Raw genomic sequence first — 115,343 nt, 5'->3', positions numbered from 1 at the left:
TGCCGAGTAGCTGTTCTCACCTAGCGATATCACGTTTGCCGCTTGTCCCGCAATCGTCGCAGCCGGCAGACCCTTGAGCTCCTTATTCGCCGTAAAGGTCAGCGTCACCGTATCCCCAGTCCTTGCAACCGTCGGTTTTGTGTTGCTGCTTGCAATATGCACTGTGTTAAGTACCGGCAAAACGCCCGATTGCGGTGTAGCGCTTGCCTCTGTGGAAGACACGACATCCCCAAAGACATCAATTGCTTTCACCACGAAGTAGTACGTCGTGCCGTTCTCCAAATCCGCAACACTATAGTCGAATGTTTCGCCTGTCACCGTATAGTCTAGAATGCTGCCGTAGACGCCGCTTTCCGTACTTTGATAAATGTCATAGCTTGTCGCCCCCGCAACAGCACTCCAGTCCAAATCAATGTGTTCATTTCCGCCTTCCGCAGAAAGCGTAAACGGAGCCGAGTGCGCAAGCCAGTTCCACTGTGCATACAACCTCACATTGCCGGTTCCCATGCTGAAATTATCACCCTCGGCATATGACGTCCCCTTGCCGTCTGCTTGCGTATTCCAACCTGAGAACGTATAGCCCTCCTTCGTCAAGCTGCCTGTATTATTCTGAACGGTAACTGCCGTTCCTCCCAAATAGGAGTTGCTGTCAGTCGGAACGCTTCCTCCGGTACTGCCATTGCCGATATACGTCACCGTATATTCCTCGCGCGTTACAATTACGGTATATGTCTCCGACGTCGTTCCGTCCTGCGCCGTCACCTTAATTGTCACCGTGCTGCTTCCGCCGCTAAAACCGATATCTTCTGACGTTTCGCCTCTAGTTACAGGTGTTTCGTTCACAGTTACAGTCGCATAGTTATCGCTGGCAATCGGCGTTACTGTGAATGTATCGTCATCTGCAACTGCTGTATATTCTGTCACTCCAGACGCAAACGCAGGGCTAAGTACCCCGTCCGACAAGGTCAGGCTGCTCAAATATGCATTGCTGGAAGCTGGTCCAACTTTTCGTATCCGCGAATTGTTCGTGTCTGGAATATACATATCGCCGTTGCTGTCCACGGCAACTCCATACGGATAATACAAACTGGCCGACGTTGGCTCGACTCCATCACCCGAGTAGCCAGGCGCACCGCTGCCCGCTGCTGTACTGATAATCCCATCAGCATCTATTTTCCGAATCTGCTGATAAGTCGAAATATATACATTTCCGCTGTTATCTACTGCAACTCCAAGCGGTTGTATAACTGCGGCCGATGTCGCCAACCCTCCGTCTCCCGAAATATTCGCAACACCTGTTCCTGCCACCGTGCTGATGTTACCGGCTGTATCTACTTTCCGAATCCGGTTATTGCCATAATCCGCGATATATAAATTTCCGCTATTGTCCACAGCTACTCCATACGGATGATTCAAATGGGCTGATGTCGCCAGTCCTCCGTCACCAGAATAGTCTGTGGTTCCTGTACCTGCCACCGTGCTGATATTTCCGGAAGTATCTATCTTCCGAATCCTGGGGTAAGCGACATCCGAAAAAAACACATTTCCGCTGCTGTCGACAGCGATTCCTTGCACGTTGCCTAACGTGGCTGATGTTGCCAATCCTCCGTCTCCCGAATAGCCAAAACCTCCTGTACCCGCTACCTTGCTAATATTCCCGGCTGTATCTACCATTCGAATCCGAGAGTTGCCTGTGTCCGTAATATATAAATTCCCGCTGCTGTCGACAGCAACTCCACTCGGATAACTCAATTTGGCCGACGTTGCAGCCCCTCCGTCACCCGAATAGCCGGCTTCACCCGTTCCCGCCACCGTGCTGATATTCCCGAATGAATCCACCTTTCGAATCCGATGGTTTGAACTGTCCGCTATATAAAGATTTCCGCTGCTGTCGACAGCAACTCCCTTAGGAGTATTGATTTGGGCCAGCGTTGCTGCCCCAGCGTCCCCCGAGTAGCCCGCTGAACCTGTGCCAGCCACAGTATGGATCAATGTGCTGCTAGCGGCGTATGCTTGATCCCCGGATAGATCGGGAAGCAATACCGCGACCATCAAGAAACAGAGCACAGACGTTGTCAGCTTTTTTGCCTTTATTCGCATCCTAGTATAAACGGTCATTCCAGTTCCTCCTCAAGGTATGTAGTTCCTCATACACGCAAGGCCTATTCTACCTCGGGGTTCTCTCAAAATTCTCACAAAAGAAGAGACCGTCCATCCGGTACTTGACCGGAAGGACAGCCTCAGCTGCAATTCAATGTAACTATTCCGCTCTATTGCTTGCTTCCTCTTGAAGCTCTTTGTACTTCGCCGCATATTTGCTCACGCTCTGAACGAACGTCGCGTGCGACCATGTGAGCGGCGCGACCGATAACGGCGAGCCGTCATGCGGATTTAACTGCTCCGGCAGCAGGCCGCTTTGCAGCGCATGGTCAACCACCCATTGCAGCGTCCGCTTCGGCCCTTCAAGATCGGCGAGCGTCAGCGCGGATTCGATGTCAAAGTTGGCAATCCAAAGCGTGCATATAATCCACGGATTGCCAGGCACTTTATCGATTTCGCCTGATTGCTGGAAATAGTAGTCATTCGTATAACGGGCTATGCCTCCGATATGTGTCCGAACCTGCAGTCCTTCCCTGATCGCATTCATAGTCCGGATTACCTTATCGTCATGCACGGATAAGACGCCAAATTCCCAAATGCCGAACAAGCTGCTCTCCAGTGTCATATCCTTCACCCAGCGGTTATCCTTCTGAATGAGACCGCGTGCGAAACGACCTGACTCTTCGTCCCACAAATGCGTCAATATCCCTTGCTTAATCATATTGGCGGTATTCTTATAATGGTCGCTCCGTTCATAATCGCCGAACAGCTCGGTGAAAAATGCGGAGGCCATTAGGCCGGCATAAACCGATGCGGCCGTATACGTCCAAATGCCGTACCGTTCCTCCCATAGATCGTAGCTCGGTTTAGGCAGCGACAGCGTGGGGTCAATATACTCGCTAAGGAACGAAGCTGACTTTCGGATCAAATTGCTGTATAGCGACTGCGGCAGTTCTATAACTTGATTGCGCGAATAGTCCTGCCAGAGCGCAAACAAGACGAGCGCCGTTTCGTCCTCCTGGATCGGCAAGCGTCTGCTGCCCTGTACGATATACGGATGCCAGCTGGAACCGACCGTTCCGTCCGGATTATATTTATGGTACAGGTAGCCTTCCGGAGACAACGCCTGCGCACAAAACGTAAAAAATGGCGCAATTACGCTCTGATAGCCGGCAAGCGACATCGCTTCGGCAATGAGGGCGCCGTCACGCGGCCACATATAGCTGTAGTGGTCGCGATTGTATTGCAAAATATCGGTGTCGTTCGCTGCAAGAATCGCGCCTCTCTCATCTACCTGCGTCCGTACCAGCAGCAAGCTGTGCTTGAAGTTGCGAACAACCGCTTTAGGCAAATCACCCATTTCAGTTTCAGCGCGGCGCAGCCAGTGCTTCCAATAAATAACCATTCGGCTTAACAGCTTTTCCGGATGATTATCCAGTACGTACTGGTTTAGCCCCTTCACTTCCTCCAGGTTTTTGCCGATCGACATCCAGTAATAGAACGTTTTCTCTCCATTTGCTGGAACGGTCGATCGGAAGCTGATCGTGCTGTCTACGGAGCCTTGGGCGATTGTATTGCCCATCAGCACGCCATCCTCGGCGTCGCGCCACGTGCCTTCGGCGGAATGGAACCGTTTGATGCCCGTGGAATACTGCATGATGCCGCCTTCGTCGGAAGAGCCGCTGAACATAAAATAGTTAGAACGCTTATAGTGAAACAGCGTGTTGTTCTCTGGATAATAGGCTGCCGTATCGCCGACTTCCGATCCTTCAATCATCAAATCCTGATGAAAAAACAGCCGAGCCTCACGGGGCTCGCCTCTCCGATTCCGGACAACAACCCGCTTAATATAGATACATTCCCGCTGGTGAATGCCATCGTTCATATGAAGCTCAACATCCAATCCTTCATGGCGGGCAATAATGTTCGTTACAAGCGAATCTTCAATATAATCAAGCTCAAAACTCCATTCCGGCTCATTCAGCCAAGAAAACTGCCCTCCGATCCAAATGCCGAATCGGCAGTAATGTCCGCCAACATGGTTCAGTTGTCCGACGTAAGGATAATAGATGTCCCGAACGAAACAGTGCTGGTCCAAATTAAGCAGCAGTTTGCCGTTTCCGATTACGAGGTGACGGGCCATAGCTCTTTCCCCTTTCGATCCGCTAGAAGTTGTTCATAAAGAACCTTGTATGCTTTGGCCGAACGATTCCAGCTGTAGTCCTCTTTGGCTGCATTTGCGACAATATGCTTCCAAGCCTCCTCATTCCGGTAGAAGGACAACGCTCTCTTGACGGTGTACCAATAATCTTCCGCATTGTAATACGTAAAGCTGAAACCGTTTCCTTCTCCAGTATATTCATTGTACGAATGAACGGTATCCTTCAGCCCGCCAGTTTCTCGAACAATCGGAACGGAACGATAGCGAAGCGCAATCAACTGGCTCAAACCGCACGGCTCGAATCGGGACGGCATCAAATACATATCGGAGCCCGCATAAATCCTCCGTGCCAGACGATCGTTATATCCCAGCCATACAGCGGCCTTATTCGGATAACGGCATACCATTTCATTCATCAGCTGCTCATAGCGATATTCCCCTGAGCCAAGCACGACAAGCTGAACGTCTTCTTGCATAAGAAGATCCAGTTTAGCCGCGATAAGATCAAAGCCTTTCTGCTCGACAAGACGGGTAACGACGCCAATCAGCGGCACATCCTCGGATTGCGGCAGGTTCATCTCGCGCTGCAAGTCGATCTTGTTCTTCCGTTTGCGGCTTAGCGAATTTCGGTATGGGGTATGGAGAGCCGAATCGTTCATCGGATCGAACAACTCCTCGTCGATTCCGTTTACAATGCCGCTCAAGTCCGCCGAACGGTAACGCAGCAGTTCGTCGAGCAGCTCGCCGTATTCCCATCCTTGGATTTCCTTCGCGTACGTCTCGCTGACCGTTGTCAGCTTGTCCGCATAGACGAGCCCGCCCTTCATGCAGCTCGCGGCTCCATGAAATTCAAGGCCGTCAGGTCCGAACAGCTCGTCTCCCGCGCCAAGCAAATCCTTGAGCAAATCGATGCCGAACAAGCCTTGATACTTTAAGTTATGAATGGTAAAAACGGAGCGTACGCCGGCCCACGCCGGATCGTACGCATATCTTGTTCGCAATAAAAACGGAATTAAGCCCGTCTGCCAATCATGGCAATGAACGACGTCAGGCCTGAAATCCATATATCGGGAAGCCTCCATAACTGCAAAGCAGAAAAACACAAACCGCTCCGCATCATCGCCGTACCCGTAAAGTCCTCTGCGCTTGAAATAATGTTCATTGTCGAGCAGATAATAGACGATACCGTCTATCTCTGCCCGAAGAAGACCGCAATATTGATTTCTCCAACTGAAAGAAACGTTAAACTCGGCAATTCTCTCGAATTGGACGATATATTCCCACGGAATTTCCTCGTATTTCGGCAATATGACGCGAGTATCGGCTTGATTTTGACGAAGCGCCTTAGGCAGCGCTCCGACTACATCAGCCAATCCTCCCGATTTGGCAAGCGGCACCGCTTCCGAAGCCGCGAACAGTATATTCATCGGTTCCCTCCTTACATCAGGATCTTTGAGCGGAGCTCAAAGTCACTCCGTTGCGACATCAGGATCTTTGAGCGGAGCTCAAAGTCACTCCAAATCCATTAAATTATTTTTCTTTTTCCCGCCAAAAAAGGACTTTCCGTCGTTCCGCGAATGTCGCGTTCGCTGTTAACCGTTACGTCTTTATCGAGAATGCTGTTCTGAATCAAGCTGTTCTCTCCGATATCGCCGTTCTGCATAATAATGCTGTTTCGGACGATCGCTCCTTTGCGAATATGGACTCCGCGGAAAATGATGCTGTTCTCCACCGTTCCCTCGATTCGGCAGCCGTTAGCGACAAGCGAATTCGTAACCTTCGCATTGCCGATGTAACGGGCAGGCGGCTCATCCTTGCCTTTCGTAAACACAGTGCCTGGCTGGAAGAACAGCTCGCGCCATACCTCCGGCTGAAGCAGGCTCATGTTGGCCTCGAAGTAGCTCTCAATTGTATTTACTACGCTCAAGTAGCCCTCGTGCTTATAGCCGTAAATGCGGAGCTTATCGATTCGAGAGAAGATTGCATGGCGGACGAAATGATCCTGCCCTTGCGCCAGCGAAGTCTCGACGAGCTCCATCAGAAAATCCTTCCGCATAATGTACATTTCCATCGAAATCAAATTGCTGAGCATGCGGCCGTAATGATCTTGTATCGCCGTAATCCGCCCGTCATCATCCATCTTCACCTTTCGGGCTTTGCCAAGCAGCTGGTTCGCCTGCTCCTTGCAGATGACGGTGATGTCCGCTTCACGCTCCTCGTGATAGGCGATAATCGGCCTGAAATCTACGTTGGATACCATGTGGCTGCGTGTGATGACGACATATTCCAGCGTCGAACGATTGAAATAGTCCCGGTGCTGATAGAAATGATACAGATCGCCGCGGCTCATCTCTTGAATATCATCAGTAGCCGGAGGCAGCAGGAACAAACCGCTTTGGCGATTGTTCAAATCCCAGTGGCTTCCCGATCCGACATGATCCATAAGCGACCGATATTTGGTATGGGCGAATACCGCCACTTTATGTATACCGGAGTTGACAAGACTAGACAATGCGAAGTCGATCAATCGATAACGGGCGCCGAAAGGCACCGTCGCCAAGCAGCGATTTTGCGTTAGCTTTTCTAATTCGTCCGTTTCGTGAATCAAGTTTATAACGCCCATTACACGATCCTTCATGATGGCTCCACCTCCAGCAGCATATGGTCATTCCCGACAAACTCCCCCACCGCGACAACCGTTATCGCATCATCATCCGGATTGCCGATGGTGACGCCGTCCTCGATGACCGCGCCTTCGCCGATAATAGCCCGGTAAATCCGAGATCCCTTGCCGATTCTAACGTTCGGCATAACGACAGATTCGCTGATTTCACTGTTTTTGCCGGAATGAACGCCATAGAACAGTACAGAACGGTTAATGCTGCCTTCAACGACGCAGCCCTCCGTCACCATCGACGCACTCAGCTCCGCTTCCGGAGCAATATATTGCGCCGGACGATTCGGACTAACCGAGTAAATGCGCCACTTCGAGTCGGATAAATCGAGCGACGGCTCATCGGCAAGCAGATCCATGTTCGCTTCCCATAAGCTTTCGATTGTGCCGACATCCTTCCAATAGCCGCGGAACGAATAGCAGTTTAGATGAAGGCCGTCTCTCATCATCGCCGGAATAACGTCTTTGCCGAAATCATGATTGGAGCTGCGATTCGCTTCATCATAAACCAAATACTTTTGCAGTACCGGCCATGAGAAAATATAAACGCCCATTGAAGCGATATTGCTCGTCGGCGTTTTCGGTTTTTCTTCAAATGCCGTAATGCGATCCTCGTCATCTACATGCATGACGCCGAATCGGCTCGCTTCTTTCCAGTCCACTTCAATACCTGCTATAGTCAAATCCGCGCCGCTGCGCTTATGATGCTGCAGCATCAGATCATAGTCCATTTTATAAATATGGTCGCCCGAAATAACGAGCACATAGTTCGGGTTATACCTTTCGATGAACGCCATATTTTGATAGATGGCATTGGCAGTTCCGGTATACCAAACGCCGCCCTTTTGTTTCACATAAGGGGGCAATATAGCCATCCCGCCGTCCTTGCGGTCCAGTCCCCAAGGCGTGCCGATGCCTAGATATCGATTCAGCTCGAGCGGCTGATATTGCGTCAAAACGCCGACCGTATCAATGCCGGAATGCGCGCAATTGCTCAGTGTGAAATCAATAATGCGATACTTTCCGCCGAAATATACTGCGGGCTTGGCGAGATCCTTCGTCAACACCCCAAGTCTTTTGCCTTCTCCTCCTGCTAATAGCATGGCAATCATTTCTTTACGGCCCATGGAACCAACTCCTTCTTAATGTGTTTCCCCCGTTATATAGGTCAGCAATTGGAAGGAAAGAGGGGGAAGATGCAATGATATGCTTTGGTTGAAGCCGTGCCAAGCTACATTCTCGCTTACGATGCATAGCGAATCCTGGTTGTTGCCATAGCCTCCGAACCGTGCGTCATTGCTATTGATAAGCGAGCGATAACCGCCCTGCTGAGGCACGCCGATTCGAAAATTCGAGAACGATTCTCGTGAAAAATTAGCGACAAATACGGTAAACGCCTTCGTTCCGCAGCGAATAAAAGATATGACGGATTGCTCGGCATTATGAACATCAATCCATCTAAATCCGGAAGGATCGCTGTCTTTTTCCCACAAAGACGGTTCGTTTAAATAAACATGATTCAACGTTTTGACAAAATGCTGTGTTTTGCCGTGGAGATCGTAGTCAAGCAGCATCCAATCGAGCTGCTCCGTATCCTTCCACTCGTCGAATTGTCCCCATTCGCTGCCCATAAACAGCAGCTTTTTGCCTGGATGCGACATCCAGAATCCATAGAATAGGCGAAGCCCGGCAAATTTTTCTTCATAGCTTCCAGGCATTTTGTTCAGCAACGATCGTTTGCCGTGAACGACTTCGTCATGCGAAAGCGGGAGCAAATAATTTTCAGAGAAAGCGTATAGTAGCGAGAACGTTAGTAGGTGGTGGTAGTGCTTGCGGTCAGCCGGATCATAGGACATATAGCGAAGCGTGTCATTCATCCAGCCCATATTCCATTTGTAATTAAATCCTAGCCCGCCTAGGTATGTAGGAGAGGTAACTGCGGGCCAAGCGGAAGAATCTTCTGCCAGCATAAGTGTGTCGGGGTAATAGTGAAAAATCGTTTCGTTCAATCGTTTCAAAAACTTCAGCGCATCCAAATTATCGATGCCGCCAAGTTTGTTCCACGTATATTTATCGCGGGGTTTATCCATATGCAGATTAATCATGCTTGCCACAGCATCTACCCGCAAACCGTCAAAGTGGTACATATCCATCCAGTAGATGGCATTCGAAATGAGAAAGCTGACCACTTCGTTCTTAGCGAAATCAAATGCGAGCGTTCCCCAAAGCGGTTTATCCGCAAGCTTCTCGTCCGGCCCTTCAAAAATAGGCGTCCCGTCGAACAGCCTCAAGCCGTGATCATCGCGGCAGAAATGGCCGGGCACCCAATCCAGGATGACGCCAATTCCCCGTTCGTGACAGCAGTCAATAAAGTGCATGAGCTGCTTCGGGTGGCCGTATCTGCTGGTCGGCGCATAAAAACCAGTTATTTGATAACCCCATGACTTATCAAAGGGGTGTTCGGAGAGCGGCATCATTTCAATATGCGTATAACCCATTTCAGCCGCATAAGGAACGAGCTCTGCCGACATTTCGTCATAGGTGAGAAAAATCTCTTTGCCCTTTATTTTCCATGAGCCTGCGTGCACCTCATAAATGAGCAACGGATTCGTATAGGGGGGTTTTACTTTCTTGTGTTTGATCCAGCGCTCGTCGCGCCATGGATAACCGTTCAATTCGGTTATTACTGAGGCTGTCAGCGGCCGTCGTTCCGCCAGAAAGGCGTACGGATCAGCCTTCAACAACCGATTGCCGGACCGCTCGATAATTTCGTATTTGTAGATATCGCCTTCGCCAATTCCGGGGATAAAAGCGGCCCAAACGCCCGTGCTGCCTACCGATTCCATCGCATGGCCGGCGCCGTTCCAGTCATTGAAGCTTCCAACTACACGGACCATAGCCGCGTTAGGTGCCCAGACTGCAAAACGAACGCCATGGACGCCGTCATGCTTCATCGGATGCGCGCCCATATAGCGATAGCTGTGGTAGGCGCTGCCCTCGTTAAACAAATATAAATCGTTCAAAGACAAACCGTAAATCGCCGTTTCAATCAATAGGACGTTCACCTCCGCAGTGTGTTCGGTTCCGCAGATGCTGGTTCAGACGTTGCTATGATGCGATTGACTATAGTATACAGCAATCTTTGAAAAATGACACCTAATTTTCAAAGCATGTCACATAATCTTACGTCATAATCCCTTTGTTTTTCGCCATCACTCGCTGAATGTAATAGTGCTTGGAGCAATAGCCCTTCGTTTCAGCTGTATTCTTGCAGCAAACCCACTTGCAATTTTCGATTTTCCGCTCCTTTCTAGGTCTAACGATCATCGGATCGCCGTGCCTGAGTAATCGTTGGTGATGCATCGAACATAGCTGCTTTGCTTTAATCGGTTTATTGCAATTATCTACGCTGCATAATTCCATGATGTACTGCCCCCCTGCTCTTTCTGCAATAACCTAGTTATATAAGCAGTATAAGAAGAGACTTATACCATCTTATATTTTAATATAAGGATATAAGGATATCCTTAGGAAATAAAGCGTGCAGAATGGGAATCTATACGGCTTTATGCCTAAAACAGCTATTCAGCCTTCCCCATCATGCCTCTTATGCTCCTAAGTTTAATTAATTAAACAAATAACTAGAAATTCCTGTTAAAGCGGCTAAAAATTTGATGAAACTTGTGTAAGCTCGCAACTTCTCTTATACTTCATTTGTAATAAAGTATGCATAGGGGGACAGCGCACTTGACACTTTATCAACATATTTTCTCACTGCTGGATCAGCCTATGGCCGTCATTCGAGTCATCAGAGATTCCGCAACGATTTTGGAAGCCAATCAAGCTTTCAGTCAACTGACTGGCTACACGACCGAGCATTTAAGAGGCCGTCCGGTAAACGGCATCATCGAGCAATATTCCGCAAACTCGGCATCGCGAAATTATATAAGGGAAACCTTCCTCCATACAAAACGGAAACGCAGAAAGCCTATTCAAATCGAGCATAAAGCAATCCAAAGCGATTGTGGAGAAGAAGGGACGCTTGCGCTGGCGCTCATTGAGGACCTAAGCGCCAAACGGTGGATTGAGGAACAATATGAACGGAACAAGGTGCTTATCAGCGGAATTGTCGATTCTACCTTTCACATTCGGTTTTTGAGAGATTTTTACGCTCCGATGCTGTTTGTTCCGGATCAAAGACTCGAGGATGAGAATTTCCTGCAGTTTATTTCGGAAACGGAATATAAGCGGATTAACGAGGCGCTTGAAGCATCGGGAAAATTCAAAAAAATGAATGACATTAAGGTGAGGACCAGCAAGCTAAGCGGAGTCGAGCTGGAAGTCACGCTGACGTTTATGCCGATCTTTGACGGGTTCGGTAAAATTAAAGAATATGCTTTCGTTATATGGGACCTGCTTCCGGTCAACGACACGATCGATTCTGCCATGCGGCTCAAAATATGGATGGCGAAACGGGATATGAGCGCCAATCAGCTGTCGGCAGCCACTCATATTTCTTTGCAGACCATTTCCAAGCTTAGAAACGGCAAAATCGCCATGCCGCAACGATTGACGGCTGAATTGATCGCATCCGAACTAAAAGTAGAAGTATCCGAGATTTGGCCGGAGGTCCGGAAAGGACGCTGAGCACAGCAAGCGCCCTTCCCGCTCCAGCAAACATCGCTATTCGGTCAACTTGCTCAACGCGCGGTCAAGAAACATCGTCATTTCGCCAATATGGTAAATGTGCAAATCATGCATCGCCCGTGTGCACGCGGTATAAAACAGCCTTCTCTCGCTTTCCTGACTATATACTGCGCCGGACGCATTGAATATAATTACGGCGTCAAATTCAACGCCTTTAGCCAAATATGAAGGAATGACAACCGTCCCTTGCTCAAAGGTGACGGTTTCTTTTTCTATGAGCCGGATTTCCGGCTCAAGCTTTGCTATCGTCTCGAATGCGCGCTGGCTTTCTTCCGCCGTTTTGCAAATGATTGCAATCGATTGCGCACCCTCTCGCTTAAAGGCCGTTATTCGTTCCGCGATAAGGCCAAATAGTTCGTCTTCATTCGAAGCTTCTGTTATTTTCGGACGTTCTCCATTCCGATTAAATGGAATGATACGCTCCCCGCCCTCAATCATAAGACTGGTAAACTCGACAATTTGCTTTGTAGATCGATAGCTGCGCGTCAGTACAATCTTCTCTGTTTCCTCCTCGCTGAACAACTTCGACAACGGCTCGAAGCTGTCTTGCGCCGTAGCGTGGGCAAATATCGATTGATTCAAGTCGCCAAGCACCGTCATTCGGGCGCGAGGGAACAATTGCTTTAAATAATGGAATTGAAAAGGCGAATAATCCTGCGCCTCGTCTATAAACAAATGGCGCACCGACGTGTTGGTGTGAAATCCTTCAAGCAGCTCTTTCAAATATAAGAATGGAGTAGCATCCTCGTACGGCATCTCGCCGTTATCCAGCTTGTCGAGCGTAATTGAACAAATCTCATCCCAATCTGCAGGCAGTGTGTCATCGTACAATTGTTCCGCATTCTCCCGATCCTGAAACAGCTCGCGATACATCCTCGGCATATCGAAAAAGTTTAATTTTTTTACGCGGCTGCGCAATCGTTTGAATCGCTCCTGGACGATCAAAGTCGCCAGCATTTCTTTCTCTTTGTCCATATCATCAAATGAATCGGACGAATATTTATTTTTGCGCATCAGCTCATTGTAGACATGAATGTACGCTTCCTTATCCAATAGCTCCATTTCGTCCTCGACCCATTTTTTACGCCGTTCTGCGCGGCTTAATCGGGTCAGCTCCTTGAGCAGCCATTCAGCAAGCGAACGCAAACGGTTTGGCACTGAATGCGCACCATTCATTCTCATATACTGACGTTGCATTTCATCGGCCGAAACGAGCGTGCGTCCGCGAAACTTAATCGCTTTGAAGAGCAGCCCGCCATTGCCAAGGGAAGCCGCATAGCGCTCGATCAATCGCATGAAAGCGACTGTGGATTTAAACCGAATCGAGGCGATGCGTCCGTCGTAATGCGGATTGCCGACTGCCCCAAGTGTATACTCCATTTGCACAAACGGATCCTCCAGCTTGAACTGACGGCCCAGCCGAAACTCGACGTATTGCTGGTAGGTCGATTGCTGCATATTTTGCTCTCCCAGCTCGGGCAATACTGTGGACACGTAGCTGTTGAACATCGGGTTTGGCGAGAACAGCAAAATTTGGTCGGCGCTAAGCGTATCCCGATAGCGGTAAAGCAAGTAAGCGACGCGCTGCAGGGCAGCCGAGGTTTTCCCGCTTCCTGCCGCGCCTTGCACGATAAGCAGCTTTGCCCGTTCATTTCGGATAATTAGGTTTTGCTCTCGTTGAATAGTCGCGACGATGCTTTTCATTTGCGCGTCCGATTGTTTGCCAAGCACCTCTTGGAGCAGCTCATCGCCGATCGTTACGCCGGTATCAAACATCGCCGATATTTTCCCGCGGCGAATAACGAATTGCCGCTTCAACGACATTTCGCCTTCAATCTTGCCTTCAGGCGTAACGTATTCGGCCGGACCGGGCGAATAGTCGTAATATAAGCCTGAGACTGGAGCCCGCCAGTCATAAACCAAGTAATTCGAGCCGTTCTCATCGAGAAGCGATCCAACGCCCAAATAAATGGATTCAACATCCCCCGCTAGCTCGCTGCCGGAAGACGGAATGAAATCAATTCTTCCGAAATAGGGCGATTGCTCCAGCTTGCGCAGCAGCTTGAGCGTACGTTCAGCGCGGCCGTGCGTATGCTCCCGTTCGATCAATACCTCTGCCTGCTGCTTCAAGCTCGCGGCCGTCTCCGCCGCTTCCGACGAATCCTCAAAGTTTACGGTTACATCGTCCCAAAAATCTCGTCTAATATCGACGATATCTTTGCGCACAGAACCGGATTGCTCCTGCAAACGGTCAATCTGTTTGCTTACCCATTCAACGACGCGGTCAACGCGCTGTTGTTCATCCTTTATCTGTTCGTCTTCCATCGGTTCCCCTCGCTCCTTTACACCAACAAAAAGTAATGACCCATTGTAGCATCGCTTGCATGTCTAATGAAAGAGATGCGTTCTCGCTATTGCTAGCGTCCATATGAACACTTATAATGACTAAGGCAGAAATTCAATCATACAGCAGCACGCCGCGGTTCGCAAACTCCCGCGTTATCAAAACTAGGAGGCTTTTTTAGTATGTACAATTTGTTGTTAGGCGGGCTCTTTATGCTCGTTCATTTTTCGCTGTTTCTGTTGGCGTACCGCCTATTCGGACGCATCGGCGTATACGCTTGGATCGGAATGGCCACAGTACTTGCCAACATTCAGGTCGTCAAGACGATCGATATGCCCTTCGGCATCGTCATTACGCTTGGCAATACGATGTATGGAACCATCTATCTGGCTTCCGATCTGCTGAATGAAAAGTATGGCGAGAAAGCCGCCAGAAAAGCGGTCTGGTTCGGATTCTTCACCCTGCTCGCATCCACTGCCATCATGCAGCTGGCGCTTCTGTTCGAACCGTCAGGCAACGAGCTTGCGCAGCAATCGCAAGCGGCGATGCAAACGATTTTCGGCCTGCTGCCGCAAATTGCGCTCGGCAGCCTCTGCGCCTATTTTGTCAGCCAATTTCTCGATGTCCGCATTTATTCGATGCTGAAGCGCGCCTTTCCTGCACCAGGCCAGTTATGGATACGCAACAACGGCAGCACCGTCGTCAGCCAGCTCGTCGATACGCTCATTTTCTGTACGATCGCGTTTGCCGGCGTCTACGAATTTGACGTTTGGCTGTCTGTTTTTCTGTCGACGTACGTGATCAAGTTTATCGTGTCCGTATGTTCAACTCCGTTTCTGTATGCGGCAAGAAGCTTCTCTTTCAAAGAGGAATAATGGGTTCATTCGCTTACTTCGTTTGTTACTAACTAAACAAAAAAGGAAGGCGGTTCAGGAACTCGTCCTGAACCGCCATTTCTTTATTCCGCTGAAAATCCGATGTCGTCAAGCATGAGCTTGCCGGGACCGCCTTTTATATGAAAGTTTATTTCTCCGATCTTCAGCTCGCCAACGGCTGCGCCAGCCTCCTCCATAAATTCCGTCAGCGGCAGCCGGAAGGTTTGAAAAGCCATTTCCGAGTCCTCTTTATACTTGCCATCCTTAATGCGATCTTTCAGCCAAGGAATCGTCAGAAATTCAGTCTCGAACGGCTCTTCCACTTTCATAAATCGATTCAACGGCAGCTCAATCGAATCGCCGTCTTTCGTTACAAGTTCAATCGCGATTTCCACCGGAGAAGTTGAAATTTCAACCTCGTCATCATCGAGCCCTATATTAGCCATTGAGAAACTAAAAATTCGCTTTTTCTGCTGTTCAATTTTGTCGCTGAAATCGTCGGACAGCTTTAAGGCAAACGATCCGCCATCGGCATCGTCCCATTCAAGCGCAACGCCTTTCGTTCCTTTTCGTTTACCGTCGCGGTCTAGCACATCCGTTTCGGTCCATCCGCTCAAACCGTTCATTTCCAGTTCCCCGTCATCTAACATCGTCGTTTTATTCGAATCCTCGTCAAACCTCGCTGCAGCGGCAAAAGTCGAATCCTCGTAGCGGCTCACATAACGGGTATCGCCAGGAAGCCAGGAAGAACCGGTTCGATAATCCTGGAACAATGGAAGGTATGCATTGTCTTTCAATGTTGATTCTAAAAAAGCGGAGACATAGACGGCAGCAATCTGCTGCTGTTCATCGTCGTCCAGCATTCCGTCCTGCTCCAGCAGCAGCCCTCCGGGCATGCTCTCATCCATCGTACCCCAATCGGAATTGAACCTGCTATGGTTCGCTTCCTCAATATACAATGAGGCTTTAAAGTAGCCCGAGTCGGGAGTAAAGCTTGTCCTCAAATATTGCCGATCGCCGTAGAAGCTGTTGACATCCCCGTCTCGAGCGCCTTGGAGCGTCAAATAATTGACATTGCGCAGCGCAGCCGACTTGCTGTCGATCGCTTTATCGGTCGGCGCAAGAGCGATTACCGATTTGATTTGCATCTTATCGATGCTCTCCAGCGTCCGATCGGCCGCAAACCAGCGGTCGGCGTTTGCCGCCATTGCTACAGCTTGCCCGCCTCTTGAATGGCCAAGCAGCGAGACACGGTCAAAATCGACGCGATTCGAAAACGGGTTGTCCGACATCGCGCTATAGCTTTGGATTTGCTGTAAATGTTTGAGCAGCACCCAGGTCCGCGCTTCAAAATCATGATTTGGAATACCCGACCACGCCGAGTAATTCAAGAAGTTCTCATCGACCGATACAGCGATAATGCCCCGGCTAGCCATAAGCTCCCCTAAATAACGGTAACCGCCGTCCGAGAAATCCTCCATCAAATGGTTGCCATGCACCATCAGCAATAGCGGAAACGGACCTTCGCCTTCCGGCATCCAGACAGTACCGTTCAGCGGCAGGTTATGTTCGTCAAAGCCCCAATACAACTGCTTCAGCCAGCTCCATTTCGTAATATAAGCGGATGCGTCAACCGATGTCGAAAGCAGCTCCGCCTCGTCCCCAAAGGAGCTTCGATGGCGATCCTTTCCGCTTCCATACGTAAATTCGCGATAGGAATAATTGCCTTGAAGCGAAGGATCGTCCGCTTGAATAGCGTTGACGGCAATCGAATCGGCATCGTCCGCGCCATCCGCGCCATCCGCAGCCCTATCGGCGTCTCCCCTATCATTAAAAGCGGGCACAACCGGCAGCTGCAAGTTACCGTATGGCACTGCTATCGCGCCTGCAATTAAAGCGGAGGCTGCAGCAGCAGCACTCAGTTGGAGCAAAGCCTTCCATTTATATCGCCATATTAAACCTGCAGCAATGCCGATAGCTGTTCCAACGATCGCTATAACGAAAGCGAACAATATCGAATCCATAATCGTAAAATCAATCTGATACATCAAAATTGCAGCCAACATAGACGTGTAGGCGAAAAATCCGATGAATTGCCGCGGTACAGGAGCATACGCCATCGACAGCAGCAGTGCGATCAATTGGGAGGCGATAATAACGGCTGTTCCATTCGCCAGCGCAAATGAGATTGTGTCGAGGGCTGCGCCAAATCCGGTCGGCATGCCGAATGCAATGGCAATCGCAAGAAACGTGCTGATGGTGAGCAATCCGACTGCGCCGCTGCGCCAAATGAAGCTGTCATGCTCAAGCCGGGCGGCAACGCGCCCTTTGATCCACGCACCTAAGCGCTGCTTCTTCGCTTTGGTTAGCCCGGCGGTTAGCTGGATGTCCATAGCTGCTCCGTCATTTGCTTTACAAACAGCCAATTGCGGTTGTTTCGTATTTCGACCTCTACCGGCACATCGAAGAAGGCCGACATTCTCTCTGACGTCAGCACTTCTTCCGTACGGCCAGAATCAAACACTTGTCCGTCTTTCAACAGCAACGTTTTGTTGAAACAAGGCAATATTTCTTCAACATGATGGGTAACGTAGATAACAGTCGGCGCATGCTGCCTCGCAACGACGCGGTTAATCATTCCGAGCAATTGCTCTCTTGCGAACAGGTCCAGACCGGTGCATGGCTCGTCAAGAATAAGCAGCTTCGGCTCGGCCATTAAAGCTCGCGCAATTAAGATGCGCTGTCTTTGCCCTTGCGACAACGTATCGTAAATGCGTTTCGCAAGCGAGGCACAGCCGAGGTTTTCCATTAACGACAGCGCATGCGCCTCGTCATTTTCATCTGTGCGATCATACAGTCCAATTGTGGCGAATTTCCCGCTAAGCACAATGCGAAGCGCCGTTTCGCTGGCATACAGCTTTTGCTGCAGCGAAGTGCTTACCCAACCGATGCTCTTGCGCAGCTCGCGCAAATCGTATTCGCCAAACTTTTTGTCTAGTACAGAGATTTGACCGGCTGTCGGCCATATATATCCGTTAATCATATTTAACAGCGTCGTTTTCCCCGACCCGTTCAAACCTAGCAAGCACCAATGCTCGCCTTCATGAACTTGCCAATTAATGTCGCTTAATATGGACGTATCGCTTCGTTCCCAATTAGCTTGTTTTATGTCAATGATCATGTCCGTACCCTCCCATATTAAAAATTATAGAGAATATCGGACAGGGGTTCAATTCAATTTTAATGTAAGCAAGGGAATCACTTGGCGTTCGAGGGGAAATCCGTTTTGAATCATGGTACAATAAGGAAGCGGACAAGAGTGTCTTTGAGATTAATGAGTGACTTTGAACTCCGTTCAAAAATTCTTATGTCGCTAATGAGTGACTTTGAACTCCGTTCAAAGATCCTGATGTCGCTAATGAGTGACTTTGAACTCCGTTCAAAGATCCTGATGTCGCTAATGAGTGACTTTGAACTCCGTTCAAAGATCCTGATGTAAGGAAGTGGAATCATGAAACAGGAACAGCTTAAGCAATGGGCGCATTTTTTTCTTACGTATAAGTTCGCATTGGATGAAGTTGAAACCAAACTCAACATATTAAATGAGGAGTTTCAATTTATACATGATTACAACCCCATCGAGCACGTAAAAACACGGATTAAAACACCGGAAAGCGTAATGGAGAAGTTGCGTCGTAAAAATCTTGATATATCGATCGAACATGCTAAAACGCATATTCGCGATATTGCAGGCGTCCGCGTCATCTGTTCGTTTTCTACCGATATTTATCAAATTTTAAATATGATCAGCGAGCAGTCCGACGTGAAGGTGATCGAGGTCAAGGACTATGTCAAAGATCCGAAGCCGAACGGCTACAAAAGCGTGCATCTCATTGCTGAAATTCCGGTTTTCCTAACCAATCGCATCGAAAACGTTCTTGTCGAAATCCAAATTCGGACAAGTGCAATGGATTTCTGGGCCAGCCTCGAGCATAAAATCTTTTACAAGTTCAATGAGGGAATTCCGGCAGAAATCCAACAGCAGTTAAAAGAGTCTGCCGACATGATTGATTTGCTCGATCAACGCATGCTGTCCATAAACGACAAAGTGCTCCACCACTTGCAGCTTACTGCCGCCAAATAAAAAACGGAAGCCCGTCAGAGGGCTTCCGTTTTTTGTTTAACCGTCAGGTTACGGCATAATAAAGCGGAACGATAACAGCGGACAGCAGAATCGCGATTAGGCCGATTGCAATCGCCCAAGAACCGAGAGTTCTCGCTCCTTGACGAAAAGCGATAAAACCGATGACTGCTGAAGTAATACCCATAATTACCGGCCATACAAACCAGGAGGCTACTGCAAAAATAAGTCCGACCCAGCCAAGCGCCGTGCCGCGAGATTTGGTTCTCCGCACATTATCGTCGATCTCCGAACGGGGCACATAGGAAACGTTGCTCCCGACTGCGAAGTCGGCTGCCATCTCTTCGTTTAAATCGTTATAATAGCTATTGTTTAAATCAGGCAATGCATTTGGAGCGGCAACATTGTACGTTGGGAAATCCGTTTTCTCCGGCCGATCATTCGCGAAATCCTTTTCATGTTCGTCCCTTCGGTCCATTGTCATTGTTGTCACCCCTTCTTCGGTTTAAACGTATCGCAGCAAGTTGCCGACGATTGTACCGCATGATCTTGATGATAAAGGCCCAGATCGTCCGCAGCGAATTCTTCCTTAAATCCGGCATGCTGGTCAATATCGATGGAAATGGCTTCAGCGCCGCAATTATTTCCTTCCTTCCAGAACGAGCAATTCGATACGCTGCAATTTACGCCGTTTGGCATAAAAAAAATCACCTCCGAGTTCAAGTTTCCCTGATCGGAGGCGATTCATTCTGTCTATTTTTGCCCTTGCATGCGGCGCTGCGTCATGTAGTCGTTCTCGTAGTACGCCAGATCGTCGCGCAGTTCTTCGAAAATTTTGGACATCGCGAGGACGATATCGCGCGCATCGCGTACAGGCTTAAAGCGGAAGCGGATAGCATCCTGGCCTGTGTAAGCGTAACGGCCGTCTTCGGAGTAGCATTCGTTTTTCGGATAGAAAAACGCATTTACGCATTGATGGTAAACCTCATAAAGCGCACGCTCTGCAAACTCATTATCGAAATTGGGTCTTCTAAGCAATACGCCCAATTTCTCGAGCGAAACTTCAGAAAACACCAGCAAATGTCTTAGGTCGGATAATAAACCTTTGTAAAACGATTGTGCTTCTTCGCCGTTATCGTCACCAGTCAATTGGTTAAGCGCATTGTGGTTTAGAAACGGTTCAAGCTGAGTGATTGCGTCTTTCAGTTTATTGCGTGTCGATTCGCTAAGCGGTTTAATATTCGTCGATGGCATCGTAAGTAGTTCCCCTTTCTTCAATGAGAAAAACTCCTAACGGAGTCATTACAAAACTCAAGATCAACATACATCGTACCACAAATTGCTTACGGATGGTACTGGCGTTTCTGACTTTGCATTCGCATATTTTGTTCCGTTCCATCGGAAGCTATCGGGAGAAGCAATCATTCGCGTTAAAACGAACAGGAGGCTCCACCTAATGAAAAAAAAATGGATAGGCGTATTCTCTGTATTGGCTGCCGCCACGCTTCTTATTCCTGCGGCTCCTATGTTTATTCCGGATAAAACGCCGGCAGCGCCCAAATCATCCGCGTTATCGGTCAAGCAGCAAACCGTTAAGTATGAGCACGCGCAAAAGCTGAAAGTGCTCAACAATGATATGGAAGCGACAGCGCTGTTATGCGTTTCCGAATGCTCGAAAGAATTTTATAAATTAATGTCCCATTCCCCTTCCGCTAAACCGGAAAAAATCAAACATCTGATGGACATGCATAAGCACATGTCCTACATTAGCTGGCTGAACGGCAACCGCGCCGTCGAACGGGGCTCAATTCCTGCAAGCGCAGGCAATGAAGCCGACAAATATGTAGCGGAAGCTCGCGTTCAAGTTAAGCAAGGAAACAGATACGTTTCCAAAGCTTTTACCGCCGATAACGGAAGCCGCTTTGTCGTACTAGGGGTACCTGATCCGAATCATAAGGGGATCGCTGTCGTCAGCGTTATAAAGCAGGACATTGTCGAGCAGGTCGAACGGCACCAGCAACGGAATCTGCGGCTTGTTCCATACCCTTCCGAAGGCAATTATCGCATTGAATCCGTGAAGCCGAACTCGACAAAAGAGACAACGGTTGAAACGGGCGAGGACAACAGTAACGCCAGTCACTATCATGTGCGCGATGTCGTCGTTCATTTCGTGAACCAGCCTTCAGACAAACAATTGAATCAAATTAAAGCGAAAGTGAATGCGGCGGCGATTCAACGCATCGGCGATACTTATGTATTCCGTTCAAAAGATATGGACGCCGATAAAATGATCCATTATTTCAAAAATGCATGGCAAACCGAATATGTAGAACCTCATTACTTATACATGACGAACGAAACGAAGCCTAATGACGCTTTATACTCGCAATACCAATGGAATTTGCCTTCCATAAAAACGGAATTAGGCTGGGACACGTCGAAAGGCAACGATCAAGTCATCGTCGCCGTATTGGATACCGGCGTACAAACGGATCATCCGGATTTAAAAGGCAAACTAATTAAAGGCAACAATATTGTAGACAGCGACGCGGCGCCAAGCGACGATGTCGGACACGGCACGCACGTTGCCGGTATCATTGGGGCGACAGTGAATAACGGCGAAGGCGTTGCAGGGCTTTCCTGGTACAACAAAATTATGCCGGTTAAAGTGCTTGACAGCAGCGGCGCCGGTTCCGCCTATTCCGTTGCGCAAGGTATTATCTGGGCGACTGATCATGGCGCAAAAGTGATCAACATGAGCCTTGGCAACTATGCGCAGGCTGAATTCCTTCACGATGCGATCAAGTATGCTTACGATCACGACGTTGTGCTTGTAGCGGCGAGCGGCAATGACAACACAGAACGGCCAGGCTATCCGGCAGCCTACCCGGAAGTGTTTGCAGTAGCCGCAACGGACGCGCAAAAGCAGAAGGCTTCCTTCTCCAACTACGGTAATTATATTGATGTTGCCGCTCCCGGGGACAGCATTGCAAGTACGTATCCTGGGGGGCAATATGCCGCATTGTCGGGCACTTCGATGGCCAGCCCTCATGTTGCAGCGTTAGCCGGGTTGATCCGTTCCGTCAATCCGGATCTTACGAATAAAGAGGTTATGGAAATTATGCGCAAATCGGCTGACGATTTAGGCGATAAAGGAAAAGACAATTATTTCGGTTACGGACTGATCGATGTCGACAGCGCTCTGAAAGCGGCAGCCAATTACAACACTGCGCTGCAAAATTATCCTTCTCAGGTTAAAAAGAGGCTTAACGCTATCGCGCAAACGCACAATCAATAACTGGCGACTCAAAGGGCTGTCTTAAAAGTCATTAAATTGACGATGAGACAGCCCCTTTTTCAGGTGAAAGGTGAAACAGCAACCTCCGAATTCAATTATTCTTCCGATCGCCATTGCTCGTGGATTCCAAAAATTTATCGTAAATGGCAAAACAAAAAAACCTCCAAGCAACATGCCGTTGCATTGAGGTTCTTGTTTGTGTCCGTTGCGGAAAGTTTGCCTTAAGCCGGGTTCTGTACTTCAAGTGGTCCAAACGGGAACGACCCTCCCACGACGAAGCGACAATCATCTATCTAGGCCGCACATTACTGTACGGCTCCAGCAACCAACCCGAACGCGCCTCAGGCTAAGGCTGCAGCTCGAAGCTGCTGCGCTCTCTCGGTCTTGCTCCAGATGGGGTTTACCAGGCCTGCAGTCACCTGCACGCCTCGTGGTCTCTTACACCACGGTTCCACCCTTGCCTGTGCTGGCAAAGCCAGCCATCGGCGGTCCATTTCTGTGGCACTATCCTTCAGCTCGCGCTGACTGGATGTTATCCAGCACCCTGCCTTGTGGAGCCCGGACTTTCCTCTCGCGGCAACGAGGCCGCCAGCGATTGTCTGTCAAACTTTCCGGTGCACGAATAAGTATACAAGGTATCGCACAAAAGCTCAACCTTTATTCCCTGCCAATTTTCATACGAATTGGAATGGTTCTGTACTCAGCGTTGAAGCTTGGACTGCTGTCGTATATTTACGGGCGGCAAGCTCGCTGTTTAGCCAATCCGCGACGCGCTGCTTCATGATCTTCTCGACATTATGGCCCGGATCAATGATGGACAAGCCGGCAGCCAGCGCATCATGCGCTGTATGATAGTCAATGTCGCCGGTAATGAGCACGTCCGCCCCGGCGAACAGAGCATGCCGCATATATCGGGCGCCTGACCCGCCAAGCACAGCCGCTTTGCGGATAGGCTGCGAAGGATCGCCAACCAATCGAAGCACAGGGACGTCAAACGCTTCTTTGACGCGTTCCGCAAGCACGCCCAGCGTAGTTGGCTCGATCAGCTTTCCGGCGCGGCCTAAACCGAAGGAACGGCCTTTCAAATCTATCGCAAACAAATCATATGCGACCTCTTCGTATGGATGAGCTTTTAACATAGCTTGAATAACGCGGCGATGAACACTGTGCGGAACGACCGTTTCAATGCGAATTTCTTGTGCCCGCTCCATTTTCCCCTGCTCGCCTATAAAAGGCGTCGTGCCCTCGCCAGGAACGAACGTGCCAAAGCCTTCGATATTGAAGCTGCAATGGCTGTAATTGCCGATCGAGCCTGCTCCGGCATTCAATATCGCGGCGCGAACGGCCTCATGATGGGACTCCGGCACAAATACAACAAGCTTGTACAGCTTATCGTTATGTACCTCCTCCAGACATTGACGCCCTTTCGGCTCGATGCCGACGAGATCAGCCATCCAATCGTTAATTCCGCCGTCTGCAACATCCAGATTCGTGTGTGAAATATAGACGGCAATATCGTTTTTGATCAGCTTCTCATACAGCTTGCCTGCCGGCGTCGACGTATCGAGCTTTGCTAACGGGCGATAAATAATTGCATGATGCGCAATAATAAGTTCCGCTCCAGCCGCAATAGCTTCATCAACCACTTCATCTGTTACATCAAGCGCAACGATCACTTTTTTAATTTGCTTATTTAAAGTGCCTAATTGCAATCCGATTTTATCGTTTTCAACCGCATAATGCTTAGGCGCCAGTTGTTCCATCAATTGAATGACGGTTTGTCCATTGGCAAACAACGAAGCACCTCCTCAATTTTGTTTATTTGCTCACGGAACGCCGCTTTTTTTTCTTCGGCTTGCGGCTGGTCGGAAAGCGAAAGCTGCGCGCAAATTTTCTCAAGTTTGTCCAATTCCAGTCTCCACTTCTCCGCTAAAACTTCCGACGGCTGTCGCAATAAATGAGGGCCCATTTGAAGAAGCAGCGCTTTTCCTTGATCGGCGTTCAGAGATATAGGCAAAAACGAGCTGTCATAAAGCTTCAACTGCAGCGTTTTCAAAGAATCGTTGCCTTCCTCGGCCTTTAGCTTAATTGCATGCAAAACCTCGTATATTTTCCCATCCTCTTCAAGTATCGCTTCCGCTTGCAAATACCATCCTCGCTTTAGCAGCCAGCTTCTTACCAGATCTTCCCCGACATTGGGCTGCAGCACGAGCTCGCTGACGCCTTCGAGCTTCCCCGTCTGAAATCCCGCTTCCAAAATCTCGCTCATCAGAGCGCCACCCATGCCCGCAATCGTAATCGTGTCTGTTTCTCCCGGCTGCAGAACGGATAAACCGTCTCCACGGCGTACAGACAGCTTATACGTCAGTCCGGCGTCTGCAGCTTGCTTGCAGGCCGCCTCATATGGACCTTGATTCAATTCTCCGGCGATTGCCGATGCAACCCGTCTCGTCTGAAGCAAATAAACCGGCAGCATAGCATGATCTGAACCTATATCGGCGGCACGGCCGTCAGGTGTTACGAAGTCTGCAATCGTCTGCAGACGCTTTGATATTTTTAACATTAAGCAACCCACGCTATCCATTGTTTTCGCATAGAGAACAGCAGTCCTCCGCCGACGGCGATTTTCACAAGCAGCATCAGCTGCAGGAAAATCGGCTCATCGATAAATAACATTGCATAAAGCTCCGGCATGAACCATAACAACGCGCTGACGGTGAACAGCACCGCCGACACCTGCTTGGACCAGCGGTGAACAAACCAGCAGCTCCATCCGAACAAAGCGGCAAGAGGCAGCCAATACAGCTGCGTTTCGTACCAAGATGGAGATTCCATATAGTTGGACAACAGCCAAGCATATACTAGCAATAAGGCTACCCATCCGCATAAATGGAAAATCGGCAACTTCGCGGCTATGCCGTAAACGATCCAAAATATTGCGCAAAGTCCGAGCAGCGACGTTTTCCAGCCCCATTCGTCATAACCGTGCAATTGGAGCATATAAAGCCCGGAACCGAGGAAAAGCAGCATTCCTGCGCCTGTTAACGCCAATCCGGTTGCGGCATTGCGCTTACGCAGCTTCTGGCCAAACCATAGCAAACCAACCACGCCAGCAAGCGAAACGCCAATTTGCAATAGCGGATGAAAAGCGTTAAAATAAAGCACAACAAACGAAATTAAGGTAAAAAATCCAAATGTAAGGAGCCACTGTTTCCCTGATGCGCGCTGCACAGCCATGAAAGCTTTTGCAACAGCATAAGAGGATTCCCGCTTCGATCGAGGCGATGAACGCTCCTCATCTTGGTCCGCGTATAAATTAAGCAAAAAATCGCAATATTGCTCAGGCAAGAGCTTGCTCCTGCTCCAATGTTCGATTTCCTTAACGATAATCTGTCTCCGTTCTTCATTCATAGCCGAATTATTCCTTTCGGTTTTGTTAGAAAAAAGACCTTTGCTGCATGAGCAGAAAGGTCGACGATTCATGATTATTCTAAGAAATCTTTAAGCCGTTTGCTGCGGCTTGGATGGCGAAGCTTGCGAAGCGCCTTCGCTTCGATCTGACGTATCCGCTCGCGCGTAACGCCGAACACTTTGCCCACTTCCTCAAGCGTTCTTGTACGTCCGTCATCGAGACCGAACCGGAGGCGGAGCACGTTTTCTTCACGTTCCGTAAGCGTGTCAAGCACATCCTCCAGCTGTTCTTTCAACAGCTCGTAAGCTGCTGCGTCAGCAGGCGCCAGCGCTTCCTGGTCCTCAATGAAATCGCCCAGATGCGAATCATCCTCTTCGCCGATTGGCGTTTCGAGTGAAACCGGCTCTTGCGCGATTTTCATAATTTCCCGAACCTTGTCCGTGCTGAGCTCCATTTCGGCAGCAATTTCTTCCGGCGTCGGTTCGCGCCCAAGCTCTTGCAGCAATTGACGGGAAACACGGATCAATTTGTTGATCGTCTCCACCATATGAACTGGAATCCGAATCGTACGTGCTTGGTCTGCAATCGCGCGCGTAATCGCTTGGCGAATCCACCATGTCGCGTACGTACTGAATTTAAAGCCCTTCTGATGGTCGAATTTCTCTACCGCTTTGATCAAGCCCATATTGCCCTCTTGAATCAAATCAAGGAACAGCATGCCGCGGCCAACGTAACGTTTTGCGATGCTGACAACCAGACGCAGGTTCGCTTCTGCAAGTCTGCGCTTCGCTTCTTCGTCCCCGTTCTCAATTCTTCTTGCCAACTCAATCTCGTCATCCGCCGATAGGAGCGGAACACGACCGATTTCCTTCAGGTACATCCGTACAGGATCGTTAATTTTGATGCCTGGCGGCAAAGTCAGGTCATCTTCAAAATTAAAATCGTCTCCGTCACGTTCCTGATCGTCGCTTCCGCGCAGCGGATGATCCCGTTCTTCGTCATTCTCGTTCAGCACCTCGATTCCCAAGTCATCGAGCTGCTCGAAAAATTCATCGATTTGCTCCGGGTCCTGATCGAAAGGCGAGAGTTTCTCCATAATTTCTTTGTACGTTAAAGACGCTCTCTTCTTGCCTTGCTCAATTAACTGGTCCTTGACATGATCCAGTTTTTGTTCGGCTTCTAGTTCAGTATGCTGATCATTCGCCATATTCCGACTCCCTCCTCCCTAGAACCGATCGTCCTGTCTTCCTTTAAGCTGTCTTTCTAGGGTTATAATCTCAATCGACATTTGCGCAGCAAGCATGTGATCTCCGGCTCGCTCTGCCTGGACTATTTCTTCTTTCTTACGTTCAATTTCCCGAAGCCTTGGCACTTTAATGATATCTTGTATATCGGCATTCATGATGTCATCATTAAAGGGGAAATCGCCGTCCATTAATAAAATAGCGGCAGCCGCTCTCTCCAAACGCTCGTCATGGAGGGCAGCGATAAACCTACCGGCATCCGGATCATAGCCCTGCGCGTAAAAAGCATATAAATAAGCAGCAAGCGCTGCATGATCCTCTACATTGAACGCGTCGCCCAATTTATCGTGTACAGCCTGCGCAATATCGCGGTCACGCATCATGACATGGAGCAATCGTCGCTCTGCATGCACATAAGCGGGCAATACGGCCGGCGCCCCCGATTTACGGCGATTTTCATTCCTACCATTATTCCACGAAATGTCGTTATTATCCCTTTGCGGCTTCTTTTTTTGCAGTTCCTGATGCCTGTTCAAGCAATCCTGCTTCAATACCTCAAGGGGAACTTCAAATTCGCGGGACAATTCCTGCAAATAAATCTCGCGTTCGATAGCAGAATCAAGCTCCGCCACAATGCCGGCAGCTTCAAGCAGATAATTCTTTCGCCCTTCTTCTTTTAGCAGTATATGGTTTTTTCTTGAATATATAAGCTTAAATTTTGTGACGGATACCGGCTCGTCAATCGTTTCCCGCATAAAGGCTTCCGGACCGTATTCCGATATAAATTCATCGGGATCCTTGCCTTTAGGAAGCATTGACACCATGACTCGCATGCCGGCTCCTTCAAGCAGCGGAATGGACTTCATCGCGGCAGCTTGTCCAGCGTCGTCGCCGTCGTAGCAAAGCACCGCTTCGTCCGCTGCCCTGGCCAATATCGCGCAATGCTCCGCAGTAAGCGCGGTGCCCATTGTCGCAACGCCATTCTTTACGCCTGCACTCCAAGACTTAATAATGTCCATATACCCTTCGAATAAGACGACCTGCCTTCGCTTACGGATTGCGGGGCGCGCATGATGCAGATTGTACAATGTCCGGCTCTTCGTAAACAGTATCGTTTCCGGAGAATTTAAATACTTCGGCTGTCCGTCGCCGATGACGCGTCCCGCAAATGCGGTCACTTTGCCGTCGCGATCCCAGATCGGGAAGATGATCCGACTGCGGAAACGATCGACATAGCCGCTGCCGTCATGCTTAGCTGACAGCAAGCCGCCTTTCTCCATCAAGACGGGGTCAAACTTCCGATTCTCCAAAAACCGGCTTAACGTATCCCACTGTTCCGGCGCATAGCCAATCATAAAATGATCAATCAGCTTATCGCTCAATCCCCGTTCGCGCAAATAGTCTTTGGCTGCTTTGCCATGCGCCGTATTGTTCAGCAAATAATGATAAAGCTTTGCCGACAATTCATGCGCTTCGATCAGAACCGATCGTTCGGAATCAGCCTCGCTCGCTTTGCCGCCTTCTGCGCCAGCCCATGTTACGGGAATGCCTGCTTCTTCGGCCAGCACCCGAACCGCTTCCGGGAACGAGTATCCCTCCCGTTCCTCGATAAATCGAATAACGTTACCGGACTTCCCGCAGCCGTAGCAATGAAAAATTTGCAGCTCGGGCGTTACGGTGAAAGAGGGCGTTTTCTCGGAATGAAAGGGACAGAGACCCTTCATATATTTGCCTTGCTTCGAGAGATGAACGTATTTTCCAACCGTTTCGACGATATCATGATGCCGGCGAACCGCCTCAATAACATCCTCCGGTATTTTACCGTATGTCGTCATCGTTCATCACCTCTAGTAATACGTTAGTAATATTCGCTAAATGTCATCTTTCTCCTGCATGCCAAGCAAAACTTTTGTCAACTTTTGTTGAAATCGCTCCCGATCGCTTTGATTCATCGCTTTCGGGCCCTTCGTTCTGCCTCCGCTGCGCCTCTTTTTGGCCGACTCATGACGTCTTTCCATTAAATAATCGATATTGTCGTCCGTATAAGCTTCTCCGCGATTTGACAAAACGACGGCGCCTTTGCCTATCGCAATGCAGGCCAGTCCAAAGTCCTGGGTAATGACAATGTCGCCTTTTGCAATATGATTGACGATATACAAATCGACGGATTGATTGCTGCTGTCCACTTGTACGACTTGTACGCCGGGCTGAGCCTCGAGCCGGTGATCATACGAGGAAACCATAATAACCGGAGTGCGATGCATTCGCGCCGTTTCCGCAATTTCCGCTTTCACTGGGCATGCGTCGCCGTCGACAACGATCGTCCTCTCATGCGCATTGCCAGTAGGCATTTCGAATCACCGCATCTTTCAAAAATATTCCCGTACTATTATATACGTCAAGCAGCTAAAAAAATCCTTCCGTATCAAGCGAAACGGCTTCGCCTTCCTTTGCAGGCGTAGCATCGTTTCGCTTTTGAAAGAAAGCTTCTAGCCTTTGACGCTGGATCGAACATGCTCCATGATTAAGCTCGCCGTCTCTTCTACTGCGCGATGCGACACGTCAATGACGACGCATTCGAGCTGTTTCATAATCGTTTCGGCGTACATCAGCTCTTTCTCAATCCGCTCCTCGGCTGCGTAGGAAGCGCTGTTCGGCAAACCGAGCGCCTTCAGCCTCTCTTTTCGAATAATGTTCAAATAAGGAACGCCTATCGTTAAGCCTATAATTTTGTGCTTTGGAAGCAAGAAAAGCTCCTGCGGCGGCTTCACCTCTGGAATTAGCGGGATGTTCGCCACTTTAAACTTCTGATGCGCCAAATACATCGACAAAGGCGTTTTGGAAGTTCGCGAGACGCCGACGAGCACAATGTCTGCTTTCAGCACGCCTGACGGATCCTTTGCATCGTCGTAACGTACCGCGAACTCGACAGCCTCCACCTTGCGGAAATAATCTTCATCCAGCACATGATTCAGTCCCGGTTCCTGACGCGAACGCCGCCCGGTTTTCTGCTCCAAGCTTTCGATCAGCGTTCCCAGAAGATCGATGGCCACAACCTGCTGCTCATCTGCAAGCTTCCTAAGCCCTTCCCGCAAATGCGGAATGACAAGCGTATACAGCACAATAGCGCCGGCCTGCTTGGCAAGCATTATGAAACGTTCCAGCGTTGGAATGTCTGTTACGAACGGAGCCCGCCTTATTTCCGCATGAACCGGATGAAATTGCGCCGCCGCAGCGCGCACAACTAACTCGCCTGTATCGCCAGCGGCGTCGGAAACGACATAAATAATTACATCAGCAGGTTTGGTCATCGTTCATCAACCTCCGTTATTCAAAATTGAGATTCTGAACTACAGGTTTGCCATTTTGCGCTCGAAACTACCAGACAAGCTTGGAGAAGTCGGCAATGCCCGAAATATCGTCGGCGATGAGCGCAAGCGTTGCAAGACGATTCGCGCGAACATCATCTTCTTTAGCCATAACCATAACGCCGTCAAAGTAGCCGTTAATTGCTTCTTTCAACGAGGAAAGTTGTGCAAGAGCCGCCGCAACGTCGCCATCCGCCATCGCTTTAACGACAGCCGGATGCGCTGCTTGCCAAGCTGTGTAGAGCGCGCCTTCAGCGGTTTCTGCGAACAACGCCGAATCAACGGAACGGGATTCCGCTTTTGCCGCAAGGTTGCATACGCGGTTAAACGCATCAATTGTCAGCTTGAACTCCGCTTTTTCGGCGCCTGATGCTAATCCTTGAATGAGCAAAGCGCGTTCAACCGCAAGGCTCAAATTGTTGAAGCCTGCTGCCATGACCGCATCGACTACGTCATAACGCACGTTTTGCTCGGAGAGCACATTTTTAACCCGCAGGCCAAAAAACTCGTTCAGTTCCTTGCTTACTTCCGCTTCGCTGCGTTTCATTCCGCGCTCAGCATGGACGGCAAGCGATGCGTTGAACAGCTCTTCAAGCTGCAAACTCAAATTTTGCGCAAGAACGATTTGCACGATGCCGGATGCTTGGCGGCGCAGCGCGTACGGATCTTGCGAGCCTGTCGGAATAATGCCGATAGAGAAGCAGCCGACGATCGTATCGATTTTATCGGCTAAGCTTACAATTGCGCCAGTCAACGAGCTAGGCGCGCGATCGCCGGCAAAGCGCGGCTGATAGTGTTCATTGATCGCTTTGGCAACGACTTCGCTCTCGCCTGCTTTCGCTGCATAATCCTCGCCCATAATGCCTTGAAGCTCTGGAAATTCGTATACCATCTGCGTAACCAGGTCGAATTTGCAAATATCGGCCGCACGGCTTACCGATGATGCGGTATCGTTATCGACGCCAAGAATGCCGGCAATACGATCTGCAGTCGCCCGAATCCGTCTTACTTTATCTGCAACTGTTCCCAGCTCTTCGTGATAAACGATCGTTTCCAGCTTTGCAAGCGCATCGCCGATTGCCAGCTTCTGATCTTCTTCATAGAAAAACTTTGCATCGGACAAACGTGCCCGCAGCACTTTTTCATTGCCTTTGGCCACTTGCTCAATCGACGTGCGATCGCCGTTGCGGACCGTAACGAAAAATGGCTGCAGCTGTCCTTCCGCGTTCAGTACAGGGAAATAACGCTGATGCTCGCGCATCGAAGTAATGAGCACTTCTTGCGGAATCCGCAAGAACGAAGGATCAAACTTGCCAAACAGCACGTTCGGGTATTCGACAAGGAACAACACTTCCTCCAGCAAATCGTCTTTAATCGCAATTTCCCAGCTTTGCTCCTCGGCAAGCTGCTTAATTTGCGACACGATCAGCTGTTCTCTCTCCGCGACATCGACGATAACCTGTTCCGCGCGAAGCTTTTCTTTATACTCTGACGGCAATTTCACGACCGTATCGCCGCCAAGGAAGCGGTGGCCGCGAGTCGTATTGCCGCTTTGAACGCCGGCGATTTCAAGCGGAATAATGTCTTCTCCGAACAAGGAGATGATCCATTTGATCGGACGGACAAACTTCAGCTCGTAGTTGCCCCAGCGCATGTTTTTAGGAAACGACATCGAAGTAATCAAGTTCGTTAGTCCTTCCGACAGCACCGCTGCAGTTTCAATGCCTACGCTGCTTTTGTTCGCGTAAACATATTCGACGCCAGCAAGCTCTTGGAAGAAAAATTGCTCCGGCTCAACGCCTTGGCTTCTTGCAAAGCCTAGAGCCGCTTTGCTCCAGTTGCCTTGGTCGTCCAATGCGATTTTGCGCGACGGTCCTTTCACTTGCTCATTAACGTCGGCTTGCTTCTCTTGCACGCCATGTACAAGGATAGCAAGTCTACGCGGCGTTCCGTATACCTCTACTGCTTCATGGCTGATACGCGACTCCGCCAGCCATTTAACCAATTTATCCTGAAGCTGATTCATCGCGCCGCGAACGAAACGCGCAGGCACTTCCTCAAGGCCGATCTCAAGCAATAAGTCTTTAGCCATTTTGCTTATCTCCTTTCTTCAGCAGCGGGAATCCGAGCCGTTCCCGTTCCTCCAAATAAGTCGCGGCGCAAGCTCTGGCCAAGTTGCGCACGCGCATAATGTAGCCTGTACGCTCCGTTACGCTGATCGCGCCGCGCGCGTCAAGCAAGTTGAACGTATGCGAGCATTTCAGCACGTAGTCGTAAGCCGGGAAAACAAGCTTATGCTCCATTGTTTTCTTCGCTTCTTCTTCGTACATATTGAACAGCTGGAACAGCATTGCCGAATCCGACGTTTCAAACGTATATTTGGAATGCTCGTATTCAGGCTGCAGGAAAACGTCGCCATACGTAACACCTTCAACCCACTCAAGGTCGAATACGTTTTCTTTATCCTGAATATACGAAGCTAAACGCTCCATGCCGTACGTAATCTCGACCGCAACAGGATTTGCGTCAATGCCGCCAACCTGCTGGAAATAAGTAAATTGCGTAATTTCCATGCCATCCAGCCATACTTCCCAGCCAAGGCCCCATGCGCCAAGCGTCGGCGATTCCCAGTTGTCTTCAACAAACCGGATGTCGTGATGCTTCGCATCGATGCCAAGCCGCTTCAAGCTTTCCAAATACAGCTCTTGAATGTTGTCCGGCGACGGCTTCAAAATAACTTGAAACTGGTGATGCTGATAAAGCCGGTTCGGATTCTCGCCGTAGCGTCCGTCCGCAGGGCGTCGCGAAGGCTCTACATAAGCGACGTTCCACGGCTCAGGGCCGATCGAACGCAAGAATGTCATCGGATTCATCGTTCCGGCACCCTTCTCCACGTCGTACGGCTGTACGAGTATACAGTTTTGCTCTGCCCAAAATTGCTGCAGCGTCAATATCATCCCTTGGAAATTCATGACCGTTCCCGCTCCTTTTAAATTTGGCTAGGCATGAAACGCAAAAAAAGCTCCCGTCTCTACGCCTGCATTCAGACATAGGGACGAGAGCTCTGGCTCCCGCGGTTCCACCCTACTTGATTCTTTACACGACAGCTAACATTCCAAGCTGCGCTAAAAAATCCACTTTGTTGTTTCGCGACTCCGGAGTGCCTTTTCACTAGAAAACCTGTCCGGGCTCCCACTGTCCCCGAATCGCTTAAACCGGTTTTTCCCGCTACTTTCTCCATCACTGTCCGATATTCATAATCATATATATTAATTAATTTGCATCGGGTTGTCAAATGATTTTGATTTCGCTTTTCGATCGAATATTTAATGCAAAGGCAAAGCTTTCTTCTCTTCTTCCTGCAGCTCGCCTTCCCGCTTCGTGCTCGGCGCCAAAATATCTTTCATTGACGCATTGCCCATTAAAGTTACACAGAGAAGCGCAAGCGCCGCAGGTACGATTGACCAAAGGAAAGTAACAGCAATTGAAGACGACAGCACGTCGACGATTTTATCCATTACCTCTTGCGGAATCGAAGCTCTTGTCTCCGGCGCAAGCAGCTGGCGGGCATTATCCGTCATTGGCGCGCCTGCGCCTGCCGTGCCGCCTTCACCAAACGCATCCGCCATCTGGTTGGAAAAGCTGTTGCGCTGAATGATGCCGAAAATCGTAATGCCAACCGTCATGCCCAATGAGCGAATGAACGCCATCGTCGCATTGGCCGATCCGCGTTGCCGCGGTTCGATGCTGTGAATCGTCGACATGCCGAGCACCGAGAACGAGAAGCCGATACCGAATCCGGTAATAAGCATGAATAAAGATAATACGAGCTTCGTCGTTTCCGGCGTAATCGTAGCGAGAAGCGCGACGCCGCTTATGAAGATGATTGCGGAAATAATCATGACGTTGCGGTACGGCATTTTATTGGCCATAAATCCGCCCGCTTGCGCGGCGAATACCGAACCGAGCGTCATCGGCAGCAGCATAAGTCCGGAATTCGTCGCCGTCCCTCCGAATACGCCTTGCACAAAAATTGGAATGTAGAGCGCCGCCGTAATGAAAGCCGCCCCGTAGAACAAAGCTGCGCCGGTACTAGCCGCAAACAGCCGGTCTCTAAACATGCTAAATGAAATGATCGGCTCAGCCGCCCTTTTCTCAACAAGCAGAAAGGAAATAAACAAAACCGCGAAACCGGCGAACAAACCGATAATTTGCGCCGAATCCCAACCGTATTCATTGCCGCCAAGCTCCAGCGCGAACATCAGACAGACGATCGCTCCGACCAAAGTCGCCGCTCCCCACCAATCGATCCGCTGCTTCGAATGCTCCATCGATTCCTTATAGAACAAAATAATAAACAGCAGTGCAACGATTCCAACCGGAATGTTGATGTAGAAAATCCAGCGCCAATTGATATGGTCCGTAAAATAAGCTCCGGCAAGCGGACCGAACAAGCTCGATGTGCCGAAAACAGCGCCGAATAAGCCGCCCATCTTGCCGCGTTTTTCCGCAGGGAAAATATCGAATACGATCGTAAATGCGATCGGCATCATTGCGCCGCCGCCAATCCCTTGGATAGCGCGATAAATGCTAAGCTGTGTAATTGTCTCCGCCGTGCCGCAAAGCACGGAACCGAGTAAAAACATCGATATGCCGAAAACAAAAAACTTTTTCCTGCCGTACATATCCGACAGCTTACCGAAAATCGGCATTCCTGCCATTTCCGTCACTAAGTATGCGGACGTTACCCAGACAAATTTGTCCAAGCCGCCCAAGTCGCTTACGATCGTTGCCATTGCGGTCGATACGATGGTGTTATCAATCGCGGCGACCAGAATGCCGAGAAGAAGCCCGGCGACGACGAAGCCAAGTTTGCTTTGCTGCGCTTGTGCTGACATGTGTTTGACCTCCTGCCTTTTCTTGAACTTTCAATTAACCAACATCGCTAATCATAACCGAAAATAAAAAAAGCGTGCTCAGTCTACAGACTGAATCACGCATAATCTTACAAAGAATATTTATCCAGCTGATCTAAAAAAGCTCGCGATTTTAACGGAATACCAATATGCGCATCCATTAACCTTCGCATCGCGCCTTTAAGCTCCTGCTTCGTTTCCGGCTTCACTTGAATGGCGCCAAGCCGGCGCAAATCCATCCGCCGAAAAAGCCTGAGCAGCTTATAAGCGCCTTCGCCAAGCTTCATCGCATGCGGGTCTTGGGCTGCACACCGGACACATAATGCGCCTCCCGACAGCGGGCTGAGCCGCATCGGCCCTTGCTCGCTGCCGCAATTTACGCAGTAATCAAGCTCTGGCGCATATCCTGAAGCTTCCAAAATGCGCATTTCATACAGATGCGAAATAATTTGCGCATCCTTGCCTTCCTCCAAACCTTGAAGAAAGGCTTTAAATTGTTCAAACAGAAAAGCGCCGGATTCATCCTCCTGCAGCGACTTATCGGTCAATTCCGCAGCATAGGACGCATATGCGGCCAAATCAAGCTGCTCGCGCAATCGATGATGGGACTGGAGTATTTCTCCATGATTAAGAGTGCCAAGACCGCTGCCTTTGAAAAAAACGAATTCCCCGTATGTAAACGGCTGCGCGAGTGAAGCATGCCTGCTCTTCACTTTTTTCGCGCCGCGTATTAATACGCCTGCTTTGCCGTTTGTATTCGTCAGCAGTGTCACAATCTTGTTGCCTTCGCCGTAGTCCATGCTGCGAATGACGATACCTTCCACGCGATACAGCATTTGCTCTCCCCCATGCTTGAACCGCTGCAGCCAGCCTTGCCTTCTCTGAACGAATATGGCTGAGCTAAGGGGCAATTTGCTGCTCGAATGAAGCAGACAGTTCCCCTTCCTCCTCCGCAATATCATTCGGATGTTCGGCAATGCCAAGCTGATCCATTTCCTTGTAGAGCATGTAAGACTCTACATCACCGGTCAACGTAAAATACTTCCACGAAAAATTTCGCATTCGTATTCATCCCTTTCCGCCTCGGAAATGAAGCCCCAGACTTTTATTAGGATGCGATGAATGGACGAATGCTATCCTTAACAAATATTAGTCGTGCCGGAAGCCAAAGTCTTTCAGCACGCGCTCTTGGTTTCGCCAATCCTTCTTCACCTTAACCCACAGCTCCAAAAAGGTGCGCGAGCCAAGCAGCGCCTCGATGTCTTTTCTCGCTTGCTTGCCGACTTCCTTTAGCAAAGCGCCTTTTTTACCAATAATGATCCCTTTTTGCGAATCCCGCTCGACAAAAATAACAGCGCCGATATAGACAACGCCGTTCTCCTGCACGCGCATATCCTCAATGCCGACTGCGATCGAATGCGGCACCTCTTCCCGCGTCATATGCAATATTTTTTCGCGCACAAGCTCGGCTACGACAAATTGCTCCGGATGATCCGTTACTTGATCGGCTGGATAATATTGCGGACCTTCCGGCAAATATTTCGTAATCTGCTGAAGGAGCGTATCGACATTGTTGCCCTGCAGCGCAGAGATCGGAACTATTTCAGCGAAATCGTACAAATCTTTATACTGCATAATGATCGGCAGCAGCTGCTCCGGCTCCACTTTGTCGATTTTGTTCATAACGAGGAAAACAGGCGTATTAACCTTTTTCAGCTGTTCAATAATGAACCGGTCGCCGCCGCCAATCCCTTCGGATACGTCAACCAGAAACAGAGCGGCTTCTACCTCTTTAAGGGCGCTTTCCGCAGTTTTCATCATATAGTCGCCGAGCTTGGATGTCGGCTTATGGATACCAGGCGTATCCAGAAATACGATTTGCGAATCGTTAGTCGTATACACGCCGTGAATTTTATTTCTCGTCGTTTGCGGCTTATCCGACATAATCGCAATTTTTTGTCCGATCAAATGGTTCATCAACGTCGATTTGCCGACGTTTGGACGGCCGATGATGGCGACAAAGCCCGATTTAAACTTCGTTTTATCGCCGTTCTGGCCTTTTGTAGATTGATTCATGCGGTCATGGACCCCTTTCACTTCAAAAGCTTCTGCTTACGTATTCGGTTTGCTGTCTAAGGAAGCCGGCGTAAAGGCGCCGGGAAGAAGCTCTGAAACGGTGCGAATGACCCAGCTGCCCTGCAAATTGCCCATGACGACCGGCATTTCCGGGGAGCATAGCTCCACGAGCACCTGCCGGCAAACGCCGCATGGCGCAATCGGCCCTTCCGTATCGCCCATAACGGCAATCGCTTCGAACTCGCCGGGGCGGCGGCCGTCGGCAATCGCCCGATGCAGCGCAGTGCGTTCTGCGCAATTGGTCGGCCCATAAGCAGCGTTCTCAACGTTGCAGCCGTAATGAATTCGGCCATCCGAATCTAACAGCGCCGCGCCGACTTGAAAGTTCGAGTACGGCACATAAGCGCGTGTCATCGCTTCCCTTGCTGTATTCAATAACGATTGGTACTTGTCCGACAATCCTTCGAATACGATCGCCATACGCTGGCTCCCCCTTTGAAACAATACTAGAATAATAAACGCCATAAGGGCGGCCCAATAATGAGCAGCCCCATGATGACGGCAATAATAGCGGCAACCAGAACGGCTCCTGCAGCCGTATCTTTGGCTGCTTTAGCGAGCGGATGTTTCTCTCCGGTAACGAGATTTACGGTATGCTCAATTGCCGTGTTGATCATTTCCGCCGAAATAACGACGGCCATCATGAGCAGCAGCACCGCCCACTCTAACAGCGTTAGCGAGAGAAACGCGCTTACGATACATACGGCCAACGCGGCCACCAGATGATAGCGCATATGCCGCTGTGTACGTATGGCATGTCCTATGCCGGAAACCGCATACCCGAGACTGCGAATGAATTTTACGGCCATTAACGGGTTAAGCCTGCTTTTTGCAGCACAGCCTCTTGCTTCGCCGTCATCTCCGCCTCGCCAGCTTCATCTTCGTGGTCATATCCGATCAAGTGCAAAAAGCCGTGTACGAACAAAAATCCGATCTCGCGTTCCAGTGAATGACCGTATTCCTCGCTTTGCTCGAGCGCTTTTTCAACCGAAATGACGATGTCGCCGAGCATTCCGGAAATTGGATCCGCTTCATCCTCGCTTTCCACCTCGAAAATGATGTCCAATTCATCCGTTCCATCGTCAAGCATCGCAAATGACAGAACATCCGTAGGGCGGTCAATACCGCGATAATCGCGATTCAATTGGTGTATGCCTTCATTATCGGTGAAGGTCAGCGTTACTTCGCCGCTATCCATGCCTTCTGCTTCGCCCGCTAATTTCAGCAGCTCTTCCAGCTTGCCGATCCATTGCTCGGGAATATCCATTTTTTGCTGCTCGTTGCTCCAATCCAGCTGCAAGCTCATGCCAAACGCTCCTTTGATTTCACATCTTCCGGGTATTCAATTCGCGAGTGAAAAATGCCGATGACGCTTTCTTTAAGCGATTGCGCAATTTTATCGAGCTCTTTCATCGTCAGATCGCATTCATTGTATTGATTGTCATCTACCCGGCTTTTTATAATTTTTTGAATCATCGCTTCAACTTGCTCGACCGTCGGATTGCGCAAGCTTCTTACCGCAGCTTCGACGCAATCGGCGATACCGACAACTGCAGCCTCTTTCGATTGTGCCTTTGGACCCGGATATCGGAAATCGTCCTCCGTAAAATTCGGCTTGACACCCTGTTCCTCAGCCTGCTTCATTGCTTTGTAATAGAAAAACTTAAGCGACGTCGTTCCGTGATGCTGCTCCGCAATATCGCGAATCGGCTTCGGAATATTGTGCGCTTTGAGCATGTCCACGCCATCTCTGGCATGTGCCACAATAATCGACTTGCTCAGCTTCGGATCGATCGTATCATGCGGATTTTCGATATTGGTCTGGTTTTCGATAAAATAGTTCGGCCGTTTCGTCTTCCCGATATCATGGTAATACGAGCCGACCCGGCACAACAGCCCGTCCGCGCCAATCGCTTCTGCAGCCGCTTCCGATAAATTGCCGACCATCACGCTATGATGGTAAGTGCCTGGCGTCTCCGTCAACAGCTTGCGCAGCAGCGGATGGTTCGGGTTCGACAGCTCCACCAGCTTAAGCGCCGACAATATGCCAAATGTGATTTCGAAAAACGGCATAAGTCCGATTACGAGCACAGCGGTCAGCAGCCCGCTAGCAAAAGCAAAGCCAAGCGAATAGATCAGCTGCATCCGATCAAGCTCTTCGCTAATAAGCATAAGCGAAAGCACCGACAGCGACCCAAACAAGCTAACCATAATGCCCGCCTTCAATATCGTCGAACGTTGGCTTGCGCGGTGAATCGAGAATATGGCAGCAATCGACACAACGATAAACACAAAGCCGAATTCGAAATCAAAAATTTGATTTTGTTCCGTGTTCAGAATAACGCTGCCAGCCACCGCGAATATAACCGAGCTTATAATAGCCAAACGCATGTCAAGCAATAGCGTAATAAGAATCGTGCCCAGCGCCGCCGGAGCCAAATAGCCGACATATGGAGCCGCATCGGTCTGAATAAGCGAGACGATTCCCATAATGATGACATTGATCAAAAAGATCAGCCACAGCATAAGCAGCTGCGCGTTCGTATAATTCGGCTTCAGACCGTCATTGCCGCCTGCTTGGTGCATGAAGGCGTATACGCCTAATATGAGCATCACCGAAAGCAGCAGCAGCCCCGTCTGCGGCCAATAATTGCGTTTGTCGTGCAGCAGCGAGGAATCCTTAAGAAGCTCGTATACGGCGGGCGTTATCGTTTCTCCCCGTTTTACGATCATTTCGCCTTCTTCGATCACTACGGTCGGCGTGTTTTGCTTCGCTTGAATTTTCGCTTCCTCCGTTGCCTCCTTGTCGAGAAAACGGTTGGGCATAATCGCGAAGCGTGCCAGCTCTTGCACGATTTCCCTGCTTGTCCGGCTGGACAGCTGGCTGGCGTTTACGAGCTCGGCTACGCGGGCTCTCGCCGTTTCCGCCTCGCGCAGCTGATCGCCCATCAGCTTGCGCACAATCTCTTGTCCGACCTGCCGCATCTCCGTGAGCTCGACGGTTCCAAGCTTCGGCATCTTGTAGAACGTTTCTTCCGGGATCGTGTACTGCTGCTCTTTAATGACCTCGGACATTTCCTTCAACAGCGTATCATTATAGGTTTCGCTGCCGGCATTTTTCTTAACGAAGCTGTCGACAAATTCGGCATAGCGTCCTGGAATTTCATTGCGATAGATGTCAATTTTGTTCTGCTCCGTCACTTGATCGTCCAAATTGAGCTGTTCAATACGGACAAAAATTTGATCCAGCAGCTGCTCGCTGCGCAGCACGACGTTCGAATAAATCGCGTCAATGCGGTTTGCCGCTTCCTCCTGCGCTTGCAAAGTGGCTTTGTTGTCCGAAATTTGAAACGGAGCGACAATATCCTTCTCGCTTGCCGCTCCTTGCTGAATATTATAGGTTTCCGGTACCAAATGCGGCGCCAAGCTGAAATAAAACAGCGCTATAAACAAAAACAAGAGCACGAAGCGAACTGCTGCGCTCTGTTTCCACCCGGCAGCCTTTAACGGCTGCAAGTTCCCCTGTTTACCGACCTGATTGTGGCTCTGGTTCATGGAGCAGACATTCCTCTCTATGCTTTGTTTTCAGCGTCCCAGTTGTAAGCAACTATGATTTTCTGGACCAAGGAATGGCGAACGACATCTTGCTCGGAGAAAAAGATAAAGCCGATTTCTTCGATATTGCTTAAAATACGCTGCGCTTCGATCAGACCGGAGCTTTTGCCGCGAGGCAAATCGATTTGCGTCACGTCGCCGGTAATGACCATTTTCGAACCGAAGCCAAGCCGCGTCAAAAACATTTTCATCTGCTCGGGCGTCGTGTTCTGCGCCTCGTCCAAAATAATAAAAGAATCATCGAGCGTCCGTCCGCGCATATATGCAAGCGGAGCAATTTCGATCGTGCCTCGCTCGAACGCCTTGGCGGTTTGATCCGGACCAAGCACATCGTGAAGCGCATCATAAAGCGGACGCAAATAAGGGTCTACCTTTTCTTGCAAATCTCCCGGCAAAAAACCGAGATTCTCCCCAGCCTCAACGGCCGGACGAGTTAAAAGAATGCGTTTAACGGAGCCTTCCTTAAGCGCCGCAACGGCAAGCACAACAGCCAAGTACGTCTTGCCTGTGCCTGCAGGCCCGATGCCGAATACGACATCTTGCTTTTTAATCGTTTTCACGTAATGACGCTGGCCAATCGTTTTGACCCGAATCGGCTTGCCTCGGTACGTGCTCGTAATCTCCGCCTTGAACAGGTCCAGCAGTTCCTCAGCCTGCATGGTGCGGGCCAAATCGAGCGCATAGACGATGTCCCGCTCAGACGGATTATAGCCGCCTCTGAAAAGCTGCAGCAATACGTTAAACAGCTGCTCCAGCGATTCCACCTCTTGCTTCTCGCCGGTAATTACGATCTCCGCTTCGCGGGACGATATGGAAGCCTCCATTTGCTGCTCCACAAGCTTCAAATACTTATCTTGGGGACCGAATACGGCCAGTCCCTCCGCTGCGTTCAGGAGCGGAATTTTGACTGTTCTCGTCTCACTCTGCAAACAACCTCATTCTCCTTGCATCTGGACTAGGGGCATTTCTTTCACAATCGATTGCTCGACTTCAAAAAGAACTTTCATATAAACTTTACCATTGTCCGTCTTTTCATGCAAAACAATTTCGTTGCGGATTACCGCATCGGGACCGGCCTGAAGCATCGCATCCGCCTTCGCGCGCTGCATTCCCGCGCTCTTGGCTTCCTCCTCCGTCAAATTGCGCTCGTCCGTCCGAACCTCCATCGTCGTTTTTTTCAGACGACCGAATGGAAGTTTCCATTGCCGCCAAGCCGCTTGTTCTTCATAGACAACCGTCTCGAATGAATCGAACGGATTTTTGCCGAAGCCGCTAACCTGAAGCGCGCGTCCGCCGATCATCGCATACCATTTCGTCTTCTTCTCCCCGGTATATGCCTTTACTTGCTGCGTCAGCGGGGAGGCGATGTCGAATTCGTACCAGACCAGCCCTCTGACCTCGCCTTTTGCAACAACCGTCTGCGTATAGGCGCCGCCTCCGATCGTGCCGGATATTAGCGTCTGGCCTTGTTTCACCTTCATATTTTTTTTAACGACCGCCCGGCCCTTTTCTGCGTAAATTTGTGTCACAACCGCATCGACGGATGCTACAAGGTGACGCGGATTGTTCAAATTTTCCCGCTCGGGCTCTGTCGTTTCAACGACTTGAATAATGACTTTAGCCCCTTTCTTCTCAACGCCGATCCATGTCGCGCCAGGCAGCTTGGTCACTAGCTTTTTGGACAGCACGTCGGCATCCTGAAGCCGGAACGACCATTGCATAGGGAATAAGCCCTCTTGCTTTGCCGCCGCAAAAATTTGCTCTTCGGTCAATTTCACATTGCCTTTTACTTCGATCGTCCAGACAAGAGAGGACAGCAAATAAACGCCTGCGAAGAACAAGGCGATGCCGGTGACGAACAGCTTTCTCTTTTCAACTTTGACAAGCCAGAACGGCAAGCCTTTCCTCTTCGTTACGTGCGCCCGACAGCCTGTCTCTTTTAAATGCTTGCGAAGCTTGAAATAGTCGTCTACTGACAGCTCAAACTGAAGCTTGCCGCCGCTTGTCCATAAAATGGACGCAAGCTGCAGCCCTCCCTCCAGCGCCCGATTGACCAGCCGCTCAGGCTCGCCGCCCCGGACTTGCACCGTTACAACTCCCCTTACCCACTGCAGCCATTGCCCGTCCATTTGATCCCTCCTAAAAGTTTTGCGCAAGTATTAACTCGCCATTGGCGCCCGCTTCGTTTTGCGAAGCAAAATTGCTTCGCAAAACTTGCGCTACTCCCGCACTTCAATGCTTTTTATTAACCCTTCAATAAAAACCTCTTCTGTCCATATTGTCCGTATAACAAGCGAAGAGCCCGTCACTTCCAGCTCGCCCTTGCTAAGCGCTAGCTTAAGTTTGTCGCTGGAAAAATGAATGACGCCGCGATGATTCTCTATGTAGAGCTGGCGGTCGCCTATCATCGTCAGCCGCGGCAAATCGTATACGACGTCCTGGGGCAAATCCAATACATCAGCGGTCCACTTGCGCAACTTTCGATTTATTCGTCCCATAGTCGGTCTACTGTCCCCCTTTGGCGGCAGCGAATGCATACTCTTACCTTTCAACGTATGCGGCGGTTATCGCAAATATGAGGCAAACAGGGCAAATTGCGCAGACAGCAATGCGCGCAAAAAAAAAGCATCAGCAAGGCATATAAATGCGCTTGCTGATGCTTTATAACAACTGTACTGTTACTTCCTATACGGCCGCTTCGATCGCGGCGGACCAAGCACTTCCGCATAAATGATCGCTTTGCGCAGCTCATCGGTTTCTGCAAACAACGGTGAGCCTGCAGCGGTCGTCTTTGCGTCCTTACCCGCATCCGTTGCAGAAGCCTGTGCCGGAAAACGCCGCTGCGCAGCCTGCCGGTTCGCAGCCGACTCCTTTTTGCGAGCCGGCTCGTTGCCGAAACCTGGCCGGTCAGCATTTTGCTGCGTATGCCCGTGTTTTTGCAAGGGCCGATGCTGCTGTTGAGGCTCAGGGAACGCAATCGGCCTGTGATCGCGCTCCTCCTCGTCATCCCAGTGCCCATTCGTTTGGTTAGGCATATTGCTGCCGCCGCCGAAGTTAGGCATCTTCGGATTTGCTGCACGATTCCCGTTCGCTTTCCGATAAAGCGACAGCAGCACCCCGCCGACGATTACAACCAAATAAATATTGTTCAATAGAAATCCGATTAAATCTTCCAAATGCTTAACACCTCCAGCTCTGGAACGAGCACTTGCCTTCCGTTATTGCCGCCCTTGCGTATTAAATTTCGCTTTTCGGCTCATTGGAAGGCGCATCCGGCTTGCCGATCGAGCTGCGCATTTGCGTATCCGCTTCGATATTTTTCAAATTCATATAGTCCATGACTCCGATTTTTCCGCTTTTCAGCGCCTCAGCCATCGCCAAAGGCACTTGCGATTCGGATTCGACAACTTTTGCGCGCATTTCGACGACTTTCGCTTTCATCTCCTGCTCCTGTGCAACGGCCATTGCCCGGCGTTCTTCGGCTTTCGCCTGAGCGATCCGTTTGTCCGCCTCGGCTTGTTCTGTCTGCAAATTTGCGCCGATGTTCTTGCCAACGTCAACGTCCGCAATGTCAATCGATAAGATTTCAAACGCTGTGCCGGCGTCCAGACCTTTGCCAAGTACGGTGCGGGAAATCAAATCCGGGTTTTCAAGCACGTCTTTATGCGAACCGGACGAGCCTACTGTCGTTACAATGCCTTCGCCTACGCGGGCAATGATCGTTTCCTCGCCGGCGCCGCCGACAAGACGTTCGATATTTGCACGTACCGTAACGCGCGCTTTAACTTTTACTTCAATGCCGTCTTTCGCAACTGCCGCAACAATCGGCGTTTCGATAACGCGCGGGTTAACGCTCATTTGTACCGCTTGCAGCACATCGCGGCCTGCCAAATCGATCGCCGCTGCGCGTTCGAACACGAGCGGAATGTTAGCGCGCTGCGCAGCGATCAAAGCGTTAACGACACGGTCAACGTTGCCGCCCGCCAGGAAGTGGCTTTCCAGCTGGTTAATATTAAGCCCTAATCCCGCTTTTGTCGCTTTAATCAGCGGATTGACAATGCGGCTTGGAACGACGCGCCGCAAACGCATAGCAACGAGCGTAATAATTCCGATACGCACGCCCGAAGCCAGCGCCGAAATCCACAGCATAACCGGGAAAAAGCTAAAAAAGACAGATAGTACGATTACCGCAGCTACCGCGATAATTAAAACCATAACAACCGGATCCAATCCCATAGATGATAAAACCTCCTAAAAGTGATGTGGGGCTTGCTGCCTACTCTTTACATTCTTCGACAACAACCCATGTTCCTTCTGTTTTTACTACTTTAATCGGACGACCGGCACTAATAAATTCTCCAGAAGTCACCACATCGATTTTCCGATCGCCGATTTGTGCCGTCCCTGCCGGACGCAGCGTCGTTAGCGCGGTGCCGTTAAGCCCCAGCAAATCGTCCTTGCTGTCGGCCGATACGAATCCGTCCTCCGTCGTCAGTTTCTCCCGCAAAATAAATTTATTCCATATGCCTCTGGTTTTATATTTGCGTACGACGAAGTATAAAACGATGATCGAAATGACCAGCGCGACGACAAGCGAAAGGAATGCAGTCATAGGATCTGGCGCTGCGGTAACCACTCCTGCGATTAACGAAGCACTGCCAAGTATGCCCAATATACCGAAGCTTGGCACAAACAATTCGATGATGAGAAAAGCTATGCCCAGCACGAATAGGACGACCGATTCCATTCCGGCAAATCCAGCAACGTAATGTCCAAAAAAATACAAACCGAACGACACAATGCCGACAACGCCGGGAACGCCAAAACCCGGTATGATCATTTCTATGGCAATGCCAGCGATGCCCAGCACCAGAAGCGCGGTCATAACGATCGGATTAACCAGCCATCTTGCAATATTTTCGGCTAGCGAAGGCTTAAAGTCGATGATCGTGCGGTTTTCCAGGCCAAGCCATTGCAATATCTCTTCTACAGAAGCCGCTTGATGCTCCGCATAACCGAGCTTAATCGCTTCATCAGCCGATAAGGACAAAATTTGGCCTTTTGCTTTCTCTCTTCCGATATCCGGCAAACTGATCGCAATGCTGGCATCAACCATCGCTGCCGCAATGTCTGGATTGCGGCCATTCATTTTAGCCGCTTCGCTCATTGCGCTTACCCAATGCGAAATGATTTTCGGATTATCAATCAAATCTCCCGATCCGTTGACTACAGCGGCTGAACCGATCGTGCTGTGCGGCTGCATCACAATTTGATTCGCGCTAAGCGCAATGTAGGTTCCCGCAGATACGGCTTTGCTTTCGACAAATGCGGTTGTCGGAACGCTGCTGCCTCGAATGAGCTCGCCGATCTCTTCCGCACTAGTGACCTGGCCGCCAAACGTATTGACAACCAGAATGACTCGCTCGGCTCTAGCCTCTTCCGCCTCTTTGTACGCCCGCTCCAAAAACGCTTTCAAACCTGACTCCACGGATTGTTTTACAGGAACCACAAAGACCGCCGTGCCGACTGTAGAAGGCGATGCCGCACGCGCTGGATCTGGTCCGGCTATCCAAGCTGTTGCTGCACTGCACAAAATGGCGGCGAACAGCAGCAGAGGCATCACTCGCAAAGCTCGCCTGCGCTGCTTGATTAATTGATAAATCAAAAGCTAAGCCCCCTTTGTTCATCATTAGTTGCTAATACGAACAATATTCCTGTTTCGTTTCAATACATGCCAAGCATAGGCGTTTGCGTATCGTTTTACAAGCGATAAATCAAAAAAAACACCCCAATTTTGGGGTGTTTTCGTCCGAACATATGTTATTGCAGAAATTGTTGTACATATTGATTTACTAGTTTACCGTCTGCGCGCCCTTTCGTTTTCGGCAAAAGTGCACCCATAACTTTTCCCATCTCGGCTTTGGAAGAAGCACCGAGTTCCTGGATGGTCTGCTGTACAATCGCTTTTATCTCTTCTTCGGTCAACTGATCGGGAAGGTATTGACTAATAATTTCAATTTCTGCTGTAAGATCTGCAACCAGATCATCACGGCCGGCTTTGCTAAATTCTTGGAGGGAATCTTTACGTTGTTTGACTTCACGACCCAGAATATCAAGCACTTCGCTATCCTCGAGAGGACGCTTCAAATCAATCTCCAAGTTTTTAACAGCCGCACGAATCATGCGAATCGTTGACAGTCTGAACTTGTCCTGATTTTTCATAGCTTGCTTCATATCGTCGTTCAATCGTTCGCTCAGGTTCATTGTGAATAGATCCTCCTAAAACTTTCTCTTACGCGCAGCCTCGGACTTTTTCTTGCGCTTTACACTTGGCTTTTCATAATGCTTGCGTTTTTTCACCTCAGCCAAAACGCCATCTTTAGCGATGGAACGTTTAAAGCGGCGAAGCGCAGCATCGATAGTTTCGTTTTTGCGAACTTTAGTTTCAGACACCAGTTTTCCCTCCCTCCGAAACAGACCGTCCAGAGCATTAAACACGGTTTATCAAACTTCATTATATGTGAAAACAAAGTGTAGGTCAACTCGCGTTATTCAGTCGGTCCATTAGTATTATTTCGGCAGCAGCGCGCCGAGCTTTTCACCGCCCAAAAGGTGGATATGCAGATGGTACACCACTTGGCCTCCATCGCTGTTAACGTTATTAATCAGACGATATCCGGCTTCCGCAATGCCTTCTTGTTTCGCGATTTCCCGCGCCGCTTCGAACAGTTCTGCTATGACAGGACCGTCCTCGGCTGTTACGTCGTTCATCGTCGGTATGTGCTTTTTCGGAATAATCAAAGTATGTACGGGAGCCGCGGGCTGAATATCTTTAAACGCCAGAACGCTGTCCGTTTCATAAACTTTTGTCGAAGGAATCGAGCCTTCGATAATTTTACAAAAAATACAATCCATATTTGCCGCTTCCTCCTTTGTTACTTATTTCATATCCATTCCTGTATTATAAAGGACTTGTCCGCACGCTTTCAAGCGGCGGCGGACAGCCGCGGCCTGGATTGGCAGGATTAGCTGCCTCAGGCCGCCAGATTGGACGCTCAATGCAAAACGGATTCGAAGCTCCGCGGCCGTCAGCCTCGTGATTAGTATATTGTATGCATAAATAGTCATTCGGCTACTTCCAACTCGCTAAGTCCGCTTACTTGCTCATTTCAGTTTCGAGCTGGTCAGCCAGTTCCAGCCAACCGATGCCAGTTGCGATTTGCAGCGTAGAGCTTCTGCTCTCCGCCGCATCAAAATCAAACTCGGCAATAATGGCGGCTTGCGATTCCAACGATTGCCGAAGCGCGGTCAAACTTTGCTTATCCGCTTCTGTGTACGGTTCCTTCCGTCCGTGCAGCGCATCGAGCGTCTTTCGTATTTCAGCGAAATAGGCGGTTGCATGATTTTCAGCAGCTTCGCCTTTAATCGACTTCGCTTCCGCTATAAAGGCAGCGGCGCCGGCTCCGTCGAGTCCGGCTGCCCCTGTTGCCTGTTGAAGCTTGTCGGTGTATACGCCTTTCTCATTCAGCTCAAGCATAACGGCCGCTTCATTAATCAATGCATTATAATTTGCGGCTGCCTGCTGCGCGGTCTCGATGATATGCTGCCCTGTCCGAAGCTGCTCATCTTGCTTCCCTTGCAAATATTGCGAGAACAAGAATACATTTCCAATCAGACTGAATACGAGCAAAACGAGCGTTATCGGCAGCGTAAGCGTACGTTTGCCCGCTTGTTGATCCTCCATTTTCTCCACGCCTTTCATCTTCATCATTATTTAAGTCTAACAGACTGGCCGCCGTCAAAAAAGAATACATGACATTCGGCGATTGGCCGTTTCAACACCGCTTCAATCGCCTCGGCGTACAGCTCCAGCTGAAACCGATGACGTTCGGCCGCCTTCTCCCATTGCTTCATATAGATCCGGTCAGTCTTATAATCCAACAGAACGATCCCGTTCTCATCCTCAAATAAACAATCGATAACGCCTTGAATGAGGATCGGCTCGTCCAATGCCTCAATCGCTTCAGGATATACGCGCCCTGCAGGAACCATGCTGCTAAAGGGCACCTCTCGCTGTACCCAGCTTGCCGCCAGCAAGCGACGGCCAATACCGCTTTTGAAAAACGATGCGGCCGCCGCTTGATCAATCGTCTCGGACTGCCGTTCGGTAAGCAGCTTGCGTTCTTTCATCGCCGCGAGCGTATTTGCAATCCGGCTTTCGTCAATCTCGCCGCCGTCAAGCGGTATATGCTGCATAAGCAGATGGCTTACAGTACCTTTTTCAGCGGCCGTCAGCTTTTGTTCCTCCATGAATCGCGGACGCCGAAGTCGAAAATTCCCTGCCGAAGATTTAGCCGCCGCTGACGGTTGCACCGTGTCAGGCATATCGAATAGCGCAAGCTGTACCGCGTTTTCGCCGGACTGCGTGCTGCTGGACGTTTCACCGTCAGCGGCTTCGTCTGTAAAAGCCGCTTTAGCCGCATCATCCATTTGGAAAGCTTCAGCATGAAGCCGCTTCATTTCTGTTACGGAGGTTTTCGCCGGAATTCGCGACGCTGAAGCATAGCTATACGTCCATTCCAGCCTGCTGCGAAGCTCAGCGTCGCTGTCTACTTCCTCAAGCTGCGCAAGCGCAAGGACGCCTTGCAAGCGAAGCAAGCGGCTTGTATCCTCAAGCCCGGGATCGGCAAGGCCGGCTGCTGCATCGGCCCCGAACAGAGCGGCCTCCATAACGCCCGCCCGCCAACGAAAAGCTTGTGCCTCTCCGCCGTTCAGGTCGGCAATTGGCTCTTCCTGTTGCTCGCGGAACCTTGCTGCCGCCAGAGGACCGAGCCAATCCAGAAAAGTCGAAGCGGATGCGATTCGATAGTCGGGAAGCCCGCCATTCCAATCCGCCGAAGAGCTCCATCTCTGCAGCTTGGTTTCCGCATCGCGCACCGTGCCGACCATAAACATTTTCTCTTTCGGCCGCGTTAACGCCACATACAAAATGCGCATTTCCTCCGCCAGCATCTCCATTTTCATTCTGCGGCGGATGGCGAGATAAGGAAGCGTCGGATAGCTGATCCGCATTTCGGGATCGATAAATTTCGGCCCGAAGCCCAATTGCTTATGTTTAAGAAAGGAAGCCCGCAAGTCCTGCTGATTGAAACCTTTGCCTAGTCCTGCAACGAATACGACCGGAAACTCCAACCCTTTGCTCTTATGGATCGACATGATGCGGACAACGTCCTCTTGTTCGCCGAGCGCCCGAGCCGTTCCCAAATCGCCTCCGCTGTCGCGCATCCGTTCAATAAATCGAAGAAATCGAAATAATCCTCGAAAGGAAGTCGCTTCATACTGCCGTGCGCGGTCGTGCAGCGCCCGTAAATTTGCTTGACGCTGCATCCCGCCCGGAAGCCCTCCGACGAAATCGTAATAACCGGACGTTTTGTAAATGCTTCCGATCAAATCAGCGAGCGCGCCTTGCCTCGCCTCCTCGCGCCACCGCTCCAAACGATCAAGAAATAAAATGAGCTTTCTCCGCGTCTCTTCAGGCAGCAGCACATTAATAGATGCCTGCTGAACGGCATCGTAGTAGGTCGCCTTCGAGGCATGTATCCGTATTCGTGCAAGCTCCTCGGCACCAAGGCCAAATAGCGGTGAACGAAGCGTGCCGGCAAGCGGAATATCCTGGTACGGGTTGTCGATGACCCGAAGCAGCGACAGCACTGTCTCGACCTCCGTCGCGTCAAAATAACCGCTGCTTAGCTCTGCATACGCCGGAATGCCGCTCGCTTGCAGCTCCTCGATAATAATCGGCGCCCAAGCCTGCGTCGCCCGCAACAAAATGACGATATCCCGCCATTCCATCGGCCTAGTTTCCCGCCGTTTGCCGTCATAGACCCGAAACCCTTCATCAAGCAGCTTGCGGATTTGAAGGGCGATCCATCTTGCTTCCAATTGAGCGGTCTGTAAATCGGCAGCTGAATCGGCTTGGCGGCTCTCGCCTTCTTCAAGCTCTTCTTCTTCGGCAGCCGACGACTCATTAGACTCCAGATCGGCGGCTGAAGCCGCTGTCTTATTAATAACGGCAAGCTCTATCTCAAAAGGGTTCGCCAGCTTGCCCGGTTCAGGATAAGCCGCTCCGCATACGAGCTCGGCCCGCTCATCATAGTTCATTTCGGCAACCGTCTCGCGCATAATACCGCGAAACACATCGTTTACGCCGTCAACGACTTCCCGGCGGCTGCGGAAGTTTCTCGCCAGGTCGATGCGAAGCCCATCTTCCCCGTCCGTGCCGTATGTGCGGTATTTGTGCATGAACAATCCCGGCTCGGCAAGCCGGAACCGGTAAATGCTCTGTTTCACGTCGCCGACCATAAATCGATTGCCATTCTCGTTGTTCGCAATCAGCGTTACGATCGCTTCCTGAACCATGTTCGTGTCCTGATACTCGTCGAGCAATATTTCATCGAATTGCCGTCTATATTCAAGCGCTGCGGCAGAAGGCTGCGACAGCTCCGGCGTAGAGGACGGATCGCGCAAAATCCGCAAGCAATAGTGCTCCAAGTCGCCGAAATCCAGCAGTCCCTTTGCCCGTTTTGCCGTTTCATACCGCTCGCCGAAAGCAATGACCAGCTCGGCTAACGCCGCCATCAGCGGCGCCAATTCCCGGAGCTCCTCCGCGAATTGTTCGGCCGGTCGGCCAAACAGCTCGCTTGACAACGATCCGATCAGCTTTTTGACTTGTTCCCTCAATTCTTTGGCCTGCTCTTGTAGCGATTTGTCGTACTCGTCTCCTCGCATCGCCTTTAGCTTGCCGAATTGCGCCGATTGAAACGGCTCAAACCAATGCTCCCAGCCTGTCGTTCGAACCGTTGCGGAAAGCGAATGGACGAGCGCCAAATCTTCATCAAAGCTTGCGGCATACGGCGCGGGGCCCGCGGGCAATTTCGTCAATTGCAGCGCTTGATGCAGCAATGCTTCCGCACCGTTTAGCGCAAGCTCGATATCCGTCCTAAGACTGGCTATCCAATCGCTTCCGCTTAACGCTTCGGCATCAGGGACATTGAACCGCCCCGCCGTTTCCCGCAGCCAATATGCGGGCCACGGATGGCTTTGCGCAAAGTCGTATAGCTGCTGAACGAGACGATACAGAGGCTCATCGCCCCGCTCGCCGCCAAACCGGTCGGCAAGACGCAGGAAAGCGCCTTCGTCTCCGGCATTCTCGTATTTCTCCTCAAACAGCTGATCGAGCACGTCAATTCGCATTAACTCGCTCTCGGTCTCATTCGCGATGCGGAAACCCGGATCCAAGCCGATCAGCGGATAGTATCGGCGAATGACATCAAGACAGAAGGAGTGCAAGGTCGTTATCGACGCCCGGTTCATTAGCGCCAGCTGCCGGCGTAAATGCTCGGAATCCGGCTGGCGTTCAAGCTCTTTCTCCAGCGCAATCCGAATGCGGTCTTTCATTTCCGCAGCCGCAGCCTTGGTAAATGTAGCTACAAGCAGTCTGTCGACATCGACGGAAGACGATATTTTACGTATGATGCGTTCGACCAGAACGGCTGTTTTGCCCGATCCAGCCGCTGCCGCAACCAGAATATTAGAGCCTTCGGCCACGATGGCTTTCCATTGATCATCCGTCCAATTGCTGTTCTCCGGCTTAGCCGGCATTTCCGCGTTCTTCTTCATCTGCACCGCTCCCCGCCTCCTTCCCTTCAAGCTGCCGCCAAATTTCCTCGTCTGAGCCTTTGCCCAGTTTTACATATTCATTGCCCTCGAATAGCGGATCGAAATGGCATACCGGCTTATAATCGCAAAATTGGCAAGGCGATTTCGTTCCGAGACGATAGGGCTCTATCGACACCTTGCCGCAGCCGATATCGTTGCCGATTCGTGCAATGGTGCGGCGTACCGAACCGCGCAGCGTATCCCATTGCTGTTCGTTAACGACCGAAGAGCTGCTGTAGAAGCCTCCGTCTCTTTTCAAGGCGACAGGCAGCAGCTCCGAATAGCCGGTCTCCAGCTCGTTATCCATTAATCGTGCCGTCTCCGCCTCCGCCGTAATAAGTCCGCGAAGCTTAAACCGTTTCAGCAGCTTATCGTTCGCCTCTTTGCCTGTAATGCTGTTGGATACAGCCAGCAGCGGATTATGGACATGAAAATATAATACGCCTGCCGGTGACGCTTGCTGGCCGAGCCATTCAGATGCGTGTGTAACGAGCACATCCAGATAAGTGAGCATCTGCAGCGAAAGTCCGTGCGCCACTTCCTCCAAACGGAGCTGCGTAGCGCTCGATTTGTAATCGAGCACTCTTAACAGCAATCCGTTCTCCGTCTCTGCAGCGTCAACGCGATCGATCCGCCCGATGATTTCCATTGTGCGATCGCCTGCAAGCGGTATGACAAGCGAAGGCAGCGTCCCTCCCGGGCCGAAATCAACCTCCAGCCCGACTGGCTGGAAATCGGCGCGCCGCGCATGCTCGCCTAGAATGACGGCGGCTTGCGCGACAATCTCTTTCAGTTTGCGGGCAATATATTGAAATCTTCCGCTGCTTAGCAATATTTGCGATTGCAATCGAGGCGCCAGCTCATCGACCGTTTGGCCTGCAGCAGCGCGAATATCCGCCGGCGGCATCGATCCAAAGCGTTGCCCCAGCCCGCCTGCCAGCTTGCTTAAAGCAGCGTGAAACAGCTGGCCAACGTCCGGCGCCTCCAGCCGGTAAAGCTGGCGTTCACGAAGCTTTAAGCCGTGAATGGCAAAATGCTGGAACGGACAAGAAACGAACCGTTCCATCCGCGACACGCTGGCCTTTAAATGTTCGCCGTACAGCTCTCTAGCCGTATCAATCGATAAAGACATTTCCTGATTGACATAATCAAGCGAAGCCGTTAACCGCCCCAGCTTATGCTGCCATTCGGGCCGGATCGCATACCAATTGTACAGATCCCACCAGAATGGCGCGATTTCCGCACCTTGCCGCCACGAGCGCAGCTCAGTTACCAGATAGGAGAGACTCCGCTCGGGATGTGCAATGTATGCCCGCTGCTCTTCGACCGGCATCGACGGCGACGGTTCGCCAGCGGCGCTGCAAACCGCAAGCCCCGGAAACAGCTGCTTGACCTGCCGAACAACCTCGGAAGGCAGCAGGCTTTTGCCCTCTTCGTCAGCGCCTGACCAGCTAATCCATAAGTGGCGGCTAGCCGTAGTCAGCGCGTTATAAATAATAAAGCGTTCGTCCAGCAGCCTTCGCTTGACGCTAGGCGCCATTGTGAGACCTTCCTCTGACAGCCGGTCTCTCTCCTGCTCCGTTAAAACGCCGTCCTCTTGAATACGCTTCGGCATTACGCCGTCATTCGCGCCGAGCACATAACAAATCTGCACATCTCCCGAACGTGTCCGATCCATGCTGCCAACGAGCGTTTGGTCCAATGCTGGCGGCACGGCGGCAAGCTTCAAGCTTTCCAGACCGGTCTCGACCATCCCTGCGAAAATTTCCGGAGACATTGCTTCGTCTCCCGCCATTTCGACCAGCTGGTCGAGCAAATTCATGACGCTGTCCCACAGCTGTCGATGCGCCCGCGCTTTCTGCGTTCGTCCTGCCGTGCTGTCCGCCATGCTCCAGCGCTCCAGCCTGTCAGCCGCATCAGAACGATCAAGAAGCCGGTACAGCGCCTCGCACATCGCTTTCACATCCGGCGCCTTCTTCAACGCTTGTTCGAAACGGCGCAGCGGCGGCACTATCGACTCGCGCGCCTCCAGCACCGCATTCAGCTCCCGAAGCGCCCGCTCACTCGGCTCAGCCGCAGCGGCGGCGTCATCTTCCAGCGACGCCGTAACGAACGGCCGCCAGCTTTTACGATCAAGCCATTTCCACCCGTCAATGCCGATGGCCAGCACATAATTTTCCAGAAGATCAAACCGCTCGCGCGGCAAGCTGCCGTCGATCGGGAAAAGAAGCTCTGTCTTTATGCAGCGGAAAACCGCTTCGTATCGCCAGCCATGAAGAACGGTCTCCAGCGCGGAGCGGATAAATTCAACAAGGGGATGATGGACCGCGCTTGCCTTCTGATCGAGAAAATAAGGAATCTCATAATCGGCAAATATAGATTCGATATAATCGTTATAATCGGCCGAGTTTCGCACCATAACCGCCATATCCCGCCAGCGCAGCCGCTCTTCCCGTGCGCGCCTCACAATGTCTCGCGCGACCGCCTCGACTTCGGCTCTGCGGTTAGCTGCGGCATGCAAGGAAATTCCGCAGGACGGATTCTCCGCAATAAGCATGTTTTTGTCAGGCAGCGCCATAGGGACGCGTTCGCCGTAATGCCGTTCCAAATGCGCGAGCATCGGACTCGCGCTGAATCGCGTTGACGCTTGCCCAGACCTGCCGTTCAGAACAATTGGCTCCAGCACTTCCGCTCCTGCCTCAGCGGCGAGGGCAACCAGTTTGCCATACGTTTCCGCTGTAGGGTGGAACAGCTCCAATTCATGCGGCTTTTCATCCCGCTCGTACGCGCGGTCAAGCGTCAGCGCCACAGTTACCTGGGCGGATGATGCGATCAACGCAGCCAGCGCCTCGTATTCTTTCGGCGTGAAGCCATGGAAGCCGTCGATCCAAAGCTCCGTTCCGCGCATCGCAGGCGAGTGCGCATATCCGGCGGCAAGACGGTCCAAATAATCTTCCGAATCGATATATAAGCCGGACAGTTCCTGCTCCAGCTGTCCATACACAAGCTTCAAATCATGCAGCTTGCGTCCAAGCAGCGACGTGCTTGAGCCCGCAGCTTGTCCCTCAAGCACAGCATCCAACTGTTCCGGACCGATCCCATATCTCTTCCACTCCGTAAGCAGCTCGCCAAGCCGCTCGATAAAGCCAGGCTGCTCGGCCCCGCTCTGAAACAGCTCAAGCTGCTTGCCGAACCGATGAACGATTTTGTAGAGCAGCATATGCTTTCCGTTATCGCCGATCGGCACAAGCGCCGTTCCGCCTGTCTCCTGCATGACGCGGAACGCGAGCCTGCGGAAGCTCAGCGCTTGCGCCCGAATCGAACCGTTCAAACCGCTCCCTTTAAGCAGCGCATATTCCGTTTGGAACGTCGCCTGCTCCGGCACGAGCATGATGAGCGGCGAGCCGTCAGGCTGCTCCCGCAATCTTGCGCGAATGGCGTCTAAACAATAGGAAGTCTTGCCGGATCCAGATCGACCAAGAACGAACCTTAATGCCATGTGCAGCTTCCTCCCCGAATCAATCTCATAATCTATGATTGTAACATACCAATGTCGTATTTTCACTCACGAAACAAACATACGTTCTAGGTATTTTTTGAAAAAAAGAATATTTACCCTATTGTAATTCCGTCAATTCCAAGTATAATACTAGGTATATAAGACATAACGGATAGGAGCTGCGTACTATGATCTCGACGACAGCGATTGAACAACGGTGGATCGACGACCACCTCGAACTGCTGCACTATGCAAAGCAAATAGGCGATATCGAATGGCAAAACGAGATCATTGCGCTGCTGAAAAATAAAGAGCAGCACACGAAACAATTAGCGCTCATGTTAAAAGCCGATCAATTATGGCGGCAATTCGACCGAATCAATTCTAAAATGCTGGAGCTGTACAACCAACTGCGAACGTCCAACGACGAACGAGAAATTGAGGCGTTGAAAGAGGAAGTTTGGGCGCTGAAATTGCAAAGAATTGATCTCAGCAAGCAATTGAAAGAGGAAATTGGGCAATAAAAAAAATCCCGCATGCGGTCGACCGCTCTGCCGGACATCATCATTTCTAATAAGGCCGTTATGTAAGTTACACGCCGGACAATGAGTGACTTTGAGCTCCACTCGAAGATCCTGATGTCATTACATAGCGGTTTGTTTCATGTCACGCATCATGCTCATCATCGCTGTCATCATTTCGTCGCATTGCTGCATGTTCATCATCATTTTGTCCATGTCCATATCCATCATCATGTCCATTTGTTTCATTTCCATCATATTGTCCATCATCATCTTCATACAGTTCATCTTGCACATCATTTCTTCCATGCCCATCGTCATCATCATCTTCATGCTCATCATTTCCATCCCGACCGCCTCCTTTCTTACATTTTCCAGTTGCCCCATGTAGTACTTTAATCGATAACCAAATAAATATCAACCCATTTTTCACCAAAAACATTGCACTTTTTATATTTTTTATGCTATTATAATTTTTTTGGAAATTCCAATAATTCCCCTCAGGCTTACTTCCTTTGTTGGCTTTCCTTCACTATTAAATATAAGGCTCTGTTTATTTTCAATGTTGATTTTGTCAAAGAGAAAACCACCTCAATAAAAGCGGTTTAATGCTGACTATATTGCTATCCATTCATTTCAATCATTGCTCCACGTTCGTCAAAAACTGAATTCGGGTTGTACGCAATTTCCCAATAGTTATTTTCTGGGTCAAAGAATGAACCGCTTCGTCCTCCCCAGAATGCGTCATGAGCATCCGTTAATATCTTTGCACCAGCTTCCTTCGCTTTTTCAATAACTTCGTCTACTTGGCTTGGAGCATCGACATTAATACTTAATGTAACACCACGGAAATAATCAGGGGTATCAGAAACTGGAATAGTAACGTCTTTTGTCATTTCATGTATTGACCATATGGATAACATTCCGCCTGCTGTTTTAAAAACGGAATAATTATCAGAACTCCAGTCCGTTTCTGTCCATCCCATGTTCTTATAAAACGTACGAAGCATCGGTAAATTCCAGGCACCAATCGTGATTAGACTTACTCTTTGAGGTATCAAGGTGAACCTTCCCTTCACTTTGTAATTGTTCAAACAATTCGTTAAACAAATTTAGATTTCCTGCCTAATAGCTAGCAAGCAAAAGTAGATAAGCTCTCGCTTTCCGCTTTCGTCCAAGGCATCGGCAAGCCTTTTAAGTTCCTTCAAAACCATGGGTAAATCATCTCCGAAATAATGATGTTACCCTAACTATAGAACAAACGTTCGTAACTCTCAAATATCAACAACATGATTTAACACAGCCAAATATTAAAAAAAGCCCGGGACAGCTCGTACTCGCATTTCCGAGCCGTTCCGGACTTCGCTACTATTTGCTCCGCACCTCAAATACGGCAAATTTCAAATAATGGCCTTCGCTTACGCCAAGCAGCTGCGGATGATCTTTGCCTGCCGCTCGCCATTCTACGAGCCTAAGCAGCTTACCCGCATCAGAAGCCGCTTCCTGGATCGTCTCCAGAAACAAATCCGGGCGCATATGATAGGAGCAGCTTGCGGTGACAAGATAACCGCCTTCGTTAACGAGCTTGAGCCCCTGAAGGTTAATGTCTTTGTAGCCGCGGCATGCGCCGGGAATTGCGCTTTTCGTTTTGGCAAACGCCGGCGGGTCTAGGATAACGACATCCCACGTACGGCCATTGCCGCTCAGTTTCTGTGAAGTATCGGCGCCTGCTTTGCTTCTCTCCGCCTTTTCTTCGAGACCTTTAACTTGGTTCCGCAAATAGTCAAAGGCGTCGGCGACGACAAATTCGACGCGGTCCGTAAAGCCGTTGCGCTCTACATTTCGGCGGGCCGTATCGATGGCATGCTCCGAGACATCAAGACAAGTGACTCGTTTCGCGCCGTATTTGCAAGCATGCAGCGTAAAGCTGCCGGTATGGGCGAAACATTCCAGCACGGTCGCGCCATCCCAATAGGGGAACGTCACTTCTTTGCCGTTCGCATTAAACGGCGCCAGCTTCTCGCCGCCGTCCTCGCCGGTCGTACGCTCCAGCCGAATACCGCTTCTTTCGCCCCAACCTGTCATCAGCGGAGCAATGGACGCGCGATTCTCGCGTTGATCGAAGAAGTAGCCTGTTTTCTGCCCCTCTACAATATCCACTTCCAGCTTCAAGCCGTTTTCTTCAATTTCTATAATTGCCGGACATTCTCCGTACAGGACGCCAGTACGCTGCTCCAAGCCTTCCAATTGTCTAACTCCGACATCGCTCCGCTCATAGATGCCTTTCGGCTGAAAGACGTCGATTAAAGCTTCAATCAACGCATCTCTTCTCAGATCCATGCCAAGCGTCAGCAGTTGAATAACGAGAACGTCACCGAAGCGGTCAACAGTCAACCCGGGCAAAAAATCGGCTTCGCCATAGACGAGCCTGCAATCCCGGTCAGGAACGAACCGGCGGCGGTAGTCTGCACACTGCTTTAGCCGTTCGCGGAAAAATGCGACATCCATCTCCGCTATCGGCTTGTGCGATACGACTCGCACCGTAATTTGCGACTTGGGATTGTAATAGCCCGACGCCAGAAATTGTCCTTTATGCGATACGACATCAACGATGTCGCCAGGCGCCGCTTCACCTTCCACTCGCTCTATTTCATTGGCGTAAATCCAAGGATGGCCAAGCTCCAGCCGTTTTTTCCGACTGCGCTGCAGCCATATTTTTGCTTTATTGTCGCTCACTAGCTAATCTTCCTCCCTATGCGTCTGCTGCCGATTGCCGCAGTCCGCGCTGCACCCTGTGTTTGTCATGCCTGTCTGCGTTCAAGCATATGTATAGATACGAAATGCCCCTTGTCCAAAAGGAGATCCGCTTATGTTCTTATCGATTGCGTTGCCGATTGCGCTTGGTTTTACGATTTTTCTTATCGGCATGAAACTGATGGAGCTTGCGCTCCATCAGCTCGCCGGCCCGCATTTGAACCGGCTGCTGCACCGTTCTACAGCAACACCGCTTCACGGCCTTGCCGTCGGTACGGCCACGACCGCGTTCCTGCAAAGCAGTACGGCAGTCACCGTCATTGCAATCGGGCTCGTCAATACCGGCTTGTTGACCTTTCCCCGAACATTAGGCATCATACTCGGTTCCAACATCGGCACTTGTCTTACCACCGAGCTAATCGGATTGAATTTAAATCGATTGGCGATCCCGCTGCTCGTCGCATCGACCATCGGATGGCTTGTTACTGCGCTTCTTGATGAATATAATCTGCTCCGGCTTCACGACGCGCTGCTTAGCAAGCTCGCCGTCATACGCTCCGGCTGTGTTGCGTTAGGCGGCTTCAGCGTACTGCTCGCCGGCATGACCATCATGCAAAGCGTCGGTTCTGATGTCCAGCAAAGCGAGCTGTTCGGATGGTTTCTCGATCGGGCGCGAGCGAGCCTATGGTGGGGCCTTGCTGCCGGGGCCATTCTAACCGCAATTGTCCATAGCAGTGCAGCCGTCATCGGCATCATAATGGGCTTTGCCTCGATCGGAGCCATGCCGCTTGAGCTGGGCGTCGCCGTCGTGCTTGGCGCCAACATCGGTACATGCGCAACAGCGCTGCTTGCTTCAATTGGCGGAACGAAAGGCGGACAATTCGTCGCACTGTCTCATATCGCACTTAATGCAGGCGGAGCCTTGCTGTTCATGCCGTTCATCGGAGAGCTGGCCGTCGCGTCCGGCTGGATGGCCTATTCCCCGGCCAGTCAAATTGCGCACGCGCAGACCATATTCAACGTCGCCAGTTCGCTGCTCGCTTTGCCGCTATGCTACCTACCTGTATTCCGCAAGCTGCAATCAGCCTGATCAATCCGTCTTTAAGCCGAGCAAATGAAGAGCGCCCGCAACAATCCGGTTATTATTGTCATAGCCGGATTGCTTCTGACGGCGCCAGGCTTCCATCGGCTCGAACCATTCGACGCCGCGAATTTCTTCAACCTGCGCTTGCAGCGAACCGCCAACCGCTTCTACCAAATAGTAATGAACCTCTTTATCGACCGTTCCTTTTACATCGTCGTGATACTGATATTTGATCTGATCGATCGGTTCGATAATAACGCCGGTTAATCCGGTTTCTTCGGCAATTTCTCGCAGCGCCGTTTGTTCGACCGTCTCGCCGGCTTCCATCTTCCCTTTCGGCAGTGACACTTTACCGTATCGGTCCTGAATGAGCTGAATTTGCAGCTCGCCTGCCTCGTTCCGGCGATAAACAACGCCTCCTGCTGAAATTTCCTTCATGTCCGCTTCCCCCTTGCTTGTATAGACGTTAGCATTCCTATGCAACAAACGAGGCCTCCGTCCAACCGGGAAATCCGATCGGCTGAAAACCTCGCTGTCATTCGTTAGTTAAGCTCTCAATGCTTCCGCATGTCCAAAATTGCTTAAGCCTGTTTCGTCAAGAACGCGAATTAACTGTCCGCGGCTTTCGTTAACGCCGGCTTCCGTAATTTTCACGCGGCAAAGCTTGCCTACCAGCGACTCGTCGCCTTCGAAGACGACTTGCAAATAGTTGTCGGAATACCCCATTACAAGCCCGGTTCCCGGAGCTCCTTTATAATCCCGCTCTGGAATAATATCAAGCACCGCGCCGACATGCTGCTCCGAGTATTGCAGCTGCATGCGCTCGGACAGATCAATCAGCTTATGAACGCGCTCGTTTTTCACTTCCTCGTCCACTTGGTCTTCCATCCGGGCGGCCGGCGTGCCTGTACGCTTCGAATACGGGAAGACGTGCATTTCAGAGAAGCCGACTTCCTCCATGAAGCGATAGCCCTGCTCGAACATTTCTTCCGTCTCGCCAGGGAAGCCGACAATCACGTCGGTCGTTATCGCTACGCCAGGCATTGCTTCGCGAATTCGTTTCAGCTTCGCCGCAAACTCTTCAGTCGTATACTTGCGGCGCATCCGTTTCAGCACCGAGTTTTCGCCCGCTTGCAGCGGAATATGGAGATGGCGGCACATTTTAGTCGAACGGTTAAGCACGTCGATCATCGCATCGTCAATCTGGCTTGCTTCGATCGAGCTGATGCGAATGCGTTCAAGCCCGTCTACCTTGTCCAAATCCCACAGCAGATCGGTTAGACGGTAGTTTTCCATATCGTCGCCGTATCCGCCAGTATGAATGCCGGTAAGGACAATTTCTTTATAGCCGGAAGCAACAAGCTGCTTCGCCTGCTCGATTACGCTTTTCGGATCACGGCTGCGCGACAGTCCGCGCGACCAAGGAATAATACAGAAGGTGCAGAAATTGTTGCAGCCTTCTTGAATTTTCAGAAATGCGCGCGTCCGTTCGGAGAAATCCGGCACGTCCAGCTCTTCGAATTCACGCGTTTTCATAATGTTGCGGACCGCATTGACCGGTTTCCGGTCAGCATGAATCTGATCAACAAAAGATAAAATTTTCTCGCGGTCCTGTGTGCCGATTACGAGATCGACGCCCGGAATCGCCATAATTTCCGCAGGCGACGTTTGCGCATAGCAACCGGTTACGGCAATGACCGCATCCGGGTTGCGGCGTACGGCACGGCGGATAATTTGCCGGCTTTTCTTATCGCCCGTATTCGTCACGGTACAGGTGTTGATAAGATAGACGTCGGCAGTCGACTCAAAGTCCACCTGTTCATAGCCTTCATTTTTAAATAGCTGCCAAATGGCCTCTGTGTCGTAAAAATTAACTTTGCACCCCAAGGTGTAAAATGCTACCGATGGCATAATCGCTTACGCTCCTCCCATTTCTCCGGCTTCATAAAGCAAGCAGGTAAGGCCGACGATACCTGCAGTTTCCGTACGCAGTATCCGTTTGCCAAGTCCGACGACAATCGCGCCGGCCGCTTCAGCGCCCTTTGCTTCCGCTTCTGTAAAGCCGCCTTCGGGACCGACGATGAGCAGCAGCTTCGGCGAGTCCGGCAATTCGCCCCCGCATGAACGCTTCCATTCGAGCAGCGCGTCCTTCACGCCCTTGCCTTTAGCCCCGTCGCCTTCCCTTTCGTAACAAAACAACGCTAAATCAAAATCCGATATCGAATCAGTCAGCTCGCGCCAGGACCGAACAGCCTCTACCTGAGGAACGATACAGCGGTGCGCTTGCTCCGCCGCCTCCTTGGCGATCTTGCCCCACCGTTCCAGACGCTTCGCTTCTTTTTTTCCGTCGTATTGGACAATCATCCGCTCGGATTGGAACGGCGCGAAACGATAGGCGCCAATTTCCGTCCCCTTCTGAATGACCAGCTCCATCTTGTCGCCTTTAGGCAAGCTCTGCGCGATCGTAACCGACCAGGCAGGCTCGCTCTCCATCGGAAGCTCTTCGACAATTCGAGCACGCACCTCAGCAGCGGATGCTTCCTCAACTGCCGCAAGCGCTACCCGAGAAGCGCCGTCGCTGACGATAAATTTCTCGCCTTCTTTCATTCGCATAACACGAACGGCATGAAAAGCGTCATCTTCTGTTAATCGTACGCTATCGCGGCCTTCAAACTGCTCCGCTGACACAAAATATCGTTGCATCGCGTTTACCTAACCATCCTTCATCATAGCATGTTTTCACGTATAAAATCCATGAAATCGAATTAGAACAACTGCCTAATCATTCCATCAAAAAACCGCGTTAGCGGGCCGACCCAGCTTAAAATCGGATCCAAGGTAACTCTCCTCAGCGGTGGGATGAACACGATCAAAAGAAAGAAAAATACGCCCCACTGTACGTGCTGGTCCATTTTATCACGAAGGTCACGCGGCATCAGATTTGAAATAATCCGATAGCCGTCAAGCGGCGGAAGCGGAATGAGGTTGAACACGAACAGTAAAAAATTCAAGCCGATCAAATAATTGAGAAATGTAAGTATCGCCAGCGTTACGCCTCTTGAACCAGCTTCCAGCAGCCCTGTCGAGAAGCAAATGTAATAGAGAAAAATGCCGATAATGCCGAGCAGCAAATTGCTAAGCGGACCTGCTGCAGTCACAATTATTCCCATGAGACGGGGATGCTTGAATCGTTCCTGAACGACCGGCGTCGGCTTTGCCCAGCCGAAACCGGCAATCAGAATGAGAATCGCGCCCAGCAAGTCAATATGCACGCGCGGATTAAGCGTTACGCGACCGGCATTGTAGGCAGTGTTGTCGCCAAACTTATAGGCGCTGTAAGCATGCGCAAATTCATGTACCGTAAATGCGATGATGAGGACAAGCGCAACAAACGGCAAGTCCTCAAGCGGATAGGCCAGAAAGCTTTCCAAATTCATTCACTCACCTCGGTTTGCGCGCAACGAAAGCGATCCAATCCTCGTCGCGGCGTTTTTCTACAATCGTAAAGCCGGAGCGGATAAGCGCCTCTTCCACATCCGTCTCTTTGTTTTTATAAATGCCGGACGCGATATAAATACCATCCGGTTTGAGCGCCGCATAGACATCATCAATGAACAGCAGAATGATTTCGGCTAAAATATTGGCGACAACCAAATCGACCGGCAGCGATACCGACGTCTGGCGCGCTTCGGTTTCGTTGACGGCGTGCACGACTTTGCCGCCCAGCACGCCAAGCAGGTCGCTTTCCACGACTTCGATCGTGTCCGACAGCCCGTTCAGACGAACATTTTCCGTTGCGCTCGATACGGCAACCGGATCGAGATCCAGCGCAAGCACGCGGGATGCGCCCAATTTAACGGCGCCGATTGCAAGAATGCCGGAGCCAGTGCCGACGTCGATCACTTCATCGCCAGTCTTAATGACGGACTCCAATGTCTGCAAGCAGAGCGCGGTCGTCGGATGCGTGCCGGTGCCAAATGCCATGCCGGGATCAAGCTCGATGATGTTCTCGCCTTCACCCGCTTCATAATCTTCCCATGTCGGCTTGATTGTCAGCCGGTCTGAGACGCGGATCGGCTTGAAATATTGCTTCCAAGCGTTCGCCCAGTCCTCTTCATCGACGATTTTGCTGCTGATTTCATAATCGCCCGGCTCGATGCCGAACTCTCTAAGCTGGTCAATCGAAGGCCGCAATGAAGCTTCAACCGCTCCCATATCCGTTCCTTCGAGGAAATAGCCTTTAATAACCGCATGGCCTTCCGGAATATCGTTAAGCGGAAGTTCGTACCATTGTCCGAGCGAAGTGTCGCGCTGTTTGTTCAGCGTTCCCGATTCTTCAATGGATACGCCGTCCGCGTCCATTTCATGCAGAAAGTTGGAAATCATCTCGATTGCCTGTTCCGTCGTCGAGATTGTAATTTCATGCCATTTCATTTTTATTACCCTCCAGTGTGAAAAACTAACATCTATTGTACACTAAACGGGAGTTTTAAACAAAGAAAAGAGACTGTCCTTTAGCAAGGCTAACTTTGTATTTCGAATGTTCTTCCGATTGCCATTGCTCGGGGGTTCCTTTGAATAATCGAATTTGAGCCGGAATCCCCTCACAAAAGCAAATGCTGCCGCTTCTCCAGAATGATTCGAACTACTCCGTTTGCCTCAAGGACAGTTCTCACAGGAAACACAAAAAAGCGGTACAAGAAGGGATCTCTTGTACCGCTTTTGCATTATGATTATCCGATTGTTTCGGTATGGCCGCCGACTTGGCGGATTAAATGAACGGCGCGGTCGACAACAGCTTCATCAACCGTTGCCGTCAAATAGCCGCTCTCGAACAATCCGTTTACTTCAAAAGCCCGCAATGCCTGCAGCTTATGAAGCGCTTCTTGCGCTGCTTCTGGGCCCGTAAAATTAGCGCGAATCTCAAACTGGTTCATCTAAAGCTATTCCTGCGAATGCTGACGCGCGCGCTGATCCGCTTGCGCAGCACGCTCAGCCGCTTTGTGATCCGCCTCGTCCGCAAGCTCCTCGGAAAACTCGACATCCTCGTACTCGCCAATCGGCAGCTCGCCGAAATTCACTTTTTCCAACTCATTTTTATCGTTTTGCGTCATAGCGAAGCAGCTCCTTTAATGTCATGTTATTAGATTCATGCCAACTAAATTAGCATGCTCTGCGGAGCTGCCGATTATGCGCATACATAAACGACTATGCCGTCTCCCATAGTTAGATTGTATAATCGAATGCACCTCTCATAAGAGGAATAGTCCCTGTGCGTATCCATTCAATTGCCTGCAATACCAGAGGCGATGAATTGGCAGAAGTCACTTCATCAAAGGATATCCAAATAACTCCGTTTGAATCTTGTCCTTTAAACAATTCAATGGAATTTGTTGTCTCTTCCAAATCAATATCTGTTTCATATAAGATTGCAATATGGTGTAAATTTTCAACCGTATTATCTTGTAATGTCCACCTCACAGAAAAATCACAGACACCAATATTTTTAAGCTTTCGAATTGTATATCCCGTTTCTTCTCGGAATTCTCTTATGACTCCTTGCTCCAGAAATTCCATTTTTTCTAACCGACCACCAGGCAAATCATATTTACCTGTGTAGGGGCCTAAAATTTTACGGATAACTAAAATACATTTATCTGCCACACAAATTCCATAAACCCCTAGATGTCGATAAAAATTGTCATTATTATCTGGCATTCTGCCCTTCCTCCAAGCTATCGGAATTTAAGCCAACCATATTCTTCATATTCGCCGTTGCGTTTTTATATCCCTTGCTGTCCAAGGAGCAAAAAACCAGGCAAAGTAATGTTGCCTATAAAAAAAACGCTCCGGGCTACTCGCCGCGGAACGCTTTCTTCATTCGTTCAAATATCGATTCATGATGATCATGGCCGCTTTCAGCCAATTCCCCGCCGGTAACGCCGCCGAATTGGCGAAGCAGATCCTTCTGCTCGTCACTCAGCTTCGTTGGCGTTACGACCGTCACTTTAACATGCTGGTCGCCTTGACCGTAGCCGCGAAGCTTAGGCACGCCTTTTCCCTTTAAGCGGAAATAGGTGCCCGTTTGCGTGCCTGCCGGAATTTTCAGCTTCACTTTTTCCGTCAGCGTCGGGATTTCAATCTCGTCGCCAAGGGCCGCTTGCACAAATGTAAGCGGAACCTCGCAATAAATATCATCGTTCTCACGCTCGAAAAACTCATGCGATTTCACGCGGATTACGATATACAAATCGCCGGACGGACCGCCCCGCAAGCCGCCTTCGCCTTCGCCGGAAAGACGGATTTGAGCGCCGTCATCCACGCCGGCAGGAATGCGCACATTAATTTTACGCTGTTTTTTTACTTTGCCGGCGCCATGGCAAGTTCCGCACTTCTCTTTGATTACGCGGCCCGTGCCGCTGCAATTCGAACAAGCGCGGCGGTTGACAATACGTCCGAACGGCGTATTTTGCGCAACCTCCTGTTGACCGCTGCCTTTGCAGACCGTACAAGTTTCCGGTTTCGTTCCCGGCTTTGCCCCTGTGCCTACGCAAGTATCGCATGTTTCGGTGCGCGGAATCGTAATTTCGGTTTCCTTGCCAAATACCGCTTCTTTGAACTCGATTGTCATTGTATACTGCAAGTCGCTGCCGCGCTGAGGCGCGTTCGGATCGCGGCGACCGCCGCCTCCGCCAAAGAACATGTCGAAAATATCGCCGAAACCGCCGCCAAAATCGCCGGAGAAGCCGCCGGCTCCGCCCATTCCCTGATTCGGGTCAACATGGCCGAATCGGTCGTAGGTCGACCTTTTGCCTTCGTCGCTAAGCACGTCGTAAGCTTCTTTCACTTCTTTGAACTTCGATTCCGCATCTGCTTCTTTATTTACGTCCGGATGATATTTGCGCGCCAAAGATCGGTACGCTTTTTTTATTTCATCATCAGAAGCGCTTTTGCCTAAACCAAGCACTTCATAATAATCGCGTTTGTCCGCCAACTTGCTCTCACCTCCGCCCTAAATTTCCCCTCATTAAGGTGTGACTTTGAGATCCCTCAAAGTTCCTGATGTCATGCACGAAGAAGGTCAAAGACAGGAAATGCTCTGCCTTTGACCCGCCTTTCGTGCAGTTTAAGCGAATTATTTGTTGTCGTCAACCACTTCGTAATCAGCGTCGACTACATTATCTTTTTTCGGACCAGCGCCACCCTCTTGAGCGCCTGCGCCTTCAGCGCCTTGCTGCGCTTGCGCTTGCTCGTAGAGCTTCACCGACAGAGCCTGCACGATTTGCGTCAGCTCTTCCGATGCCGCATTGATTTGTTCAATGTCATCCGTTGCAACGGCTGCCGTCACTTTTTCTTTTGCTGCATTTGCTTTCTCGATTTCGGCTGGATCAACTTTATCGCCCAGATCCTTAATCGTTTTGTCTACCGAGTATACAAGCTGGTCAGCAGCGTTTTTCGCTTCAACCAACTCGCGGCGTTTGCGGTCTTCTTCCGCATTAAGCTCGGCATCTTTCATCATTTTTTCGATCTCTTCGTCGCTCAAGCCGCTCGAGGAAGTGATCGTAATTTTTTGGCTTTTGCCTGTGCCTTTGTCAAGCGCGGATACGTTAACGATACCGTTTGCGTCGATATCGAATGTAACTTCGATTTGCGGCACGCCGCGCGGCGCCAAAGGAATATCGTTCAGTGTAAAGCGGCCCAGCGTTTTGTTGCCCGCTGCCATTTGACGCTCGCCTTGCAAGACGTGAATTTCTACACCCGGCTGATTGTCAGCATACGTGGAGAAAATTTGCGATTTGCTCGTAGGGATCGTAGTATTGCGATCGATCATTTTCGTAAATACGCCGCCTGCAGTCTCGATACCGAGCGACAATGGCGTAACGTCGAGCAATACAACGTCTTTGACGTCGCCAGTCAATACGCCGGCTTGAACAGCTGCGCCAAGGGCAACCACTTCGTCCGGGTTAACGCCTTTGTGCGGCTCTTTGCCGATCAGCTTTTTAACCGCTTCTTGTACAGCCGGGATACGAGTCGAACCGCCGACAAGAACAACTTTGTGAATTTCGCTAGTGGACAGGCCGGAGTCGCTTAGCGCTTGGCGGACAGGTCCCATTGTGCGTTCAACGAGGTTAGCGGAAAGCTCCTCGAATTTCGCGCGAGTCAAGTTTGTTTCCAAGTGCTGAGGCACGCCGTCTACCATCGTAATAAACGGCAGCGAGATCGTCGAAGTCATTACGCCGGAAAGCTCTTTTTTCGCTTTTTCAGCAGCGTCCTTCAAACGTTGTACAGCTGCTTTGTCCTTTGACAGGTCAATGCCTTGCTCTTTCTTGAATTCCGCAACGAGATGATCGATGATCACTTGGTCAAAGTCGTCGCCGCCCAGCTTGTTGTCGCCGGAAGTCGCTTTAACTTCAAAGAAGCCGTCGCCGAGCTCAAGGATCGATACGTCGAAAGTACCGCCGCCCAAGTCATATACGAGAATCGTTTGGTCTTCTGTTTTTTCCAGGCCGTATGCAAGCGCAGCAGCAGTAGGCTCGTTGACGATACGAAGAACTTCCAGGCCGGCAATTTTGCCAGCATCTTTAGTCGCTTGGCGCTGGCTGTCGTTGAAATAAGCCGGAACCGTAATAACGGCTTGCGTTACCGTTTGGCCGAGGTAAGCCTCAGCGTCGGATTTCAGCTTTTGCAAAATGATGGCCGAAATTTCTTGCGGTGTAAAATCTTTGCCGTCGATCGATTCTTTATGGTTTGTACCCATATGGCGTTTGATCGAGCTGATTGTGCGATCAGGGTTTGTAATTGCTTGGCGTTTCGCCGTTTCGCCGACAATACGCTCTCCGTCTTTCTTGAAGCCGACTACGGACGGCGTCGTGCGGTTGCCTTCCGGATTCGGGATAACGACAGCTTCTCCGCCTTCCATTACAGCAACGCAAGAGTTCGTTGTGCCAAGGTCAATACCAATTACTTTACTCATCGTTTTGTTCCTCCTAAATTAAGTATATGGGTTTAGCCGCTTACCTTCACCATTGCCGGGCGCAGCACTTTATCTTTAAGGATGTATCCTTTTTGTACTTCTTCTACAACAATGCCTTCTTCGTGTTCCTCGGATTCCACCGTCATAATCGCCTGATGGAACTCCGGGTTAAACGGTTGGCCTACGGCATCCATAGCTTTCAAACCTTCTTGCTGCAGCGTTTGCTCCAGCTGACGGAATATCATATCCACGCCTTTCGCCAGCGATTCATAATCGCCGGCAGCGGCAGAAGCGGTAATCGCGCGTTCGAAATTATCGACAACCGGCAGCAATTGTCCGATTAGCTTCATCGATGCATATTGCCCCAGCTCTTCCTTCTCCTTCATCGTGCGGCGGCGGAAGTTATCAAAATCCGCTTGCGCTCGTAAGTAACGCTGCTGATTTTCTTCTGCCAGCTTCGCCAGCTCCGAAAGCTTTGGATCTTCCTGCAATTCCGTTTGAGCTTCCGTTTCTTGCGCTGTTCCTTGCTCTTGAACGATTTCTTCAACCGTTTCGTTTTGTTCGTTACTCACCGATTTCACCTCCTTATTTATACCAGCGGCCCAACTTAATCGCCATATCCTTCGATATGACATCAAGCAGGCTGATCACTTTCCCATACTCCATTCTTGTCGGTCCAAGAATGCCGATTGTGCCAAGCGAGTGGCCGTCTACCGAATACGATGCGGTAATCAAGCTGCAATTCGCAATGGCCTCATGGTCATTTTCTGTACCGATCCGCACTTGTATACCCGAAGGGAGCGCGGAAAACATTTTCATAATAGCAGGAGTTTCATCCAGCAAATCCAATATTGTCTTCACCTTGTCGACATCTTTGAATTCCGGCTGCGTAAGCATGTTTGTCGTGCCGCTCATAAAGATGCGCTGCTCGTCGTCGCTTTGCAGCGCCTTATCAAGTACGCCAAGCACTTCTTCGCAATGATCAATATAACGTTCAAGCTCTTGGCCGATTTCAGCATAAAGCTTCGACTTCAAGCGAACAAGCGGAATGCCGACCAGCTTCGTATTCAAAATGTTGACGACCTTCTCCATTTCCTCCATGCTGACGCCCGAAGGAATTTGAATCGTCCGATTCTCGACATGGCCTGTGTTCGTGACGATAATCGCCACCGCTGAGGTTGCGTCGAGCGGCACCAGATTGAAATGCTTCAGCGACGTGCTGAACGTTTCCGGACCTAGAAGAATCGAGGTGTAATTGGTCAGGCTGGACAAAATCATTGCTGCATGCTGGATAACTTGCTCCATTTGAATCACTTTTTCTGAAAAAAACGAACGAACCTTCGTCAAATCCTCCTCGCCGACTTCATTCAGCTTTACGAGGTGATCGACGTAGTAGCGATAGCCTTTAGTGGAAGGGATTCGGCCGGCAGATGTGTGCGGCTGCTCCAAAAAGCCCAGTTCCTCCAAATCCGCCATTTCGTTGCGGATTGTAGCAGGACTGAAGCCGACATCGCCCCGTTTAGAAATGCTCCGCGAACCAACAGGTTCCGCCGAACGGATATAATCGTCTACAATTGCATTCAGTATCATTCGCTGCCGATCGGTTAACATTCTAAATCACCCTCTCACATCAAATTGCTACTGTTCATTCTTGTCGTTAGCACTCATTTAAGTTGAGTGCTAATCAATAATACAAAAATACCAAACCAGCTTGAGCGTTGTCAAGTCGGTTCGGTATTTTTAACCGCTTATACAGAGCCCGAATTTCATTCGAGCTTACTAGTCCAATACGCGGAGCACAGCGATTTCATCACATGCGTGCTGTTTCGGGCAATTGACGCAATCCGTCCAGACTTTCTCCGGGAAAATCTCTTTATCCACTACCGAGAAGCCATTCCGCTTAAAAAACTCGTCCGCATAAGTAAGCGCCATAATCTTCGGAATGCCTTGCGCTTTAGCTTGTTCGATCAGCTTCGTAACGAGCTTGCTGCCAATGCCAAGCCCCTTGTAGCCTTCGGTCATCCCAAGCGAACGAATTTCCACAAGTTCCGGTCCTAACCGGGTGAGGGAACCGCAGCCGACAACAGCGTCCCCGACTTCCGCCACAACGAATGTGTCAATTTGCCGCAGCAGCACCTCCCGCGAGCGGGGCAGCATGATCCCTTTCTCCGCATAGCCTTTAATTAACTCAAATAAAATATCGACATCCTCTGCTGTTGCTATTCTGCAAACAGCCTGCAAACTTTCCGTCGCTCCCACGCTACCTTCGCCTCCACCCGGTGCATATTTAATATTGAATAAATATACAGCGAATAGAATATTTTTTCAAGAGGGATTTATCGAAAAATTAAGAGTCGCTATTTTCATCCAATCCGATAAACGAGCCAAATACATCGTTTCCGAATAGAACCCCTTTATCCGTCAGCTTGTAGCCGTGATCCCCTGGCCATTCTAATCGCTCAAGCAGCCCGTCCTTCAGCAGTTTATCGATAATTGGACCGAACTTACTCTCTAATGTCATGCCGTCAAACTGACGGGCAAAACTAGAGGCTTTGACACCTTCTAACAGCCGTAAGCCGACCATCATGAAATCTTCCATCGCTTCCTGCTCGGACACCGGATTCACCTCCAGGCGCGGCAGCTTCGTCTTCGTATAATCAATAAAGGGCTGTACGCCCTTAACATTAATATGCCGCACTCTGCCCGCATAGCCGTGAGCGCCGGCGCCTAGCCCGTAATAAGGCTCGTTGCGCCAGTAGGTGGAATTGTGGCGGCTTTCGTAGCCCGGCAGCGCAAAATTGCTAATTTCGTAATGCGTATAGCCCGCCTGCTTGAGCCGATCCATCAAATGAATGTACATATTGAACTCTTCATCCTCGGAAGGAAGCGGCAGCTCGTCGCGTTGATACAGCTTATGGAACAGCGTATTTTCCTCGACCTTCAAGCTGTAAAGCGAATAATGGGGCAGCTTAAGCGCCAACGCTTTATTTACGCTGTCTTCAAGCGTTGCCGTCGTTTGTCCCGGCAAGCCGAACATCAAATCGATCGATAGATTGGTAAAGCCTGCAGCGCGGGCGTTTTCCAAGCTTTTGTAGACATCGTCTACATTATGAATGCGGCCGATTCGCTCCAGCAAGTCGTTGTCGAAGGATTGTACGCCAAAGCTGATTCGATTGACCCCGCCTTCGAACATCGCAGCAAGCTTTTCCGGATCGGTCGTACCCGGATTCGCTTCCATCGTAAACTCTACATCGTCCGCTAACGGGAAATGCCGTTTAACATCGGCAAGGAACCGTTTCATCTGCGGCGGCGTAAGCACAGTCGGCGTGCCTCCGCCGACAAACACAGTGTCGATTTGCACAGGCGGCAGCTCCGCCGTTGTACGCTCCATCTCCCGCTCCAGCGCGTCCAAATATTCGTCAACCGGCTGCCCCTTTAATACATAAGACGTAAAGTCGCAATAATGGCATTTGTTCGTACAAAACGGAATGTGAATATATAGCGCCCTAGGCGCTGAAATTGTTGCGATCGCCATAACGTCCCTCCTCTCTTGCCTAAAATCATTTATCCGTTCACAACGGTAAAAAAAGGAGCAGGCTCCAGAGGAAGCCGAGCCCGGATTTCCCCGTCTCCAGCAATCCGTCCATAGCCTGCCGACTCATGTTAATCTTCGTCGATTTTCAATACAGCCATGAATGCCTCTTGCGGCACTTCTACGCTGCCTACCTGTTTCATCCGCTTCTTGCCTTCCTTCTGCTTGTCAAGCAGCTTCCGTTTACGGCTGATGTCGCCGCCGTAGCATTTGGCAAGGACGTTTTTGCGCATCGCTTTAACCGTCTCGCGAGCAATAACCTTCGTGCCGATCGAAGCTTGCACAGGCACCTCGAACATTTGACGCGGGATGAGCTCCTTCATCTTCTGGCAAATGACCCGCCCGCGCTGGTATGCGCGATCCCGGTGAACGATAACCGACAAGGCATCGACCTGTTCACTGTTCAGCATGATATCCATTTTGACGAGATTCGAACGGCGGTAGCCCGACAATTCATAATCGAAGGATGCATAGCCTTTCGTGCTCGACTTCAATTGGTCAAAGAAATCGTAGACGATTTCCGATAACGGAATTTCATAAGTGAGCGTTACGCGGTTTGTGTCCAGGTACTCCATGTTCACAAACTCTCCGCGCTTGCCTTGGCATAGCTCCATGATTGCACCGACAAAATCGTTAGGCACGATGATGGAGGCTTTGACGTACGGCTCTTCGACGTACTCAAGCTTGCCCGCTTCCGGATAATTCGACGGGTTGTCGATATCAATTACAGTGCCGTTTGTCAGCGTCACGCGGTAAATTACGCTTGGCGCGGTCGTAATGAGCGGAATGTTGAATTCGCGTTCGATACGCTCTTGAATAATTTCCATATGCAGAAGTCCGAGGAATCCGCAGCGGAAACCAAAGCCTAACGCCGTTGACGTTTCCGGCTCGTAGCGGAGCGACGCATCGTTCAGCTCGAGCTTCTCGAGCGCTTCACGCAAATCGTTGTAATCTTGCGTCTCGATCGGGTACAAGCCGCAGAATACCATCGGATTGATTTTGCGGTAGCCCGGCAGCGCTTCCTGCGCAGGCCGTTTCGCTTCGGTTACCGTATCGCCGACACGCGTATCCTTTACGTTCTTAATCCCCGCTACGACGAAGCCTACGTCACCGACCGAAAGTTCATCAACGATTGACATGCGCGGTTTGAATGCGCCGACCTCGATAACTTCAAATTCAGCGCCCGTAGCCATAAAGCGAATCTTCTTGCCCGCTTTAATGCTGCCGTCAATGACGCGGACATATACGATTACGCCTTTATACGGATCGTAGTGCGAATCGAAAATGAGCGCTTTAAGCGGCTCGTCCGGGTCGCCTGTCGGCGCCGGAACCTTCTGTACGACCTGCTCCAAAATTTCCTTGATGCCGATGCCCGCTTTAGCGGAAGCCAGTACGGCGTCACTTGCGTCAAGTCCGATGACATCCTCGATTTCCTGTTTGACGCGCTCCGGCTCCGCGCTTGGAAGATCGATTTTGTTTATGACAGGCAGTATCTCAAGATTGCTCTCGAGCGCCAGATAAACGTTTGCCAGCGTTTGCGCCTCGATACCTTGCGCCGCGTCCACGACGAGCAGCGCGCCTTCGCAGGCAGCCATGCTTCGGGATACTTCATAAGTAAAGTCGACATGCCCCGGCGTGTCGATCAAATTGAGCAAATACACTTCGCCGTCATCCGCTTTATAAGAAAGCCGAACAGCTTGCAGCTTAATTGTAATGCCGCGTTCCCTCTCCAAATCCATCTGGTCAAGTACTTGCTCCTGCATCTCACGCGAAGAAAGCGCTCCTGTAAACTCCAGAATGCGGTCTGCAAGCGTCGACTTGCCATGGTCGATATGAGCGATGATGGAAAAATTTCTAATTTTCTTTTGCCGGTCACGAACGTCAGTCATGCCTAACCCCCACACAGTCCAATATTCCATCTATTATATCAGCTTGGAGGAATACCAGCAATGCGCTATCAAGAGCAGCCTTGCTAACGGGCTCAGAGCCTAGTTTGTTACTTTATCAAACAGCGACACGACAAACTCGATGCCTCCGCTTGAGAACGATTGAAGAAATCCTGCCGTGCCGTCTGCCAGCTTATTAACGGTCGGCTCGCTTGGGTCTCCGTCAATGCCGGGAAGCCTTTCCTTGCGCGCCCCGCGCTCCGCAATTTCCCGCACTTCCGCCAGCTCTTGCTCCAGCGAAGCGATTTTTCTCTCCGCCTCGTCAGACAGCCCTGTATCGGCCGCATCTTGTTCCGCTTGTTCGCGCGGCGCGCTGCTCGTTCCGTTATATGCAGAGGAGGACGGCAGCGTTATTGAAGTCTCTCCGCCTTCAATTGGACCATATATGCGCTCGATGCCGGTCTGCGACATTTCCATTGCATACAGCACGATAAAAACAAGCACGCCCCCTAATATCGTCCATTTCCATGCGCTTCGCTTCATTTGCCGATCCCTCCATAAATTAGCTTTCCGGAGCGGACACCTTCTCCGCATCCCAGTAGATGTCTGCAATTATTTGAGCCAGCACGTCAACCGTCCTGTAGCTTTCAGCTAACGTATTGTCTACGCCGCCGATTTCAATCAGCACGCTGTCCTCGGCAAGCGATTGGTTGTACTCCCCGTTTCCGGTAGCGGCCGTCTTGCCGAAAATCCCTCTCGATATGCCCGGGTAGCTCTTTTCAAGCTTTTCGTGAATGCGAGTCGCAAAGCTCTCGTTCTTTTTCCAATTCGGATTTTTGTGGCCGATAATAAAATAAACCTGCGCGTAGCTTTTGCCGCCGATATCGACGGTCGTATATTTTCGTTTCTGCGAATCGCGATGAATATCGAATAAAAACTTCAAATCTTCGCTGCTCGCCAACGCTTCCTTGACGGTTTTCATCGAATATTTGTATGAGAGCTCCCAGCGGTAATCTTTAATGGCGGTCGGATAATCCGTATCGGAGTGCATGGAGCCGATGCCGAGATCCTCCAGCTGTTCCGCCAGCCTTTTGCCGACCAGCGTAATATTTTTCGTATCGGAATTCGGATCTTTAGCCGTGCTATTTAGTTCCGGGTACCACGACTCGCGATTATGCGAATGATAGATAAAAGCAACCTTGCGCCCTTCCGTCGTAGCCTTGCCGCCTATGCCGGGTTTCTCCGTTGGCCGCGGCGTTTCTGTCGGTTCAGGCGCGCTCTCCGCCGGGAACGGCGTTTCGTCTGCATGCGCCTGGTCTGCCGGATCATTCGTAATCGGAACGTTGTCTTCCGGTCCGACCGCCGTATCCGTTCCGACACCCTTACGGATAAGAATCGATTTATTGCTGTCAAGGCCGGGAATTTCTCCCGCCAGCATGCTTTTCGGATCGGAAGGATTAATATCGGTCATCAGTCGGATGATAAAACTGCCGATTTGTTTATTGTTTAATGCCTCGGTCTCCGTCTTGCTCTGGAACGCCGGCATCTCCATTTCTAGCATATCCCCAAACAGTCCGCTTGAAACAGCCGCCGCGAACCCTTTCATAGAGGAAATCGGAGTCGAAGAAGAACGCTGATGCGCAATGCCGGCAATTCCGATCGCGACAAAGAACAGCATCGAGCATAACGATAAAATTACAAAAGTTCGTCCTGTTACAAGCAATTGGCGAATCTTTCGGCTCTCCCTAGCAATATCGAGCAGCATAATCCGTTTCATAGACATCCTCCTTACATCAGGATCTTTGAATGGAGCTCAAAGTCACTGATTGCATTCTCGTTGAACAGCTTGGCTGCTATTAATCTATGAGCGGGATACAGTTAATAGAACCGAAACTATTAACTCTATGTCGAATTAGCAGATTCGAAGAGTAATCGGCTTATTCCCAATAGAAATAACGCTGCGGTACAGCGCTATCTGTCCTCTTCGACGTCTAACCGACGAAATAACGCTGTCGCACAGCGTTATTCTGCTGGACCAGCACTGATTTGGGCTAGTTTCGTGGAAATAACGCTGCGGCACATTGTTATCCGTCCTATTCAACGTCCTACCGACGATATAACGCTGTCGCACAGCGTTATTCAGCTCCTTCGACGTCTAACCGACGAAATAAAGGGTTATGGGCTGTTATCGATAAAAATAAAGAAACGGCGATCACAGGTAACCACCCCTGCAACCGCCGTTTCTTTATTTTCCTATGTCAGTGCGTATAGGCTGCCACATTATCCGTATCGACCGCTTCATGCAGCGCCGCGTTCAGACCGCTTGCAATTATATTGGCGATATCTTCGATAAATTGATCGATTTCCTTCGGCGTGACGAGCAAATCATGACCGATCGGATTGAGCACTTCTTTCACAAGCTGCAGCCGTTCCGATTCATCCATCTGGTTCATCAAGCCGAACACTTGATTGTTATCCGCTTTGTTTGCCGCCATATGGCCGCGCATCAGTTCAAGCGCGCTGTTGACGATAGTTGAAGCGTACACAACGGTCGGAACGCCGATCGCGATAACCGGGATGCCCAATATTTCTTTTGTCAGCCCTTTGCGCTTATTGCCGATGCCGGAACCGGGATGAATGCCGATGTCGGCGATTTGGATAGTCGTATTGACTCTCTCCAGCGACCTGGACGCAAGCGCGTCGATCGCAATTATCGCATCGGGCTTCGTTTTTTCCACGATGCCGTGGACGATCTCGCTGGACTCGATGCCGGTTATTCCGAGCACACCGGGAGCGACAGCGCTGACTGCGCGATAACCAGGGGAAACCTGATCGGGCATCAATTCGAAAAAATGCCGTGTGACCATTATATTTTCAACGACAAGCGGACCAAGAGCATCCGGGGTCACATTCCAGTTGCCCAAACCGACGATAAGGACACGAGCCGTCTTGCCTACGCCGACACGCTGCAGAAAGGTTTCGAAATATTTCGCGAACTGCGTTGCTACTCGATCTTGTAGCTCCGTATCCTGATTGCGAAGCGCCGGCACCTCAAGCGTTACATAATTGCCGATCACTTTGCCGATAGCGTTCGAGCCTTGCTCGTTCTGCACCTCAAGTTCCGTAATCGTTATGCCATTGTCTTCGAACGTGTTCGATACGACGCCGGGTATAGGTCCGCCAGCGACGCCGGATTGCTCTGCCATTTCCTTAGCTTCAAGCGCCAAATCCGTGCGCACATTGTATTGCTGCAAGTCAAGATTGCTCACGATAATAGTCTCCCTTCGGGGAAATACGGATCGAACTCCTGTTATTGTTTGCAACGAGCGTTATTTCATACTTGCAAGCCTTTTCTTCTGCTCTTGCTTTTCGTTCGGGCGCATGGTAATATATTTTAAGTTGTTTACTTAGAATTGAACTAACGTATGCTCAAGTTTGCTACAGCAAACTTAAGCGTATGCTTACGCAAAACTTTTTAGGAGGTGAAATTCGATGCCAAACATTAAATCCGCAATCAAACGCGTTAAAACGAGCGAAAAACGCCGCGCTTTGAACGCTTCCCAAAAATCCGCGCTTCGTACGGCTGTTAAGTCTGCTGACCAAGCAATCGCTGGCACTGATGTAGACGCGGCTAAAGCTGCTCTTATCGCTGCAACGAAAAAATTGGACAAAGCGGTTACAAAAGGCCTGATTCATAAAAATGCGGCTTCCCGCAAAAAATCTCGTCTTGCTAAAAAGCTGAACGCCCTTTCGGCACAAGCTTAATCGCTGCGAACAAAAAGGCTTCACAATCCGGATATCCGGGCTGTGAAGCCTTTTTAATTTACGCTCCTTGCTTCGTTCCAAGGGCCAGCAGATAAAGCTCTAAGCCGAGCGTTTTGTCGACTGCGCCCGTTTTCATCCTGTAGTCCAGCTCTGCTATTGCGGAAAGCAGCGAGCCGAGCCGTTGTACCGAAAATTTGCGGCATTTCTCAGCAGCCAGTTTGACTGCGTAAGGATGCAAGCCAAGCTGTCCCGCCATTTGCTGCGGCGAATAACGGTGCTGCTCCAGCTCTTTGATTTGCAGCATGATGCGCAACTGCCGGGCAATAAGCGCCGCAATCTTGATCGGTTCCTCCCGGCGCAGCAGCAACGCTCGATACAACCGAAGCGCACGATCGACATTCAGCTCGGCGATCGCATCCACAAGAGCAAACACATCCTCTTCCACCGTCGAGGCGGTTAACAGCTCAATCTCAGGCAAACCGATCAGACCGCCCTCGCCCGCATGCAGACACAGCTTGTCCAGCTCGATGGCGAGCTGCTGCATATGCGCGCCGACTCTGGACAGCAGCAAGTCGGCTGCGTCCTCGCCAAGCCGCCGGCCTTGCTCTTCCGCCCGCTTGATCGCCCACCGCTTAAGTTCCGCCGCGTCAAGCTCCTGAAACGCAAGCAGCGCGTTTCGATCCTTGAGCATCTTGACCAGCTTGCGGCGCTCATCCAGCTTCTCCGCGCCGATCATAAAGAGCAGCACCGTCGTTTCGGAAGGGATGTCCAGATATTGAAGCAAGCGGTCTGTCTTGTGCTCCAGCTTACCGCCTTCCTTGCCCCCCGCAGCAAACACGACCGCGTCTTTTACAATGACCAGCTTCCGCTCTCCGAAAAAAGGCAGCGTCTCCGCTTCCAATGCAGCCTCTTCAATAGGCGTTTCCGCCGTATCAAGCTTCACAATGCCAAGCTCCCGCTCATCAGGCGTAAACATAGCCGCGGCGAGTGTATCGACGAATTGCTCGATTCGATAGCGGTCACTGCCATATACAACATATGCAGGACGGAATTTGCCGCTTTTTATTTCTTTCAACGCTTCTTTTGCGTCCATCGCATGCCGCCTCCTTCGATTTCACACAACGGCAACAAAGGGATGAGCCTCTAAGGCTTCATCCCTTTGTCCCTGAACATCTATATAAACATCGGCAGGCAGGTCCATGGTACCGCCCTGCCAATGGTCATACAACGATCAAGGCTTCGCCGCTGACTCTCCTGTTCCTACACTATACGCCGAGGAACCGGAAAATGTGCGAATAACCTGCATATTAGTCTGCTTTCTTTTCTTCAAGCGTTGCGATATCAACGATATAGGTTTCAACGCCGCTTTTATCGTCCAATTGGACTTCATACGTGAGCTTGCTATTGTCTTCAGACCAAGACAGCAATGTGACTTTGCCACTCTTTACTGTCGATTTAAAAACAATATCCTCGCCCTTTGAAATTTGAACGGCATTGCCAGGCTCTTTGGCCGAGGCGACATAAACGCCGTCACTTGAAGCCACCGTATCGGCTGCTGCCGCTCGCTCCTCCGACTTGTCGGTTTCCCCTGCGACCGATTTGGCCGATTTGTTAACCGTAACCGTTGTCTCCGCTCCATTATCGATGACATCGCCAGTGAAGCTTTTCGCCTTTTGATCTTCAGAAGAATCTGTCTTCAATTTGTTAGAGGTTGATTCATCCGCGGCGGCAGGAGCTTTGTCCATCGATTCCACTCCCACTTCTTTGCCGTACTGAAGGTCGAACGAATAGGGTTCTAACACATTTTCTTCGTCTGATGCGCTATTCTGCTGCAATGCGGCCGCAGGCTGAGCTTCAGCTGCTGTACTGCTTGCCGCCTCGTCCTTCGATACCGACTGAAACATCCCGCCGCTGTAAGAAATTACGAAGAACATAGCGACTGCGCCCGCTGCCGCAACGCCGCTAATCCAAGCCGGCCATCTTCTTCTCCTTGCAGCAACGCTGCCGTTTCCTTTATCCCGCGCTTGCTCTTGAACCGTCTCAACCGAAGCCGCGTCGGAAAAGCGCGGGCCGTCCAGCATCTCCAACTGCGGAAGAATTGCGTCAACAAGACTGTAGCTTGGCATCACTTTAGGCAAATTTTCAAGCTCTGACGACAGCTTCTTAAGCCGTTCAAACATTGCAGCGCAGTCCGGACATTGCCTAGTATGCTTTAGCAAAAGCTGTTGCTCTTGTTCATCAAGATCACCGTCTAGCTGCCTGTGCATATATTCAATCATCTCCTGGCAATTCATCCCCGGACACCACCTTTCTGATAATCTTGAAGTAACGTTTGAAGCTGTTGCCTTGCTCGGAATAAGTAGGATTTGACCGTATTTAAAGGGAGATCGAGCGATTCGGCAATTTCGTTGTACGAAAAATCTTGCAAATACCTTAGTACGACAACGGCTCGATGATGATCGGGGAGCTTCTCGATAGCGACTCGTATATCTTGAATCGCGTAAGCGGACATAACTTCGTCCTCTACGTTCTGCTTTTCCCTGAACACCATTTCGTGCTCCTCAATGGATACGGTTGGCTTGCTTCTTCTAAATTTATCGATACAGATATTCGTTACTATTCGTTGAATCCATGTCTTAAACTGCGCCTTCTCTTCATAGGAACCGATTTTCGTATAAATTCGGATCAGCGCTTCCTGAGCCGCATCCAACGCATCCTGTTCATTGTTTAGTATATAGTAGGCTGTCCGATAGACATGTGTTTCAATCTCTCGCAAAAGAGAAATTAAAGCGTCGCGATCTCCCGACTGAGCGGCTCTAATGAGGCCAGGCTCCACCACGAAGGCTCCCCCCTCTTGCAACCTCTTTGACGAGCAGGCTGCAGTGAATGTTGCACGAATGATAAAATAATTTACTTTATTTTATTAAGTATTGATGTTGAAGCCACTTTCGCTCGCGATCCACAATCTCTAAGCGCGTAATCTTCACTGCAAAAACAAGAAAACTCCAGTATAAAGGATAGCAAAAAAAAAGTAGTCCGTATAGAGGAATTTCGAACATATATAGGACTTAACTATAAACATAATAGGAATTATATATTTAAACAATAAATCAATTTATGTAAAAATGAGGATCAAATAACGAAGGGGATGATTTCCATGAAAACAGACGGTCAAGTATGGAACGCTGAACTATATGACAATAAACTGGGCTTCGTTTCCGATTACGGCAAAGGCGTTGTCGAGCTGTTGAACGCTCAGCCCGGCGAGCACATCTTGGATGTCGGCTGCGGAACAGGGGAGCTGACGAATGAAATAGCAAAAAGCGGAGCGATTGTATCCGGAATGGATATGTCGGAGGAAATGATCGAGAAAGCGCGTGCTAAGTATGCAAATATTCAGTTTCAAACGGGTGATGCCGAGCAGTTCACAACGAATACAGCCTATGACGCGATCTTCTCTAATGCGGCCCTGCATTGGATAAAAAAACCTGAAAAGGCGATCGCGTGCATGTGGAACGCTTTAAAGCCGGGCGGCAGACTGGTCGTCGAATTTGGTGGACACCGGAACGTCGGTACGGTCGTATCCGCACTCTACCGTCACCTCGTCAATGATTACGGCGTCGATGCGGAAGCGCGGAACCCCTGGTATTTCCCTAGCATCGCCTCATATACGTCGCTGCTAGAGAATCAGGGATTCGACGTGTTGCATGCTGCGCTGTTCGAACGTCCAACGAAAATGGAAGATGGCGAGAAAGGACTTGCCCATTGGCTGAACGGCTTCGCCAACACTTTTGTCGCCGACTTTTCTGCGGAACAAAAAGAAGAGCTGTTCGATAAAGTCGCCGGAAGCGCGCGCGGCCAACTGTTCCGTGACGGCGCATGGTATGTCGATTACAAGCGGCTGAGGGTAATTGCCAGCAAACCCAGCCATTAATAATTAATGCTCATGGCTTTACCGTTCGTACGATAAGATCGTTAGCCGCCGTAACTTTATAGCTGATCTCCCCGTCCGTATCCGTTCGATAGATAGAAGCGCCGACGTCATGCAGCCGGGTTAGCACATCGGGATGCGGGTGCCCGTACGTATTGGACGATCCGGCTGATAAAGCGGCAGCTAGCGGCTGCCAATAATGAAGCCATTGCTCCGAAGTCGAGTAGCGGCTGCCGTGATGAGCTGCCTTCAGCACGTCGATTGGCTCACAGCAAACGCCAACATCGTCAAGCGCAGCCTTATCCTTCGAGCCGACAGCTCTCAGCTTCACGATTTCGTTTTCAACCGCCGAGTCAATGTCTCCCGCGAACAAAAATTGGCGCTTATAGATCTTCATAAGAATGACGACACTAATCGGATTTTGATCATCTTCGGAGGGCAGCGTCAGCTCAGCAGCAACGGGCGCCTTATCCCGGGCTTGAGGCCAAAGAACGGACAGCAGCGAGTCGCCATCCATTTTCCATTGCTGTCCGGCTTCGGCTCGATACAGCGGAATGCCGCGTGCCGTCGCTTGGCTCAGCAACGCCTCAGCATCCTCCTCCCGTTTCATCGTGCCGTTCCACAAAATGCCTCTGACCGGTATCGAATCCAGCACCGCTTGCAAGCCGCGAATATGATCGCTGTCCAAGTGCGATACAACAAGCAGATCAAGCTCATGCACGCCTCTCTTCATCAGAAGCGGTACGACAACCTTCCGCCCGACTTCAAACGGATCATTCCGCTTTCTCCACTCCTCGCCCGACTTTCGAAAATCGAGCGTGCCGCCGCCGTCAATCAAAATTCGTTTTCCGCTCGGCGTTCGAATATAGATGCTGTCGCCCTGACCGACATCAAGCACATGAACGCTTCCGCTGCGGTCGAAGCGATCAGGGTAATAGGCATACACGAGCAGAGCAGCAGCAGCAAGCCCGATTAAGGCCAGCATGGATGACTTCCATATGGATGTTCTTCGCCTCGGCGACTCCTCACCCTCAATCCAATCGTATAGCGGCATAGTCTCCGTGCTTGGCTCTTGATCGGATGCTGGACGCAGTGCAATAGCGCTCGGATGGACCGATATCGAAAAAAGCAGCCGGCTTCCTGCAATAAACAGCAAATACCAAGCAGCAATCCACCATAAAGGCGGCGATGCCCAAATTGTTCGCAAGCCGTCCGCATCCGCCAGCTTATCGACCAGCCAAAAGGTAGCGTCATTCGCATATGCGCCTGCGGCCGCAAGCAGCTTTCCGCCAAGAGGCCAAATCATGCCGAACAACAGCGCAGCAGCTCCTAACGGCATCACAATAAAGCTAATAAACGGAACGAGCGCTAAATTAGCCGGCAGCGACAGCAAATGAAACTGGTTGAAATAGCAGATTGATACCGGAAAAGCGGCTGCTTGCGCAACGAGTGTAACCGCGAGCAAATCGAGCAGCGCTTTTCCTTTGCGCCAATCAGGCAGCGCCTTTCGCAGCGGCGGCACCCCGATGATGAGACCTGCCGTAACGATATAGCTGAGCTGAAAGCTGACGTCGCTTATTAAATAGGGATTCCACATAAGCATCAGTACAGCTGACGCCGCAAGCAAATGCAAGCCGTCCTTTAATTGGCCGAGACGGGCGGCGAGCAATCCAAGCATCGCCATGAGCCCCGCCCGGACCACTGAGGGCGAAGCTCCCGCAAGCAGAACATAAAACGGCACGGCGAGCAGCAGCGCGAGGAGCATCCGCTCCCGCGTCATCCTGCACAAGCGGAACAAGCCGCCGAGCGCATAGAGAAAGACAGCAACATGAAGGCCGGAAATCGCAAGAATATGCGTCAATCCGAGCCGGGAAAATTGCTGGAACTGGCCCGGGTCGAGATCCTCGCGCACGCCGAGGACGAGACCCTTCATGTACCCGGACTGATCGGACGGGTACAGCTCATCCATGCGCGCGCCGAGCCAGCCGCGCGCCGCATCAACGCGGCCAAGCATTGCGGCCGCGCTCCATGGCGGGCCCGGCGCCCGATCCACGGCGCCGGTGCCGCTGGCGCGGAGCAGCCAGTGTATTTGCTGGCTGCTCCGCAAATAGCGGCGGTAATCGAAGCCGCCGCTGTTGGATGCGCCTGCCGGCCGAGCCAGCTCGCCGGCAATGCGCACGCGGTCGCCGCGTTGCCACGCGGCGGCGACCGCCTGCTCCGGCTGCTCAGCCAGCCGGATATGCACAAGAAGGCGCTCGCGCAGCCGACGCGGCGCCGCCTCGCCCTCAACGCGGACGGCTTCGGCCGTCACGCGAAACGTCACGCGGTCGCCGTCGATCTCGACCGCGGACGAAACAACGCCTTCCGCCTCCGCCATGAAGGCGGCGTCAGGCCCGGCCGCCTCTGCGGCGGCAAGCAGCGCCGGCAGCGCCGTCACGTTGCGGGCATCCGCCCACAACCGTTCTCCTGCGGCGGCGGCGCAGCCGAGCAAGCAAACGACGGCTAGCCGCGGCGCCGCTTGCTTGCCAAGCACGAGCGCCAGCGCAGCTAATGTTAGCGCTCCCGCCGCAAGCGCAAGGGCGGCAGGCGCCAGGCTTGCAGCAGCCGCGCTGCCAAAAACCCAGCACACCGCAAACCAGACAATCGGCCTTCGATTAAACATCCATGCTCCTCCTCAATATACGGGTACAAAAAAAGACCTCTGAACAGCAGCCGCAGCAAAGGCTTGGCTAGTTCAGAGGTTCTTCCTCATTCTGGTTCTCATTTTTTGAAACCTGCAGACGCTACGATACGACGTTCATCTTTGCCTGCGCCGGCGGCTCGTAATCCTTTAATCCGCGAAAGACGATACCCTTCTGTTTCATCAGCAGCGTCACTTTATCGCCGTCCTTCGGGTACGCGCGGTGAAACACGATTTCTTTCACGCCGCTGTTGGCAAGCATATTGGCGCAAGTCCAGCAGGGCTGGTCCGTCACATATACAGTAGAGCCGTCTCGATTAACCGGGTCGGTGAACAGCAGCAAATTTTGCTCCGCGTGAATTGTGCGGATACACCGCTGTTTCTTGACGATTTGCTCTTTGCCGTCGATAAGCTTTGCTTCCCATTCCTCCGCGATCATGCAGCCTGCCTCCGAGCAATCCTGCACGCCCATCGGCGCTCCGTTGTAGGCAGTGCCAAGCAGCTTCTTGCCCTGCATGAGCAGAGCGCCTACATGTCTGCGGGGACAGCGCGAGCGTGTCGAAACCATATACGCGATATCCATGAAATACGTGTCCCAATCTTTGCGTTCCGCTTCTTGCGAAAATTCCGTTGCCATTGTACGTCTTCCTCCTGCTGTCCCGTATTAGCCGATACTTTGGCAAAATACGTTAGTACTGCTTACTTCTTATACTAATTATAACTGCAAATTAGTTCTGTTGGCTAATGCTCAGCGCTTGATCCAGGTCGGCCAAAATGTCGTTGATGCCTTCCGTTCCGATCGACAGCCGGATTAAGCCCGGCGTTACGCCCGCAGATAGCTGCTCTTCAGCAGACAGCTGCTGGTGAGTCGTGCTGGCCGGATGAATGATTAGCGATTTGGAATCTCCGACATTGGCAAGATGCGAGAACAGCTTCACCGCATTGATGATCTTCTTGCCCGCTTCTGCTCCGCCTTTAATGCCAAAGGTCAAAATTGCGCCTTGGCCGTTCGGCAAATACTTTTGCGCCCGATCATAGGACGGATGGCTTTCCAGTCCCGGATAGCTGACCCATTCAACTGCTTCATGCGCTTCCAAGTGCTTGGCGACAGCCAGCGCGTTCGCGCTGTGGCGCTCCATGCGCAAATGAAGCGTCTCGAGGCCCTGCAGCAGCAGGAACGAGTTGAACGGCGACAGCGCCGCGCCCATGTCGCGAAGCAGCTGAACGCGGGCTTTAATGATGTAAGCAATCGGCCCTACCGCTTCCGTATAAACGACGCCGTGGTAGCTTGGATCCGGTTCAGTCAGGCCCGGGAATTTGCCGCTCGCCTTCCAGTCGAACTTGCCGCCGTCGACAATTACACCGCCAATCGAGGTGCCGTGCCCGCCGATGAATTTGGTTGCGGAATGGACGACGATATCTGCGCCATGCTCGAGCGGACGCTGCAAGTAAGGGCTGGAGAACGTGCTGTCAACAATAAGCGGAATGCCGTTCTCGTGAGCGACTGCGGCGACAGCTTCAACGTCGAGCACATCGCCCTTCGGATTGCCGATCGTCTCGGCAAAGATCGCCTTTGTCTTGTCCGTAATGGCCGCGCGGAAATTTTCCGGGTTCGACGGGTCGACAAAATGCACTTTAATGCCAAGCTTAGCCAGCGTTGTGGAGAATAGATTGTACGTTCCGCCATATAGGCTTGCCGCCGAAACAATCTCATCGCCTGCACCGGCAATATTCAAGATCGAGTACGTAATGGCAGCTTGTCCGGATGCGACAGCTAACGCCGCCGGCGCTCCTTCCAGAACTGCAATCCGTTTCTCGAATACGTCCGTTGTCGGGTTCATAATACGAGTATAAATATTGCCGAATTCCTGCAGCGAGAATAAGTTCGCGGCATGATCGGTATCCCGAAAACCGTAAGACGTCGTTTGGTAAATAGGCACCGCGCGCGCAAAGGTAGTCGGATCGATTTCCTGGCCTCCGTGGACGGATAGCGTTTCGAGCGAGAGCTTGCGTTGTTCTTGTTCAGGCATTTGTACAAACAACTCCTCTTTAAAGTTTTGCGAAGCAAAACTTGCTTCGTAAGCGAGTCTTAAGTTTTGCGAAGCAAAACTTGCTTCGTTAGCGTCTGCTTACGTTTCGCGAAGCAAAACTCGCCTCGTAAGCTTCGCTTAGTTTTGCCAGGCTTTTCTGGGATTGTTTTCCTCCAGACTCTTTCATTCTCTCATATTTACGGACGGGCGACAATGCTCTCTTTCAAAGCCGCAAGCAGCTTCGGTCCTATGCCTTTTACACGGAGCAAATCGTCCGTCGACTGAAAAAAGCCGTTTAGCTCGCGATCGGCGACAATCGCTTTTGCTTTTGACGGACCGATCCCCTTTAAGCGATCCAATTGCTCGGAAGTAGCGCGGTTTATGTCCAGCATTTCGGCAGCGCCATTGGATTCGGAAGCTTTGCTCGACGATTCAGGCGCAGCTGCTTTAGACGCTTCCTTTCGATTATCTGCTTCCGACTCCCCCTTGCTGCTTGCGGCGGCCTTATCTCCGTTTCCAGCGTCATGCGCAGATTCGAGCAGAAGAGCAGCTTCGACTTGACGGTTCAACGGCTCCCAGCCAAGCGGAGCTTCTTTCTTCGGCCATGCGAAGGCAGCCGCGAGCAAACCGGCTGCCGCAATAAGCAAAACCACAACTGTTATTTTGCCAATACTTTCAATATACTGCGCTTTTCTAGCTTTAAATTTCATTGTCTCATCGCCCTCCTTAAACGAATGGCATAAATGCATCCATGCAAATATAAAGCCCTATTTTGATCTCTTATAAAAATGTGGAAAAAAAGGCGAATGCAGTGGCATATGAAGCAAGTCTTGCTGAATAGATTAAAAGAGTCAACAAGTTGCTGGCGTGGCCGCATCCGCCTCATCAGTAAATTCGAACACAGGAGGGCTGGACATGAAGGTCGGATTCGTCGGAACAGGCACGATGGGAAGCCTGCTGATCGAAGCATTCGTGTCGTCTGGCGCACTCGAGCCAAGCCAGATCAACGTCAGCAACCGCAATTTCTCGAAAGCGCAAACGGTGGCTAACCGCCACCCGGGTATCCAAGCGAAGACAGCCAACGCCGAATGCGCAATTGGCTGCAACGTTGTTTTTCTATGCGTCAAACCGCTTGAATTTAAAAAGGTAGTCGACGAGCTGCTGCCGGTCGTTCGACCTGAACAGCTCATTGTATCCATAACGAGTCCGGTCATGATTGAATATCTCGAAGAATTTATGCCGTGCAAAATCGCCAAGGTTATCCCCAGCGTCACCAATTCCGTCTTGAGCGGAGCGACGCTTTGCATATACGGATCGAGAGTTGAAGATGAGGATCGCAGCCGTCTGGAATCGCTCCTGTCGCACATCAGCCAGCCGCTGCAAATCGAGGAATCATATACTCGAATCGTTTCCGACATTTCCAGCTGCGGCCCGGCCTTCTTCGCTTGCTTGCTGGAACAGTTTATCGATGCTGCGGTATACGAGACCGGCATATCGAAAGATGAAGCGACGAGCGTCGCCTCAGCGATGCTGCTCGGCACAGGCTTGCTGCTGACAGAGGGCGGGCTGACACCCGCCGACGTTCAGGCAAAGGTTGCCGTGCCAGGCGGCATAACCGCACAAGCGCTTCGGCTGCTCCGGCGCGAGACGGAAGGCGTATTCAATCGGCTCATTCAAACGACGCACGCGAAATTTGATGAGGATGTCGAGAAAGTTTCGACAGCCTTTTACGGCAAAGAGGTGAACGGTCAATAGCAGATAATCTGCTGGACCGCTCACCTCTTCTTTTTTGTCCTATTAATTCGCTACGATGTTGACGAGCTTGCCTTTAACCGCAATGACCTTGCGGATCGTTTTGCCTTCTATCAGTTCTTTCACTTTATCGTTTTCTTTCGCCAGCTGCTCCATATCCGCTTCATTCGTGTCAGCGGCGATCGACAGGCGCTCGATAATTTTGCCGTTTACTTGCACGACGATTTCTACCTCTTGGTCAACTGTCCAAGCTTCGTCGAATACAGGCCATGCTTCATAGGAGACGGAACCGGTTCCGCCCAGCTTCTCCCACAGCTCTTCGGAAATGTGCGGAGCGAGCGGCGACAGCATTTGAACGAAGTCTGTCATCGCTTTTTTAGGCAGCGCATCCGTTTTGTAAGCTTCGTTGACGAAAATCATCAATTGGCTGATTGCCGTATTGAAACGCAGATTTTCGAAATCGTCGGTTACTTTCTTAATAGTGCGGTGCCATACCCGTTTGAATGCGTCCGTCGTTTCGCCTGCATCGATCTTCGCATTCAGGCCGCCGTTTTCTTCATTGATGAACAGACGCCATACGCGGCTTAAGAAACGGTATGTGCCCTCTACGCCGTTTTCACTCCAAGGCTTCGTCGCTTCCAGCGGGCCCATAAACATTTCATACATGCGGAGCGTATCCGCGCCGAACTCGTTCACGATATCGTCCGGATTGATGACGTTGCCGCGCGATTTGGACATTTTCTCATTGTTCGTTCCGAGAATCATCCCTTGGTTAACCAGCTTGTGGAAAGGCTCTTTCGTTTCGACTACGCCGATATCATAGAGCACTTTATGCCAGAAGCGGGCGTACAGCAAGTGAAGTACGGCATGCTCCGCGCCGCCGATGTAAAGATCGACCGGGAGCCATTCCTTTTGTTTCTCCGGCGAGCAAATTTCGTTCTCATTTTTCGGATCGATAAAACGCAAGTAGTACCAGCAGCTGCCTGCCCATTGCGGCATCGTGTTCGTTTCGCGGCGCGCCTTCATTCCCGTTTCCGGATCAACCGTATTCACCCAATCCGTCACGTTGGCAAGCGGCGACTCGCCCGTTCCCGACGGCTTGATCGCGTCAACATCAGGAAGCAGCAGCGGAAGCTGATCCTCCGGAACGGTCTTCATCGTGCCGTCCTCGAGGTGGAGCACCGGAATCGGCTCTCCCCAATAGCGCTGACGGCTGAACAGCCAGTCGCGGAGACGGTACGTCACTTTGCCTTCGCCTTTGCCGGACGCTTGAAGATGCTCTATCATCGCCTTAATCGCGTCTTCATTGTTCAGGCCGTCCAGGAAGCCGGAATTGATGTGCGGGCCGTCGCCTGCGAATGCTTCCTTCTCCACGTCTCCGCCTTGCACGACCTCAATGATCGGCAGATCGAATTGTTTCGCAAATTCCCAATCGCGGGTGTCATGGCCCGGAACTGCCATAATTGCGCCGGTGCCATAGCCTGCAAGCACGTAGTCGGCAATCCAGATCGGCGTTTTTGCGCCGTTTGCCGGGTTGATGGCATAAGCTCCAGTGAATACGCCTGTTTTGTGCTTCGCCAGATCGGTACGCTCGAGATCGCTTTTGCGCGCCGCCGTTTCTTGATAAGCCACAACCTCTTCCCGCTGCGATTCCGACGTAATTTGCGCCACGAGCTCATGCTCTGGAGCAAGTACGCAATACGTTGCGCCGAACAGCGTATCCGGACGGGTAGTGAAGACGACAAGCGATGCGTCGTGGCCGTCGATGGCAAACGTCACTTCCGCGCCGGTCGATTTGCCGATCCAGTTGCGCTGCATATCTTTAATGCTCTCCGACCAGTCGAGCTCTTCCAAATCCTCAAGCAGGCGCTCCGCATACTCGGTAATTTTGAGCATCCATTGGCGCATCGGCTTGCGAACGACCGGATGGCCGCCGCGCTCGCTCAAGCCGTCGATAACTTCTTCATTGGCAAGTACCGTCCCGAGCGCTTCGCACCAGTTAACCGGCACTTCGGCTACATAGGCCAGACCTTTTTTGTACAGCTGGATAAAAATCCACTGTGTCCATTTGTAATAATCCGGATCTGTCGTGCTGAATTCGCGGTCCCAGTCATAGGAGAAGCCCAGCGACTTGATTTGACGGCGGAAGTTGTCGATGTTTTCAACCGTTATTTCACGAGGATGGCGGCCGGTTTGCAATGCGTACTGCTCAGCAGGCAAGCCGAATGCGTCCCAGCCCATCGGATGAAGGACGTTGTATCCGCGCATCCGCTTGTAGCGGGATACGATATCGGTAGCCGTATAGCCTTCCGGGTGACCTACATGAAGACCCGCTCCTGACGGATATGGAAACATGTCAAGCGCGTAAAACTTCGGCTTGCCGGCATCCTCCGTCGTTTTGAATGTTTTATTGGCATCCCAAAACTTCTGCCACTTCGGTTCTACTTCGAGCGGGTTATAGCTGTAATATTGCTGTTGTTCCTGACTCATTCTCGCACATTCCTCTCATTAATTGTTTCGCTGCAAGGTTTGCCGTATCGGACTTGCTTACGGCGAATTCCAAGCACAAAAAAACTCCCGCCCCCAGCGTATTATCGCTAGGGACGAGAGATCGCTCCCGTGGTACCACCCTAGTTAGCATCGGGCATGCTTTGCCGTCCGCTCACTCAAAGCCCGTAACGCAGGCTAAACGGCGTGCTTATCACACGCGGCTCCAAGGCGAGTTCACATCGCTGCAGGTCCGGCTTCCACCAACCGCCGGCTCTCTAGGCCTTGCATTGCGATCCTACTGCTCCTTATCAACGCCAAATTATGCAAAAGATTAGTTTCGATTATAAAGAAGCGAAGGCTCCGTGTCAAGATATTGGACATGCCAGCAGAAGCCGCTTTCCTTTATTCGCCCGGCTTATCCGGACGTTCCGCTTGCACGACGATACTGCCAAACAAACGGCCGTCGACGTAAGCCATAATCCGCCATTTCCCCGGCTCAGGCAGCATGAAGCTCGAAGGGAAATAACGGTCGGCATATTCGGATGAACCGCCCATATGGTCGAGTTCAAACAACGGCACGAGCTCGACGTCGCCTTGTTTGACCGCTTCAACCTTGAAGCTGCCGTTCAATTCGCTTTCCTCGCCCCAAAGCGACCACATATATTTATTGCTTTTACCGGCAATAAAACCGTTTTCCAATACGGCGAGCCGCTTCTCCATCCCTCTAATCGTATAAGGGCCGGAAACGAACGTTGGACTCTCGTCCCAAGACGGCTCCTCCGCTTCCAGGACGGCATCTCCGTAAGTTGAGCCGTCCAGCTCGACGACGATCCGCCAGAAGCCGGACAGCGGCAAGCCTGCATTCGCAACCGTATACCGGTTCAATGTCGAATAACCGCTGCTCGGCTCCGTAATTTTCTGACGATCGACCAGCGTTTGTTCTGCCCCGCTTGCCGTATGTACCGCCTTTACGGTAAGCTCTTTTCCAGCGTAAGTTTCGAATGGCTCCCTAAACGAAACAATGAGTCCTTGCGGCACCCCTGCCGTAAAGTTTCCTTCGGGATAGATTTCAAATTTCACGACGCCATTTACCATATAGACGGTTCGCGCTTCTGTAATGGCTGCTCGATTCGGCGAAGCTGCTTGCTGCAGTCCTCCAGAAGCGAACCAAGCAAATATAGCCAGCACTGCAATAGCTGCCAAGCCTATCGAAAACCGCCGCTTCATCCCCCTGCCATTAACGCTTCTCCGTTTAGCCGTCTGCAGCCGGATTTTCTCTTTCAGCTCATCGTTGAAAGGCTCTTCTCGAAAAGGCGATTCCCTCATCATTTTCGCCAAATTCATGTTCTTGAATTGATCGCCGCTCATTTCCGCTCCACTCCTCACATCAGGATCTTTGAACGGAGTTCAAAGTCACTCCTCTTACATCAGGATCTCCGAACATGACATCCTCAAGGTCACATCTATTCCGCTAGCAGCCGGGAAAGCTTGCTCTTTGCCCGATGGCTTCTTGATTTGACCGTCCCTTCAGACAGCTGGAGTAATGCCGCTATTTCTTTAATTGTAAAACCGTAGTGATATTCAAAAATAACGATTTCACGAAATTTGAGCGGCAAGCAAAGAACAGCCTCCCATAATTGGCGGCTCTGCTCCCGGAATAATAGCTCCGTTTCAGCTGACGGAGCCTTGTTTTCCGTGTCAATCCGGTCCATCAGCGTCACCTTGCGAATAAAAGCGGATTTCAAGTGGGAATAGCATTTATTTCTCGTTATAGCCAGCAGCCAGCTGCGAATAGTGCTTTCTCCGCGAAACGAATACATGCGCTCATAAACAGCCATAAACGCTTCTTGGACGATATCGTCAGCCGAATGCGCATTTTTGGTCAGAAAGTAGGCAAACCGCCAAAGATCGCTTCCGTACTCGTTCATTAATTGCTCAAGCGCCGCATCCTTGTCGTAGCCATCCACCAAGTATTGCAAATAATGCGTTTCCAGTCTTCCCACCTCCAATAAGAAGTCTTGCGACTGGCAGAAAAAGTTCCCGATTTGTAAAACAATTTTATTGTTTGGCTATGTTAAATTTGAATGTTGATAAAGACCGAAAAGAAACCACCATTCAAGTTGGTGGTTGGTTTAACGATGTTAGCGTAAAAGTTAATTATTTTCTCACAAATTGAGTTAAGTGCAATGTCTCTGACTTATCGTTCCATTCAATAATACTCATAATATTCTCATTCGATTTTCCGACTATATTCACTAATTTATCTTCACCGTGAATTAAATCGCCTTCAAATTCAATCGAAAAGTGAGCTTTATCTATTTTGTCAATATGGAGTGGTTCTGCAATGCTTCCATTTGCCGTGCCATACGAGAATACAATTTCATTGGAAGATGATAATTCAGAGATATTGCCTTTGTAGAAATAATCAATTACGATATTTTCTTTTGATGTCTGAGTAGTGGTTGTTGTAAACTGGGCATTCCAATTCTCACCTTCAGCAAAGAAAATAATCTCCTCATCTTTTTGTTGGTTTTTGGAACAACCAATAATAAAAGTGGTAAGTAAGGCTAATAGAAATAAACTTAAACCAAATCGTTTAATGTTCATAGTTGATCCCCCCTTACATTGTTTTAAAGTTGAACAGAATGCTGAAGCTTGGCGTTGGTGGAGGTCACCATAAACAGGCACGATTTAACCAACCTATTTTTCTTGTTCGATGCCGTTTTCTCATATTCCTTGCTGTCTATATAACGGAACCAAGCCAAATAATGTTGCAAATATTTGGTTGCAACACCGTTGAAACGGTCTATCCATTTCTTCAAGGGGCTATGACAGCTATTGACGGTTTGGATGTGGCACACGCCTTTGACGCGCTGTTTTCCCCCGGACTTTAGCCTAATGTTTAAATAAACCGCCCGTCAGGATCCGATTCTCCCTGTCGCTGCTCCATGCCTAATGTCGCGATTCTAGCGATCAGCACAAGCAGAGCAGCATGAAGCAGAGCGGATACCCATCCTGAAAAGACGCCTAATAAGCCTACGAAAACCCAGCCGCTGAAAGCGAGCAGCTGCAAAATGAATTGCAGCGCAAGCGACAACAGCAGCAGCGCATCTCGTATTTTTATTGCAAGAAAGTACGCAGCAGCGGGGACACAAGCAATCCCGATCGACCAGTACGACCATATCCGCACCGTTTGAAGCTCTGATCCGATTTCAATGCCGAGGAACGAAAAATCAAAAACCTCCCGGCTCAAATAGCTTCCGCTGATAAGAATCGTTAATATCGAAATGATTATAAGCAGCAGCCTCTTTTTGCCTCCCATACCCCATCTCCTCCATAATGAATTATACCGATAGACGATTACGATTAGCATAGAGTTGCAGGTCTAACAAATGCAAACCGCCTCAAGGAGAGATATACTAGAAGGAGAATGCGCATCATCACACATATATAGGACAGAGGAGAGAGCGCCATGCGATTTATTAGCAACAACGGCATTACCGACCCAACTTTAAATTTAGCGTTAGAGGAATACGTGCTCCGGTCGCTGCCGGACAATGACGATTATTTGCTGTTCTACATAAACGAGCCGTCGATCATCATCGGTAAAAATCAAAATACGGTTGAAGAAATTAACGCGGAATATGTTAAAGATAATAACATCCACGTCGTTCGCCGTCTTTCCGGCGGCGGCGCTGTTTATCATGATCACGGCAACTTGAACTTCAGCTTCATCATGAAGGATGACGGCCAATCATTCCACAACTTCAAAAAGTTTACCGAGCCCGTCGTCCGCGCGCTGCGCAAGCTGGGGGTCGACGCTGAAATGACGGGCCGGAACGACCTGCAGGTCGGCGAGCGAAAAATTTCCGGCAACGCCCAGTTTTCAACAAAAGGCAAAATGTTCAGCCATGGCACGCTGTTGTTCGACTCGGAAATCGAAAACGTCGTTTCGGCGCTTAAAGCAAATGCGGAAAAATACGTCTCGAAGTCGACCAAATCGATCCGCAGCCGCGTAGCGAACATTTCCGAATTTTTACCGCAGCCGATTACAATCGAACAATTCCGGCAAAGCATACTATCCTCCATCTTCGAAGGAGAAGCAGAAATTCCTTACTATGAGCTGTCGGAGCAGGACTGGGCTAACGTCCGCCAATTAGCTGAAGAACGGTACCGGAGCTGGGAATGGAATTATGGCCGTTCGCCAAAATTCAACGTCCGCCAGACGAAGCGGATCAATGCCGCAGGCACATTCGATGTAAGGCTGCAGGTGGAGGATGGCGTTATTGCCGATGCATCCGTGTACGGCGACTTTTTCGGCCGCGGAGACAGCGCTGAGTTTGCCACAAAGCTGGTTGGCGTACGGTATGACACTGACGCATTAAAAAAAGTGCTGAAAGGCGTCGATCTCGCCTATTATTTCGGGCCGGTTACGCCCGAGGAATGGCTTGAGCTTCTCATTTAATTGTTTAACGGGAATAACACTCTACTGAGTGCTAACTCGACCACATAATGGCTTGTAGAAACGGCAGCTAAAGAAGCAGCTTCGCAATATTATGCTTCTTTATTTGCTGCCTGAGCCTGTAAATAGAGCTAAACAGTGAAAGCCGCTTTGCGAAATTGCGAAGCGGCTTCTTTCTTTAAAATTTAGAATCGGCAGGCCCGGAATCGGACAGCAATATCGCAGCGCAGTTTACGCTAAGCTTTCCGTTTTCGCCCGGAGTCTGCCGTGATGCCAAGCGGGCTTGCAAACATTTTATACAGGACATAGCCTAGAAACGCCCCGATACTGTTCAGAATGACATCATCAATATCGAGACTTCCTCGCCTCGTCACCATCTGCATCACTTCCAGCACGCAAATGAACGTGATAAAATTCAGCATCGTTTTGCCGAAGCGCCAGCGGAATATGATCGGGAAGCTGATGCCAAACGGCACAAATACGAGAATATTGCCGCCAATGTTGACGAGCCAAGTATTAAACTTATAGTGATCGAAATAAATAAAATAGTTTTTAATAGTAGACAATGGCGTCAAGTTGTACAGCAATTCGCCGTCGGGCCGATGCTCCCTGCCGAAACCGACAAACATCCAATATATAAGCATCAGCGTATAGCAAGACATCGCTAATGCAACCGCTGCACGTATTAATAATTTCATGAAGTCGCTCACCTCGCAGCCAAAGCGTTACAGGCTAAACGTTCTTTTTTTCACGCGATACCAATAGTCATACTGCTGCTCGAAGCCGATTTTATCGTACAATCGGTTAGCCGGGACATTATGCTGAAGCACCATCAAATATCCGAACTCCGCTCCTTGTTCCCGTCCCCATTGCAGCAATTTGCGGACAAGACGCTCGGCCAGCCCTCTCTGTCTGAAGCGCGTATCTGTAATAATATCGTATAGCGCAACCCAGCCATCTTCAAGAACGGCCACTCCGCATGCCGCAGGCTCTCCTTCTTCATAAAGCGTCAAGAAGCATTTGCGGTCAGGCATGGCGTGAAGCAATTTAGCCGCAGGAAGCTTGCTCGTTTCTCCTAGCGCGCTCATTGCCGAATACTGCTCCAGCCATCGCTCGTCATAGGCTTCAAACAGTTCAAAGCGGAGTTCTTCATCCGCGAATTGCGGCAGCCTCGACAGCTCCATCGTTTTGAGCCAGACGGGATCTACCTTCTCATAGCCGTTCTGCTCCAACGCCAAATCGATCTGAGGCGTGAATGAAAACACTTTGTAGATGCTGTCTTGTCCCTTGCCTTCATAGATTTGTTCGCAATATGCGATCCTCCGCTCCAGCTCGCCTGTTTCAGTCGACTGCTCTTCGCTATACAGTGGAACCACACAGTTCGAGCGCTTCGTATACCCGTCGGCAAAACGCAGCAGCCACCCGCCGTACAAACGGGTTTCCAGTGCCGGCCAGCTGTTCAGGCTAAGCTCCTCCAGCCTATTCCATATTGAATTCACCATACGATTAATTCCTTCCTATAAAGGAGTCATTGCTCATCCAACCGAAACCGTTCCAGCTGTTCCCACAGCTTTTCCTTCCGCAATATTTCACGCTGCTTTGAACCAAGCAGATCAAAATGCGGATATTCCGAGCGATGATGAATATATTGCGGATTTAAACCGTTGCTGACGCACCAGCGGGTTAGCTTGGCTAGATCGGAGCAGCCGACCTTCGTAACGGTTTTCATCGACGGAAAGCGCGGATCCAACCAATAGTGCGTAATAAATGCGATTTCGCCTTGCGCGACTTTTGTTTTCCAAGCATTCATCTCGGCTCTCGTTATTCCGAATGCCATCGCTTACGCTCCGTAAATCTGCTTGACGCGGCCGACCTGGCCGTCGGTCAGCCTAACTTTTATGCCATGCGGATGCGTCGGCGAGTTCGTCAGCAAATCTTTAACGATACCTCTCGTCAGCTTGCCTGTCCGCTGGTCCTGCTTTAATACGATATCGACTTCAAGGCCAGGTTTTACATTGGCCCGTATTGTTCCGTTCATGATAAATCCTTCCTTCTCCTGCTATTACATTTAAAAAATAGCATAGCATATGTATTCGAAAGATGCACTTCCAGGTTGCAACTGTTATACTAGTCATCATACGAAATAGATGAAATGAGGAAATTAGACAAATGTCAAACGAATTTAATGCCATGGGCATCATCCCCGAGCTAACGGACAGGCTGCACCAAGACGGAATTGCCTCCCCGACGCCGGTTCAGCAAAAAGCGATCCCGGTTCTGCTTGCAGGGCAGGACGTCATCGCGCAAGCACAAACAGGAACAGGCAAAACAATAGCGTTTGCCTTGCCGATATTGCAACGAATCGACGTGACCAAGGAACAGGTTCAGGCGCTTATTTTGACGCCGACCCGCGAGCTGGCGATCCAAATTACGAGCGAATTGGCCAAGCTGGCGCCAGCCGTTGGCGCTAAAGTGCTGGCTGCATATGGCGGCCAGGATGTTGTCGCGCAAATCCGCAAGCTGAACAATGCGCCGCATATCGTCGTTGCGACGCCGGGCCGCCTGATCGATCACATGAAGCGGGAAACGATCAGTCTCGGCAAGCTGAAAATGCTCGTGCTCGATGAGGCCGATCAAATGCTTCATATGGGCTTTTTGCCGGAGGTTGAGAGCATCGTAGATCAAACGCCAAGAGCGCGCCAAACGATGCTTTTCTCAGCAACGATGCCTGACGCAATTAAGCGGCTTGCCGAAAATTATATGAAAACGCCTGTCGACATCCGTATTAAAAGCGCGAATGTAACGCTCGACAACATCAAGCAATACATCATCGAGACGACCGACCGCGGTCGCCAGCAAGCGCTCATTCATCTGATCGAGCAGCATCGTCCTTACTTGGCCGTTGTGTTCTGCCGCACGAAAGTGCGCGCCAAGAAGCTGAACGAGGCGCTTCAGGACTACGGCTTCGCCTCCGACGAGCTGCACGGCGATTTGACGCAAGCAAAACGCGAACAGGTAATGAAACGTTTCCGCGATGCCAAGCTGCAAATTTTGGTCGCAACCGATGTTGCAGCCCGCGGCTTGGACGTCGAAGGCGTCACACACGTATTCAACTATGATGTGCCGCAGGATTCTGAAATTTATATCCATCGTATCGGCAGAACAGGACGGGCCGGACAACGTGGCGTTGCGGTAACGCTTGTGTCACCGTATGACCGCGGCTCCATTCAGCATATTGAACGGAACATAAACGCCGTATTGGACCGGCGTTCAATCGATCCCGACGGTACAATCGTCGCTAATGCCTCGCAGCGTACAGCGAAAACATCGGGTAAAAGCGACACTGCAGCAGAACGCGGCGGACGTCGCGGACGCGACGCCAAAGGCGGCGCAGGATCACGCAGCGATCATGCTGCTGGCGGACGCGGACGCAGCGGCGGCGGCAAAGGCCGCAGTGACCGCAATATCGGCGGCAATGGCAGCGGTCGCGGACGTACAGAACGCGGCACGCAAAATGCGGAAGCCGGCGGACGCAAGAAACGCGGCGAATTCTCCGCAGCGGCGAGAAGCAATGAAGGTGTCGAAAGCACGAATCCGTGGACGCAGGATCGCGAAAGCGGCCGAGGCTCCCGCAATGCCGAGCCTAAAGGACGCGGCGCACGGAATGCAAGCTCGCCTAAAGGACCTGCTTCGTGGGGCGGCCGGACAGAAGCCCCGGGGCGCGAAGCGCGCTCCGCAGGAAACGGACGCACCAGCGGACGCCACAGCGGCAGCGGCGGCAGAAACGGCGACTCGCGCGGCGGCAATCGCGGAACGCGACCGGCAGGACCTTCCGGCAGCCGCGGCAGACGCGGTAAATAAAAATAAAGGAGACCGGAACATTGACTGAAGTGCAACTGCCTGCCGCCTTTATCCGGCAAATGCAAGCGCTCCTCGGCATGGAAGACGCACAGCAATTTCTTAACAGTTTTCTAGCCCCTCGCGCTTACGGGCTGCGATTTAACCCGCTGAAAACTGAATCCGTTCCGGCAAGTGCGGCTGCTCTCGAGCAGCCGTTTCATTTGACGCCGGTTCCGTGGTGCAACACAGGTTACTATTACGATGAAGAAGCACGCCCCGGCAAGCATCCTTATCATTCTGCGGGTCTGTATTATATTCAAGAGCCGTCAGCCATGTCCGCTGCCGAGCTGCTTGACGCGCAGCCAGGCGAAACCATTCTAGACTTTGCTGCTGCCCCAGGAGGCAAAACGACTCATATTGCCGGTTGCATGCAAGGGCAAGGACTGCTGATCGCCAATGAAATTCATCCGGCCAGAGCTAAAATATTAAGTGAAAACGTGGAACGGATCGGCATTCGCAACGCCGTCGCAACCAATTGCGCGCCACATGAGCTGTCAGCTAAATTCATCGCCTTTTTCGACCGCATTATGCTCGACGCTCCATGCTCGGGAGAAGGCATGTTTCGTAAAGATGCTGACGCAGTAGGGGAGTGGTCGGAAGAGCATGTCCATTACTGTGCGCAGCGTCAAGCGGATATATTAGAGCATGCTGCCATCATGTTAAAACCGGGCGGCAAACTCGTTTACTCGACCTGTACGTTTAACCGCGAAGAGAACGAAACGACGATTGAACAATTCGTTGCCAGCCACCCGGAATTTAGCGTAGAGCGAACCGAACGGATTTGGCCCCATCTCGCGCTTGGCGAAGGACATTTCGTCGCCGTACTGTTCAAATCGAACGAGCCTTCTAACGGCAGCTTTGCAGAAAGCACTGACCGAGACAAGAGCAAACGCCGCGATCGGGACAAGAAAGGAAGCCGCGCAAGCTCGCTGCAAGCGGAAATGGAACTGTTTCATAGCTTCGCGAAGCAGTCGCTTCCGGGCTTTAACTTGCAAGCAGGCGAGGCGCTCCGCTTCGGCGATGCCCTCTATTGGCTGCCTCATGATCGAGAGGGACGATTCTCCGCTGCGAGCCTTGACGGTATTAAAGTAGCGAGAGCGGGCTTGCATTTAGGCGATATCCGCAAAAATCGGCTCGAGCCGGCTCATGCGCTGGCCATGGCGGTGAAGGCTGACACTGCTGCTTGGGTGCAAAGCTACTCGGCTGACTCTCCTGAAATTGCCGCCTATTTGCGCGGCGAAACGTTACCCGCTGAGCCGCGACTGAGCGGTTGGGGCCTTGTAGCCGTTGACGGTTATCCGCTTGGCTGGGCTAAAGCGAGCGGAGGCCAGCTCAAAAATCACCTGCCTAAGGGGTTGCGGCGGTTCTCATAATAGCGTGCGGATATCTTTCCCAGGCAAATATATGCTAGCTTGCTGTCCTGTTTCCGGCAGCAATTCCCCCATGCAAATGCCCAATTATTCGGCAACCATGGCATTCGTCCATTCGCCACAGGGCAAATCACATACAATACTGTATACCGAGCGGCAAGACAACAGCAGCCGAGACGAGAACGCTAGCCGCCGGAATTTATGTACAGGGAGGAATTTGCATGTCTGGTGTACATGGAGGCTACACGACGGCAGGTGTCATCCTGGTCCTTTTCATTCTTCTGGTCATCATATCCAAAGGGATCTTGCACTGATCGCCTAGCTGTCACAAATAACGAAAACCGCCGGGACTAAGTCTCCGGCGGTTTTCGTTATTTGGCATGAAATCAAGCGTCCCCGCCGCGGCGATGGTTTTTCAACAGCTCAAGCTCCTCGTCTGTCAGTTCGCGATAAGTCCCCTCTTCCAGCTCCTCATCCAATGCGAGCGGTCCCATGGCAATACGCTTTAAATAGACAACCTTTTTGCCGACCGATTCGAACATCCGCTTCACCTGATGGAATTTGCCTTCCATAATCGTCAGCGTAATGTCGGAAATAACGCCTTCCGACGTCTGTTCCTTATCTGTAATAGTCAACTCCGCCGGCATCGTAACATAGCCGTCATCCAGCGTAACGCCTTCGGCGAAAGCCGCCTTATCAGCTTCTCCGACATCTCCCTCTACGCGCGCAAAATAAGTTTTTGGCACATGCTTGCGCGGCGAGAGAAGCTCATGAGAAAGCTGCCCGTCGTTGGTTAGCAGAAGCAGGCCGACCGTATCCTTATCCAGCCTTCCGACAGGGAACGGATCCATCAATTGATCTTCCGGTTCCAGCAGGTCAACTACCGTCCGCTCTCGGCGATCTTCCGTTGCCGAAATAACGCCTGGCGGTTTGTTCAACATGATGTATATAAATTCACGGTAGGTCACGAGCTCGCCATCGACCGTCACTTGCTGCTGCTCAGGATCAATAATCAGTCCGCTGTCCTTGGCAACCTTGCCGTCTACGCTAATTGCGCCTTGCTTCACCAACTTTTTGATCTCACTGCGCGAACCGTGGCCGGTATGGGCCAAGAGCTTGTCCAGCCTCATTTTCTTTGCCATACTAAATTAACCTCCATCCTGCCGGCAGCTCATTCTTAATCATTCCTCCGCCGGAAAGCTTGCCCCAGCCAAGCGGAAAACCGTCGGCGCAAAGCAGCACATAGCCTTTAAGCTCGGTATCGCTCTTCTTGCTGGATTCGCTTCCGCCGGAGCCGTTTCCGTTTCGATGCCGGGCCTTTATGTCCGCAGCCTCGATAAACAGCGTCTCGCCCTTTAGATAGCGAACCGTATTCGAATCGTCCGCGCGCCAGTCGATCGAAATTGCCGCTTCTTCCCGCTTCAATCCGAGTGCGAGCGGTTGCGACGGCTCGAACTTGCCGCGCCCCGCTTCGCCTACGAACCAGCCTGCTCGAACGACGCGCAGTCCGTCAAGCGGCGGCATGCCGGCAGGCTGCAAATAGACGCGGGAGCCGTATGCTTGCACGACGCCCTCCTCGGCAAAATCATCAGACAAATGCGCCGCTGCAAATTCCCTCCATAAGAGAATCGGATCGCCGTCTCCGGCCTGAACTCGATTCAATGGGCCGCGGCTAGTTGTTTTTCTAGCATCTTTGGCATGCTTGCCTCCGCTTTTCTTCTCGGAGGAAGAACGCAAGATCGCATTCGCTTCCTTCTTTCGAGCGCTGCCGGTGCCGGAGATTTGTTCTTGCGAAGCATCCACTGCAATTATCCTCTCGCCTTTACGCTGGAGGACTGCTGCGTAATGTCCCTCTCCCGCAACATGCTGCGGCCACAAACGCACCGTTCCGGCAATCGACGCCAGTCGTTCCGGCATCAAATCTCCGCCGCTCGTCCAATCCGGACGTCCCGCTTTCCACCCGAAGCGCGGCTCGATCTGCACCACTTCGAAATCGGAATGCTCAGCCAGAAATTGAGCAATTTGCGCCTCATTCTCCTCCGGCGAGAAAGTACAAGTCGAAAAGACGAGCTTTCCGCCGGGCGCGAGCATACGCGCCGCATCGCGTAAAATGTGGCGCTGCATGACGGAGCAGCGCTCGATCGAATGCTTTTCCCACTCCGCGATCATTGATTCATCCTTGCGGAACATCCCTTCCCCGGAACATGGCGCGTCGACAAGAATCCGATCAAACCAATGTGCGAAGACAGGCGCCATGGCGGCCGGATCCTCATTAAGCACAACCGCGTTGCGCACGCCTGCCAGCTCAACATTTTTTGCCAGCGCCTTCGTGCGCTCACGCGCATTATCGTTGGTGACAAGCACGCCGCTGCCCTGCAGCTTGCCGGCGATTTGCGTCGATTTGCCGCCGGGAGCGGCGCATAAATCAAGAACGCGATGGCCCGGCTGTACATCCAGCAACTCAACCGGCGCCATTGCGCTTGGCTCTTGAATATAGTAGAGGCCGGCATGATAATGCGGATGCTTGCCTGGCCTTTCGCCTTCCTCGTAATAGAAGCCGTCTTCTGCCCACGGAATAGGTTTAACTTGATCGCCGAAGGGCGACAGCTCCTTCCAACGATCCGCATCGAGCTTTAGCCGGTTGATCCGCAGCCCGTATAGACGGGGATCGTCATAAGAACGTATAAACCGTTCATATTCATCCGCCCCGAGCAGCTTCTCCATTTTAGTTGTAAAAGCAAGCGGCAAAAAGCCAGCCATATGTGTTCCTCCTAAAAGTTTTGCGCAGCAAAACTTGCTTCGTAAGCGTTCGCTTAGTTTTGCGCAGCAAACTGGCTATCAAATCATTATACTACCAGTTTGACGACAAGACGAGTAGCGCTAACCGTGTTGCGGTAAAATTCGCAGCATCTGCCCGTTTGCGAAACCGTTCTGTTGCTAAAACTAATCGTAATATGCGAAATGGAGCATGCAACTTGAAGCGCGTTTGCATATAAATAAGGAAGGGGGATTGAAGATGAACGTCATTCCGTTTCCAGGCAAGTCCCGCGTAATTCTGTCCAAAGCAGAATTCGACCGTCTTATCATGCTTCGAATGAAAGTAGATGCCTCTGTCCATCCGGCGGAGGTCAAGGTATACGCAGCTGAAATTACAGCGATTATTGAAAATGCCAGTCAGCGCCCAAATGCACACACGTAGCGAAGCCGACAATCATATAAAGAAATGGCGATGCAGTTGATCCTGCATCGCCATTTCTTTTGTAACAACTATAAGCTGCATAATCACAAACCGCGCATAAACTGCAGCGTCAAGTCGGAAATGTCCGGCAAATCCGTCCTCATTTCCTTCAGCGCCCGCTCCCAATTAGCGTCGAAATCGACAGGGCGCGGATTTCGGCCGTTGTATGTATACAACTCTTCTCTTCTATCGGCATATCGATCAAAGGCAGATTCCGTCACTCCCCCTAAATAAATGCTGGAAGCTACGGAGGGAAAGGTTGAGATGCATGAGCGAAGCGTCCGCCTTTGTTTTCGGATTTCATCAATTGAAAGTGAAATGACCAAGAAATCAGAAAACAACAGCGGCCGGAATCCAACCTTTCAAACCGTAGCACTAATCAGTTTTCCAAGCATTTATTTCAGAAATTGATACTCCGGACGCTCGAGAAGCTCCAAGTTGCGGGCAATCAGCTCATTGCGCTGTTTCACGCAAAGATCGGAACGGAGCGGATCGGCTGGCGTGTTTGTCACATAATCAACCAGCTTCTCCACCGTTGTCGTCGCCACATGGCAGCGTGTATCGGAGGAAGCGTAATAAATGTACACATCGCCATTATCGCGCGCGATCAAGCCGTTCGTAAACACAACGTTCGACACGTCGCCGACGCGCTCTTCGCCCTCAGGAGCAATCAGATGACCGCCTGGGGAATAGATCACTTTGTTTGGTTCTTGCAGATCCGTCATGAATGCGTAAATGACATAACGCAAACCGGCAGCTGTGTTTCTTACGCCGTGCGCGACATGCAGCCAGCCTTTTTCCGTTTTGATCGGAGCTGCGCCTTGTCCATTTTTCACTTCTTTAATGGTATGATACAGTTTTTGGTCAACGATCGCTTCATGGTCGATAACCGCGTTTTCGATGCTGTTGGACAAGCCCCAGCCGATGCCGCCGCCGGATCCTGCGTCAATAAAGCCGTCTTGTGGACGAGTATAGAACGCATATTTGCTATTTACGAACTCCGGATGCAATACAACATTGCGTTGCTGCGGAGATGGCGTACGCAAATCCGCCAAACGCTCCCAAGTGCGCAAATCTTTCGTACGGACAATGCCGGCAGCAGCTACCGCGCTTGACGTATCGCCTTTTGGAGCATCAGGATCTTTGCGCTCCGAGCAGAACAGGCCGTAAATCCAGCCGTCTTCATGTTTGACAAGACGCATGTCGTATACATTGATGTCCGGATTTTCAGTTTGCGGCAGAACAATCGGATAATCCCAGAAACGGAAACCGTCGATGCCGTTGTCGCTTTCAGCAATGGCGAAGAACGACTTTCTGTCATTTCCTTCTACACGAACGACGAGGTAGAACTTGCCGTTCAGCTCAATCGCGCCTGGGTTGAATGCAACGTTAACGCCAAGACGCTCCATCAAATGCGGGTTTGTTTCCGGATTCAAATCATAGCGCCAATGGATTGGAGTATGAGCAGCCGTAACAATCGGATTCACATAACGGTCATAAATACCGTTTCCAGCGCTTGCTTTACGGTTCGGAGTAGCCAGCAGCTCCTTGTGGTTGTCGCTCAATTGCTTTAACTGATGAAAAAATAAGTTCATTTTACTTTTCCCCCTCCATTTTGTGTACCCGCTCTACAATTTCAAAGCCCATACGTCCGTTATGATACGGACATTTCCACGGATCGATTTTCATCCGTTCATCGCTTGGCTGCCCTTCGCGATCAACGAGCCAATACCATTCGCCGTTATCCTTATCAACAATCTTGTCATCGATAAAACGCCAAGCGCCGTACGCTGCCTGCAAGTAATGCTCTTCCCCCGACATTTGATAGGCATTCAGAAATCCGACTACCGCCTCGGCTTGCGGCCACCAATGCTTGTCGGTATCAATCCAGCCGCTTTGGTCAGCTTCATTAATGACAGCGCCGTCTGTGTCCAGTCCTGCTTCATATACGGCTTGCGCCATATCAAGCGCCACTTTCTTGACGCGCAGCAGCAGCTTCTCGTCGCCTAGCGTTTCAGCAGCCTCCATTAACAGCCAGCTGCCCTCGATGTCGTGGCCGTACGAAATTTCATGCGATTTTACGCCCCATGCTTCGTCGAAGAACAACAGGAAATGTCCGGATTCTGTGTCGACGATATGATCGATTGTCACTTCGATCAATTCTTTCAACTTCGCTGTGAGACTAGCATCCGGCCAAACGCGATACAGATTCGTATACGCCTCCAGAATATGAAGATGCGTATTCATCGATTTTTTCTCGTTCAAGTCCGTTCCGCTCAAACTCAGATCAGAAGTTTCTTCCCAGTTGCCGTCCAGCGCTTCGATATAACCTTTATAAACCGGATCGTAGCTGTATTTCTCAATTAACTCAAAGGTCAGGATTGCCCAATTCAACGCTTCTTTGTTCGGCTTCGCACGAACGTACTCGGCGATCGCATAGATGAAAAACGCTTGTCCGTAAATTTGTTTTTTACGCTCCGAAGGCTCTCCTTTGAAATTAAGCATCCAATAGAGGCCGCCGTTCTCACGATCCCAGAAATGATCAGTCAAATACGCATACGCCCGATCCGCAATTTCCAAATAGGCCGGATCGCGATAAATACGGTAAGCAGATGCAAACGTCCACAGCAGTCTCGCGTTTAGAACGAGACCTTTATCGTACTCAGGAATAATCGTCAAATCATTTTTCATAGCGCCTATGAAACCGCCATGCACATCATCAATGCCATGCTTCATCCAAAAGTTTAAAATATTTTGCTTGAGCTCCTGCTCGATTTCGTTTTTCCAGTCGCCTAGCCTGACCCGAATGGCCATCGCTATTCCCCCACTTCTTGTAGCGCTGTTTTACTTACATAATAGGAAGTCACTGTTGCTTCCGCTTGCTTCGCGTACATGCAGTAATCGTCGTTTGCTGCCGCTTCGTTCTTGCCGTACAGCTTAGCAGGCCAATCCCAGAGCATAAAGCCTCTTACCCAGTCGCGTTTTTCGCAAGCGCCGAACATCGCTTTATAGTATTCGTCCTGTTCCTTCTCGGAAGGAGCGCCTACCAAATTCCAGTCGTTAGGACGCTTTGCGGAACCTTCACGGCTCGGGCACCCTGCTTCCATGAAAAAGAAAGGTTTGTTGTAAGGAGATACCGCAGCGTCAATTCGATCCAGCTGCTCTTCCCAATCCTCTGCCGGATAGTAGCCGCTCGATGAAATCACATCGACCGCATCCCACCACTTCACATGATCTTCCTGGTATTTGTCGCAGTTATATGTGATCAGGCCTGAATATACTTTCCGAACGTCGGCAATAAGCTGCCGCCATTCTTGCTCGCGGCGATCCGTCTGCACCATTTCGCAACCGACGCAAAACATTTCGCAGCCGGTTTCCTCAGCCATTTTGGCATAATGCAAAATAAACTCGCGGTACGATGCAAACCATTCGCCCCAGCTCGGTTCGCCTGGAACTTCCATATCGAAAAAGTTAATGTGCGCGCGCCATACGCCATTTGTACAGTTGACGACTGGCTTAAGCACGATTTTCAATCCCATCGATTGCGCTTTTTTAATCGAATACAATACTTCTTCATCCGTAACGGTTGGATCTTCGCGAAACTTTACTTCCGTTGCTTGCGGATGATCTTGATACGCGCTGAACGCGATCGCTGTCCAGTTCACTCCAAGCTTAACCATTTCGGACATCGAAAAATCCGCTTCCGGCGTTTTCCAAGTCCCTCTAACACCTGTCCAGCCCCATGTCATACCTGCAATGTACGGTAACGTCATCCTGATATCTCCTTCTCCCACAGCTTTTAATTTTTGTTATTCAACATAATAGCTTTTTAGTATCTCTTCAGCTTTCTTTCCATATATGTCAAATCCCTTGTCGCTTTTAGCATCTTCCGTTTTATAAAGACGAAGACTCCAGTCCCACCAGAAAAACCCTGCAAACCAAGGCTCGTTCCAGAATGTTCGAAGCGCAGAGCTGTAAAAACGGGCTTGCTCCTCTTCGCTGAACGGAAACTCTTCTCTTGTGAAGTCCCACGGCATCGTTGCGCAGCCCAAAGCGCTGCGGCAGCCCACTTCCATAAATACAATCGGTTTGCCGAACTTGCGGCTAAGCTTCGCAAGTTTGTTGCGAACCGGCAGCCAATTGGCCATCATATTTTCTTCGGTATCGCCTGGAACAGAAGCCACAGGATAATACGCGCTCGTGCCAATTAGATCCAAGTCTTCAAACCATTCAACGCCTTCTTCTTTGCCATGATTCGCGTTATAAATCAACGGACCGTTATAAATCGAACGGATACGGCCGATAAGCTGACGCCATTTCTCCGTTTGCGATTCCGTTTTAATCATTTCGCATCCAATACAAAGCATTTCACAGCCTAATTCTTCCGCCAGCTCAGCGTAGTGGGCAATGAAATTGGAATAGGATGCAAACCAGCGTTCCCAGTATGGCTGCGCAGCTTCTTCTTCCGGAAAGCCGATATGCGCTCTCCAAATACCGTCAGCTGAATTGACTACCGGCTTCAAGCAGACTTTCAAGCCAAGCTCCTTCGCTTGACGAACCGCAAATGCAACATCGCTGTCCGTTACGGTATAACCGTAATCGAACACAATATTTGTGGAATGAATATCTTGTTGCCATGTCCAAAAAGATAAGGCAATCCATTCGCTTCCCGTTTCTTTTAGCTTGCGCATAGAGTCAATTGCTTGTTCGGTTTTATATTCACCGCGCGTCGCTTTCCATCCCCAGGTAAAGCCTTTATAAAACGGACGTTCCGTCAATTATTTCACCGCTCCTTGTGTAAAGCCGTTATAAATGAATTTTTGCAACGAAACAAAGATAATGACAGTTGGAATGATAACGATCATAATCGCCGCGCAAATGACTTCCCATTGCGATCCGAAAGGCCCTCTGAAAGCATACAAGGAGGTTGACAGCACCTGCAGCTTTTGCGCTGGCATATACAGGAACAGAATGTAAAAGTCATAGCGTTGCTACAAAAGTTTTTTTCACATCTGTTACCTCCTGTTAGCTAAACGATTAAGTTACTTTTTTATTGTAATTTGATAGCGCTTACCCGTCAACCCTTTTTCGTAACTTTTATTCCTTCCTTTAACTTAAACGAAAAAATGTAAGAAAACCGTGTAAAATATAGATTTTCTCTAATGATATTCCTCAGTTCCGCTTTCAAACGAATGGAATCCGCTCTTAAAAGTAAACATAAAAAAATCACGATAAACTCGATAAGATACCGAATTCATCGTGATTTCTCAATTTTTTAAGTTAACGTTTAGTTTAATTTATATTTTGGACGGAGTCCCGATAAACGATCTTCCCTTTAATTAGCACCCTGCCGGCATTAGTCGTTTTATTATTCACTTTTTTAATCACCTTTTTTACAGCAGTTTGCGCCATTTCCTGCATATTGACCTCAACTGTCGTCAATGGCGGTTCTGTAATTGTAGAATAAATATCATTGTCGAAACCAACCACTGAGCATTCTTCCGGCACTTTAATGCCCCGCTTCTTCAAATCATTAATCAAATTGAACGCAACCATATCGCAATTGCATACAAAAGCGGTCGGCAAATTTTCCGGCAAAACAAAATCAATATAGCGCCCTTTTTCGTCGCGATCTTCAATCACATAACCGTTACCGATCGTCAGCCGATGTTCGAGCATCGATTTGTAATAGCCAAGAAAACGATCCTGGATGCTGCTGGTGGAATACAAGCTTCCAACAAATGCAATATGACGATGACCGTTGCTTATTAAATAATTCGTCAGTTCGTACATGCAATAAAAATTGTCGGTTATGATATAGTCCACATCTGACTTATCGGTATAAAAATCGAGAAGAACGAGCGGCAATCCGCTATTTTGCAAGGCTTCAATATAGTGCTTGTCCAACTGCCCCAACACGATAAATCCGTCAACCTTCTTTTCGTAATAAATGCGCGGCAGCACCTGCTGCGCTTCGTCTTTTTCGTGCAAAATATGCAATATGCCCGAATATTGATACTCCTCAAGCGATTTGGCGACATGCTGATAAAACTGCAAATAAAATGACTGGGCCATGCCGGTAAAACGCTCAGCAATAATGACGCCGATGTTATAGGATACGCCGTCCTTCATCGCTTTAGCCAGCGTATTGTAGCGATACCCCATCTCTTGAGCCAGCTCTTTAATTTTTTGCTTCAGCTCGTCGCTTACGCCCTCTTTATCGCCAAGCGCTTTAGAAACCGTGACGCTGCTGACGCCCAAACGATTCGCAATATCTTTCATTGTGATGTTATTAGACAAACGGACCTTCCCCCATCTGTAACTTCTTCATTCTTTATATGTCCAAAAATCGAGAAACAATAAGCATTCCCCATTTTTTTCGCATGTTTATCGTTAACTTAATATTAGCTTAGGCTGTAACTGTTTTTTTGTCAATCACCCTGATCCATAACAATAGCCCGCCTTAGACGTCAATTGTTTCCAATCGCTCGTCCCGGGCGGGCTATTCAAACTAACGCCTATTACTGGCTTTGATTGTTTTTCTTTGCGCGTACAATTGCCGCTTCCAGATCTGTCGCAAGCTGCTTCAGTCCGAACATGTCGTTCTGTTCCCACAGCTCGTTAAATTTCATTTGAAATTGCGCGGCTTCTCGAACTCTGTGGTAAAAATATAGATCCTGGATATAGCCCAGCACTTTAGAAACGACGTTCGCTCCCTCTTCAAACCCGCGCTGGGCATCCAATATTTCATGGCGAATGCTCGACATTTCCGTATCTAATTGAAAAGCTGCCTCCGCCGCTTTTTTCAGCCTGGCCTTTACATCCTCCGGCAAGCTTTCCTTATACTTATAATTAAGCGAATGTTCGATCGTTGCCCAGAAATTCATCGCCAATGTGCGAATTTGAATTTCGGCGAGTACGAATTTTTGACCGAGCGCTGTTTGCACCGGATATTCGACAATCATATGGTAGCTGCGGTAGCCGCTGTCTTTATAATTCGTTATATAATCCTTCTCATAGACGAGCGTTAAGTCCTTCCGTGTACGAATCAGTTCCGCCACGCGAAGAATGTCGTCAACGAATTGGCACATAATGCGAATGCCGGCAATATCCTCGATCCCTTTTTCAAGCTGATCCGCAGGAACGTTTAATCGCTTCGCCTTCTCGAGCACGCTGGAAATCTTCTTCACTCGGCCGGTGACGAATTCGATTGGCGCATATGCCTCCCTCATTTTGAGCTCTACCCGCATCGTCTTAAACTTCACTTTCAGCTCTTCAACCGCTTGTTCATATGGCTGCAAAAAAAGATTCCAGTCTCTTCCGTCCATCCGGCCGCCTCCTGTTCCTAACGATGATCTGCGCCTACTGCCTCCGATATGTTGCGGTAGCCGTCCTTGCGCAGCCGTTCCTTCAAACCATTCGTCAATTCGCGCAATACGCCTGGACCTTTATAAATCAATGATGTATAGATTTCGACGAGCGATGCGCCCGCGCGAATTTTATCGTATGCATCCGAAGCGGTAAAAATGCCGCCGGAGCCGATGATTGGAAGCTTGCCTTCCGTTTGCCGATAAACGGCGCGAATAACTTCCGTCGAACGCTCGCGAAGCGGCAAGCCGCTAAGGCCGCCTGTCTCTGATGCGTTGCGGTGCGTTAATCCTTCGCGCGATACCGTCGTATTCGTGGCGATAATGCCGGAAACGCCACTTTCCATTATCGTCGCGACTGTCAGCTCAAGCTGCTCGTCCGTCATGTCCGGCGCGATTTTGACAAGTACAGGCTTTGGAGCAGCGCCTGCTCGCGCAGCCTGTGCCTGAACCTCAAGCAGCACCTCGCCAAGCAGCGTGCGAAGCTCATCGCCATGCTGCAATGCGCGCAAATCCGGCGTGTTCGGCGAGCTGATATTGACGACGAAGAAGTCGCCATGCGGATATAACACTTTTATGCAAGAACGATAGTCTTCGTGCGCAAGTTCATTGGCCGTCACTTTATTTTTACCGATATTTACGGCGACCGGTATACGGTGCACCTGGCGGCGCTGCAGCTGTCTCGCCATCGCTTCCGTGCCTTCATTATTAAAGCCCATCCGATTGATCAGCGCTTCGTCAGGCGGAAGACGAAACAATCTCGGCTGCTCGTTGCCAGACTGTCCTTTCGGCGTCACCGTTCCGACTTCCGCAAATCCGAAGCCAATGCTGGAAAACGTATCGATCGCTTTCGCGTTTTTATCCAAACCGGCTGCAAGTCCTACAGGATGCGGGAAATGAATGCCGAACAGATCGACCGCCAGCTCAGGCGCTTCGGTCACGCCGTACATTGCATGCATCATGCTGTTTACTCCCGGAATTTTTCCGGCTGTATGGAAGCCGTCAACAATCAAGTGATGGGCTGTTTCCGGATCCAATTTAAAAAAAATCGGCTTAAGTATTGATGAATAAAGCAAGTATGTTCACTCCGATCAAAGTTGTATGTCCTATCTGACAGTTTATCTTTTTTAGATGAAAAAAGAAAGAGCCTGTCAACTTAGTTGACAAGCAACAATATTGCGACTTTTTACGAAAACGATTACAATATAGATGCAATATATCAATATATTTAAAGAAAGGTTGATCGTCGATGAGTTCAGCGAAACGGAAGCCGCCTGCGCTTAAAACCAAACCAAAGGAAGAAGTGAACAAGAAGGCGATCGTATGGATCGGGGCTGCAATCGGTGTCGTTGTCATCGCCGTAGCTGTTCTTCTTATCGTTAGCAATTAACGATTTGTTTAACCTAACCAACGATAAACTTTAGCGGGATTCGTTTCGTTCGCCCGCGGCTCCAGCCTGAAACGTTCGGCCGGTTCCGCTGTTTTGGACGGAAGAGTCCCGTTTTTAATTGTTACGGGAGTGCCAAGCGGAACTAAATTGTACAACTCTTCGACATCTGCCTTCCCCATTCGAATGCAACCCAGCGATTCATCTTTTCCTATGCTGTCCGGTTCGTCCGTTCCATGAATCGCATACAGCGTATTCGAAAGGGTCATCCCTCTGCTCCCGAATTGACCGTCGTCCTTCCCGTTCGGATTCCGCACTTTCTCGCTAATGTAAAAGCTGCCTTCAGGCGTATTGTCGCCGCCCAAGCCGACAGGATAGCTGCGCACGATTATGTCCCCACTCACAACCGCCAAACGATGCGTCGCTTTGTCCACCACAATGCTAAGCGGCTCTCGCCATTGGCGATGCACCGTTTCTGCGGCCTCCTCAGGCGACATGGCAGCGTTCTCCGCTTGCTTGTCGTCTGTTGGCTTCGCTGTATCTCGATCGTTCTGATCGGCCTTTACGGCATTCAGCAGCGCCGGAAACATTGCTGCCATTGCCGGCGTTTCCCCCGCAAGCACATTATTCGGATAATTACGGGTCAACTGGTCTATTTTCTCTGGCCAGCTATCGTATTTTTTACGATATTGATGAATTGCGCTGGCCAGCGTCCATCTTTGCTCCTGCACCGCCATCCATTGCTCAAGCTCCCTTCTTTCCGTCTCGCTTTCAGAAGGCTCGCAATTGCATGCGGCTGAGTCCAGCATTTCCACATTAAATTCCTTGCTGCCCTTCAGCTTGTCGACGGACATTAACAGACGCTTATTGCCTGTCCATTTGCGCCAGCCATCCTCTTCTTCCAATCGGATTGCGAGCGAAAGATTGGGCTGGTCCGGCCACGCCAATATGCTATTCCATGCGCTTCCGATCGGCTGGCGATCGGCTAGCCTCACCAGCACGACGCCGATTTCAGGCTGAACAGCGGCGTCAATTTGAGTTTCGCTCATTGTTGAGCCGTCGTCATTAGGGGCAGGCACCAACAGCAAAAACAACAGCAGGAAGGCGGCGATACTAACGGCCCGCAAAGCCAGCTTTTTTCGCCGTTGCGCTTTGTTCCAATGCTTCAACAGCTGTTTTGGCTGTTCAACCAGCGGATGCTTTTTTCTCTCGTATGCGTCATATACTTCCCCTGATTGCAGGAAGCAATAGTTTGCTTTCGCATCTTTGCCCATGATCAAATATTGTTTGCCGAGCAAGTACCACGCCATCTTGTTGTCGGGATGCTGATTGACATATTGCTTCAAGTAAAGTGCGTCTTCTGTCGTTTCCATATCATCCCTCCTAAAAGTTTTGCGAAGCAAAACTTGCTTCGTAAGCGTTATTTTTGCGAAGCGTGGGGATTGTGTGTTGCGCAGCGCATCCGTATCATTCTTCCGATCGCCATTACGCCCGACTGGCTTGAACTTGTCCCCATTGGGGCCAATCGGGCGCAAAAGCGAACGCTGTCGCTTCTCCAGAACGCTACGGCCGCTCCTCTACTCTGCAATTCTCGTCTTCAATAGAAACTCGATCACAAAACTTATCGTTATCTTTTATATCGGTAAGGACACTAGCCTCCATTAGTAAACTACCACTCCAGGCTCTTTGAAGCCGAAATTTCGACAAGCAAGGGCGCTCATGTCCGTTAAAATCGCGACGGGGCCGTCTCAAAAGAGGTTCGCTCGCTAGAGAAATGGCTCGCATCAGTAAATTACAAAAGTGAATTTCATAAAAATAGCGTTGCGGACCTGCAACGCTATTTTTAGATTTTTATCCTTTGCAGCTTTCTTCAGCAAATGATGGGCAAGTGAAAGCCCACCCGACCTCTAGGCTGACTTTCGGCAAGCCTCGAAGCAGGAACCGGCGGAATC

At 50.5% G+C, this 115,343-nt stretch carries 105 protein-coding genes, 1 other RNA gene, 2 pseudogenes and 1 other annotated feature (1 of these 109 running past the window's edge); of the genes and pseudogenes, 15 read left to right on the top strand and 93 right to left on the bottom strand.

Translation table 11 applies throughout. The features are described 5' to 3' along the window. From GOM71_RS24100 to GOM71_RS12275, 7 genes are all read right to left on the bottom strand, one after another. Window positions 1-2,118, bottom strand: partial view of an NHL domain-containing protein gene (locus GOM71_RS24100; protein WP_216651749.1) — the 5' portion only. 1,506 nt of this gene lie to the left of the window's left edge; only the first 2,118 of its 3,624 coding nucleotides appear in the window; it begins with the start codon at window positions 2,116-2,118; its stop codon lies off the left edge, out of view. 142 nt (window positions 2,119-2,260) lie between these two features. Further along, window positions 2,261-4,243, bottom strand: coding sequence for a glycoside hydrolase family 15 protein (locus tag GOM71_RS12300; protein WP_156281455.1), 1,983 nt, complete (start codon window positions 4,241-4,243; stop codon window positions 2,261-2,263). Then, window positions 4,225-5,688 carry a glycogen synthase GlgA gene (glgA, locus tag GOM71_RS12295; RefSeq protein ID WP_156281453.1) on the bottom strand — a complete coding sequence of 488 codons (1,464 nt, stop codon included), beginning with the start codon at window positions 5,686-5,688 and terminating at the stop codon, window positions 4,225-4,227. The genes GOM71_RS12300 and glgA overlap by 19 nt, the downstream gene beginning before the upstream one ends. A gap of 98 nt (window positions 5,689-5,786) precedes the next feature. Next, complete coding sequence (glgD, locus tag GOM71_RS12290; RefSeq protein WP_156281451.1) at window positions 5,787-6,899, bottom strand: glucose-1-phosphate adenylyltransferase subunit GlgD; 1,113 nt, start codon at window positions 6,897-6,899, stop codon at window positions 5,787-5,789. Continuing rightward, a complete protein-coding gene (locus GOM71_RS12285) occupies window positions 6,896-8,062 on the bottom strand; it encodes a glucose-1-phosphate adenylyltransferase (RefSeq protein WP_156281449.1) in 1,167 nt (388 codons plus the stop codon). The genes glgD and GOM71_RS12285 overlap by 4 nt, the downstream gene beginning before the upstream one ends. 15 nt (window positions 8,063-8,077) lie before the next feature. Beyond that, on the bottom strand, window positions 8,078-9,988 hold the full coding sequence (gene glgB / locus GOM71_RS12280; protein ID WP_156281447.1) for a 1,4-alpha-glucan branching protein GlgB: 1,911 nt from the start codon (window positions 9,986-9,988) through the stop codon (window positions 8,078-8,080). Window positions 9,989-10,118: 130 nt separating this feature from the next. Continuing rightward, window positions 10,119-10,358 carry a hypothetical protein gene (locus GOM71_RS12275; RefSeq protein ID WP_156281445.1) on the bottom strand — a complete coding sequence of 80 codons (240 nt, stop codon included), beginning with the start codon at window positions 10,356-10,358 and terminating at the stop codon, window positions 10,119-10,121. 324 nt (window positions 10,359-10,682) lie between these two features. Here GOM71_RS12275 and GOM71_RS12270 point away from each other — a divergent pair, with 324 nt between their 5' ends. Further along, window positions 10,683-11,582 (top strand): PAS domain S-box protein, encoded by a 900-nt coding sequence (locus GOM71_RS12270; RefSeq protein ID WP_173275543.1) that lies wholly within the window; start codon window positions 10,683-10,685, stop codon window positions 11,580-11,582. Window positions 11,583-11,618: 36 nt separating this feature from the next. On the opposite strand, the gene helD is transcribed toward GOM71_RS12270, so the two are convergent. After that, complete coding sequence (gene helD, locus GOM71_RS12265; RefSeq protein WP_156281440.1) at window positions 11,619-13,967, bottom strand: RNA polymerase recycling motor HelD; 2,349 nt, start codon at window positions 13,965-13,967, stop codon at window positions 11,619-11,621. A 201-nt stretch (window positions 13,968-14,168) separates the two neighbouring features. Here helD and GOM71_RS12260 point away from each other — a divergent pair, with 201 nt between their 5' ends. Next, window positions 14,169-14,861 carry a queuosine precursor transporter gene (locus GOM71_RS12260; RefSeq protein ID WP_156281438.1) on the top strand — a complete coding sequence of 231 codons (693 nt, stop codon included), beginning with the start codon at window positions 14,169-14,171 and terminating at the stop codon, window positions 14,859-14,861. A gap of 83 nt (window positions 14,862-14,944) precedes the next feature. Here GOM71_RS12260 and GOM71_RS12255 read toward each other — a convergent pair whose 3' ends face one another. After that, window positions 14,945-17,254: an alpha/beta hydrolase gene (locus tag GOM71_RS12255; protein ID WP_156281436.1), complete on the bottom strand. Its 2,310-nt coding sequence runs from the start codon at window positions 17,252-17,254 to the stop codon at window positions 14,945-14,947. Next, window positions 17,239-18,042 (bottom strand): ABC transporter ATP-binding protein, encoded by an 804-nt coding sequence (locus tag GOM71_RS12250; RefSeq protein WP_156281434.1) that lies wholly within the window; start codon window positions 18,040-18,042, stop codon window positions 17,239-17,241. The genes GOM71_RS12255 and GOM71_RS12250 overlap by 16 nt, the downstream gene beginning before the upstream one ends. Before the next feature lie 330 nt (window positions 18,043-18,372). Here GOM71_RS12250 and GOM71_RS12245 point away from each other — a divergent pair, with 330 nt between their 5' ends. Continuing rightward, window positions 18,373-19,005 (top strand): GTP pyrophosphokinase, encoded by a 633-nt coding sequence (locus tag GOM71_RS12245; RefSeq protein ID WP_156281432.1) that lies wholly within the window; start codon window positions 18,373-18,375, stop codon window positions 19,003-19,005. A 43-nt stretch (window positions 19,006-19,048) separates the two neighbouring features. Here GOM71_RS12245 and GOM71_RS12240 read toward each other — a convergent pair whose 3' ends face one another. The 3 genes from GOM71_RS12240 to GOM71_RS12230 are packed head-to-tail and all read right to left on the bottom strand — an operon-like array spanning window position 19,049 to window position 20,256. Beyond that, window positions 19,049-19,486, bottom strand: coding sequence for a hypothetical protein (locus GOM71_RS12240; RefSeq protein ID WP_156281430.1), 438 nt, complete (start codon window positions 19,484-19,486; stop codon window positions 19,049-19,051). Window positions 19,487-19,491: 5 nt separating this feature from the next. Then, the gene (locus GOM71_RS12235) at window positions 19,492-19,701 is read right to left on the bottom strand and encodes a DUF1540 domain-containing protein (protein ID WP_156281428.1); all 210 of its coding nucleotides are present in this window, start codon (window positions 19,699-19,701) and stop codon (window positions 19,492-19,494) included. Between the two features lie 54 nt (window positions 19,702-19,755). Continuing rightward, window positions 19,756-20,256, bottom strand: a complete 501-nt coding sequence (locus GOM71_RS12230; RefSeq protein ID WP_156281426.1) for a YpuI family protein — start codon at window positions 20,254-20,256, stop codon at window positions 19,756-19,758. Between the two features lie 202 nt (window positions 20,257-20,458). On the opposite strand from GOM71_RS12230, the gene GOM71_RS12225 reads away from it, so the two are divergent. Then, the gene (locus tag GOM71_RS12225) at window positions 20,459-22,300 is read left to right on the top strand and encodes a S8 family peptidase (RefSeq protein ID WP_156281424.1); all 1,842 of its coding nucleotides are present in this window, start codon (window positions 20,459-20,461) and stop codon (window positions 22,298-22,300) included. A gap of 207 nt (window positions 22,301-22,507) precedes the next feature. Here the strand turns inward: GOM71_RS12225 and rnpB are convergent. The 30 genes from rnpB to addB form a co-directional block, all read right to left on the bottom strand. After that, window positions 22,508-22,911, bottom strand: an RNA gene (gene rnpB / locus GOM71_RS12220) — RNase P RNA component class A. Between the two features lie 63 nt (window positions 22,912-22,974). Continuing rightward, window positions 22,975-24,096, bottom strand: a complete 1,122-nt coding sequence (locus tag GOM71_RS12215) for a Nif3-like dinuclear metal center hexameric protein (protein ID WP_156281422.1) — start codon at window positions 24,094-24,096, stop codon at window positions 22,975-22,977. After that, window positions 24,063-24,863 carry a tRNA (adenine(22)-N(1))-methyltransferase gene (locus GOM71_RS12210; RefSeq protein WP_156281420.1) on the bottom strand — a complete coding sequence of 267 codons (801 nt, stop codon included), beginning with the start codon at window positions 24,861-24,863 and terminating at the stop codon, window positions 24,063-24,065. The genes GOM71_RS12215 and GOM71_RS12210 overlap by 34 nt, the downstream gene beginning before the upstream one ends. Then, window positions 24,863-25,711, bottom strand: a complete 849-nt coding sequence (locus tag GOM71_RS12205; protein WP_156281419.1) for a hypothetical protein — start codon at window positions 25,709-25,711, stop codon at window positions 24,863-24,865. The genes GOM71_RS12210 and GOM71_RS12205 overlap by 1 nt, the downstream gene beginning before the upstream one ends. A 74-nt stretch (window positions 25,712-25,785) precedes the next feature. After that, complete coding sequence (gene rpoD / locus GOM71_RS12200; RefSeq protein WP_156281417.1) at window positions 25,786-26,919, bottom strand: RNA polymerase sigma factor RpoD; 1,134 nt, start codon at window positions 26,917-26,919, stop codon at window positions 25,786-25,788. A gap of 18 nt (window positions 26,920-26,937) precedes the next feature. Further along, a complete protein-coding gene (gene dnaG, locus GOM71_RS12195) occupies window positions 26,938-28,791 on the bottom strand; it encodes a DNA primase (protein WP_156281415.1) in 1,854 nt (617 codons plus the stop codon). A gap of 36 nt (window positions 28,792-28,827) precedes the next feature. Continuing rightward, entirely contained in the window at window positions 28,828-29,307 is a 480-nt protein-coding gene (locus tag GOM71_RS12190) for a YaiI/YqxD family protein (RefSeq protein ID WP_156281413.1), read from the bottom strand. A 138-nt stretch (window positions 29,308-29,445) separates the two neighbouring features. Beyond that, entirely contained in the window at window positions 29,446-30,267 is an 822-nt protein-coding gene (locus tag GOM71_RS12185; protein WP_156281411.1) for a pyruvate, water dikinase regulatory protein, read from the bottom strand. A gap of 67 nt (window positions 30,268-30,334) precedes the next feature. Then, window positions 30,335-32,416 (bottom strand): glycine--tRNA ligase subunit beta, encoded by a 2,082-nt coding sequence (gene glyS / locus GOM71_RS12180; protein ID WP_156281409.1) that lies wholly within the window; start codon window positions 32,414-32,416, stop codon window positions 30,335-30,337. Beyond that, window positions 32,409-33,296, bottom strand: a complete 888-nt coding sequence (glyQ, locus tag GOM71_RS12175; RefSeq protein ID WP_156281407.1) for a glycine--tRNA ligase subunit alpha — start codon at window positions 33,294-33,296, stop codon at window positions 32,409-32,411. The genes glyS and glyQ overlap by 8 nt, the downstream gene beginning before the upstream one ends. A gap of 354 nt (window positions 33,297-33,650) precedes the next feature. Continuing rightward, the gene (locus GOM71_RS12170) at window positions 33,651-35,222 is read right to left on the bottom strand and encodes an MDR family MFS transporter (RefSeq protein WP_156281405.1); all 1,572 of its coding nucleotides are present in this window, start codon (window positions 35,220-35,222) and stop codon (window positions 33,651-33,653) included. A 107-nt stretch (window positions 35,223-35,329) separates the two neighbouring features. Continuing rightward, complete coding sequence (gene recO / locus GOM71_RS12165; protein WP_156281403.1) at window positions 35,330-36,076, bottom strand: DNA repair protein RecO; 747 nt, start codon at window positions 36,074-36,076, stop codon at window positions 35,330-35,332. 64 nt (window positions 36,077-36,140) lie between these two features. After that, window positions 36,141-36,302 (bottom strand): YqzL family protein, encoded by a 162-nt coding sequence (locus tag GOM71_RS12160; RefSeq protein WP_156281401.1) that lies wholly within the window; start codon window positions 36,300-36,302, stop codon window positions 36,141-36,143. 87 nt (window positions 36,303-36,389) lie between these two features. Continuing rightward, window positions 36,390-37,316, bottom strand: a complete 927-nt coding sequence (gene era, locus GOM71_RS12155) for a GTPase Era (protein ID WP_156281399.1) — start codon at window positions 37,314-37,316, stop codon at window positions 36,390-36,392. Window positions 37,317-37,352: 36 nt separating this feature from the next. Further along, on the bottom strand, window positions 37,353-37,796 hold the full coding sequence (cdd, locus tag GOM71_RS12150; RefSeq protein ID WP_156281397.1) for a cytidine deaminase: 444 nt from the start codon (window positions 37,794-37,796) through the stop codon (window positions 37,353-37,355). Window positions 37,797-37,822: 26 nt separating this feature from the next. Then, window positions 37,823-38,185 (bottom strand): diacylglycerol kinase family protein, encoded by a 363-nt coding sequence (locus tag GOM71_RS12145; protein ID WP_156281395.1) that lies wholly within the window; start codon window positions 38,183-38,185, stop codon window positions 37,823-37,825. Continuing rightward, entirely contained in the window at window positions 38,185-38,682 is a 498-nt protein-coding gene (gene ybeY, locus GOM71_RS12140; RefSeq protein WP_156281393.1) for an rRNA maturation RNase YbeY, read from the bottom strand. The genes GOM71_RS12145 and ybeY overlap by 1 nt, the downstream gene beginning before the upstream one ends. Next, complete coding sequence (locus GOM71_RS12135; protein ID WP_156281391.1) at window positions 38,679-40,931, bottom strand: HD family phosphohydrolase; 2,253 nt, start codon at window positions 40,929-40,931, stop codon at window positions 38,679-38,681. The genes ybeY and GOM71_RS12135 overlap by 4 nt, the downstream gene beginning before the upstream one ends. A gap of 17 nt (window positions 40,932-40,948) precedes the next feature. Beyond that, window positions 40,949-41,920, bottom strand: a complete 972-nt coding sequence (locus GOM71_RS12130; RefSeq protein WP_156281389.1) for a PhoH family protein — start codon at window positions 41,918-41,920, stop codon at window positions 40,949-40,951. A 6-nt stretch (window positions 41,921-41,926) separates the two neighbouring features. Then, window positions 41,927-43,120, bottom strand: coding sequence for a sporulation protein YqfD (gene yqfD, locus GOM71_RS12125; protein WP_156281387.1), 1,194 nt, complete (start codon window positions 43,118-43,120; stop codon window positions 41,927-41,929). A 90-nt stretch (window positions 43,121-43,210) separates the two neighbouring features. Further along, window positions 43,211-43,489, bottom strand: a complete 279-nt coding sequence (gene yqfC, locus GOM71_RS12120) for a sporulation protein YqfC (RefSeq protein ID WP_156281385.1) — start codon at window positions 43,487-43,489, stop codon at window positions 43,211-43,213. Between the two features lie 180 nt (window positions 43,490-43,669). Then, window positions 43,670-44,167, bottom strand: a complete 498-nt coding sequence (locus tag GOM71_RS12115) for a hypothetical protein (RefSeq protein ID WP_156281383.1) — start codon at window positions 44,165-44,167, stop codon at window positions 43,670-43,672. Between the two features lie 61 nt (window positions 44,168-44,228). Then, entirely contained in the window at window positions 44,229-45,227 is a 999-nt protein-coding gene (floA, locus tag GOM71_RS12110) for a flotillin-like protein FloA (RefSeq protein ID WP_156281381.1), read from the bottom strand. A 40-nt stretch (window positions 45,228-45,267) separates the two neighbouring features. Next, on the bottom strand, window positions 45,268-46,656 hold the full coding sequence (locus GOM71_RS12105) for an NfeD family protein (protein WP_253944815.1): 1,389 nt from the start codon (window positions 46,654-46,656) through the stop codon (window positions 45,268-45,270). A 155-nt stretch (window positions 46,657-46,811) separates the two neighbouring features. Beyond that, window positions 46,812-47,255, bottom strand: a complete 444-nt coding sequence (locus GOM71_RS12100) for a GatB/YqeY domain-containing protein (protein ID WP_156281379.1) — start codon at window positions 47,253-47,255, stop codon at window positions 46,812-46,814. A 15-nt stretch (window positions 47,256-47,270) separates the two neighbouring features. Further along, the gene (gene rpsU / locus GOM71_RS12095) at window positions 47,271-47,444 is read right to left on the bottom strand and encodes a 30S ribosomal protein S21 (RefSeq protein WP_005547957.1); all 174 of its coding nucleotides are present in this window, start codon (window positions 47,442-47,444) and stop codon (window positions 47,271-47,273) included. Window positions 47,445-47,561: 117 nt separating this feature from the next. Next, a complete protein-coding gene (locus GOM71_RS12090) occupies window positions 47,562-47,906 on the bottom strand; it encodes a histidine triad nucleotide-binding protein (protein WP_156281377.1) in 345 nt (114 codons plus the stop codon). A gap of 241 nt (window positions 47,907-48,147) precedes the next feature. Continuing rightward, entirely contained in the window at window positions 48,148-48,759 is a 612-nt protein-coding gene (locus GOM71_RS12085; protein ID WP_216651748.1) for a hypothetical protein, read from the bottom strand. Window positions 48,760-48,761: 2 nt separating this feature from the next. Next, window positions 48,762-52,670 (bottom strand): helicase-exonuclease AddAB subunit AddA, encoded by a 3,909-nt coding sequence (addA, locus tag GOM71_RS12080; protein WP_156281373.1) that lies wholly within the window; start codon window positions 52,668-52,670, stop codon window positions 48,762-48,764. Beyond that, window positions 52,642-56,208 carry a helicase-exonuclease AddAB subunit AddB gene (gene addB / locus GOM71_RS12075; protein ID WP_156281371.1) on the bottom strand — a complete coding sequence of 1,189 codons (3,567 nt, stop codon included), beginning with the start codon at window positions 56,206-56,208 and terminating at the stop codon, window positions 52,642-52,644. Before addB ends, addA begins: the two co-directional genes overlap by 29 nt. Before the next feature lie 188 nt (window positions 56,209-56,396). Here addB and GOM71_RS12070 point away from each other — a divergent pair, with 188 nt between their 5' ends. After that, window positions 56,397-56,732, top strand: coding sequence for a hypothetical protein (locus tag GOM71_RS12070; RefSeq protein WP_156281369.1), 336 nt, complete (start codon window positions 56,397-56,399; stop codon window positions 56,730-56,732). Between the two features lie 120 nt (window positions 56,733-56,852). Here the strand turns inward: GOM71_RS12070 and GOM71_RS12065 are convergent, their stop codons facing one another. The 3 genes from GOM71_RS12065 to GOM71_RS12055 all read right to left on the bottom strand — a co-directional run bounded on the left by GOM71_RS12065 (window position 56,853) and on the right by GOM71_RS12055 (window position 59,465). Continuing rightward, window positions 56,853-57,077 (bottom strand): hypothetical protein, encoded by a 225-nt coding sequence (locus GOM71_RS12065; protein ID WP_156281367.1) that lies wholly within the window; start codon window positions 57,075-57,077, stop codon window positions 56,853-56,855. Window positions 57,078-57,352: 275 nt separating this feature from the next. Beyond that, window positions 57,353-57,739: a VOC family protein gene (locus tag GOM71_RS12060; protein ID WP_253944814.1), complete on the bottom strand. Its 387-nt coding sequence runs from the start codon at window positions 57,737-57,739 to the stop codon at window positions 57,353-57,355. A gap of 358 nt (window positions 57,740-58,097) precedes the next feature. Next, window positions 58,098-59,465, bottom strand: coding sequence for a class I SAM-dependent rRNA methyltransferase (locus GOM71_RS12055; protein ID WP_367649568.1), 1,368 nt, complete (start codon window positions 59,463-59,465; stop codon window positions 58,098-58,100). A gap of 133 nt (window positions 59,466-59,598) precedes the next feature. On the opposite strand from GOM71_RS12055, the gene GOM71_RS12050 reads away from it, so the two are divergent. Then, window positions 59,599-60,573, top strand: coding sequence for a Na/Pi symporter (locus GOM71_RS12050; RefSeq protein ID WP_156281363.1), 975 nt, complete (start codon window positions 59,599-59,601; stop codon window positions 60,571-60,573). Here the strand turns inward: GOM71_RS12050 and GOM71_RS12045 are convergent, their stop codons facing one another. The 18 genes from GOM71_RS12045 to gpr form a co-directional block, all read right to left on the bottom strand. Further along, entirely contained in the window at window positions 60,574-61,005 is a 432-nt protein-coding gene (locus tag GOM71_RS12045) for an NUDIX hydrolase (RefSeq protein ID WP_156281361.1), read from the bottom strand. A 108-nt stretch (window positions 61,006-61,113) separates the two neighbouring features. Next, window positions 61,114-62,478 (bottom strand): tRNA (N(6)-L-threonylcarbamoyladenosine(37)-C(2))-methylthiotransferase MtaB, encoded by a 1,365-nt coding sequence (mtaB, locus tag GOM71_RS12040; protein ID WP_156281359.1) that lies wholly within the window; start codon window positions 62,476-62,478, stop codon window positions 61,114-61,116. Window positions 62,479-62,484: 6 nt separating this feature from the next. Beyond that, on the bottom strand, window positions 62,485-63,270 hold the full coding sequence (locus GOM71_RS12035) for an RsmE family RNA methyltransferase (protein ID WP_156281357.1): 786 nt from the start codon (window positions 63,268-63,270) through the stop codon (window positions 62,485-62,487). 62 nt (window positions 63,271-63,332) lie between these two features. Further along, window positions 63,333-64,004 (bottom strand): site-2 protease family protein, encoded by a 672-nt coding sequence (locus tag GOM71_RS12030; RefSeq protein WP_156281355.1) that lies wholly within the window; start codon window positions 64,002-64,004, stop codon window positions 63,333-63,335. A 4-nt stretch (window positions 64,005-64,008) separates the two neighbouring features. After that, on the bottom strand, window positions 64,009-65,001 hold the full coding sequence (prmA, locus tag GOM71_RS12025) for a 50S ribosomal protein L11 methyltransferase (RefSeq protein ID WP_156281353.1): 993 nt from the start codon (window positions 64,999-65,001) through the stop codon (window positions 64,009-64,011). A 299-nt stretch (window positions 65,002-65,300) separates the two neighbouring features. Beyond that, a complete protein-coding gene (locus GOM71_RS12020; protein WP_156281351.1) occupies window positions 65,301-65,504 on the bottom strand; it encodes a hypothetical protein in 204 nt (67 codons plus the stop codon). Window positions 65,505-65,510: 6 nt separating this feature from the next. Continuing rightward, window positions 65,511-65,681 (bottom strand): YfhD family protein, encoded by a 171-nt coding sequence (locus tag GOM71_RS12015; RefSeq protein ID WP_156281349.1) that lies wholly within the window; start codon window positions 65,679-65,681, stop codon window positions 65,511-65,513. A 112-nt stretch (window positions 65,682-65,793) separates the two neighbouring features. Further along, the gene (locus GOM71_RS12010; protein ID WP_156281347.1) at window positions 65,794-66,285 is read right to left on the bottom strand and encodes an NUDIX hydrolase; all 492 of its coding nucleotides are present in this window, start codon (window positions 66,283-66,285) and stop codon (window positions 65,794-65,796) included. A 136-nt stretch (window positions 66,286-66,421) separates the two neighbouring features. Further along, window positions 66,422-67,561, bottom strand: coding sequence for a molecular chaperone DnaJ (dnaJ, locus tag GOM71_RS12005; RefSeq protein WP_156281345.1), 1,140 nt, complete (start codon window positions 67,559-67,561; stop codon window positions 66,422-66,424). 141 nt (window positions 67,562-67,702) lie between these two features. Next, window positions 67,703-69,541, bottom strand: a complete 1,839-nt coding sequence (gene dnaK, locus GOM71_RS12000; protein ID WP_156281343.1) for a molecular chaperone DnaK — start codon at window positions 69,539-69,541, stop codon at window positions 67,703-67,705. Window positions 69,542-69,573: 32 nt separating this feature from the next. Beyond that, entirely contained in the window at window positions 69,574-70,176 is a 603-nt protein-coding gene (gene grpE, locus GOM71_RS11995; RefSeq protein ID WP_156281341.1) for a nucleotide exchange factor GrpE, read from the bottom strand. Then, window positions 70,127-71,152 (bottom strand): heat-inducible transcriptional repressor HrcA, encoded by a 1,026-nt coding sequence (gene hrcA, locus GOM71_RS11990; RefSeq protein WP_156281338.1) that lies wholly within the window; start codon window positions 71,150-71,152, stop codon window positions 70,127-70,129. Before hrcA ends, grpE begins: the two co-directional genes overlap by 50 nt. A gap of 168 nt (window positions 71,153-71,320) precedes the next feature. Then, window positions 71,321-71,800 carry an N-acetyltransferase gene (locus GOM71_RS11985; protein WP_367649566.1) on the bottom strand — a complete coding sequence of 160 codons (480 nt, stop codon included), beginning with the start codon at window positions 71,798-71,800 and terminating at the stop codon, window positions 71,321-71,323. A gap of 88 nt (window positions 71,801-71,888) precedes the next feature. Continuing rightward, window positions 71,889-73,076 carry a radical SAM family heme chaperone HemW gene (hemW, locus tag GOM71_RS11980; RefSeq protein WP_156281336.1) on the bottom strand — a complete coding sequence of 396 codons (1,188 nt, stop codon included), beginning with the start codon at window positions 73,074-73,076 and terminating at the stop codon, window positions 71,889-71,891. A 128-nt stretch (window positions 73,077-73,204) separates the two neighbouring features. After that, window positions 73,205-75,022 (bottom strand): translation elongation factor 4, encoded by a 1,818-nt coding sequence (lepA, locus tag GOM71_RS11975; RefSeq protein ID WP_156281334.1) that lies wholly within the window; start codon window positions 75,020-75,022, stop codon window positions 73,205-73,207. Between the two features lie 99 nt (window positions 75,023-75,121). Beyond that, window positions 75,122-75,562 (bottom strand): hypothetical protein, encoded by a 441-nt coding sequence (locus GOM71_RS11970; RefSeq protein WP_156281332.1) that lies wholly within the window; start codon window positions 75,560-75,562, stop codon window positions 75,122-75,124. Between the two features lie 19 nt (window positions 75,563-75,581). Beyond that, on the bottom strand, window positions 75,582-76,796 hold the full coding sequence (gene spoIIP / locus GOM71_RS11965) for a stage II sporulation protein P (RefSeq protein WP_156281330.1): 1,215 nt from the start codon (window positions 76,794-76,796) through the stop codon (window positions 75,582-75,584). A 481-nt stretch (window positions 76,797-77,277) separates the two neighbouring features. Continuing rightward, complete coding sequence (gene gpr / locus GOM71_RS11960; protein ID WP_253944820.1) at window positions 77,278-78,225, bottom strand: GPR endopeptidase; 948 nt, start codon at window positions 78,223-78,225, stop codon at window positions 77,278-77,280. 286 nt (window positions 78,226-78,511) lie between these two features. Between gpr and rpsT the strand changes: the two genes are divergently transcribed. Next, the gene (gene rpsT / locus GOM71_RS11955) at window positions 78,512-78,784 is read left to right on the top strand and encodes a 30S ribosomal protein S20 (protein WP_156281326.1); all 273 of its coding nucleotides are present in this window, start codon (window positions 78,512-78,514) and stop codon (window positions 78,782-78,784) included. Between the two features lie 58 nt (window positions 78,785-78,842). Here the strand turns inward: rpsT and holA are convergent, their stop codons facing one another. The 3 genes from holA to GOM71_RS11940 form a co-directional block, all read right to left on the bottom strand. Next, window positions 78,843-79,877 (bottom strand): DNA polymerase III subunit delta, encoded by a 1,035-nt coding sequence (gene holA, locus GOM71_RS11950; protein WP_156281324.1) that lies wholly within the window; start codon window positions 79,875-79,877, stop codon window positions 78,843-78,845. A gap of 214 nt (window positions 79,878-80,091) precedes the next feature. After that, a complete protein-coding gene (locus GOM71_RS11945) occupies window positions 80,092-81,078 on the bottom strand; it encodes an anti-sigma factor family protein (protein WP_253944813.1) in 987 nt (328 codons plus the stop codon). Beyond that, window positions 81,075-81,623, bottom strand: coding sequence for an RNA polymerase sigma factor (locus GOM71_RS11940; protein WP_367649564.1), 549 nt, complete (start codon window positions 81,621-81,623; stop codon window positions 81,075-81,077). Before GOM71_RS11940 ends, GOM71_RS11945 begins: the two co-directional genes overlap by 4 nt. A gap of 318 nt (window positions 81,624-81,941) precedes the next feature. On the opposite strand from GOM71_RS11940, the gene GOM71_RS11935 reads away from it, so the two are divergent. Continuing rightward, a complete protein-coding gene (locus GOM71_RS11935; RefSeq protein WP_156281320.1) occupies window positions 81,942-82,718 on the top strand; it encodes a class I SAM-dependent methyltransferase in 777 nt (258 codons plus the stop codon). A 10-nt stretch (window positions 82,719-82,728) separates the two neighbouring features. Here GOM71_RS11935 and GOM71_RS11930 read toward each other — a convergent pair whose 3' ends face one another. From GOM71_RS11930 to GOM71_RS11915, 4 genes are all read right to left on the bottom strand, one after another. Next, window positions 82,729-85,377 (bottom strand): ComEC/Rec2 family competence protein, encoded by a 2,649-nt coding sequence (locus GOM71_RS11930; protein WP_156281318.1) that lies wholly within the window; start codon window positions 85,375-85,377, stop codon window positions 82,729-82,731. A 121-nt stretch (window positions 85,378-85,498) separates the two neighbouring features. Then, a complete protein-coding gene (locus GOM71_RS11925; RefSeq protein WP_156281316.1) occupies window positions 85,499-86,032 on the bottom strand; it encodes a deoxycytidylate deaminase in 534 nt (177 codons plus the stop codon). Between the two features lie 91 nt (window positions 86,033-86,123). Continuing rightward, window positions 86,124-87,425: a homocysteine synthase gene (locus GOM71_RS11920; RefSeq protein WP_156281314.1), complete on the bottom strand. Its 1,302-nt coding sequence runs from the start codon at window positions 87,423-87,425 to the stop codon at window positions 86,124-86,126. 197 nt (window positions 87,426-87,622) lie between these two features. Beyond that, on the bottom strand, window positions 87,623-88,135 hold the full coding sequence (locus GOM71_RS11915) for a ComEA family DNA-binding protein (RefSeq protein ID WP_173275537.1): 513 nt from the start codon (window positions 88,133-88,135) through the stop codon (window positions 87,623-87,625). Window positions 88,136-88,340: 205 nt separating this feature from the next. Between GOM71_RS11915 and comER the strand changes: the two genes are divergently transcribed. Further along, window positions 88,341-89,180 carry a late competence protein ComER gene (gene comER / locus GOM71_RS11910; RefSeq protein ID WP_156281310.1) on the top strand — a complete coding sequence of 280 codons (840 nt, stop codon included), beginning with the start codon at window positions 88,341-88,343 and terminating at the stop codon, window positions 89,178-89,180. A 42-nt stretch (window positions 89,181-89,222) separates the two neighbouring features. On the opposite strand, the gene leuS is transcribed toward comER, so the two are convergent. From leuS to GOM71_RS11880, 6 genes and pseudogenes are all read right to left on the bottom strand, one after another. Further along, a complete protein-coding gene (leuS, locus tag GOM71_RS11905; protein WP_156281308.1) occupies window positions 89,223-91,667 on the bottom strand; it encodes a leucine--tRNA ligase in 2,445 nt (814 codons plus the stop codon). A 106-nt stretch (window positions 91,668-91,773) separates the two neighbouring features. Further along, window positions 91,774-91,988: a binding site (T-box leader), on the bottom strand. Between the two features lie 81 nt (window positions 91,989-92,069). Further along, entirely contained in the window at window positions 92,070-93,035 is a 966-nt protein-coding gene (locus tag GOM71_RS11900) for a DUF4871 domain-containing protein (RefSeq protein ID WP_156281306.1), read from the bottom strand. Window positions 93,036-93,130: 95 nt separating this feature from the next. Then, entirely contained in the window at window positions 93,131-93,670 is a 540-nt protein-coding gene (locus GOM71_RS11895; protein ID WP_173275534.1) for a sigma-70 family RNA polymerase sigma factor, read from the bottom strand. A 154-nt stretch (window positions 93,671-93,824) separates the two neighbouring features. Continuing rightward, window positions 93,825-94,274: a hypothetical protein gene (locus GOM71_RS11890; RefSeq protein WP_156281303.1), complete on the bottom strand. Its 450-nt coding sequence runs from the start codon at window positions 94,272-94,274 to the stop codon at window positions 93,825-93,827. Window positions 94,275-94,338: 64 nt separating this feature from the next. Then, window positions 94,339-94,564: pseudogene (locus GOM71_RS24960) on the bottom strand (IS1595 family transposase); the annotation flags it as partial. 5 nt (window positions 94,565-94,569) lie between these two features. Next, window positions 94,570-94,989 carry a hypothetical protein gene (locus tag GOM71_RS11880; protein ID WP_156281301.1) on the bottom strand — a complete coding sequence of 140 codons (420 nt, stop codon included), beginning with the start codon at window positions 94,987-94,989 and terminating at the stop codon, window positions 94,570-94,572. Window positions 94,990-95,139: 150 nt separating this feature from the next. On the opposite strand from GOM71_RS11880, the gene lplA reads away from it, so the two are divergent. After that, window positions 95,140-96,132 carry a lipoate--protein ligase gene (lplA, locus tag GOM71_RS11875; RefSeq protein ID WP_156281299.1) on the top strand — a complete coding sequence of 331 codons (993 nt, stop codon included), beginning with the start codon at window positions 95,140-95,142 and terminating at the stop codon, window positions 96,130-96,132. Between the two features lie 233 nt (window positions 96,133-96,365). On the opposite strand, the gene GOM71_RS11870 is transcribed toward lplA, so the two are convergent. The 4 genes from GOM71_RS11870 to GOM71_RS11855 are packed head-to-tail and all read right to left on the bottom strand — an operon-like array spanning window position 96,366 to window position 98,167. Further along, window positions 96,366-96,827, bottom strand: a complete 462-nt coding sequence (locus GOM71_RS11870; protein WP_156281297.1) for a VanZ family protein — start codon at window positions 96,825-96,827, stop codon at window positions 96,366-96,368. A gap of 27 nt (window positions 96,828-96,854) precedes the next feature. After that, window positions 96,855-97,631, bottom strand: coding sequence for a GNAT family N-acetyltransferase (locus GOM71_RS11865; protein ID WP_156281295.1), 777 nt, complete (start codon window positions 97,629-97,631; stop codon window positions 96,855-96,857). Window positions 97,632-97,657: 26 nt separating this feature from the next. Continuing rightward, entirely contained in the window at window positions 97,658-97,966 is a 309-nt protein-coding gene (locus GOM71_RS11860; protein WP_156281293.1) for a hypothetical protein, read from the bottom strand. A 3-nt stretch (window positions 97,967-97,969) separates the two neighbouring features. After that, window positions 97,970-98,167, bottom strand: coding sequence for a YwbE family protein (locus GOM71_RS11855; protein WP_156281291.1), 198 nt, complete (start codon window positions 98,165-98,167; stop codon window positions 97,970-97,972). 131 nt (window positions 98,168-98,298) lie between these two features. On the opposite strand from GOM71_RS11855, the gene GOM71_RS11850 reads away from it, so the two are divergent. From GOM71_RS11850 to GOM71_RS11840, 3 genes are all read left to right on the top strand, one after another. Beyond that, on the top strand, window positions 98,299-99,990 hold the full coding sequence (locus GOM71_RS11850; protein WP_156281289.1) for a DEAD/DEAH box helicase: 1,692 nt from the start codon (window positions 98,299-98,301) through the stop codon (window positions 99,988-99,990). Window positions 99,991-100,010: 20 nt separating this feature from the next. Next, a complete protein-coding gene (locus GOM71_RS11845; RefSeq protein WP_156281287.1) occupies window positions 100,011-101,402 on the top strand; it encodes an RsmB/NOP family class I SAM-dependent RNA methyltransferase in 1,392 nt (463 codons plus the stop codon). Between the two features lie 218 nt (window positions 101,403-101,620). Continuing rightward, the gene (locus tag GOM71_RS11840; RefSeq protein WP_156281285.1) at window positions 101,621-101,713 is read left to right on the top strand and encodes a dihydroorotate dehydrogenase; all 93 of its coding nucleotides are present in this window, start codon (window positions 101,621-101,623) and stop codon (window positions 101,711-101,713) included. Between the two features lie 72 nt (window positions 101,714-101,785). On the opposite strand, the gene GOM71_RS11835 is transcribed toward GOM71_RS11840, so the two are convergent. Next, entirely contained in the window at window positions 101,786-102,541 is a 756-nt protein-coding gene (locus GOM71_RS11835) for a pseudouridine synthase (RefSeq protein ID WP_156281283.1), read from the bottom strand. A 1-nt stretch (window position 102,542) separates the two neighbouring features. Beyond that, window positions 102,543-104,159, bottom strand: a complete 1,617-nt coding sequence (locus GOM71_RS11830) for an RsmB/NOP family class I SAM-dependent RNA methyltransferase (RefSeq protein WP_156281281.1) — start codon at window positions 104,157-104,159, stop codon at window positions 102,543-102,545. A gap of 256 nt (window positions 104,160-104,415) precedes the next feature. On the opposite strand from GOM71_RS11830, the gene GOM71_RS11825 reads away from it, so the two are divergent. Further along, window positions 104,416-104,598 (top strand): hypothetical protein, encoded by a 183-nt coding sequence (locus GOM71_RS11825; RefSeq protein WP_156281279.1) that lies wholly within the window; start codon window positions 104,416-104,418, stop codon window positions 104,596-104,598. Window positions 104,599-104,681: 83 nt separating this feature from the next. Here GOM71_RS11825 and GOM71_RS25140 read toward each other — a convergent pair whose 3' ends face one another. From GOM71_RS25140 to GOM71_RS11785, 9 genes and pseudogenes are all read right to left on the bottom strand, one after another. After that, on the bottom strand, window positions 104,682-104,858 hold the full coding sequence (locus GOM71_RS25140) for an acetylxylan esterase (RefSeq protein WP_483311038.1): 177 nt from the start codon (window positions 104,856-104,858) through the stop codon (window positions 104,682-104,684). 174 nt (window positions 104,859-105,032) lie between these two features. After that, complete coding sequence (locus GOM71_RS11815; RefSeq protein ID WP_156281277.1) at window positions 105,033-106,232, bottom strand: glycoside hydrolase family 130 protein; 1,200 nt, start codon at window positions 106,230-106,232, stop codon at window positions 105,033-105,035. Window position 106,233: 1 nt separating this feature from the next. Next, entirely contained in the window at window positions 106,234-107,451 is a 1,218-nt protein-coding gene (locus GOM71_RS11810; protein ID WP_156281275.1) for an AGE family epimerase/isomerase, read from the bottom strand. A gap of 2 nt (window positions 107,452-107,453) precedes the next feature. Continuing rightward, the gene (locus GOM71_RS11805; RefSeq protein ID WP_156281274.1) at window positions 107,454-108,410 is read right to left on the bottom strand and encodes a glycoside hydrolase family 113; all 957 of its coding nucleotides are present in this window, start codon (window positions 108,408-108,410) and stop codon (window positions 107,454-107,456) included. 36 nt (window positions 108,411-108,446) lie between these two features. After that, on the bottom strand, window positions 108,447-109,415 hold the full coding sequence (locus GOM71_RS11800; protein WP_173275531.1) for a glycoside hydrolase family 113: 969 nt from the start codon (window positions 109,413-109,415) through the stop codon (window positions 108,447-108,449). Next, a pseudogene (locus GOM71_RS23885) lies at window positions 109,416-109,619 on the bottom strand (carbohydrate ABC transporter permease); the annotation flags it as partial. Window positions 109,620-109,929: 310 nt separating this feature from the next. Continuing rightward, the gene (locus tag GOM71_RS11795) at window positions 109,930-110,937 is read right to left on the bottom strand and encodes a substrate-binding domain-containing protein (protein ID WP_156281272.1); all 1,008 of its coding nucleotides are present in this window, start codon (window positions 110,935-110,937) and stop codon (window positions 109,930-109,932) included. A 221-nt stretch (window positions 110,938-111,158) separates the two neighbouring features. Beyond that, on the bottom strand, window positions 111,159-111,965 hold the full coding sequence (gene yjbM, locus GOM71_RS11790; protein WP_156281270.1) for a GTP diphosphokinase: 807 nt from the start codon (window positions 111,963-111,965) through the stop codon (window positions 111,159-111,161). A gap of 17 nt (window positions 111,966-111,982) precedes the next feature. Next, a complete protein-coding gene (locus GOM71_RS11785; RefSeq protein WP_156281268.1) occupies window positions 111,983-113,080 on the bottom strand; it encodes a quinone-dependent dihydroorotate dehydrogenase in 1,098 nt (365 codons plus the stop codon). Window positions 113,081-113,253: 173 nt separating this feature from the next. Between GOM71_RS11785 and GOM71_RS23880 the strand changes: the two genes are divergently transcribed. Next, on the top strand, window positions 113,254-113,394 hold the full coding sequence (locus GOM71_RS23880; protein WP_173275528.1) for a hypothetical protein: 141 nt from the start codon (window positions 113,254-113,256) through the stop codon (window positions 113,392-113,394). Between the two features lie 8 nt (window positions 113,395-113,402). On the opposite strand, the gene GOM71_RS11780 is transcribed toward GOM71_RS23880, so the two are convergent. Beyond that, window positions 113,403-114,764 (bottom strand): L,D-transpeptidase, encoded by a 1,362-nt coding sequence (locus GOM71_RS11780; RefSeq protein ID WP_156281266.1) that lies wholly within the window; start codon window positions 114,762-114,764, stop codon window positions 113,403-113,405. Between the last annotated feature and the right edge of the window lie 579 nt (window positions 114,765-115,343).

This window comes from Paenibacillus sp. NEAU-GSW1 (assembly GCF_009737085.1).
Classification (GTDB): domain Bacteria; phylum Bacillota; class Bacilli; order Paenibacillales; family Paenibacillaceae; genus Pristimantibacillus.
The sequence above is the reverse complement of the archived record's forward strand: the minus strand, read 5'-3'. Positions and strand labels throughout refer to the sequence as shown.

Bases quoted from the DNA above. Each gene is read 5' to 3' on its own strand.
- GOM71_RS12300 (WP_156281455.1), bottom strand. From the start codon at position 4,243: ATGGCCCGTCACCTCGTAATCGGAAACGGCAAACTGCTGCTTAATTTG.
- glgA (WP_156281453.1), bottom strand. From the start codon at position 5,688: ATGAATATACTGTTCGCGGCTTCGGAAGCGGTGCCGCTTGCCAAATCG.
- glgD (WP_156281451.1), bottom strand. From the start codon at position 6,899: ATGAAGGATCGTGTAATGGGCGTTATAAACTTGATTCACGAAACGGAC.
- GOM71_RS12285 (WP_156281449.1), bottom strand. From the start codon at position 8,062: ATGGGCCGTAAAGAAATGATTGCCATGCTATTAGCAGGAGGAGAAGGC.
- GOM71_RS12275 (WP_156281445.1), bottom strand. From the start codon at position 10,358: ATGGAATTATGCAGCGTAGATAATTGCAATAAACCGATTAAAGCAAAG.
- helD (WP_156281440.1), bottom strand. From the start codon at position 13,967: ATGGAAGACGAACAGATAAAGGATGAACAACAGCGCGTTGACCGCGTC.
- GOM71_RS12260 (WP_156281438.1), top strand. From the start codon at position 14,169: ATGTACAATTTGTTGTTAGGCGGGCTCTTTATGCTCGTTCATTTTTCG.
- GOM71_RS12255 (WP_156281436.1), bottom strand. From the start codon at position 17,254: ATGGACATCCAGCTAACCGCCGGGCTAACCAAAGCGAAGAAGCAGCGC.
- GOM71_RS12250 (WP_156281434.1), bottom strand. From the start codon at position 18,042: ATGATCATTGACATAAAACAAGCTAATTGGGAACGAAGCGATACGTCC.
- GOM71_RS12245 (WP_156281432.1), top strand. From the start codon at position 18,373: ATGAAACAGGAACAGCTTAAGCAATGGGCGCATTTTTTTCTTACGTAT.
- GOM71_RS12240 (WP_156281430.1), bottom strand. From the start codon at position 19,486: ATGACAATGGACCGAAGGGACGAACATGAAAAGGATTTCGCGAATGAT.
- GOM71_RS12235 (WP_156281428.1), bottom strand. From the start codon at position 19,701: ATGCCAAACGGCGTAAATTGCAGCGTATCGAATTGCTCGTTCTGGAAG.
- GOM71_RS12230 (WP_156281426.1), bottom strand. From the start codon at position 20,256: ATGCCATCGACGAATATTAAACCGCTTAGCGAATCGACACGCAATAAA.
- GOM71_RS12225 (WP_156281424.1), top strand. From the start codon at position 20,459: ATGAAAAAAAAATGGATAGGCGTATTCTCTGTATTGGCTGCCGCCACG.
- GOM71_RS12210 (WP_156281420.1), bottom strand. From the start codon at position 24,863: ATGTTAAAAATATCAAAGCGTCTGCAGACGATTGCAGACTTCGTAACA.
- GOM71_RS12205 (WP_156281419.1), bottom strand. From the start codon at position 25,711: ATGAATGAAGAACGGAGACAGATTATCGTTAAGGAAATCGAACATTGG.
- rpoD (WP_156281417.1), bottom strand. From the start codon at position 26,919: ATGGCGAATGATCAGCATACTGAACTAGAAGCCGAACAAAAACTGGAT.
- dnaG (WP_156281415.1), bottom strand. From the start codon at position 28,791: ATGACGACATACGGTAAAATACCGGAGGATGTTATTGAGGCGGTTCGC.
- GOM71_RS12190 (WP_156281413.1), bottom strand. From the start codon at position 29,307: ATGCCTACTGGCAATGCGCATGAGAGGACGATCGTTGTCGACGGCGAC.
- GOM71_RS12185 (WP_156281411.1), bottom strand. From the start codon at position 30,267: ATGACCAAACCTGCTGATGTAATTATTTATGTCGTTTCCGACGCCGCT.
- glyS (WP_156281409.1), bottom strand. From the start codon at position 32,416: ATGGCTAAAGACTTATTGCTTGAGATCGGCCTTGAGGAAGTGCCTGCG.
- glyQ (WP_156281407.1), bottom strand. From the start codon at position 33,296: ATGAATTTCCAAGGGATGATATTGACGCTGCAGCAATTTTGGGCAGAG.
- GOM71_RS12170 (WP_156281405.1), bottom strand. From the start codon at position 35,222: ATGTCAGCACAAGCGCAGCAAAGCAAACTTGGCTTCGTCGTCGCCGGG.
- recO (WP_156281403.1), bottom strand. From the start codon at position 36,076: ATGCTGTATCGCGTGGAAGGTATCGTCATTCGCAGCATGGACTACGGC.
- GOM71_RS12160 (WP_156281401.1), bottom strand. From the start codon at position 36,302: ATGCGAAATTTTTCGTGGAAGTATTTTACGTTGACCGGTGATGTAGAG.
- era (WP_156281399.1), bottom strand. From the start codon at position 37,316: ATGAATCAATCTACAAAAGGCCAGAACGGCGATAAAACGAAGTTTAAA.
- cdd (WP_156281397.1), bottom strand. From the start codon at position 37,796: ATGGCGATCGTATTCGAAGGATTGTCGGACAAGTACCAATCGTTATTG.
- GOM71_RS12145 (WP_156281395.1), bottom strand. From the start codon at position 38,185: ATGGCCGTAAAATTCATTCGCAGTCTCGGGTATGCGGTTTCCGGCATA.
- ybeY (WP_156281393.1), bottom strand. From the start codon at position 38,682: ATGAGCTTGCAGCTGGATTGGAGCAACGAGCAGCAAAAAATGGATATT.
- GOM71_RS12135 (WP_156281391.1), bottom strand. From the start codon at position 40,931: ATGAACCAGAGCCACAATCAGGTCGGTAAACAGGGGAACTTGCAGCCG.
- yqfD (WP_156281387.1), bottom strand. From the start codon at position 43,120: ATGGACGGGCAATGGCTGCAGTGGGTAAGGGGAGTTGTAACGGTGCAA.
- yqfC (WP_156281385.1), bottom strand. From the start codon at position 43,489: ATGGGACGAATAAATCGAAAGTTGCGCAAGTGGACCGCTGATGTATTG.
- floA (WP_156281381.1), bottom strand. From the start codon at position 45,227: ATGGGATTGGATCCGGTTGTTATGGTTTTAATTATCGCGGTAGCTGCG.
- GOM71_RS12100 (WP_156281379.1), bottom strand. From the start codon at position 47,255: ATGAACCTGAGCGAACGATTGAACGACGATATGAAGCAAGCTATGAAA.
- GOM71_RS12090 (WP_156281377.1), bottom strand. From the start codon at position 47,906: ATGGATTGTATTTTTTGTAAAATTATCGAAGGCTCGATTCCTTCGACA.
- GOM71_RS12085 (WP_216651748.1), bottom strand. From the start codon at position 48,759: ATGAAGATGAAAGGCGTGGAGAAAATGGAGGATCAACAAGCGGGCAAA.
- addA (WP_156281373.1), bottom strand. From the start codon at position 52,670: ATGAAGAAGAACGCGGAAATGCCGGCTAAGCCGGAGAACAGCAATTGG.
- addB (WP_156281371.1), bottom strand. From the start codon at position 56,208: ATGGCATTAAGGTTCGTTCTTGGTCGATCTGGATCCGGCAAGACTTCC.
- GOM71_RS12070 (WP_156281369.1), top strand. From the start codon at position 56,397: ATGATCTCGACGACAGCGATTGAACAACGGTGGATCGACGACCACCTC.
- GOM71_RS12065 (WP_156281367.1), bottom strand. From the start codon at position 57,077: ATGGAAATGATGAGCATGAAGATGATGATGACGATGGGCATGGAAGAA.
- GOM71_RS12060 (WP_253944814.1), bottom strand. From the start codon at position 57,739: ATGCTTCGTACGTTTTATAAGAACATGGGATGGACAGAAACGGACTGG.
- GOM71_RS12050 (WP_156281363.1), top strand. From the start codon at position 59,599: ATGTTCTTATCGATTGCGTTGCCGATTGCGCTTGGTTTTACGATTTTT.
- GOM71_RS12045 (WP_156281361.1), bottom strand. From the start codon at position 61,005: ATGAAGGAAATTTCAGCAGGAGGCGTTGTTTATCGCCGGAACGAGGCA.
- mtaB (WP_156281359.1), bottom strand. From the start codon at position 62,478: ATGCCATCGGTAGCATTTTACACCTTGGGGTGCAAAGTTAATTTTTAC.
- GOM71_RS12035 (WP_156281357.1), bottom strand. From the start codon at position 63,270: ATGCAACGATATTTTGTGTCAGCGGAGCAGTTTGAAGGCCGCGATAGC.
- GOM71_RS12030 (WP_156281355.1), bottom strand. From the start codon at position 64,004: ATGAATTTGGAAAGCTTTCTGGCCTATCCGCTTGAGGACTTGCCGTTT.
- prmA (WP_156281353.1), bottom strand. From the start codon at position 65,001: ATGAAATGGCATGAAATTACAATCTCGACGACGGAACAGGCAATCGAG.
- GOM71_RS12020 (WP_156281351.1), bottom strand. From the start codon at position 65,504: ATGAACCAGTTTGAGATTCGCGCTAATTTTACGGGCCCAGAAGCAGCG.
- GOM71_RS12015 (WP_156281349.1), bottom strand. From the start codon at position 65,681: ATGACGCAAAACGATAAAAATGAGTTGGAAAAAGTGAATTTCGGCGAG.
- GOM71_RS12010 (WP_156281347.1), bottom strand. From the start codon at position 66,285: ATGCCAGATAATAATGACAATTTTTATCGACATCTAGGGGTTTATGGA.
- dnaK (WP_156281343.1), bottom strand. From the start codon at position 69,541: ATGAGTAAAGTAATTGGTATTGACCTTGGCACAACGAACTCTTGCGTT.
- grpE (WP_156281341.1), bottom strand. From the start codon at position 70,176: ATGTCATATCGAAGGATATGGCGATTAAGTTGGGCCGCTGGTATAAAT.
- hrcA (WP_156281338.1), bottom strand. From the start codon at position 71,152: ATGTTAACCGATCGGCAGCGAATGATACTGAATGCAATTGTAGACGAT.
- hemW (WP_156281336.1), bottom strand. From the start codon at position 73,076: ATGGCGATCGCAACAATTTCAGCGCCTAGGGCGCTATATATTCACATT.
- lepA (WP_156281334.1), bottom strand. From the start codon at position 75,022: ATGACTGACGTTCGTGACCGGCAAAAGAAAATTAGAAATTTTTCCATC.
- GOM71_RS11970 (WP_156281332.1), bottom strand. From the start codon at position 75,562: ATGAAGCGAAGCGCATGGAAATGGACGATATTAGGGGGCGTGCTTGTT.
- spoIIP (WP_156281330.1), bottom strand. From the start codon at position 76,796: ATGAAACGGATTATGCTGCTCGATATTGCTAGGGAGAGCCGAAAGATT.
- gpr (WP_253944820.1), bottom strand. From the start codon at position 78,225: ATGGCAGAGCAATCCGGCGTCGCTGGCGGACCTATACCCGGCGTCGTA.
- rpsT (WP_156281326.1), top strand. From the start codon at position 78,512: ATGCCAAACATTAAATCCGCAATCAAACGCGTTAAAACGAGCGAAAAA.
- holA (WP_156281324.1), bottom strand. From the start codon at position 79,877: ATGGACGCAAAAGAAGCGTTGAAAGAAATAAAAAGCGGCAAATTCCGT.
- GOM71_RS11945 (WP_253944813.1), bottom strand. From the start codon at position 81,078: ATGAATTGCCAGGAGATGATTGAATATATGCACAGGCAGCTAGACGGT.
- GOM71_RS11935 (WP_156281320.1), top strand. From the start codon at position 81,942: ATGAAAACAGACGGTCAAGTATGGAACGCTGAACTATATGACAATAAA.
- GOM71_RS11930 (WP_156281318.1), bottom strand. From the start codon at position 85,377: ATGTTTAATCGAAGGCCGATTGTCTGGTTTGCGGTGTGCTGGGTTTTT.
- GOM71_RS11925 (WP_156281316.1), bottom strand. From the start codon at position 86,032: ATGGCAACGGAATTTTCGCAAGAAGCGGAACGCAAAGATTGGGACACG.
- GOM71_RS11920 (WP_156281314.1), bottom strand. From the start codon at position 87,425: ATGCCTGAACAAGAACAACGCAAGCTCTCGCTCGAAACGCTATCCGTC.
- GOM71_RS11915 (WP_173275537.1), bottom strand. From the start codon at position 88,135: ATGAAATTTAAAGCTAGAAAAGCGCAGTATATTGAAAGTATTGGCAAA.
- comER (WP_156281310.1), top strand. From the start codon at position 88,341: ATGAAGGTCGGATTCGTCGGAACAGGCACGATGGGAAGCCTGCTGATC.
- leuS (WP_156281308.1), bottom strand. From the start codon at position 91,667: ATGAGTCAGGAACAACAGCAATATTACAGCTATAACCCGCTCGAAGTA.
- GOM71_RS11900 (WP_156281306.1), bottom strand. From the start codon at position 93,035: ATGAGCGGCGATCAATTCAAGAACATGAATTTGGCGAAAATGATGAGG.
- GOM71_RS11890 (WP_156281303.1), bottom strand. From the start codon at position 94,274: ATGAACATTAAACGATTTGGTTTAAGTTTATTTCTATTAGCCTTACTT.
- GOM71_RS11880 (WP_156281301.1), bottom strand. From the start codon at position 94,989: ATGGGAGGCAAAAAGAGGCTGCTGCTTATAATCATTTCGATATTAACG.
- lplA (WP_156281299.1), top strand. From the start codon at position 95,140: ATGCGATTTATTAGCAACAACGGCATTACCGACCCAACTTTAAATTTA.
- GOM71_RS11870 (WP_156281297.1), bottom strand. From the start codon at position 96,827: ATGAAATTATTAATACGTGCAGCGGTTGCATTAGCGATGTCTTGCTAT.
- GOM71_RS11865 (WP_156281295.1), bottom strand. From the start codon at position 97,631: ATGGTGAATTCAATATGGAATAGGCTGGAGGAGCTTAGCCTGAACAGC.
- GOM71_RS11860 (WP_156281293.1), bottom strand. From the start codon at position 97,966: ATGGCATTCGGAATAACGAGAGCCGAGATGAATGCTTGGAAAACAAAA.
- GOM71_RS11855 (WP_156281291.1), bottom strand. From the start codon at position 98,167: ATGAACGGAACAATACGGGCCAATGTAAAACCTGGCCTTGAAGTCGAT.
- GOM71_RS11850 (WP_156281289.1), top strand. From the start codon at position 98,299: ATGTCAAACGAATTTAATGCCATGGGCATCATCCCCGAGCTAACGGAC.
- GOM71_RS11840 (WP_156281285.1), top strand. From the start codon at position 101,621: ATGTCTGGTGTACATGGAGGCTACACGACGGCAGGTGTCATCCTGGTC.
- GOM71_RS11835 (WP_156281283.1), bottom strand. From the start codon at position 102,541: ATGGCAAAGAAAATGAGGCTGGACAAGCTCTTGGCCCATACCGGCCAC.
- GOM71_RS11830 (WP_156281281.1), bottom strand. From the start codon at position 104,159: ATGGCTGGCTTTTTGCCGCTTGCTTTTACAACTAAAATGGAGAAGCTG.
- GOM71_RS11825 (WP_156281279.1), top strand. From the start codon at position 104,416: ATGAACGTCATTCCGTTTCCAGGCAAGTCCCGCGTAATTCTGTCCAAA.
- GOM71_RS11815 (WP_156281277.1), bottom strand. From the start codon at position 106,232: ATGAACTTATTTTTTCATCAGTTAAAGCAATTGAGCGACAACCACAAG.
- GOM71_RS11810 (WP_156281275.1), bottom strand. From the start codon at position 107,451: ATGGCCATTCGGGTCAGGCTAGGCGACTGGAAAAACGAAATCGAGCAG.
- GOM71_RS11805 (WP_156281274.1), bottom strand. From the start codon at position 108,410: ATGACGTTACCGTACATTGCAGGTATGACATGGGGCTGGACAGGTGTT.
- yjbM (WP_156281270.1), bottom strand. From the start codon at position 111,965: ATGGACGGAAGAGACTGGAATCTTTTTTTGCAGCCATATGAACAAGCG.
- GOM71_RS23880 (WP_173275528.1), top strand. From the start codon at position 113,254: ATGAGTTCAGCGAAACGGAAGCCGCCTGCGCTTAAAACCAAACCAAAG.
- GOM71_RS11780 (WP_156281266.1), bottom strand. From the start codon at position 114,764: ATGGAAACGACAGAAGACGCACTTTACTTGAAGCAATATGTCAATCAG.